Annotated in this window: 106 protein-coding genes and 1 tRNA gene (2 of these 107 running past the window's edge); 53 read left to right on the top strand and 54 right to left on the bottom strand. The window is 33.9% G+C overall.

The window, feature by feature from the left end; translation table 11 throughout:
• The 3 genes from QYS48_RS16625 to QYS48_RS16615 all read left to right on the top strand — a co-directional run.
• A protein-coding gene (locus QYS48_RS16625) for an IPT/TIG domain-containing protein (RefSeq protein ID WP_308356914.1) crosses the window boundary here: on the top strand, positions 1 to 445 show its 3' portion. 626 nt of this gene lie to the left of the window's left edge; only the last 445 of its 1,071 coding nucleotides appear in the window; its start codon lies beyond the left edge, outside the window; its stop codon occupies positions 443 to 445.
• 299 nt (positions 446 to 744) lie between these two features.
• Positions 745 to 2,097, top strand: coding sequence for an endo-1,4-beta-xylanase (locus QYS48_RS16620; RefSeq protein WP_308356913.1), 1,353 nt, complete (start codon positions 745 to 747; stop codon positions 2,095 to 2,097).
• A gap of 379 nt (positions 2,098 to 2,476) precedes the next feature.
• Positions 2,477 to 4,504, top strand: a complete 2,028-nt coding sequence (locus tag QYS48_RS16615; protein WP_308356912.1) for a penicillin acylase family protein — start codon at positions 2,477 to 2,479, stop codon at positions 4,502 to 4,504.
• Here QYS48_RS16615 and QYS48_RS16610 read toward each other — a convergent pair.
• A complete protein-coding gene (locus QYS48_RS16610; protein ID WP_308356911.1) occupies positions 4,476 to 5,012 on the bottom strand; it encodes a DUF1643 domain-containing protein in 537 nt (178 codons plus the stop codon). The genes QYS48_RS16615 and QYS48_RS16610 overlap by 29 nt on opposite strands.
• A 136-nt stretch (positions 5,013 to 5,148) precedes the next feature.
• Here QYS48_RS16610 and QYS48_RS16605 point away from each other — a divergent pair, with 136 nt between their 5' ends.
• From QYS48_RS16605 to QYS48_RS16580, 6 genes are all read left to right on the top strand, one after another.
• The gene (locus tag QYS48_RS16605) at positions 5,149 to 5,556 is read left to right on the top strand and encodes a hypothetical protein (protein ID WP_308356910.1); all 408 of its coding nucleotides are present in this window, start codon (positions 5,149 to 5,151) and stop codon (positions 5,554 to 5,556) included.
• Positions 5,553 to 5,744: a helix-turn-helix transcriptional regulator gene (locus QYS48_RS16600; protein ID WP_302125846.1), complete on the top strand. Its 192-nt coding sequence runs from the start codon at positions 5,553 to 5,555 to the stop codon at positions 5,742 to 5,744. The genes QYS48_RS16605 and QYS48_RS16600 overlap by 4 nt, the downstream gene beginning before the upstream one ends.
• A 64-nt stretch (positions 5,745 to 5,808) precedes the next feature.
• Entirely contained in the window at positions 5,809 to 6,660 is an 852-nt protein-coding gene (locus QYS48_RS16595; protein ID WP_308356909.1) for a LytTR family DNA-binding domain-containing protein, read from the top strand.
• Between the two features lie 116 nt (positions 6,661 to 6,776).
• Complete coding sequence (locus QYS48_RS16590) at positions 6,777 to 8,039, top strand: hypothetical protein (protein WP_308356908.1); 1,263 nt, start codon at positions 6,777 to 6,779, stop codon at positions 8,037 to 8,039.
• 4 nt (positions 8,040 to 8,043) lie between these two features.
• The gene (locus QYS48_RS16585; RefSeq protein WP_308356907.1) at positions 8,044 to 8,715 is read left to right on the top strand and encodes a hypothetical protein; all 672 of its coding nucleotides are present in this window, start codon (positions 8,044 to 8,046) and stop codon (positions 8,713 to 8,715) included.
• Positions 8,712 to 9,875: a retropepsin-like aspartic protease gene (locus QYS48_RS16580; RefSeq protein ID WP_308356906.1), complete on the top strand. Its 1,164-nt coding sequence runs from the start codon at positions 8,712 to 8,714 to the stop codon at positions 9,873 to 9,875. The genes QYS48_RS16585 and QYS48_RS16580 overlap by 4 nt, the downstream gene beginning before the upstream one ends.
• A 144-nt stretch (positions 9,876 to 10,019) precedes the next feature.
• Here QYS48_RS16580 and QYS48_RS16575 read toward each other — a convergent pair whose 3' ends face one another.
• Positions 10,020 to 10,901, bottom strand: coding sequence for an alpha/beta hydrolase (locus QYS48_RS16575; RefSeq protein WP_308356905.1), 882 nt, complete (start codon positions 10,899 to 10,901; stop codon positions 10,020 to 10,022).
• Positions 10,902 to 11,113: 212 nt separating this feature from the next.
• Here QYS48_RS16575 and QYS48_RS16570 point away from each other — a divergent pair, with 212 nt between their 5' ends.
• Together QYS48_RS16570 and QYS48_RS16565 are read left to right on the top strand one after the other, a co-directional pair.
• Positions 11,114 to 12,148, top strand: coding sequence for a histidine kinase (locus tag QYS48_RS16570; RefSeq protein ID WP_308356904.1), 1,035 nt, complete (start codon positions 11,114 to 11,116; stop codon positions 12,146 to 12,148).
• The gene (locus tag QYS48_RS16565) at positions 12,132 to 12,851 is read left to right on the top strand and encodes a LytTR family DNA-binding domain-containing protein (protein ID WP_308356903.1); all 720 of its coding nucleotides are present in this window, start codon (positions 12,132 to 12,134) and stop codon (positions 12,849 to 12,851) included. Before QYS48_RS16570 ends, QYS48_RS16565 begins: the two co-directional genes overlap by 17 nt.
• Before the next feature lie 38 nt (positions 12,852 to 12,889).
• Here QYS48_RS16565 and QYS48_RS16560 read toward each other — a convergent pair whose 3' ends face one another.
• Positions 12,890 to 15,007 carry an amino acid carrier protein gene (locus tag QYS48_RS16560; RefSeq protein ID WP_308356902.1) on the bottom strand — a complete coding sequence of 706 codons (2,118 nt, stop codon included), beginning with the start codon at positions 15,005 to 15,007 and terminating at the stop codon, positions 12,890 to 12,892.
• A 271-nt stretch (positions 15,008 to 15,278) separates the two neighbouring features.
• Here QYS48_RS16560 and QYS48_RS16555 point away from each other — a divergent pair, with 271 nt between their 5' ends.
• From QYS48_RS16555 to QYS48_RS16525, 7 genes are all read left to right on the top strand, one after another.
• Positions 15,279 to 15,653, top strand: coding sequence for a BlaI/MecI/CopY family transcriptional regulator (locus tag QYS48_RS16555; RefSeq protein ID WP_308356901.1), 375 nt, complete (start codon positions 15,279 to 15,281; stop codon positions 15,651 to 15,653).
• Positions 15,650 to 17,602 (top strand): N-acetylmuramoyl-L-alanine amidase, encoded by a 1,953-nt coding sequence (locus QYS48_RS16550; RefSeq protein ID WP_308356900.1) that lies wholly within the window; start codon positions 15,650 to 15,652, stop codon positions 17,600 to 17,602. The genes QYS48_RS16555 and QYS48_RS16550 overlap by 4 nt, the downstream gene beginning before the upstream one ends.
• Positions 17,603 to 17,726: 124 nt before the next feature.
• Entirely contained in the window at positions 17,727 to 19,442 is a 1,716-nt protein-coding gene (locus tag QYS48_RS16545) for an MASE1 domain-containing protein (protein ID WP_308356899.1), read from the top strand.
• A gap of 124 nt (positions 19,443 to 19,566) precedes the next feature.
• Positions 19,567 to 20,472, top strand: coding sequence for a MoxR family ATPase (locus tag QYS48_RS16540; RefSeq protein WP_308356898.1), 906 nt, complete (start codon positions 19,567 to 19,569; stop codon positions 20,470 to 20,472).
• 304 nt (positions 20,473 to 20,776) lie between these two features.
• On the top strand, positions 20,777 to 22,102 hold the full coding sequence (locus QYS48_RS16535; RefSeq protein WP_308356897.1) for a hypothetical protein: 1,326 nt from the start codon (positions 20,777 to 20,779) through the stop codon (positions 22,100 to 22,102).
• 67 nt (positions 22,103 to 22,169) lie between these two features.
• On the top strand, positions 22,170 to 23,069 hold the full coding sequence (locus tag QYS48_RS16530; RefSeq protein ID WP_308356896.1) for a DUF2279 domain-containing protein: 900 nt from the start codon (positions 22,170 to 22,172) through the stop codon (positions 23,067 to 23,069).
• Between the two features lie 173 nt (positions 23,070 to 23,242).
• Positions 23,243 to 24,682 carry a hypothetical protein gene (locus tag QYS48_RS16525; RefSeq protein ID WP_308356895.1) on the top strand — a complete coding sequence of 480 codons (1,440 nt, stop codon included), beginning with the start codon at positions 23,243 to 23,245 and terminating at the stop codon, positions 24,680 to 24,682.
• A 404-nt stretch (positions 24,683 to 25,086) separates the two neighbouring features.
• Here QYS48_RS16525 and QYS48_RS16520 read toward each other — a convergent pair whose 3' ends face one another.
• Entirely contained in the window at positions 25,087 to 25,602 is a 516-nt protein-coding gene (locus tag QYS48_RS16520; protein WP_302100350.1) for a hypothetical protein, read from the bottom strand.
• A 336-nt stretch (positions 25,603 to 25,938) separates the two neighbouring features.
• On the opposite strand from QYS48_RS16520, the gene QYS48_RS16515 reads away from it, so the two are divergent.
• Positions 25,939 to 26,643: a hypothetical protein gene (locus tag QYS48_RS16515; protein ID WP_308356894.1), complete on the top strand. Its 705-nt coding sequence runs from the start codon at positions 25,939 to 25,941 to the stop codon at positions 26,641 to 26,643.
• Positions 26,644 to 27,056: 413 nt separating this feature from the next.
• Here the strand turns inward: QYS48_RS16515 and QYS48_RS16510 are convergent, their stop codons facing one another.
• From QYS48_RS16510 to QYS48_RS16485, 6 genes are all read right to left on the bottom strand, one after another.
• A complete protein-coding gene (locus QYS48_RS16510; RefSeq protein WP_308356893.1) occupies positions 27,057 to 27,785 on the bottom strand; it encodes a hypothetical protein in 729 nt (242 codons plus the stop codon).
• A gap of 351 nt (positions 27,786 to 28,136) precedes the next feature.
• Positions 28,137 to 28,661 (bottom strand): hypothetical protein, encoded by a 525-nt coding sequence (locus QYS48_RS16505; protein ID WP_308356892.1) that lies wholly within the window; start codon positions 28,659 to 28,661, stop codon positions 28,137 to 28,139.
• A 91-nt stretch (positions 28,662 to 28,752) separates the two neighbouring features.
• Positions 28,753 to 29,115, bottom strand: a complete 363-nt coding sequence (locus QYS48_RS16500) for a DUF2200 domain-containing protein (protein ID WP_308356891.1) — start codon at positions 29,113 to 29,115, stop codon at positions 28,753 to 28,755.
• A gap of 6 nt (positions 29,116 to 29,121) precedes the next feature.
• Complete coding sequence (locus QYS48_RS16495) at positions 29,122 to 29,886, bottom strand: acetolactate decarboxylase (protein ID WP_308356890.1); 765 nt, start codon at positions 29,884 to 29,886, stop codon at positions 29,122 to 29,124.
• A 60-nt stretch (positions 29,887 to 29,946) separates the two neighbouring features.
• A complete protein-coding gene (locus QYS48_RS16490) occupies positions 29,947 to 30,345 on the bottom strand; it encodes a group III truncated hemoglobin (protein WP_308356889.1) in 399 nt (132 codons plus the stop codon).
• Between the two features lie 1,044 nt (positions 30,346 to 31,389).
• On the bottom strand, positions 31,390 to 31,587 hold the full coding sequence (locus tag QYS48_RS16485; protein WP_308356888.1) for a hypothetical protein: 198 nt from the start codon (positions 31,585 to 31,587) through the stop codon (positions 31,390 to 31,392).
• A 180-nt stretch (positions 31,588 to 31,767) separates the two neighbouring features.
• Here QYS48_RS16485 and QYS48_RS16480 point away from each other — a divergent pair, with 180 nt between their 5' ends.
• The 6 genes from QYS48_RS16480 to QYS48_RS16455 all read left to right on the top strand — a co-directional run bounded on the left by QYS48_RS16480 (position 31,768) and on the right by QYS48_RS16455 (position 37,889).
• The gene (locus tag QYS48_RS16480) at positions 31,768 to 32,529 is read left to right on the top strand and encodes a hypothetical protein (RefSeq protein WP_308356887.1); all 762 of its coding nucleotides are present in this window, start codon (positions 31,768 to 31,770) and stop codon (positions 32,527 to 32,529) included.
• Positions 32,530 to 32,537: 8 nt separating this feature from the next.
• Entirely contained in the window at positions 32,538 to 33,194 is a 657-nt protein-coding gene (locus tag QYS48_RS16475) for a DUF5675 family protein (protein WP_302100365.1), read from the top strand.
• A 383-nt stretch (positions 33,195 to 33,577) separates the two neighbouring features.
• A complete protein-coding gene (locus tag QYS48_RS16470) occupies positions 33,578 to 34,018 on the top strand; it encodes a hypothetical protein (protein WP_308356886.1) in 441 nt (146 codons plus the stop codon).
• Between the two features lie 296 nt (positions 34,019 to 34,314).
• Entirely contained in the window at positions 34,315 to 34,758 is a 444-nt protein-coding gene (locus QYS48_RS16465) for a hypothetical protein (RefSeq protein WP_308356885.1), read from the top strand.
• 1,518 nt (positions 34,759 to 36,276) lie between these two features.
• Complete coding sequence (locus QYS48_RS16460) at positions 36,277 to 36,477, top strand: hypothetical protein (RefSeq protein ID WP_308356884.1); 201 nt, start codon at positions 36,277 to 36,279, stop codon at positions 36,475 to 36,477.
• A 374-nt stretch (positions 36,478 to 36,851) separates the two neighbouring features.
• Positions 36,852 to 37,889, top strand: coding sequence for an IS110 family transposase (locus tag QYS48_RS16455; protein ID WP_308356883.1), 1,038 nt, complete (start codon positions 36,852 to 36,854; stop codon positions 37,887 to 37,889).
• A gap of 172 nt (positions 37,890 to 38,061) precedes the next feature.
• Here QYS48_RS16455 and QYS48_RS16450 read toward each other — a convergent pair whose 3' ends face one another.
• Both QYS48_RS16450 and QYS48_RS16445 read right to left on the bottom strand, forming a co-directional pair.
• A complete protein-coding gene (locus tag QYS48_RS16450; RefSeq protein ID WP_308356882.1) occupies positions 38,062 to 38,712 on the bottom strand; it encodes an HNH endonuclease in 651 nt (216 codons plus the stop codon).
• Positions 38,709 to 39,953: an AAA family ATPase gene (locus tag QYS48_RS16445; RefSeq protein ID WP_308356881.1), complete on the bottom strand. Its 1,245-nt coding sequence runs from the start codon at positions 39,951 to 39,953 to the stop codon at positions 38,709 to 38,711. The genes QYS48_RS16450 and QYS48_RS16445 overlap by 4 nt, the downstream gene beginning before the upstream one ends.
• Before the next feature lie 615 nt (positions 39,954 to 40,568).
• On the opposite strand from QYS48_RS16445, the gene QYS48_RS16440 reads away from it, so the two are divergent.
• A complete protein-coding gene (locus QYS48_RS16440; RefSeq protein ID WP_308356880.1) occupies positions 40,569 to 41,576 on the top strand; it encodes a DNA/RNA non-specific endonuclease in 1,008 nt (335 codons plus the stop codon).
• Between the two features lie 67 nt (positions 41,577 to 41,643).
• Here the strand turns inward: QYS48_RS16440 and QYS48_RS16435 are convergent, their stop codons facing one another.
• The 3 genes from QYS48_RS16435 to QYS48_RS16425 are packed head-to-tail and all read right to left on the bottom strand — an operon-like array spanning position 41,644 to position 44,010.
• Positions 41,644 to 42,300, bottom strand: a complete 657-nt coding sequence (locus QYS48_RS16435) for an SLATT domain-containing protein (RefSeq protein ID WP_302100376.1) — start codon at positions 42,298 to 42,300, stop codon at positions 41,644 to 41,646.
• Positions 42,301 to 42,314: 14 nt separating this feature from the next.
• Positions 42,315 to 43,322, bottom strand: a complete 1,008-nt coding sequence (locus QYS48_RS16430; protein WP_308356879.1) for a PD-(D/E)XK nuclease family protein — start codon at positions 43,320 to 43,322, stop codon at positions 42,315 to 42,317.
• Between the two features lie 4 nt (positions 43,323 to 43,326).
• Positions 43,327 to 44,010, bottom strand: coding sequence for a phospholipase D family protein (locus QYS48_RS16425; RefSeq protein ID WP_308356878.1), 684 nt, complete (start codon positions 44,008 to 44,010; stop codon positions 43,327 to 43,329).
• 397 nt (positions 44,011 to 44,407) lie between these two features.
• On the opposite strand from QYS48_RS16425, the gene QYS48_RS16420 reads away from it, so the two are divergent.
• Genes QYS48_RS16420 through QYS48_RS16395 form a run of 6 tightly spaced genes read left to right on the top strand, consistent with a single transcriptional unit; the run spans position 44,408 to position 51,587 of the window.
• Positions 44,408 to 48,061, top strand: a complete 3,654-nt coding sequence (locus QYS48_RS16420; protein ID WP_308356877.1) for a TaqI-like C-terminal specificity domain-containing protein — start codon at positions 44,408 to 44,410, stop codon at positions 48,059 to 48,061.
• Position 48,062: 1 nt separating this feature from the next.
• Positions 48,063 to 48,881 carry a hypothetical protein gene (locus tag QYS48_RS16415; RefSeq protein WP_308356876.1) on the top strand — a complete coding sequence of 273 codons (819 nt, stop codon included), beginning with the start codon at positions 48,063 to 48,065 and terminating at the stop codon, positions 48,879 to 48,881.
• A gap of 15 nt (positions 48,882 to 48,896) precedes the next feature.
• The gene (locus QYS48_RS16410) at positions 48,897 to 49,100 is read left to right on the top strand and encodes a hypothetical protein (RefSeq protein ID WP_302100384.1); all 204 of its coding nucleotides are present in this window, start codon (positions 48,897 to 48,899) and stop codon (positions 49,098 to 49,100) included.
• Positions 49,101 to 49,103: 3 nt separating this feature from the next.
• Entirely contained in the window at positions 49,104 to 49,925 is an 822-nt protein-coding gene (locus QYS48_RS16405) for a HipA family kinase (RefSeq protein ID WP_308356875.1), read from the top strand.
• Positions 49,922 to 50,776 (top strand): hypothetical protein, encoded by an 855-nt coding sequence (locus QYS48_RS16400; protein ID WP_302100386.1) that lies wholly within the window; start codon positions 49,922 to 49,924, stop codon positions 50,774 to 50,776. The genes QYS48_RS16405 and QYS48_RS16400 overlap by 4 nt, the downstream gene beginning before the upstream one ends.
• Before the next feature lie 52 nt (positions 50,777 to 50,828).
• The gene (locus QYS48_RS16395; protein WP_308356874.1) at positions 50,829 to 51,587 is read left to right on the top strand and encodes an ankyrin repeat domain-containing protein; all 759 of its coding nucleotides are present in this window, start codon (positions 50,829 to 50,831) and stop codon (positions 51,585 to 51,587) included.
• 314 nt (positions 51,588 to 51,901) lie between these two features.
• Here the strand turns inward: QYS48_RS16395 and QYS48_RS16390 are convergent, their stop codons facing one another.
• The 12 genes from QYS48_RS16390 to QYS48_RS16335 form a co-directional block, all read right to left on the bottom strand.
• A complete protein-coding gene (locus QYS48_RS16390; RefSeq protein ID WP_308356873.1) occupies positions 51,902 to 52,831 on the bottom strand; it encodes a hypothetical protein in 930 nt (309 codons plus the stop codon).
• Positions 52,832 to 53,149: 318 nt separating this feature from the next.
• Positions 53,150 to 53,620: a hypothetical protein gene (locus QYS48_RS16385; protein ID WP_308356872.1), complete on the bottom strand. Its 471-nt coding sequence runs from the start codon at positions 53,618 to 53,620 to the stop codon at positions 53,150 to 53,152.
• Positions 53,621 to 53,718: 98 nt separating this feature from the next.
• Positions 53,719 to 54,579, bottom strand: a complete 861-nt coding sequence (locus QYS48_RS16380; protein ID WP_308356871.1) for an HAEPLYID family protein — start codon at positions 54,577 to 54,579, stop codon at positions 53,719 to 53,721.
• 67 nt (positions 54,580 to 54,646) lie between these two features.
• A complete protein-coding gene (locus tag QYS48_RS16375; RefSeq protein ID WP_308356870.1) occupies positions 54,647 to 54,982 on the bottom strand; it encodes a hypothetical protein in 336 nt (111 codons plus the stop codon).
• Between the two features lie 356 nt (positions 54,983 to 55,338).
• Positions 55,339 to 55,983, bottom strand: coding sequence for an AAA family ATPase (locus tag QYS48_RS16370; protein ID WP_308356869.1), 645 nt, complete (start codon positions 55,981 to 55,983; stop codon positions 55,339 to 55,341).
• Positions 55,984 to 56,297: 314 nt separating this feature from the next.
• Positions 56,298 to 57,182: a hypothetical protein gene (locus QYS48_RS16365; protein ID WP_308356868.1), complete on the bottom strand. Its 885-nt coding sequence runs from the start codon at positions 57,180 to 57,182 to the stop codon at positions 56,298 to 56,300.
• Positions 57,182 to 57,451 (bottom strand): helix-turn-helix domain-containing protein, encoded by a 270-nt coding sequence (locus tag QYS48_RS16360; RefSeq protein WP_302100394.1) that lies wholly within the window; start codon positions 57,449 to 57,451, stop codon positions 57,182 to 57,184. Before QYS48_RS16360 ends, QYS48_RS16365 begins: the two co-directional genes overlap by 1 nt.
• 138 nt (positions 57,452 to 57,589) lie before the next feature.
• Complete coding sequence (locus QYS48_RS16355) at positions 57,590 to 58,795, bottom strand: hypothetical protein (protein ID WP_308356867.1); 1,206 nt, start codon at positions 58,793 to 58,795, stop codon at positions 57,590 to 57,592.
• 190 nt (positions 58,796 to 58,985) lie between these two features.
• A complete protein-coding gene (locus QYS48_RS16350; protein WP_308356866.1) occupies positions 58,986 to 60,239 on the bottom strand; it encodes a site-specific integrase in 1,254 nt (417 codons plus the stop codon).
• Between the two features lie 233 nt (positions 60,240 to 60,472).
• Positions 60,473 to 60,546: transfer RNA gene (locus tag QYS48_RS16345), tRNA-Arg, on the bottom strand.
• A 261-nt stretch (positions 60,547 to 60,807) separates the two neighbouring features.
• Complete coding sequence (locus QYS48_RS16340; protein WP_308356865.1) at positions 60,808 to 63,204, bottom strand: endonuclease MutS2; 2,397 nt, start codon at positions 63,202 to 63,204, stop codon at positions 60,808 to 60,810.
• Positions 63,205 to 63,226: 22 nt separating this feature from the next.
• Positions 63,227 to 63,571 (bottom strand): DUF4296 domain-containing protein, encoded by a 345-nt coding sequence (locus QYS48_RS16335; protein WP_302125777.1) that lies wholly within the window; start codon positions 63,569 to 63,571, stop codon positions 63,227 to 63,229.
• A gap of 134 nt (positions 63,572 to 63,705) precedes the next feature.
• Between QYS48_RS16335 and QYS48_RS16330 the strand changes: the two genes are divergently transcribed.
• Genes QYS48_RS16330 through QYS48_RS16320 form a run of 3 tightly spaced genes read left to right on the top strand, consistent with a single transcriptional unit; the run spans position 63,706 to position 66,498 of the window.
• Positions 63,706 to 64,584 (top strand): DUF58 domain-containing protein, encoded by an 879-nt coding sequence (locus tag QYS48_RS16330; RefSeq protein ID WP_302100399.1) that lies wholly within the window; start codon positions 63,706 to 63,708, stop codon positions 64,582 to 64,584.
• A complete protein-coding gene (locus QYS48_RS16325; RefSeq protein WP_308356864.1) occupies positions 64,581 to 65,471 on the top strand; it encodes a hypothetical protein in 891 nt (296 codons plus the stop codon). Before QYS48_RS16330 ends, QYS48_RS16325 begins: the two co-directional genes overlap by 4 nt.
• Positions 65,461 to 66,498, top strand: coding sequence for a VWA domain-containing protein (locus QYS48_RS16320; protein WP_308356863.1), 1,038 nt, complete (start codon positions 65,461 to 65,463; stop codon positions 66,496 to 66,498). The genes QYS48_RS16325 and QYS48_RS16320 overlap by 11 nt, the downstream gene beginning before the upstream one ends.
• 91 nt (positions 66,499 to 66,589) lie before the next feature.
• On the opposite strand, the gene QYS48_RS16315 is transcribed toward QYS48_RS16320, so the two are convergent.
• The 5 genes from QYS48_RS16315 to QYS48_RS16295 all read right to left on the bottom strand — a co-directional run bounded on the left by QYS48_RS16315 (position 66,590) and on the right by QYS48_RS16295 (position 71,149).
• Positions 66,590 to 67,945, bottom strand: coding sequence for an NAD-dependent succinate-semialdehyde dehydrogenase (locus tag QYS48_RS16315; RefSeq protein WP_308356862.1), 1,356 nt, complete (start codon positions 67,943 to 67,945; stop codon positions 66,590 to 66,592).
• A gap of 26 nt (positions 67,946 to 67,971) precedes the next feature.
• The gene (locus QYS48_RS16310; protein WP_308356861.1) at positions 67,972 to 68,727 is read right to left on the bottom strand and encodes an EI24 domain-containing protein; all 756 of its coding nucleotides are present in this window, start codon (positions 68,725 to 68,727) and stop codon (positions 67,972 to 67,974) included.
• Entirely contained in the window at positions 68,724 to 69,113 is a 390-nt protein-coding gene (locus QYS48_RS16305; protein ID WP_302100402.1) for a rhodanese-like domain-containing protein, read from the bottom strand. Before QYS48_RS16305 ends, QYS48_RS16310 begins: the two co-directional genes overlap by 4 nt.
• Before the next feature lie 86 nt (positions 69,114 to 69,199).
• Entirely contained in the window at positions 69,200 to 70,507 is a 1,308-nt protein-coding gene (gene murA, locus QYS48_RS16300) for a UDP-N-acetylglucosamine 1-carboxyvinyltransferase (protein ID WP_308356860.1), read from the bottom strand.
• A 3-nt stretch (positions 70,508 to 70,510) separates the two neighbouring features.
• On the bottom strand, positions 70,511 to 71,149 hold the full coding sequence (locus tag QYS48_RS16295) for a DUF4290 domain-containing protein (protein WP_308356859.1): 639 nt from the start codon (positions 71,147 to 71,149) through the stop codon (positions 70,511 to 70,513).
• A gap of 207 nt (positions 71,150 to 71,356) precedes the next feature.
• Here QYS48_RS16295 and QYS48_RS16290 point away from each other — a divergent pair, with 207 nt between their 5' ends.
• Both QYS48_RS16290 and QYS48_RS16285 read left to right on the top strand, forming a co-directional pair.
• Entirely contained in the window at positions 71,357 to 73,219 is a 1,863-nt protein-coding gene (locus QYS48_RS16290; protein ID WP_308356858.1) for a M1 family metallopeptidase, read from the top strand.
• A gap of 91 nt (positions 73,220 to 73,310) precedes the next feature.
• Positions 73,311 to 74,402, top strand: coding sequence for an MFS transporter (locus QYS48_RS16285; protein ID WP_308356857.1), 1,092 nt, complete (start codon positions 73,311 to 73,313; stop codon positions 74,400 to 74,402).
• A 79-nt stretch (positions 74,403 to 74,481) separates the two neighbouring features.
• Here the strand turns inward: QYS48_RS16285 and paaD are convergent, their stop codons facing one another.
• The 7 genes from paaD to QYS48_RS16250 all read right to left on the bottom strand — a co-directional run bounded on the left by paaD (position 74,482) and on the right by QYS48_RS16250 (position 80,023).
• Positions 74,482 to 74,967, bottom strand: coding sequence for a 1,2-phenylacetyl-CoA epoxidase subunit PaaD (paaD, locus tag QYS48_RS16280; RefSeq protein ID WP_302104212.1), 486 nt, complete (start codon positions 74,965 to 74,967; stop codon positions 74,482 to 74,484).
• Positions 74,968 to 74,995: 28 nt separating this feature from the next.
• Entirely contained in the window at positions 74,996 to 75,751 is a 756-nt protein-coding gene (paaC, locus tag QYS48_RS16275; protein WP_308356856.1) for a 1,2-phenylacetyl-CoA epoxidase subunit PaaC, read from the bottom strand.
• Between the two features lie 3 nt (positions 75,752 to 75,754).
• A complete protein-coding gene (locus tag QYS48_RS16270; protein WP_308356855.1) occupies positions 75,755 to 76,396 on the bottom strand; it encodes a phenylacetic acid degradation b in 642 nt (213 codons plus the stop codon).
• Between the two features lie 17 nt (positions 76,397 to 76,413).
• A complete protein-coding gene (gene paaA / locus QYS48_RS16265; protein WP_308356854.1) occupies positions 76,414 to 77,412 on the bottom strand; it encodes a 1,2-phenylacetyl-CoA epoxidase subunit PaaA in 999 nt (332 codons plus the stop codon).
• Positions 77,413 to 77,430: 18 nt separating this feature from the next.
• The gene (locus QYS48_RS16260; protein WP_308356853.1) at positions 77,431 to 78,018 is read right to left on the bottom strand and encodes a TetR/AcrR family transcriptional regulator; all 588 of its coding nucleotides are present in this window, start codon (positions 78,016 to 78,018) and stop codon (positions 77,431 to 77,433) included.
• Positions 78,019 to 78,080: 62 nt separating this feature from the next.
• Positions 78,081 to 78,635 carry a DUF4256 domain-containing protein gene (locus tag QYS48_RS16255; protein ID WP_308356852.1) on the bottom strand — a complete coding sequence of 185 codons (555 nt, stop codon included), beginning with the start codon at positions 78,633 to 78,635 and terminating at the stop codon, positions 78,081 to 78,083.
• 35 nt (positions 78,636 to 78,670) lie between these two features.
• The gene (locus QYS48_RS16250; protein WP_308356851.1) at positions 78,671 to 80,023 is read right to left on the bottom strand and encodes an ATP-binding protein; all 1,353 of its coding nucleotides are present in this window, start codon (positions 80,021 to 80,023) and stop codon (positions 78,671 to 78,673) included.
• A gap of 214 nt (positions 80,024 to 80,237) precedes the next feature.
• Here QYS48_RS16250 and QYS48_RS16245 point away from each other — a divergent pair, with 214 nt between their 5' ends.
• Together QYS48_RS16245 and QYS48_RS16240 are read left to right on the top strand one after the other, a co-directional pair.
• A complete protein-coding gene (locus QYS48_RS16245; protein ID WP_308356850.1) occupies positions 80,238 to 81,191 on the top strand; it encodes a hypothetical protein in 954 nt (317 codons plus the stop codon).
• Position 81,192: 1 nt separating this feature from the next.
• Positions 81,193 to 83,742: a CHAT domain-containing tetratricopeptide repeat protein gene (locus tag QYS48_RS16240; protein WP_308356849.1), complete on the top strand. Its 2,550-nt coding sequence runs from the start codon at positions 81,193 to 81,195 to the stop codon at positions 83,740 to 83,742.
• Between the two features lie 58 nt (positions 83,743 to 83,800).
• On the opposite strand, the gene rplI is transcribed toward QYS48_RS16240, so the two are convergent.
• Genes rplI through rpsF form a run of 3 tightly spaced genes read right to left on the bottom strand, consistent with a single transcriptional unit; the run spans position 83,801 to position 84,895 of the window.
• On the bottom strand, positions 83,801 to 84,244 hold the full coding sequence (gene rplI, locus QYS48_RS16235) for a 50S ribosomal protein L9 (protein ID WP_308356848.1): 444 nt from the start codon (positions 84,242 to 84,244) through the stop codon (positions 83,801 to 83,803).
• A gap of 25 nt (positions 84,245 to 84,269) precedes the next feature.
• Positions 84,270 to 84,527, bottom strand: a complete 258-nt coding sequence (rpsR, locus tag QYS48_RS16230) for a 30S ribosomal protein S18 (RefSeq protein WP_013452439.1) — start codon at positions 84,525 to 84,527, stop codon at positions 84,270 to 84,272.
• On the bottom strand, positions 84,524 to 84,895 hold the full coding sequence (gene rpsF / locus QYS48_RS16225) for a 30S ribosomal protein S6 (RefSeq protein ID WP_308356847.1): 372 nt from the start codon (positions 84,893 to 84,895) through the stop codon (positions 84,524 to 84,526). Before rpsF ends, rpsR begins: the two co-directional genes overlap by 4 nt.
• Positions 84,896 to 85,037: 142 nt before the next feature.
• Here rpsF and QYS48_RS16220 point away from each other — a divergent pair, with 142 nt between their 5' ends.
• From QYS48_RS16220 to QYS48_RS16210, 3 genes are all read left to right on the top strand, one after another.
• Complete coding sequence (locus QYS48_RS16220; protein WP_308356846.1) at positions 85,038 to 85,475, top strand: hypothetical protein; 438 nt, start codon at positions 85,038 to 85,040, stop codon at positions 85,473 to 85,475.
• A 44-nt stretch (positions 85,476 to 85,519) separates the two neighbouring features.
• Positions 85,520 to 85,822, top strand: a complete 303-nt coding sequence (locus QYS48_RS16215) for a hypothetical protein (protein WP_308356845.1) — start codon at positions 85,520 to 85,522, stop codon at positions 85,820 to 85,822.
• A gap of 82 nt (positions 85,823 to 85,904) precedes the next feature.
• Positions 85,905 to 87,755: a PAS domain-containing protein gene (locus tag QYS48_RS16210; RefSeq protein WP_308356844.1), complete on the top strand. Its 1,851-nt coding sequence runs from the start codon at positions 85,905 to 85,907 to the stop codon at positions 87,753 to 87,755.
• A gap of 6 nt (positions 87,756 to 87,761) precedes the next feature.
• Here QYS48_RS16210 and QYS48_RS16205 read toward each other — a convergent pair whose 3' ends face one another.
• Both QYS48_RS16205 and QYS48_RS16200 read right to left on the bottom strand, forming a co-directional pair.
• Entirely contained in the window at positions 87,762 to 88,901 is a 1,140-nt protein-coding gene (locus QYS48_RS16205; RefSeq protein WP_308356843.1) for an acyloxyacyl hydrolase, read from the bottom strand.
• A gap of 49 nt (positions 88,902 to 88,950) precedes the next feature.
• Positions 88,951 to 89,883 (bottom strand): chromosome segregation protein SMC, encoded by a 933-nt coding sequence (locus tag QYS48_RS16200; RefSeq protein ID WP_308356841.1) that lies wholly within the window; start codon positions 89,881 to 89,883, stop codon positions 88,951 to 88,953.
• A 116-nt stretch (positions 89,884 to 89,999) separates the two neighbouring features.
• Between QYS48_RS16200 and QYS48_RS16195 the strand changes: the two genes are divergently transcribed.
• Entirely contained in the window at positions 90,000 to 90,584 is a 585-nt protein-coding gene (locus QYS48_RS16195) for a methyltransferase (RefSeq protein WP_308356840.1), read from the top strand.
• Here the strand turns inward: QYS48_RS16195 and QYS48_RS16190 are convergent.
• Together QYS48_RS16190 and apaG are read right to left on the bottom strand one after the other, a co-directional pair.
• On the bottom strand, positions 90,581 to 91,357 hold the full coding sequence (locus QYS48_RS16190) for a class I SAM-dependent methyltransferase (RefSeq protein WP_308356839.1): 777 nt from the start codon (positions 91,355 to 91,357) through the stop codon (positions 90,581 to 90,583). The genes QYS48_RS16195 and QYS48_RS16190 overlap by 4 nt on opposite strands.
• 1 nt (position 91,358) lies before the next feature.
• Entirely contained in the window at positions 91,359 to 91,745 is a 387-nt protein-coding gene (gene apaG / locus QYS48_RS16185; RefSeq protein WP_302100440.1) for a Co2+/Mg2+ efflux protein ApaG, read from the bottom strand.
• A 117-nt stretch (positions 91,746 to 91,862) separates the two neighbouring features.
• On the opposite strand from apaG, the gene ung reads away from it, so the two are divergent.
• Positions 91,863 to 92,525: a uracil-DNA glycosylase gene (gene ung, locus QYS48_RS16180; RefSeq protein ID WP_308356838.1), complete on the top strand. Its 663-nt coding sequence runs from the start codon at positions 91,863 to 91,865 to the stop codon at positions 92,523 to 92,525.
• 2 nt (positions 92,526 to 92,527) lie between these two features.
• On the opposite strand, the gene QYS48_RS16175 is transcribed toward ung, so the two are convergent.
• Complete coding sequence (locus QYS48_RS16175) at positions 92,528 to 93,967, bottom strand: leucine-rich repeat domain-containing protein (RefSeq protein WP_308356837.1); 1,440 nt, start codon at positions 93,965 to 93,967, stop codon at positions 92,528 to 92,530.
• A 169-nt stretch (positions 93,968 to 94,136) separates the two neighbouring features.
• On the opposite strand from QYS48_RS16175, the gene gyrB reads away from it, so the two are divergent.
• Positions 94,137 to 96,098 carry a DNA topoisomerase (ATP-hydrolyzing) subunit B gene (gene gyrB, locus QYS48_RS16170; RefSeq protein WP_308356836.1) on the top strand — a complete coding sequence of 654 codons (1,962 nt, stop codon included), beginning with the start codon at positions 94,137 to 94,139 and terminating at the stop codon, positions 96,096 to 96,098.
• A 40-nt stretch (positions 96,099 to 96,138) separates the two neighbouring features.
• On the opposite strand, the gene QYS48_RS16165 is transcribed toward gyrB, so the two are convergent.
• Entirely contained in the window at positions 96,139 to 96,834 is a 696-nt protein-coding gene (locus tag QYS48_RS16165; RefSeq protein WP_308356835.1) for an NAD-dependent deacylase, read from the bottom strand.
• Between the two features lie 77 nt (positions 96,835 to 96,911).
• On the opposite strand from QYS48_RS16165, the gene QYS48_RS16160 reads away from it, so the two are divergent.
• A complete protein-coding gene (locus tag QYS48_RS16160; RefSeq protein WP_308356834.1) occupies positions 96,912 to 97,859 on the top strand; it encodes an OmpA family protein in 948 nt (315 codons plus the stop codon).
• Positions 97,860 to 97,896: 37 nt separating this feature from the next.
• Here QYS48_RS16160 and QYS48_RS16155 read toward each other — a convergent pair whose 3' ends face one another.
• The gene (locus tag QYS48_RS16155; protein ID WP_308356833.1) at positions 97,897 to 98,670 is read right to left on the bottom strand and encodes an SOS response-associated peptidase; all 774 of its coding nucleotides are present in this window, start codon (positions 98,668 to 98,670) and stop codon (positions 97,897 to 97,899) included.
• 86 nt (positions 98,671 to 98,756) lie between these two features.
• Here QYS48_RS16155 and QYS48_RS16150 point away from each other — a divergent pair, with 86 nt between their 5' ends.
• Entirely contained in the window at positions 98,757 to 99,692 is a 936-nt protein-coding gene (locus tag QYS48_RS16150; protein ID WP_302100447.1) for a mechanosensitive ion channel family protein, read from the top strand.
• 102 nt (positions 99,693 to 99,794) lie between these two features.
• Here the strand turns inward: QYS48_RS16150 and paaN are convergent, their stop codons facing one another.
• Positions 99,795 to 101,462, bottom strand: a complete 1,668-nt coding sequence (gene paaN, locus QYS48_RS16145) for a phenylacetic acid degradation protein PaaN (RefSeq protein ID WP_308356832.1) — start codon at positions 101,460 to 101,462, stop codon at positions 99,795 to 99,797.
• 126 nt (positions 101,463 to 101,588) lie between these two features.
• Here paaN and QYS48_RS16140 point away from each other — a divergent pair, with 126 nt between their 5' ends.
• The 4 genes from QYS48_RS16140 (at position 101,589) to QYS48_RS16125 (ending at position 109,358) form a co-directional block, all read left to right on the top strand.
• On the top strand, positions 101,589 to 105,794 hold the full coding sequence (locus tag QYS48_RS16140; protein WP_308356831.1) for a S8 family serine peptidase: 4,206 nt from the start codon (positions 101,589 to 101,591) through the stop codon (positions 105,792 to 105,794).
• Between the two features lie 12 nt (positions 105,795 to 105,806).
• On the top strand, positions 105,807 to 107,057 hold the full coding sequence (locus QYS48_RS16135) for a competence/damage-inducible protein A (RefSeq protein WP_308356830.1): 1,251 nt from the start codon (positions 105,807 to 105,809) through the stop codon (positions 107,055 to 107,057).
• 155 nt (positions 107,058 to 107,212) lie between these two features.
• The gene (locus QYS48_RS16130) at positions 107,213 to 108,550 is read left to right on the top strand and encodes a dihydrolipoamide acetyltransferase family protein (protein ID WP_308356829.1); all 1,338 of its coding nucleotides are present in this window, start codon (positions 107,213 to 107,215) and stop codon (positions 108,548 to 108,550) included.
• Positions 108,551 to 108,653: 103 nt separating this feature from the next.
• Positions 108,654 to 109,358: a class I SAM-dependent methyltransferase gene (locus QYS48_RS16125; RefSeq protein ID WP_308356828.1), complete on the top strand. Its 705-nt coding sequence runs from the start codon at positions 108,654 to 108,656 to the stop codon at positions 109,356 to 109,358.
• Between the two features lie 35 nt (positions 109,359 to 109,393).
• Here QYS48_RS16125 and QYS48_RS16120 read toward each other — a convergent pair whose 3' ends face one another.
• The 4 genes from QYS48_RS16120 to QYS48_RS16105 form a co-directional block, all read right to left on the bottom strand.
• Positions 109,394 to 110,584 carry a hypothetical protein gene (locus QYS48_RS16120; RefSeq protein WP_308356827.1) on the bottom strand — a complete coding sequence of 397 codons (1,191 nt, stop codon included), beginning with the start codon at positions 110,582 to 110,584 and terminating at the stop codon, positions 109,394 to 109,396.
• Positions 110,585 to 110,705: 121 nt separating this feature from the next.
• Positions 110,706 to 111,077, bottom strand: a complete 372-nt coding sequence (locus QYS48_RS16115) for a hypothetical protein (protein WP_308356826.1) — start codon at positions 111,075 to 111,077, stop codon at positions 110,706 to 110,708.
• A 9-nt stretch (positions 111,078 to 111,086) separates the two neighbouring features.
• Positions 111,087 to 111,710: a hypothetical protein gene (locus tag QYS48_RS16110; protein WP_308356824.1), complete on the bottom strand. Its 624-nt coding sequence runs from the start codon at positions 111,708 to 111,710 to the stop codon at positions 111,087 to 111,089.
• Positions 111,707 to 112,054, bottom strand: coding sequence for a PadR family transcriptional regulator (locus QYS48_RS16105; RefSeq protein WP_308358440.1), 348 nt, complete (start codon positions 112,052 to 112,054; stop codon positions 111,707 to 111,709). The genes QYS48_RS16110 and QYS48_RS16105 overlap by 4 nt, the downstream gene beginning before the upstream one ends.
• Before the next feature lie 408 nt (positions 112,055 to 112,462).
• Between QYS48_RS16105 and ppk1 the strand changes: the two genes are divergently transcribed.
• Positions 112,463 to 114,580 (top strand): polyphosphate kinase 1, encoded by a 2,118-nt coding sequence (gene ppk1 / locus QYS48_RS16100; protein WP_308356823.1) that lies wholly within the window; start codon positions 112,463 to 112,465, stop codon positions 114,578 to 114,580.
• Positions 114,581 to 114,610: 30 nt separating this feature from the next.
• Positions 114,611 to 115,343, top strand: the beginning of a protein-coding gene (locus QYS48_RS16095; protein WP_308356822.1) for a mucoidy inhibitor MuiA family protein. It continues 1,157 nt past the right edge of the window; 733 of the gene's 1,890 nt are visible here — the first part of the coding sequence; it begins with the start codon at positions 114,611 to 114,613; its stop codon lies beyond the right edge, outside the window.

The following is a 115,343-nucleotide window of genomic DNA, read 5'->3' as shown; positions in this document are numbered from 1 at the left end:
TGTAGGCTCATTTGATCCTAATGTGGCAGGAGGTCCAACAGGAAATTTTGCCCAATTAGCTTGGGAAGGTTCAACCGAAAATGGTTTTAATGGTTCAAGTGCCGGTGCTGGTGAGAACTTTTTAGATCAATCAAGTACAAATCCAACAGAAGCATTTATAGAAATTGATATGAGTGTAAATGTGGAAGGAGCCCATGTTGCCATTCAACTAAATGCAATCGATGGAGCCAATTTTGCTTATAATTTAATAATTGAAAATACGGAGTGGAATACGTACTCCTTTCCATTATCTGAATTCAGAAATAATTTTGGTTTTGGTGAAGTGGTAGAGGGCAGTCCAAATCCTTCTAATGTGAATCAAATCAATGTTTCTATCGTCCAGAATGATACACCAAATCCAACGATAATCAGTTTTGACAATTTGAAAATCAAATATCGAAATTAACTGGTTTAATTATTTAGTTGACACAGTGATGAATAAAATAAGGGTGAGGGCTTTTGCCCTCACTTTGTTATAACAGTAATTAGTCTTGTCAACTGTTTAAAACTCTTAAATCAATCTCAATTCCAATGTATCAATTTGATTTTTCAATGGTGTAAACTTTTTCTATCAGATTGTGCTAGGAATAAAAAAGATGCACATAAAAGGCTAAAAGTTCTGATCAAATACTAAACGTAATTACTGCATTATTCCATAATTTACCCATTACATTTTCTACTGTTTCGATGAATAAACAACAAAAAATGAAGAACCTAATTCTGTTTTTTTCTGCTAGTCTGGTGATATTGTTTAATGCTTGTGCTAATGAAGAGGTTTATGATGATTTATCTCCGCTTCAAAAGCCAGTTGTTAATGATCCCATTGATATTAATGATAATAGTTTTATCGCTGCTTGGAATTTCGTTTCAACTGCAAAAAGTTATAGGCTAGATGTTTCCCTTCAAAATGATTTTTCTAGTTACATTCAAGGCTATGAATCGCTTGAAGTTGCAGGTCTAAACGCTACTGTTGCGGGTTTGACACCTGGCACCCAATATTTTTTTAGAGTGAAGGCAGTGAGAGAAGCAGAACTCTCTGATTACTCTAATGTGGTGATGGTAACTACATCTGGAACTCTTATTGATACTGATGTTAATCTAAAGGATAAAGCGGCCGATAACTTTTTTGTAGGTGCTGCTTTAAGTACTAACCGACTCACAGGAGGATATAACGAGCTGTTGACTACTGAGTTTAACAGTATTACAGCGGAAAGTGAAATGAAGATGAGAACCATTTTCGCAGGTCCGAGTGATTATAACTGGACTCGACCTGATGAATTGGTACAATATGCCACTGAAAACGAATTGAATATACACGGTCACGCATTGATATGGCATGAGGAAGTACCTGACTGGATGAGAACATTTACAGGTTCAAATGAAGAGTTTGAAATGATTATTGAAGATTATATTAAGGCTGTTGTAACTAGATATTCGGATAAAATCACTTCGTGGGACGTTGTTAACGAGGCAATTAGCGATGGTGGGGGAATAAGAAATACAATATTCCTGGAAAAATTAGGGTCTAATTATATTGCAAAATGTTTTCAGTGGGCCAGAGAAGCCGATCCTGACGTTCTATTGTTCTACAATGATTACAATACACCGGCAGACTTAGCTAAGCAGCAAGATGTTTATGCGTTGATAGACGATCTACAAGCTAACAATATTTCGATAGATGGCATCGGACTTCAAATGCATATTAGCATTGACAGTCCAACCCGACAGGAAATTCAGGATGATGTTGATATGGCATTACAAAGGAATTTAATCATTCATTTTTCTGAGTTGGATATAAGAGTCAATCCAGATGGAAGACAAATGGTCAGTTCGTTGACGGAGGAACGTGAGATTGCTCAAAGATTGAAGTGTAAAGAAGTAGTGGATATATACAATGATATACCTGAAGCTTTCAAGTATGCTATTACAGTCTGGGGGCTACGAGATCCAGATTCTTGGATTATAAATCATCATAATAGACCTGATTGGCCATTATTGTTTGATGATTCGTTCAATAGAAAATCAGCTCATATAGGATTCCTTGAGGGATTAGAGTAGTAAAAGGCTTTTTACTACTTTTTGCTTTCACTCTTGAGCAGATTTTTTAGACTGCCAAAAAGTCTATAGCTCTTGATTTATATATTCTTTAGATTGGATTGATTTGTTCACAAATTAAGGAGGGTAAAGCATTGAGAATATCTACTGCATCTTTTGGTTATTAATTAATATACTGGTCAGATTTTCAGCTATTTCATTTTCCTCCTTTCTTTCAATCTTGCCAAAATGCAAAGGCAATTGCTTGCTTGATTAAAGAACTAAATTGTGATTAAATTGATTATCATTTACTAATTTCTCTAACAATAATAAGAGAAAAGGTGGACGCTTTGGGTTTTCCTTGTAAATTTAGTGGTTGAACATATAAATTAAATTGAAATATATGAGAGAAGGTCTGATTCTATTCTTCCTAGTATGTTTTCAGCCATTAATAGCCCAAATCTCCCCAGAAAATATTGATATTGTCCGTGATAAATGGGGCGTTGCCCATATTTACGCTCAAACTGATGCAGAAGTAGCCTATGGTTTAGCCTGGGCCCATTCCGAAGATGATTTTGAAACTATCCAATCTACTTTACTTGCAGGCAAGCTAATGGCTGGCAAGCAATTCGGAAAAGATGGAGCTGGAATTGATTTCTTTACGCAGTTTATTGGTGCGCCTGAATTGGTAAAAGATAAAAAGAATGAGCTTTCGTCAGAATTTTTAGCACTGTTGAATGGCTATGTACAAGGAATAAATTCTTATGCCGTTTATCATCAGGATGAAATTTTGCACAGAAAACTGTTTCCTATAGCTGAAGATGATATGTTAACTGCTTTTGTCCTCTCTCTATCAGCCATGAGTGGGGCTGATAAGGTGATAGGCGATTTGGTAGCCAATAAGAAGTTTAATAATCCCTACGTGGGAATAGGATCTAATGCGATTGCTTTATCGCAAAATAAAACGAGTACTGGAGAAAGTTTTTTAGCTGTAAATTCACATCAACCTTTTGAAGGACCAGCCAGTTGGTATGAAGTGCATTTAAATAGTGAAGAAGGTTGGAATATGTTGGGTTCCTTGTTTCCAGGCAGTCCCACAATATTCCATGGAGTCAATGAAAATTTGGGCTGGGCACATACTGTCAATCATCCCGATAAAATGGATGTTTATCAACTCAGAATGCATCCTGAAATGAAAGATCATTATTATTTCGATGGAGATATAATACAGTTAGAGAAGAAAAAAGCTAAACTGAAGGTTAAATTGTTAGGACTTCCGATTCCGCTGTCCAAAACCTACTATGAAAGTGTTTATGGTCCGACATTAAAAAATGATCATGGCTATTTTGCTTTGACTTTTGCAGCCAATCAAGATTTAAAGGCCATTCAGCAATGGTATGAGATGACAAAAGCAGGCAACTTGGACGAATTTAAAAACTCTCTGTCTGGAATTCATTTACCAGATTTTAATATTGTTTACGCTGATAAAGACCACAATATTTTTTATGTAAGCAATGCTAAACTGCCTATTCGGGATTCAAATTTTAAGTGGAATAAAGTATTGCCTGGCGATACTTCTGCTACTATCTGGAATAAATTTCATGATTTTAATGATTTACCACAGTACACTAATCCCGCTTCAGGTTATTTATTTAACATGAATAATACAGCCTTTAATGCTACTGCTACAAATGATAATCTTGATTCGTTGAAATACCCTAGAGAGATGGGCTATTCTCTGTCTGATAATAATAGAAGCGTTCGATTTCAATATCTAATGAAACAAGAGGAGAAGTTGAGTTATAATGATTTCAAACAAATAAAATTTGATATTCAATATCCTGATCAATTCTATTTTGAGGAAGATATTAACATTATTTTCGAATTAGAGCCCGCCAAATACCCTGATATTGAAAAGTATTTAAAAATATTACAAAACTGGGACAGGAGAGCTGAAAGGAAAAGCATAGGAGCAGCTCTAATGAAAATGATTATTGTGAATGCAAAAGGTAAAGTAATTGACCATAAAGTTGCAGTAAATATTGTAAAAAGTTCTCAAGAACAGTTGTTGGAGGCATTTGGAACTATTGAAGTCCCACTTGAGAAAATTCAAGTTCATAAAAGAGGAGAAAAAGAAATTCCTATCGATGGTTTACCAGATGTGATAGCACCTATGTATACCCGAAAAATGGATAGTGAACTAAAGCATAGAGCATATGTAGGAGAATCCTATATACTATTAGCTCGTTTTGGCAAGGGTTTACCAAAATTAGAATCCATTATGCCTTATGGAGCTTCTTCAAAAGCTGAAAGTCCGCATTATACTGATCAAATGGAAATGTTTGTCAATAAGGAATTAAAGCCAATGACCTTAGATAAAGAGGAGATTTATGAAAATGCTGCTAGGATTTATCATCCTCAGGCTGAATAACAGTTTCCATATAATGTTCCATATCGAAGTCGGTTAGAACTGTATTTTTTCTTAAATATAATGGATGCCGAGGATGTCCGGCTTTTAGAGGATCGCCTGCTGACAACCATTTACAATCGTAAAATTGGCTCATGTTGAAGATATCCGATAGGCAGTGCTTTAAGAAATCTCTGGAATCAATAAGGTTACCCCAGGCAGCCCAAATCGTTAGCTCATCATTTTCTAAGTGAGATTCGATGATCTCTAAATTTGTTTCGTGATACTTTTTGATGATTCGTTGGTGCAATAACTTTGGATCAGCACTTCTTTGCGGGTACAGATTTAACATCAACCAGCTATCAAATTGGTTGTGCTTAGCAATTCTTTCCAAGGATGAAACTGTTCCGTCATATTCCTCTGGTTTCGCATGACTAGGATTCACGCCAATGCATAGCAGTGTATTTTTTCCTTTTTTCCCTAAAGAATAACGGTATTCTCCGCTTTTGTCGGTCTCATAAATCCACTTCATAATGAAATATAGTTAAAATTTTAAAAATTAATGTAAATAAAACTTGACATTTATATTTTAATATTAGTTATTTGTGTCAATAAAACTTTACAAAAAGACAATAAGTAATTACAATATGACAACTAAACAATACATTATGGAAGCAAGTAACTGGCATGAACAGAGAAAGAAAAATTTAAAAGCCTTAGCAATTTGGACATTTGCTTGGGTTTCAACTTTGGCTCTAGTGACATTTGGCCCTAAATTCTTATGGGAAGGGAATCAAGTGTTTACCTATTTAGCATTCTTTCTAAATTTAGGATTTGGAGTAGGAATGATTTTCGCGAATAGAAATCACATTAATGGTCTAGATGAATTAGATAAGAAAATTACTTTTGATGCTATGGCAATAGCATTAGGAGTTGGGGTGATTGGTGGCTTAAGTTTTTCAGTTATGGATATCACCAATATGATTGGGTTTGATGCTGAGATTTCATTTTTAGTAATTTTAATCTCGATAACCTATTTAATTGCAACGCTAGTAGGAAAATATAGATATAAATGAAAAATCGAGTTAAAGTATTAAGAGCGGAGCACAATATCACTCAGGCTGATTTAGCTAATGCGGTACAAGTATCAAGGCAAACCATTAATGCAATTGAAAAGGAGAAATTTGATCCCAGCTTAGATTTGGCATTTAAACTTTCAAAGTATTTTTCAAAAGCTATTGAAGAGATTTTTCAATATGAATAGGAGAGAAGATCATAGAAATTCATGACCTATAAAAGAAATTTGAAGTCAACTATTATTTTTACCTATGCTTTCAATCTTAAAAAGACCTCATCCTTTTATTTTCAATTCCGGGAGTATTCTCATTCCTGGAATTTTTACTTTCATTCTAATTAGTCTTTTCAGACCTCTAGGTTTCAATAGTCTGCCTACCACTTATGTTTTGGCTTTTGCATTGGGCCTCGGCTTAATTGCTTCAACTATGGTTTGGCTGACAGTTAAAACTTTGAAGCTGTTTTTTCCTAAATTAATGGATGAAGATTTATGGACTTTAGGCAAGGAAATTATGCTGATTTTTACCGTGCTCCTTCTAATCGTGTTCACTATTTTTATCATTTTTTTAAGCATTGATGTTTTGGATAATGACCCAGTTTCCCTTTTTAGAATGGTATTTGTAAAAACATTATTGTTTAGCATATTTCCCATACTAATTATGGTGCTTTTTGAACAGTATAATTATCAACGAAATCAACTCAAGGTAGCTAATGAGCTCAGTCAAAAAGTGAAGCTAGAACAAAAGCACACAGAAAATGTGCATTCAATTGTGGCTGAAAATGGCCAGCCTGTATTGCACTTGAAAAGTGATGAAATCCTATGGGCACAGTCAGATGGAAATTACCTTGAGCTATTTTATCTAGAGTCAGGAGAAAAAGTTAAAAAAGACTTGATTCGAAACAGATTAAAGAATTTGGTAGATCAACTTCCCGATGAAACATTTTTTCATTGTCATAAGAGTTATATGATTAATCTTAATCACATTCAGAAAGTGCAGGGCAATGCCCGAAACTTTGAAGTAGTGCTTAGATATGGGAATATTCCGATACCTGTAGCCAGATCAAAATCTTCTGAATTAAAGGAAAAAATCAATCGATCCATATAGGTGCTTCCTTTTTATACCTAATCGTTCCCATTAATACCAAACGGTAGTCAGATCAGCTCAAATACCGATTTGGCTCTTCATATTTGCTTCATCATTCATAAACACAAAAGTAAAAAATGAAGCAGGTTCTATTAGCATTTATTATTTTATTCACCACTAACATTCTCCATGCGCAGGTATATATGGAGGAGAAAAGCAAACATAGATTTGCCCAAACCTATGTAGGGTTCAATACACAGATAGTACCAACACAAGGTCAATTTGTATCAGGTGGTTTGAGTAGTAAATTTCCCACACTTATTTCTCCTAGATTTAATATAGGGGGCTTACATTTTTGGGGGAAATGGGATTTCAATGTTAATCTTCCGCTCGCTCACTTAGGTGATAAAAAAGTTTCGGAAGATACTGAATACCACTTCATCCCAGGAGCAGATTTAAGTGCTCGATATTATCCATGGCGAATGGAATTTGGCAAATTGAGACCTTATGCTGGTGTTTCAGTGAACCAGATGGTTTTCAAACTAGATCATGAAGAGCTAGGGAGCAGAGACGATTTATTTTTCACTGCATCTCCCTTAGCAGGTGTTTCCTATGCTTATAAAGGATGGCAACTCAATGCGGAACTTATGTGGGTGCCCACGAACAAAAAAGAGTTCTATACGAGCCGAAATCAAAGAGAAATATTTCATTTACCACAAAATTATTTTTCAGTTGGGATTGTAAAGTTTTTCGATACTACACTAAAGGAAGAGAAAGGCTACAAAAACGGATCTACCAAGAAAAAGGAAGATGAATTGAGAAGTAAAGGGAAATTAAACAGCTTTTCAATAGGTGTTGCACCAAGTGGAGCATATTTTTTGCGAGCACCGCAATTCTCTCAAGGTGAGCAGCAGTCCTTACCACGGCACAAAGGTGAATTCAATTGGGATTTTGGGCTGGGCTACTTATTTCATGACACAGGGCTTCACATCGGTTTTAGTTATAGGGATTACAGCTCAAACTCGAACAGCTATGGATTAGAACATGTAATTCGAAGAAAGTCTGTGGCATTCGAAGCCTTTAAATTCTTTTGGGATTACAATGGATTTGTACCATTTATCGGACCAAGCATTAGCTATGAGAGATGGGGTGCAGCGGAATTTGAGAATGATGTAATGACAAATGAAGTGGCCCGAACTAGAATGATTTCGCCAGGGATAATTTTTGGTTGGGACATAGTTCCATCTCCACTCGAGACTTGGGTATTACGCACAAACCTTCGATATTATCCCTTACAAAAAGTCAAAGACCCCTCCAGACAACTGTCCAGAATGGATCAATTTGAATTTAATATCATTCAATTAGTCATCTATCCAAATCGAATCATCAATCTGCGCTAATATTATGAAGAATATAATTCAAATCATCCTGATCATTCATATTTTCTCAGGTGCAATTGCCTTGATAAGCGGTGCAATAGCTATCGCTACACAGAAAGGAAAAGTAAAACATAAGAAATCAGGGAAGATATATGCTATGGCAATGCTCATCGTATTTGTAACAGGAATAAGCATTGCAAGCTATCAATTTAATAGATTTCTTTTCTTAATTGCCTTTCTTAGCTATTACAGTGTGTTTTCAGGAGTAAGAATTCTAGAATTGAAAAAATTGCATCAAGGTCAAAATCCACAATGGTACGATTGGTTTGCAGGTATTATTAATTTTATTGCCAATTTAGCCTTTGTTGCCATTGCGATTCACTATGCTTTGAAACCTGAAACCAACGTAGCTGGGGTGCTATTGTCTGGAGGTTTTGGTTTAGGAGGAATGTATTTAAGCTATGTGAATATGAAGCCTTTTGTAAAAAGGCCTAGACATGCAGCACATTGGTACACCTATCATCTAGGGAATATGATGGGAGCCTATATTGCCACCTTTACAGCTTTTTTCTCCACTATGGTCACACGATTTGAATTCATGAATCCTTTTATTGCATTTGCTTTACCATCACTTATTGGAATTCCTCTATTAGTATATTGGACACATAAAACGGAAGTTAAATTTAAAATGAAATGAAATATCTATTTTCTATTGTAACGATCTTAGTTGCTAGCCTTTTGTTAGGCTGCAGCTATTTAAAAAATGTACAGCTTTTGAGTGGCGGTGAATTAAGACGCCAGGAATTTGTACAAGCCATTCCTTTCGAAATGAAAAAGGATATTATTGTGGTGAAAGCCAAAGTAAATGGCGACAGTATTGAAAGAGAATTTATATTTGACACGGGCGCTTTCAATAGTAAAATTGAAAAGGAATTGGCTGAATCTCTTCAACTTAAAACCATTACCACTAAATCAAACTCTACTGCAGCTGGAGTTACGAGAGAAATTGAAGTCACCAGAATTGATTCTATTATTTTCGGAGAAACTGCATTTTATAATGTGGGAGCTGGAAAAGTAGAGTATGATGAAGAGTCTGCAAGTCCGTGCATTGCTCCTCATGGAATCATTGGAGCCAATATCTTAAAATTGGCCCATTGGAAAATAGATTATGATAAACAGTTGATTTATTTTTCAGATCGAGCATTTGAGGCTGAACAGGCCTCTCATACCATTCCTTTTGATCATCCACTACTTTCAGGAACGCCTAGTATCAGCTTGAAAATAGGAGGAAGAGAAGCTCAGAATGTGCTATTTGATGTCGGTTATAATTGTGGATTGGTTTTACCTATAGGCCTAGCTAAAGCATTTGAAGGAGAGGAGAAGTTATTTTTTGATCGATCTACAACAGGTATTTATGGATCCAAGACTGATACCCTGATAGAAAAGCAGTTGGAAATAGAAATTGATGGATTTAAAACTACCATCCCAGTTAATTTTTCAGCAAATGGAAAAGCACTTTTAGGCAATGAGTTTTTGAAGCACTTTGAGGTGAACATTAACTATGAAGAGGATATCATTGAATTGGTACAGAGGAAGGAAGTGGAAATTATGCCTAATCGTAAATTCATTCCCGGTATAACTGATAAGAATCAATGGGTAGTAAATAGAACAACAGAAGAATTGCCACTTTCTTTAGGGGATAGCCTGATTAGTATCAATGGAAAAACACCCGCGGATCTATTCGAGAATTATTGCGACTATGTCATGAATATTGGCTCTTTAATTGATGCTGATAGTCTTCATATAGTAAAAACAAGTGGGGAAAAGCTGGCTATAGTTAATGAATTGATTTTATAATTATGACTCTTGTTTAGTGGCTAATATCTCGTTTTGTTATTGAATTAAATTTTAACGATTGATTGCAGATTTCTGCTTTAGGATATTGTTTTTGAATCTAAATAAAAAGTGAAAAGGGTACGGTTTATTCGTACCCTTCTATAATTATTTCATAGCTAAAAAAGAATCTACCTGTCCGTAGAACCACTCTGGTTCATCATAGAAAATAAAGTGATAGGCTTTATCGGCTACTGCTACTTTCACGTTCTTGATATCTTTGCATTGAGCTTCATAGTTTTGTTCGACTATAGCTTTTGTGCTTCCATATTGCTCATAAGCAGCCCAAGCTCCTAATACTAATACATTCGCTTTTACATTATTCATTTCAGGTCTTATATCGGTAGTATACATTTCGCCATAAGCTTGTCCAGTAACACTTCTGTTACTATTAATACCCATTTCAACTACTTGTTCCCTTTTGTCTGGAGTCGCAATCATTCCAGCGATAATCATTTTTTGTTGTTGGGCATATGCTTCTTCTGTAACATTTTGCATACTAGCTTTCATTTGATTTACAAATCCTTGTGCCGTTTCAGGAGTAATGTTTGGCATCTGAATAGCAGGGAAGTAAGGAATTCCATCAACTGAAATTACTTTTTCAAATAATTCTGGAGCTGTTGCTGAGGCCCATAAGGAAAGAAACCCACCCATGCTGTGCCCCATCAAAATGGAGTTCTTTAATTTATTTTCTTTAGTATAGGATATAATTTCGTCTCTTACAGCTTTTAAGTAATGATCACTTTCTACGTTTTCTTTGTTTCCAAATCCCTTTAAGGTGACTAGGTGAATTTCATAATTTGATTTGTAGCGGTTAACAACATCTGACCATACATCAGCAGAGCAAGACATGCCGTGTATCAAAATCATAGGTTGTCCTTTTCCTATAACTTTAGTGCTGATAATGTTTTCACTTTTTAAAATGTGAGCCGAAAATAGTAATCCAGCAATTAATAATATGATTCGTGATTTTTTGATTAGATTTTTCATTTGTTTTTGTTTTTGATTTCTCAAATGAAGAAAGAATCATCCATATCCAGAAAATGTATTGACAAAGTGTAATTATAAAATGATAAACTGCCGAATGAGAATATCTTATTGATAAAATGTCTGTTTTATCTGCCTTATTACCTTTCGTCAATAGTTTTATGTAATTCGTCAATTATAGTTGTTACAAAAACATTGCTTTCTATCTTTAAGCAATGATTTGGAAAAGAATAACAGAATATAAAATACATCATGTAATTGGTTGGTCGCTTTACTTTGCATTAGCCAGTTCAGCTTATTATCAATTCTACACTAATAAAGTCGATTTATACTTAGTAACTTCTGTCTATGTGTTATCACACGCAGCAATGTATTATGTTTCCCAGTATGTAATTGCTGTCAGGACCTTAAAAAAAGGGAGGTCAGGCTTATTTTTTATATTCTACTTTTTACTTGCCGTTTTATTATCATTCCTAATGTTTGGAGCGATTAATTTGATATTAGGAAAGGATATGCCAAGGTATTTTGGAGACCAATTCATGAACATATTTCCTGTTTTTTTGATTTCAAATCTATTCATGGGTGGAGTATTGATTGGTATTAAATCTATTATAGATAAATCAAGAAATCAGAAGTTAGAACAAGCGCGGCAACAGGAGAACCTGATGACGGAATTGAGTTATCTGAAAGCGCAGGTAAATCCTCATTTTTTATTTAACACTATAAATAGTGTTTATGTCTTAATTAAGATTGATCCAGATAAGGCGGCAGAAATGCTGATCAAATTATCTGATTTACTTCGATCGCAGTTATATGATTTCAGTAAAAATAAAATTACAATAGAAGAAGAAATTCAGTATTTAGAAAATTATATAGCTTTAGAGAAGTTAAGGAAAGCCCATAGAGTAGAAGTTGAATTTAGTAAGGAGGGAGAATTATATGATTTCTCAATGCCTCCTTTACTTTTAATTCCATTTTTAGAGAATTGCTTTAAGCATTTATCTTCTAATCAGGATTCTACCAATATTGTTAAGATTAATCTGAGAAAGCAAGGATCAAATTTATTGGCTGAATTCATAAATACTTATGATGATGAATTAGATGATAATAGGGCAGGAGGAATTGGTTTGAGTAATGTAAAAAGAAGACTGGCTTTACTTTTTCCAAATAAATATGAATTAAGCATTAAGAAGAATAACGACTTTTTTGAAGTCAGCCTTAAACTGAACTTAGATGAAAATGAGCACTAAAATGAATGTTTTAATTGTTGAGGACGAACATTTGGCAGCGGAAGGATTAAAATCATATGTTTCTGAAATCAATTTTTTAAACCTGATTGGCTATTGTGAAAATGCATTGGAAGCAAATAAATTTCTGGCCGAAAAATCTATCGACCTAATGTTTTTAGACATTCAAATGCCAAAATTGACAGGCATTGATTTTCTGAAATCCCTTTCAAAACCGCCTATGGTGATATTCACTACTGCTTATCCTAATTATGCATTACAAGGTTACGAGCTTGATGTGATTGATTATTTGGTTAAACCTTATCCATTTGATCGTTTCTTAAAAGCTGTAAATAAAGCAAAAGACAGATTTGATTTATCTTATCATGGTGTGAGCTCAAATGATTCTTCTCAAAATGAATATTTCTTTGTCAAGACTGAGCATAAACTTGAAAAAGTGATTTTTAATGAAATTAATTATGTTCAAGCTATGGAGAATTATGTAGTGATTCATAGTCAGAAGCAAAGTATCATCACTTTAATGACCATGAAAGCGATGGAAGAGATTGTAGAGGATAAACCGTTCTTAAGAATCCATAAAAGTTACTTGATTAATAAAGATAAGGTGGAGGCTATAGAAGGTAATTCAATTCATATTGGAGGCAAAACGCTTCCTATTTCACGGCAAAAGAAAAGCCAAGTCTTGGATCAAATAATAAAATCATGACCTGGAACCTGGCTTAAAATATTAAATTTTAAAAATATTTACTCAGCTACATCTTCTTGTAATTCTTCAACAGGTTTCCCTAAGTTTCCTTCTTTTAGCTTTTTCATATAAGTAGCTAAATCAGTTCTAACTTCTTTAGATAAGATGTATAAACCTATCATATTAGGAACTGACATGGCAAGTATCATCATATCTGAGAAGTCTAATACTGCACCTAAACTTACTGAAGCACCCACTACTACAAATACTAAGAATACTATTTTATAAGCTAATTCAGATCTGTTGGTTTTTCCAAAAAGATAAGTCCAGCCTCTCATTCCATAATATGACCATGAAATCATGGTGGAAAATGCAAATAAGAAAACGGCTATTGCTAATACATATGGGAACCATGAAATAACAGAACCAAAAGCTTGAGCAGTTAATTTTACGCCTGTAACTCCTGGTACTTCATGCATGCCTGTGAAAATAAGCACTAGTGCTGTTAATGTACAAACTACAACGGTATCAATAAAAGGCTCCATTAACCCTACAAAACCTTCCGATGGTGGATTGTGAGTTTTAGTAGCACTGTGAGCGATGGCTGCAGAACCTACACCCGCCTCATTTGAGAAAGCCGCTCTTTGGAAACCAATTATTAAAACACCTATAAATCCTCCTTTTAGTGCGCTAGAATTTAAAGCTCCATTGTATATAGCTGAAAGTGCAGGTCCCAAGTTTTCAATATTGATTCCAATAATAGTTAAGGCTGCAAGCACATAAATGATTGCCATAATAGGTACAACCTTACCCGTAACTTTGGCAATACTTTCAATACCACCAATGATAACGATTCCCACTAAAACCGCTAAACCTATGCCAAACCAGAATCCCCAGCCTTCTAACACTGCAAACTGTGAAGCCATTATTTGGAAGGATTGATTTGACTGGAACATATTTCCAGCACCAAATGAAGCCCCTACACATAATACCGCGAAAACCCCAGCTAATACTTTTCCTAATCCTTTGATGTTACGTTTCTCTAATCCATACCGCAGGTAATTCATGGGGCCACCAAAAATTTTACCATCGACCTTAATTTCTCTGTATTTCACTCCTAATGTACATTCTACGAATTTTGATGACATTCCAAGTAATCCTGCCAATATCATCCAGAAAGTAGCTCCCGCACCACCAATTGAAATGGCAACGGCTACACCTGCAATGTTTCCTAAACCTACAGTTGCAGATACTGCTGTAGCTAAAGCCTGAAAGTGGGTTACTTTACCAGGCGCATTAGGGTCGCTGTACTTTCCTCTTGCTAAATCAATGGAGTGCTTGAAACCTCTTACGTTTATAAAACCCATCCTTACTGTAAAGAAAGCGGCTCCTGCTATTAGCCAAACTACAATAAATGGGATGCTATTTTTTCTAATGTCACCATTAGGGTGTAATAGGGGGCGTTCTTCTTCAAAAGTGATACTTGCGAAATATTGAGCACCCTGTTCAATCAAATGTTTTGTATTATCAGGACTAAAAATAACATTGCCCTCTTCTTCATTAAAATCAATAACACCGCTTTCTGGTGCTTTCACCACATCTGCATCTTCATTATCTATGGAAACAATTGCTATTTCATCTCCTTTATTTACTTTTTCACCATCCTGAACCAGCTTCTTTTTAAGTATGAATATCTTATCTGTTTTAGCAGTCCATTCAGGTGTTTTGATCATTTCTTTATCCGTATACACAATTGGATCATAAAGACCCACTGCTTCAAAAGGATCCCAAAAGAGCACTTTACTCATAAATTGAACCACTGGCTCAAATACAGAATTGAAATTCTCAGTTATAGATTCAGCAGGAATGGTAATGTTCTTGGTGATGCTTATATCATTGGCATCAGTAATTTTTACATTATACTCAAAACCTTCTATAAGTCCTGAAGCCTCATTAGCAGTTAATGGTGTGTTTTTGTTAGACCATTTAAACTGATAGGGTGGAGTTCCGCCAAAGGGTGACAATTTTATTCCACCATCATTTATCGATTTGGACGGATTAATTAATTCTACCTCAACCCATAAAGAGTCATTTTGGGAATTAATCGAAGCATATGAAATAAAATTGAAAAAAGTAAGAAAGGTAATTATCGAAACTAATCGTAATGATTTCTTCATAAATAAATGCTAATTGATGAAAATTTGTTTTGAGATCAACTATTTTACTAAATCAATAGATTGTGTAGCGATCTGTTTGACTTAAGGTTACAAAATCAACTGAATAAGTACGTTTTTGTTCAAAATTCAATGATTTTGGATGAAATAGCCCCCTTAAAATTAATAATCTAACATTTTATAATTATCAAATCGGGATAGTAATTACTATATATATAGTAATAAAATTACAAAAATAGTTGTATTACTAATAAAATAGTAATAACCTTGTGCTATGAAAGAATTAACAAAGGCAGAAGAGCAATTGATGCAGCATCTTTGGAAGCTTCAAAAAGCTTATCTTAAAGATATCGTAGAATACTATGAGGAACCTAAACCAGCTTATACCACTATAAGTACTGTGGTTAATGTATTGGTGAAGAAGAAATTTGTTGGTTTTGATTTACATGGGAAATCTAAACACTATTATCCCTTAATATCAAAAGAAGAATATTCTAACCAATCCGTTAAGAGTTTAATTGGGAATTTTTTTAATAATTCCTACAAGCAATTTGCTTCGTTTTTTACTTCCAGAAAAGAATTATCACTAGACGAGCTAAAAGAGATTCGATCAATGATAGATCAAGAAATTGAAAAGAAAAAATCATGATTACTACCTTATTATTTCTATTAAAAGTAATGGTGATTCAAGCCATATTGTACATACTATATACAGTAAAATTTCATAAAAGCGGAAATCATTCGGCTAATAGGTTTTATTTAATCTTAGCGTTAGTAATTAGCTTTGTAATTCCTCTTATATCTTTTCCTGCTATATCTCAATACTCAAATGAGACGGTTCATGAGATTACAAATTGGTATGAAGTGACAGATCAAACGCTTAGCGAATCTATATCGGTATTAGTTCCTGTTAAAACATCCAATACTATCAATTATTATAAAGCTATAGGGATTGGTTTATTCATTGTTATTACTACATTCTTTTTACTTAAGGCATTGATTAGTCATTTTCAATTATTGAAAATAGCAAGAGAAGCTAAAGCAATTACTATTAATAATCAAAATGTTCTTATTGCTAATATTGATATACCCTTTAGCTATTTTAATAAGATTTTTATACCAGAAAGATTAATAAAAGCCCCACAATTTGATGTCATTCTTAATCATGAATTAGCTCACGTTAAGTACTGGCATTCATTGGATAGGCTATTCTTAGAATTTCTAACAGCTATCTTCTGGTTCAATCCATTTCACTATTTATATAGAAGGAAACTAGTCGAAATCCATGAGTTTCAGGCGGATGAGAATACTATAGCCAGAGACCGCGATGTAGTGAAATATCAAGAAACCCTTTATTCAGAATTACATTCAAATTTTTCGATAACTAGTGTTAATTACTTCAATTTCAATACTATAAAAAACCGCATAAAAATGATGAATCAACCTAAAAAACAATCAAAATGGCAATATTTAATAATACTGCCAATCATCGCCTTATTAGCCTTTTCATTTACTAAAAGGGAAAATTCACCTACTTCCTTCATTGATCCAGAATTGGATGAATTATTTGAAAGCATTATAGACTTAAGTGATGTTTATACTCCTAGTATTCTGCCATTAGAGAATTCAGATTTGGTTAGATTAACTTCCACATTTGGTAAACGAATGCATCCAATTTTGAAAGTGATGCGAATGCACGAAGGGGTAGACTTTGCTACAGATATTGGCAACCAAGTAATGGCAACTGCTAACGGAACCGTGATTAAAGTTGATAATATTATAAATGGATTTGGTAAACATATAATAATTGATCATAACGGTCTATATCAAACTAAATATGCTCAGCTTTCCGAATTTAAGGTAATTGAAGGTCAAAAAGTGAAAAGAGGAGAAATTATTGCTTTAACGGGGAATTCAGGAGTATCAACTGGACCGCATTTACACTATGAAGTGAGAGACTCAAAGGGAGAAGCACTAGATCCTTTACATTATATCAAAGACTATAGTTATAAAGAAGAGGTACCTGATGGAAGGTCTAACAAAACGAATCTGGGAAATTCAGAAGGTATAATTCGAGTTTTAATTGATCCGGGACATGGTGGGAATGATAAGGGGATGAAATCTTATGAAAAGACAGAAAGCCAAGTTACTCTAAAAGTTGCACAGTTAGTTCATGAATATTTTAGAGATTCTGAAAAAGTTAGAATTGAGTTAACTCGCTCAGCTGATAATAATGTTACTTTAGAAGAAAGAGTAGCTAATACTAATAATGCGGACTTATTTATTTCTTTACATATTGAGACTCATGAGTATGAAGATGAAGATAGATTAATAGCCATTTACAATGATTCAAATGAATATACAGCTCAGTCTAAATATTTTTCAGAATTATTATCAAATGAATTTAAAGAAATAGACAAAATAGTGAGAGTGGGATACTCAACTGGATTCTATGTTTTGAAAAATACAAAATGTCCATCTGTAATGTTGAGTATGGGCTACTTCTCTAACCCTGATTCCGAAAAGTATTTAAATTCGAATGAGGGTATAAATGAAATTGCAACAAAATTGGCAGAGGCGATTCTTGCATCTATCTAATGTTCATTTGACTTTTATTCTTTTAATAGAATAAAATTTCTAATTAATCGATAAAAAACATGAATTCATAGAAGTAGTCTCCGAAAAATATCTCATATTTAACTAATAACAAGCTACTTAAGTAATGCAGCTAAAAGCTATAGTTAAATATAAGCAAGACTTAAAAATACTTTTTGTCGCACTGGGCTACTTCTTTTTTGCTCGCCTTGGCTATTTTTTAGTATTTGAAGACATATACATATTACCCACCTGGCCTCCTTCAGGTTTGGCATTAGCATTCCTTATAATATTGGGTAGAAAAGCCTGGCCAGGTATTACCATAGGAGCATTACTTGCTAATATCCTTGCCTATTGGAATACAGGAGATCTTGAATCTAATTCCGTAATATTATTATCCTCATTAATTGCGGCAGGTCATACTTTGGAAGCTTTATTAGGTAACTTTTTGATTACAAAATGGATTGAGAAGGATCAATTATTCAGAAAATCAGTCAACATCTTTAGGTTCTTAGGAATAGGGGTGGTTATAGCACTTATCAGCGCAGCTATTGGCACAGGGGCACTTTACTATCAGGACTTATTTCCTGAAGGTGAATTTTTAAGTCGCTTTGTATCCTGGTGGGTAGGGAATCTAGTGGGCATATTATTATTTACTCCTTTCATATTATCGTTTAGAGAGCCCTTTCTTAAAAATTTAAAGCGAGCGCATTTAATAGAAGTTATATTTTTTAGCCTTGGTATAGCAGTCGTTTTTATGTTGCTAAATAATGAAGAATTACGCTATCCGGTGCAGCAATCCATTCCTTTTTTAGTTTTACCCATGCTCCTTTGGATGGCTTTTAGATTCCACTTGGCAGTTGCTATGACGGGCACTATTGTAATCGCCTTAATTTCTGTTTACATGACCACTAAAGGGATCGGCCCCTTTGTAATGGAAACACCTTCAAATGCCATGTTGATTCTTCAAACGTTCTTAGGCGTAATTAGCGTTTCCACAATAATTCTGTCTGCTACTCAAAGAGAAAGAAATGAAGCTCAAGCAGAGTTGAAATCTTTAAATGTGAACTTGGAAGAGATCGTGCAAAAAAGAACAGAAGAGCTGCAAAAAGAAAATACAACTCGTAAAAAAGCAGAAGAGGAATTACAAAACTCTAATACCGAATTGAGAAAGATTAATGCAGAACTGGATAATTTCGTTTATAGAGTCTCACATGATTTAAGAGCTCCCATTGCGAGCATGTTGGGGCTGCTTAATCTGGCAAAGACAGATGAAAGCCCTGAAATGAAAAGCGTATATCTTTCGAAAATAGAGGAAAGTGCTAATCTTCAGGATACTTTTATAACTGAAATTTTGGATCAGTCAAGAAATGCGCGCTTAGAAATCAAAAATGAACCGATTGATTTTGAAAAGATTATAAACGAATCTTTCGATCAATTGAAATATTCAAATTCTGATGAAGAGGTTGAGAAAACGCTCGATATTAAATTGGATGATACCTTTTATTCTGATCCTTGGCGATTAAAGGTGATTTTGAATAATGTTATATCAAATTCTATACGCTATCGAAATGGAAGATCTCCTAAAATAGATATAGAAATCAAATCAAATAAGAAGACAGCAGTGATCAATGTGCAAGATAATGGAAGAGGCATTTCTGAAGAGCATATTCACAAAGTGTTTGATATGTTCTATCGAGCGACAGATGATAATGCAGGCTCTGGTTTAGGATTGTACATTGTAAAAGAAACAGTCGCTAAACTGAATGGTGAAATTGATATTGAATCTAAACCAGCTAAGGGAACTAAAATAAGCTTTAAAATCCCGAATATGAAATCTTAGCTTATTTTAATTTAAGCCAAGCAATCAAGCTTATTACTTATCAAACATTTGCAACTCCAAACAATAAAGCCCAATTTTGATTTTTAAATCTGAACTTATATTTGATTAAGAAGATTAATAAATCATGGCAGAAACTTCACATTGGACTGGATCAGAACAATATTTATGCGACCCGGCATTAGCACAAGCTTTTCATATGGCACGAACTTTAGGAATGCCACTTTTAATAGAAGGAGAACCTGGAACGGGTAAAACCGAATTACCAATACATTATGCAAAGGATAGAGGATTAGACTTAGAAGTGTATCCGGTAGGTTCCAAAAGTAATGTGGAGCAGTTTGTAGCTCGTTTTGATCATGTTAAATATTTACGTGATTCTCAGATAGAGATATTAAATGCTCAAAGAGAGGAGAAAGGTTTAGATAGCAAACTAACTACTGGCGATCGTAATCCTGAATCTTTGGCTGATTATGTAGTGAAAGGACCAGCGGCTATCGCTTATAGCAAACCCAATTCAGTTTTATTGATTGATGAAATTGATAAAGCCCCTCGTGAGTTCCCGAATGATTTATTGTATGCTTTAAGTCATAGGAAGTTTATTATGCCTGAATCGGGCGAGGTGATAGAAGTTTCTGAAGAAGATATGCCAGCTATTGTGATTACTTCTAATCGTGAACAGGAATTGCCCACAGCTTTTAAAGGGAGATGTATTTATCATTATATCGATTTTCCGGATCAAGATACTATGGCGAAAATCATTGATAAACATCATCCTAATTTGGACGATAAAGTAGTGAAAGTGGCAATTGATGTATTTTACCATTTAAGAAGATTAGGATTGGAAAGAGCTCCTACAACCAGAGAGATATTAAACTGGTTAAAATACATGGGGGATATTGCACCTAAAGAAGCGGTAAAGAAAATAGAAGGCCTTGAAGGTATAGGAGCATTGATCAAAACACAAGATGATATGATTCGCGTGAATAGAATGATTGGTGCTGATGATAATTTTGGATCTAGCTTAAATTGAATATTTCGAGTTTAAAACTCGATAATTACTGAATCTTCGTTTTAAACTAGGACTAGCTAAATGGTTTAATCAAAGTGACTATCCCCTAAGGGGGATAATAGGGGGATGCACAAAAATACTATTGCTAATTTATCTAAAACCTTTTTATAAAGATTTAAAACAAAATGGTGATAAGTTTTAATTTTTTACTCAATTTAATAGAAGTGACTATCCCCTTGAGGGGATTATTGGGGTGTTTTGAAGGGAAGCCGAATTAGTATTTGCCATAAACAATTAGTAAAATATATATTTAGAAACAAATAATATGCTTAGCTCATTACCTGAACATTTCAGATCATACGGACTAAAAGCAGATGTTAGAACTTTGCTTTTACTCAGGAAAGCTATGCAAAGAGATTTGGTGAAAACCTTAGGGGATGTTCATAATGTATTGAAGGGAATCATAGTAAAAGAGCCTACCGATATTGGTCCTTTTACAAAAGCCTATTATGCTTACTTCTTGCATATTCCGATCAAGCCAGGTGAAACCCTGGAAGATGCGATCAAAAGATCTGAAACTTTTCAAAAGTGGAAGACTAAATTTGTAGAAGAAGCAGATCGAGAGTATGATGATGAAGAGCTAACCAATCTATTTTTGGATGAGGTGCATTTAACTTCTTATGATATTAAAGAAGTGATTTCAGGTAAAGAGATTTGGGATAAGGATAATCCGGATTTAGAAGATAAGGATCCTCAAGCAGAAGAAGGTGAAATTCCAGAGCGCCAATTAGATAAAATGGCAGACTATTCGGAACTCTCTTTAGAGGAGCTTCTGGAGCGCATGGAGAAAGTTCGTGAGCAGCAAAAGACTCGTCATGGTGGAGGTAGCCATTGGATTGGTACTGGTGGTATTTCGCCCTACGGACATGGAGGAGCTGCAAAGAATGGAATCCGTGTGGGTGGACAAGGAGGAGGGAAGATGGCCCGAAAGGTAATGGGAGATAAACATTATTTTCCTATTGATAAGGATGCTACCTTGAATGATAATAATGTGGATGCAGCTCTTGCTTCTATAAAAGGGGTGATTCAGGAAAGTAATACTGAAAAGTTGGATGTACCTCAAACCATAAAGTCGGGTATTAAAAGAGGAGGGCTGTTCATTCCAGAATTATCGAGCGAAAAGAATGAAGAGCTGAAGGTAATAGTATTGATTGATAATGGAGGCTATTCTATGGCGCCTTACGTTCGTTCAGTGCAGAATTTGTTTCGGAAGATGAAGACACGCTTTGCACATGATCTTGAAGTGTATTACTTCCATAATACCATTTATGATAGAGTGTATGTTGATGAACGTAGAACCAAAGCGATCAGCATTGAGAAACTTTTAAGCCACAGTAAGGATTACAGAGTATTCATTATGGGAGATGCTGCTATGGCACCCTATGAAATCACTCAGGGCAGCGTTGATAGTTTAAAAGCCATTCCGAAGAAATTTAAAAAGACTGTATGGCTCAACCCTGAGCCGATTAAATATTGGCCGCATACTTATACCATTCAGCTGATAAAGCAATTGATTCCAATGTTTCCTCTTACACCAGCTGGAATTGAAAGAGCCGTAAGAAGCATGAACAATAAAAGTACGGAAGGCTAAGTTTCTAGCTATAAATTTCAATCCTTTTTAAGACTTGGTGTGTCTGTGAGTAAGACATCAACCTTATATGAGAAAACTATTTATTGCACTAGCATTAGGGCTTTTTCTAGCTCATCCTATTTACGCCCAGAAGGATACGACTACATTTAACAAAAAGCCATTTCGGATATCAGTAGGCTTAACCGCTACCGCTTATACAGCAGGCGTATTATACCTTTCCGAAGTATGGTATAGGGACCATGAGAGAGTTCCTTTGCATTGGTATAATGATAATGCGGGCTGGCAACAAATGGACAAGGCTGCACATGCTTACATTGCGTATCATCAAAGCCGAGCAGGCTATGAAATGCTCAAATGGAGTGGTGTGAATCAAAATACTGCTATATTTATAGGAGGAAGTTTAGGCTTTATCTTTCAATTGCCGATTGAAATATTTGACGGTATTTATGAAGGCTATGGCTTCTCTTGGGGAGATGTATATGCCAATACTGCGGGTTCATTATTATTTATGCTGCAACAAAAGTTTGCGGATGAACAAATCATTAAAATGAAGTTTTCTTATTATCCCACCCCATATTCCAAGGTAAACCCCAGAATATTAGGTGAAAATGCACTAGAGAGCTTGTTTACCGATTATAATGCGCAAACCTATTGGTTGAGTATTGGCCTCAATAAATTGATCCCAGATGAAATAATTCCTAATTGGTTAAACATTGCGCTAGGCTACAGTGGAGGAGGCATGCTGTCAGATTTTGAAAACCCACGCTGGGTAGGAGGGAAAAGGATAGCTGAATATGCTCGTTACCGACAATTCTTGCTTTCCCCTGATATTGATTATACTCAATTCAAAACCAATAGTAAGTTTTTGAACGGACTGTTCGAAGCCCTAAACCTCACCAAGTTTCCTGCCCCTGCTATTGAATACAATACGGAATACGGCTGGGTACTTCATTTTATTTATTTTTAGAAGATAACTCAATTTCATTCATCAGATTTAAATCAAAGTATAAAAGGTTTTTCTCTTTTGATTTGGTTATAAGAATTTAAGCTGACTTTCATTTTGATAGTTAGGAATTTTATTTAGTTTTACTTTCTACTAACAGGTTACATAAATTATTTACTAAATCGATAAACCCATTTATGAGATTTCAATCATTTTTCAATTTTTCAGTACTGTTTATTTGTACCTTCGTATTCACTTCTTGTCAAGATCCAGATGAGGTCGATTTAAGTTCTGAAAAAGAAATTGTAAGTTTTAGCATATCAGATGAATCTACTAAAATTGACCTTCAAATAAATAACAATAATTCAACCATATCTGGAGATGTACCATTTAATTTTAATTTAGAGGAAGTAACAACTGAAATTACCCTATCTGAGGGAGCAACAATTAGCCCAGATTCAGGTTTTGGTCAAAATATTATGAATCAAGAATCTTATGTAGTAACTGCAGAGAATGGAGAAACTAAAACATATTCTCTAGAATTAACAGTAAGTCCCAACAATCAAAACTTTATAGTTTCATTTTCAGTAAGAATTGATGACACTATTTATGATGCTAATATAATTGATAGTGAATATCATGTCAAAGATACCCTCCCATACTTTGCAGACCTTTCAAACTTATCACCTGTAATTACAGTTTCAGATAATGCTACAATTAGTCCTGAAGCTGGGGTTGAACAGGATTTTACAAATCCCGTAATCTATGAAGTTACTGCCGAGAACGGTGCAACTCAAAAATACATAGTAGACATTTATCGTGAAAAAAGTCCTGAGAATGATTTATTAGAAATTGGTTTTGATAATGTTGAGGTTTCGAAAATTTATGGAGCCATTGATGAAAGTTCTGCACAGGTAATTCTTAGAGTTCCTTCCACTGTTGATTTAACCAATGTAATACCATTTTTTCAAGTGTCAGATCGGGCAAGCGTATCAAGTGAAATTAGCAGTGGGATTAATTTATCAAGTCCGTATAGTTTTGAAGTAGTTGCAGAAAACGGTGATTCGAAAAACTATATTATTCAAACAGAAGTAATGGATATTAATGAAGATTTTTCTTTCGAAGAGGGGGTGGCAAGTAAATGGTTCGGAGGCGACAATAGGTCATCTTTTGGGCCAAGAAATATCGGGACTGGTCAATCAATAACAATTACTGAAAATATACATCTACAATCATTTTCCGTTCACTTTAATGGAGAGTTTGATTATTTTGAAAATCCTGATTTTAATGGGCACGAATTAGAAATTATATTAGAAATAAGGAGCAATGATGGAAGTATACTTGCCAGTAATTCTGTTGTCAATCCTGCTACTTTCGATGGTGGTTGGGTAACCTTCGATTTTCATGATCGTGCAGTTCATCTTACAAATAATACAGAATATATATTTACATGGTACCTTCCAAATGGCTTTTCAAACGGATACAATTCTGGCTCGTCTGGAGATGCTGATATGGGATATACTGAAGGTAGTGGTTATAGTGTTGGAATAGAGTCAGAGGATGAAGATATTACAGATTGGAGTAATTGGTACGAACACGGATGGGATTTTTGGTTTCGTTTGGAGGGCTTAAAATAGAATAGACAATAGAAAAATTTAGAATTGCTCCGTTAATAAAACTAGTTGTTTATTAGTATTACAAAAGATTGCTTTCAAAAATAATGGAAATTATTAATCCAATAGATCTATTTATATGAAAACTTAAAATTAACCATTATCAGAAGTTCTTTTTTCCCCTGATATCGATTATACTCAATTCAAAACCAATAGTAAGTTTTTGAACGGACTCTTTGAAGCCCTAAACCTCACCAAGTTTCCCGCCCCTGCTATTGAGTACAATACGGAAGACGGCTGGGTGCTTCATTTTATTTACTTATAAAAAGATTAAAGTATTAATTTTTAGATGGGGATATTTTTCGGTGGAACTTGGATTAACGGCCCGGCTAAAAAACGTTGCTGTCCCGCAGGGCAGCTATGTTTTTTTAGCCATTGTTGGCGTGTCGTTTTTTTATTTCTTCTTTTAAGTTATTGTCCACTAGTTTTTTGAACTCTTCTTCTGTCAGTTCTAAATCTTCACGTTCATATAAATAAAAATGCATCATGTCGTCATATTTCTCCGCAATAGAATTAGCGTAGGAAATTTTTCTCATTGTTTCCACTGAGGCACAAAGTTTCTGATGTTTGATTTTTCTGTCGAGCTTATTTCTCTTGTCAATTAGTTTGACTTTCTTGTCGTGAACGATAATGGTCAAGGTGTCGTTTTGCTCACCATAATCCTCTAATTTGTTAATTGGAATTTTAATGTCTCGACTTTGTGCATAGGACAAGCTATACCAATGATTAAACAACTGATAATGAATTTCAGTGCTGTCCACTTGCATGACAATATGTAAGTGTCCTGGGAAAAATCTTGAGCCTTTTCTTGCTGTATATGTTTCTTGAGAAAAACCTGTCAAGCCGAAACAAAAAGTCAATATGATACTGAAGATGATTTTCATGGTTTCTTTAAATGCACGCCAACAACTGAATATAGTCACCCCCTGGTGACTATATTTATATATCGTCACCCCTAGGTAACGATATATCTATTATGTCAGTCCTCAAAATTCAAAAAATAAAGCTGGGCATAAGGTTTTGGTTGTAAATGAACTGATCCCCTAAATGTAAATAAAATCTTTAAAGAACAAAAATTGTAGTTGCAAAGGGGAGTTAAGAAGGATAGACTTAAATAGCGAATCTCCCATCTATTAAATATTTATTCTAAAAGTTCTTTTTCTATACTTTTGTACACTATATATTGAGGCTTTAATTTTTATCAACCAAAACTTAAGATTATGTCCAAAGAGAACTTTGAATCCCTTAAAGGAAGCATTGCGGCTATGGAAGCGGCAGAAACAAAAATTCCTAACATGCCTGTTGACGTTTACTTGCAGGAAGCCTCAGATTTATATGAATGGAGTAAAGCGGATCAAAATCAATTAATAAAGGTGGGGGTTCCCAAAGCTTATTTTACTGAAATGGAGGCTCGAATTGGAGCATTGCGCTATGCTCAGTCCATCTGGAACAAAGATCAATACACTAAAGAAGAAGCCCAGCAGGAGTGGGACGAAATGAGCCCAAAAGCGGTAGATTTAAAAAATGAAATTGAACATGCCTTCCGTTTTGCTTTCCGAAAAAGGCCGGATTTATTAGCCAAAGTGCAAGGAGTGGAGCAAGGCACTTCCAATGCTGACCTGGTGCAGGATTTAAGTGACTTAGCCGCCTTGGGTTTAGCCAATTTGCCGCTCTTGAAATCCATTAATTTTGAGGAAGATAAATTACATCTTGCGGCTAGTCAGGCCTCTGAAATGAGCATTTTATTAGCTAAGGCCAATGGTGAACGCAAAGAGGATAGCAGCCCTAAAATTACCCGAGATAAAGCCTATAGCTATTTGAAGCAAGCAGTAGATGAAATCTATGAAGCCGGTAAATATGTCTTCTGGAAAGATGAGGAGAGAAGGCAAGGATATTTAAGCCGCTATCTTAATAAAGCCTCCTAATTTAGAAGCCTTCCTGAACATCAGGAGGGCTTTTTTATGGCTCAGGATGCTTAGAAAATGACTCAGGACTAGTCATATTCACTCAGTAAGACTAAAAATTCACTCAGGAAAGGGTAATAGCCAGTCAGGAGAGGGGTATAATGACTCAGGAGGGGGTATAAATCACTCAGGAAGGGTCAGTAATGACTCAGGAAGGGGGTAAAGTTACTCAGGACGCTAGAATTTCAGTCAGGAAGGGGTATAAGTGCCGCAGGAAAGGATATAAGTCACGCAGGAGGTCTATTTAATGAACAGCTTTGGTCTTTATCAAAAAAAATCGTAATGCCACCACCATGCAAAGCATGTCGGGAACGATGACAGGTGGTGAAATAATGCTAAAGGTACAAGCGGTACGGTTACACTAAAGGAGTAGTCTATTTTATATATTTACCATATCGCCATAACATTTCACGATAATAAAAATCGACAATCAAAGGAATTTGATTCTTCCAAAGTTTAAGTTCAGCTTCAGGTAGTTCTGCATATTCTGTAGTTAGGGCTGGTGAAAGACCTGATTGACGTAGCTCACAATAAGCCAATAAAGAGGTATCAGATTTAAATGCTTTTGCCAGAGCATAATTATAAAGTCCATTTTCATTGGGAATGATATACCTATTTCTTTCAAGTTCCCTTTCTCTTTTTTGACTAATCTGTTTTTGTGTCTTCGAAATCTTAATACTATCAATAGGAAATAATTCTTCAAAATTCTCATTAATTGGACCTAGATCGATATTTTTTTGTCCTCTTTCTGGTAGGAAATGTTCAACATTATAAGCCTTATTATATGACTCATCGATGTATAGGAAGATGTCCTTTCTCAAACCTGATCGTTCGAACTCCCTTAATACAAGAATAGCATTTACACTATCGAAAGATAAGGGTTCTTTTCTTTCAAGCATTCGCTTGATAAATTCTCTGGATTGTTCTCCTATCCCTGATTTTGAAGGGAAATTCTCATCTAAAAACGTTTTATAATTCTTCGTAAGAGTTTTAAAGCTCTCTGTTTTCTCAGTACCAAGTTCACTGAAGAATTCTTGTTGTTCCGAGTGATTTTGAGAGCAACTAAAGAGTAGTAGGATGAGAAGTATTTGTATGAATTTCATTTTGTTTTGGAAGGTTGAATCTTCAGTTTTTAATATTCGATCTGTATTGACATTTTGACCAAAAGCATTTAATAAAGTGAATAAAAGCAGTATTGTGACAATTATTATTCTTATTTGTTCTTTAATGGTATTGTATGTGAAAACTAGCGAATTAAAAAGATATCACATTTCTTTTAAGAAGATAATTAATTAAATAAAAAAAGTTTCAAGTTGGTACCTAAACATCTTTTTTAAATTCTTTATAATAAACCGTTTTTTATTTTTCCTTAATATTATGTTAAACAGGCTTCACTTTTGGTGGGCTTTTGGTTAAAGTAATATAAGATATACATTTACATAATTAAATACTATTCAGGTAAATAATGCATTAGTTACTTTTTTCGCCTTGCTAGCGACCGATTTTCTGCTGTCTGCCATTAATCTTTTGAGATGAGGAGCCATCCATTTTTTTAAGTTGTCATCTTTTTTCGCCCACTCACCAAGGGTGGTCATACTTTGATTTAAGACAATCCAATCAGAATGATTTGCTAAATTGTTTTTCATGATATCCTGAGCATCTAGAATTTGCTCTTTTGACATATCTTTCTTTAGCATGTCAAAGAGTTGAGCTAGCGTCCATTGGGTTGATGCCTGATTAATTTCTGATATCTCAACTAAAAATCGATCGATATAGGGAATAAGTATGGATTTATCTTGTTTGCAGATTCGCTTCATGGCATTGGATGTTCTTAATCTCACCACTTCATCATCACTGAAATAGCAATTGAAAAGCTCTGGGAATAAGTTTTGCTCTTTAAGTACTCTGTCTACTACTTCAATAGTATTCCCTAATGAGTTAGGATGCCCACCTTTTAAGCGATTTTCGATATCACCCATACAGTTATAATTTTGTTAAGGATAAATAATAATATTTATCAAGCAGCCAATTAAGTAAGCTTTTAAAAGCAGTTTGCATTTATTATGAGTTCTATTTCCGTAGAATCTTCTCCATCTTCTTTCCCTTCGCTAGTTCATCCACCAACTTATCTAAATAGCGTACTTGTTTGGTGAGTGGTGTTTCAATTTCTTCAATTCTATAGCCGCAAATAACACCCTTAATCAATTCAGCATGAGGATTCAATTTTGCCTCTTCAAAGAATGTTTGAAAAGTTACCTTCTCCTCAATAAGATTATTCAAGTCATTTTCATTAAAGCCAGTAAGCCATTCTATTACCTCTAAAAGTTCTTCCTTTGTTCTCCCTTTCTTTTCGATTTTTGAAATATAATGAGGGTAAACGGAGGAGAAGGTGATCTTAGCTATTTTAGCATCATGTTCAGGAGTAGTAGCCATAATTCCTTAATTTTTAGATAAATATAGTTTCATTTTATCAATTTCTAAAGCATCTAAGTGTCCCATTTTGCTTTCATCCTTTGTTATTAAGTGCATATGTAAAAAGGAATCATGATGGGTAAATACCCCTTTATGATGCATGGAGAAAAATCCGATTATCTCGGAATCTACATTTTCAATAGTATAGTTTTGCTGCCCCACATGCGCTTCTTGAGGAGAAGATACTTTTGAGCCTTCCGGTAGATTTTGAATATGAATCATAGCGCTTTTCACTTTACCGCTAAGCTTAAAAACGAAAGGCTTGTCGTAATCGTCAATTTGTTCGATTATAAATCTTTCAATGTCTGCGACAGATTTCACTTCATCAGCTAAATCTATTTCTTGCCAATCTGTGGCATTACCATAAACAAAAAAAGGTGCAGAAACATCATAGTTCTTTTCTACAGTCATGCTAGAATCAGAAAGTACTTTAGAAACATAACTAATTCCGTTATTGATAAGCAGTTCACCTTTTAACTCACTTAGAGGTCCAAGTCCATAGAGTCCTGTTTTATTTGCTATAGTGTCTAGGTAAATATTTCCATCTAATTCACCTTTCCACATCACATTTTTCATGGCTCCCACTACTTCAATTTCAGGTCTGATGTCCGAGTGTTTACCACTTTCTTGATTATGACTTGTATTGCAAGCGGTCATGAAGAGTATGATCAGCCCAAGCCCAATTGTTAATATGTTTAAGTTCATAAGCTTATTAAAATAAAAATCACTCATACCAATAGAATTTTAAGAATTAAGTTAGAACTTGTAGAATCTCATTTTTCATTGAATTTCCTATTTGAATTCCTTTGGCCTACTATTCCAAACGGTCATAAACTGACCAGTAGCCATCCTTCTTGCAGCAAATTTAGCTTTATTGGCTTTTTCTCCTTCAAATAATTCATCTAAAGTTTCAAACCATAATTGAAGCCATTTATGAAAATGCAATTGTTGGATGGAATGATTAGAATGCTGATCGACCTTGATATGTTTGAGAGTTGGGTTGCCTTTAAATTTCTGAACTCTAAAAAGGTTTGATTCCCAAAAATCAGTCAGTTTTTCTAAATGAATAGGCCACTCGTCATTAGCAATATGTTTATTAAATATCGGACCCAGTAAATCATCTTCCCTCACTTTTGAGTAGAATGCTTTCACTAAGGTATTGATATCACTTCTGGATTCTATATCTGACATATTTAACTTTTATTTTACCATCAGCTAACTTCCAAAGTTATAAATACTTCTAATTGATACATTATGGTTTTAAAAGATTAAATAGATTATTATTTATTGTAGAGAAGTATTAAGGACTTTTCAGAATTGTTTATGTACTTTAACTTAAAGAGGATTTAAAAATTAAGAATAAAAAAAGCCATCCGAAAATGGAATGGCTTAAGTGATCCTACTAGGTTCGCAGGACCTTCCCGACTTTGCAAGTCGGGATGCACTATCCAGCTGAGCTTATGGGATAAAATTTTGAACATGAAAAAAGCCATCCGAAAACGAGTAGCTTAATTGATCCTTCTAGGTTCGCAGGACCTTCCCGACTTTGCAAGTCGGGATGCACTATCCAGCAGAGCTGACAGGGTAATGTTTTTACCATAAAAAAGGCCATCCGAAAACGAGTAGCTTAATTGATCCTACTAGGTTCGCAGGACCTTCCCGACTTTGTAAGTCGGGATGCACTATCCAGCTGAGCTGACAGGGTAATGTTTTTACCATAAAAAAGGCCATCCGAAAACGAGTAGCTTAATTGATCCTACTAGGTTCGCAGGACCTTCCCGACTTTGTAAGTCGGGATGCATTATTCAGCAGAGCAAGGAGTTCAAAATTTTGAACATGAAAAAAGCCATCCGAAAACGAGTAGCTTAATTGATCCTACTAGGTTCGCAGGACCTTCCCGACTTTGTAAGTCGGGATGCATTATTCAGCAGAGCAAGGAGTTCAAAATTTTGAACATGAAAAAAGCCATCCGAAAATCGAATGGCTTAAGTGATCCGTCCAGGATCATGCCTTAAATATATAAATTACTGTTTTACAAGTAGTTATTGCTTTTTGATATTCCGTGGACACTAATTGGACACCAAATAAATATGTTGCTTTAATGTCGTTTGTCTTTTCAATTTCTACTACATACTGACAAAGAACTTTTCTTTGATATATTAAATATACACAAATTAGAGCAAATATTATGTATAAAAGACGGGAAATTTCTGGATTAGAACCTAAAAATTTGGCTTAATCGGTGAGGTATTGTTGGACGATTTCAGCATCTATTCCGGTGTAATCTGCGAACTCTGAAACGGTGATCATTTGGTGTTTCTCTTTACCTTTTCTTTCTCTGATCTTTTCTAATATTCTTCTTCCTGTGCGTTCGCTTTTCCCTGTGATACGCTGAATGTCCTTTGGATATATGACAGTTCTTTTCAATAACATGACTTCATACTTTATCTATACTTTATCCATAAGGATGCTATACACTAATATAGCCAAATTCCTTTAGGCTATAACGACAATACTTGCCATTTAAGTCACGATGACCAGGGGCGGAAGTTGATTTTTGACAAACGCTATTTGAGAGAATACTTTGCTTGCTCATCAAATATAATTTTAGAAATGGCAAGACAAAAAGGAGTGATTAAGCTAAAGGGAAAGATCGGGGATCTGTCTTTTTACAAAACGAAGGATGGCTATTTAGCCAGAGAAAAAGGAGGCGTTGATAAAGCAAGAATTCAGAATGATCCTGCGTTCCAAAGGACCAGAGAAAATGGATCTGAATTTGGGAGAGCTGGAAAAGCAGGAAGGCTTTTGAGAACCTCTGTAAGGCCGTTGCTTTTGAAAGCTGCGGATAGTCGGGTGACCAGCAGAATGACTCGAGAATTGGTTAAGGTCGTGAAAAGCGATACCTCCAATGCGAGAGGAGAAAGGACTGCTGTTGATGGAGACATTGAATTATTAAGAGGGTTTGAATTCAATCAGAATGGAAAGCTGAATGCGACCATGTATGCGCCTTATACGGCTGCTATTGACAGGGCAACGGGTGAAGCAACAGTAAACATTCCGGATTTTATTCCTCAGAATACTTTTGCTGCTCCTGGAGGGGCTACTCACATGCGTTTAGTAGCTGCTGCAAGTAAAGTAGATTTTGCTGAGGAAACTTTTAATCTGGATACTGATGAAAGCAGCGAAATTGTTATAGGCCCTCAAACTGAAGCTGCCATTACTTTAACAGCTACTCTTCCTGCTGGAGGACAAGAGCCAATCTTTTTGCTGTTTGGAGTTGAATTTCTTCAAGAAGTGAATGGGACAATGTATCCGCTTAAAAATGGTGCATTCAACTCACTGGCATTGGTTGAGATCGAAAATGACGCTAAATAGTATTTATAGTGGACTTTGAATTAAAGCGAACCTATAAACCAAGCGGAACTAATGGAGCTCTTTGGTATGATGGATCACTGATCTGTCATACCATCGAACTTCCCTGGAAGGAGAATCAACGAAATATCAGTTGCATTCCTGAAGGGAGATACCTTTTGGAAAAAAGGATTACTCATGAAAGAGGATTTCATCTGATGCTGAAAAATGTACCAGGACGAAGCTGGATTTTAATCCACCCAGCGAATGATGCAATGAAGGAATTGCAGGGGTGTATAGGCTCTGTGATGAAGCTAAGCGGTACTGGTAAAGGAATTCATTCAAGAAAAGCAATGCATAAACTTTTGGAAGCCTTTGAGGAGGTTCAAAAAGAAAACGAATTGGTATATCTCACCATTAAAAAACAATCAAATATGAATATTATAAAACGAGCACAGCAGCCTACCCCTAAATTCTTTAAGAAACTAAGAACTGCAGGATTGATATTGGCCGCTATAGGAGGTGCTATATTGAGTGCACCGATTAGTTTACCCGCTGGAGTGATTACAGCAGCTGGTTACTTGACAGTGGGTGCTAGTGTGTTAAGTGCTGTGAGCCAGGTAACAGTAGAGCAAGAAGAAACGCCTCCTCAGGAGGAAATGAATCACAATTCTCATGCAAGTCCATGACAAGGCTGGAATAGCAGGAGGGACTTTGCTCACAGTGTTAGTGAATCTGCAAAGTTCGGATATTGTGAAGACTTGTATTTTGGCTGCTGTTGGAGCATTAGTTAGTTTTTGTATGTCTCTAGCCATGAAATGGCTGGTTAAGAAAATCAATAGGAAAGACCGTAGTTTATAGCTACGGTTTTTTTGGTTTTAACAGTGAATTTGAAAAATTCGGATAGAAATTTAAAGTATATCATCATAAATGTTTAATCTTGAAAGAAATGTAATACGAAATTCTTACGGTTTAACAAGCTTGAGAAACGAATTTAAGCGTCACAAACCTAGTGAAGTTACAGATGCTCAGATTGATAATTACATGGCTTTTTATTTTAATAATTTATAGGATGAAAAACTTAAGCATACTTTTACTATGCATATTATTTATAGGGTGCGATTCTGATTTAGAGTATAGTGGCTTGACCAACTTTATTTACAGAAATTCTTCGAGTCATAAAGTTACGCTTGAAGCGTATTATGAAGGAGAATTAAATGAATCTTTCACATTGGAGAAGGGCCGAGAGAAAATGTTTAAGGATGGTCTAAGAGAAGGTGAAAATAATCCAGCATATGATAGAACCCGATACCATATCGATGATTCTGTGGTTACCATATTTGATGATACGCTGTCAATTTCATATGATAAAGGAAGAGTAGACGGCAATCCTATGCGTATTGAAAACTATAAACTTGTAGAAACCGAAACAGAGCCCTACGTTTATTTATTTGAATTTACTAATGAAGATTATCAGCGTGCTTTGGAAAGAGGGCGGGTTGTAAAACCTTGATCTTAAAAATTGTTAGTCCGTTGGATTCAAAATTGAAATAGATGAAATTTGCATCTGGCAAATCAAGAACAAAGCCCGTAGTTCATAGCTAGGGTTTTTTGGCTTTATAAGTGAATTTGAAAAAATCGGATAGAAATTTAAAGTATATCATCATAAATGCTTAATCTTGAAAGAAATGTAATACGAAATTCTTACGGTTTAACAAGCTTGAGAAATGAGCTGAAGAGGAATAAACCAAGTGGTATTACGGATGCTCAAATTGATAATTATATGGCTTTTTATTTTAACAATCTTTAATGATAAGGAATACAATTATTTTTTCAATAATCTTTTTTTTCACGGGCTGTGGTACTGGTGAACCAGTTAGTGGGCGAACTAATCATATTTACAAAAATGCAACGCCTTACATTGTGGAAGTAGTCGGCTATAACGATGACGATGTAGCTGAAAGATTTAGATTGAAGAATGGGGAAGAGTTTATTCGAGAAATCCCAGCTGTTGATGGGGATGGAAATGGTCCGTTTAGTTCAGCACTCTTTAGACCCCACGATTCAGTATTAGTGTTTTATGCAGATACACTTGTAATTCATTTCGATATTGGAAGGTTAGAAGGTAATCCAATGCGCATAGAAAACTACGATCTTGTAGAAGGCGAAAGAGAGCCTTTTATTTATGAATTCATTTTTGATGAAGAAGATTATAATCTTGCACTGGAAAGAGGTAGAATCGTGAAGCCTTAAAGTAGAAGCTGTCCTGAAATTAGTTGACGGTTTTTTTAAGAGTAATTATTTAAACCTGTGAAGTGATCTTCACAGGTTTTTTTATTTCTACGCAATCCTTCAAGGAATTAACAAAAAATAAAAACCCAGCAGGCAAACCCACTGGGCTATAAAACTAAAAAGGCAATGGCGAGAAATTAACTTCAAGCCACAAAAACTGAGAGAAGTAATAACTTTCAGATTGAACATGGAAGCGAGTGAAGCGAAAAGCTGGACGCAGGCGAACGTACGCCACCAGCCACTTGCTGGCGATACGTACTTTAAAAATTAATTTAAACATAGTGCGCTCCACACAGGAACGGTGAGATAGATGCAAGAGCGGCACATAAAAAATACTACCGCTTTTAAGCGGATGGAGATTTTTTTTGTAGCCGGCAACGCGAACTCTTGTCATCCTTTTCATCCGCAGGCCTGTAAATTGCCTATGTTTGTGTTAATTTTTTAACTGTCCAGTTGCAGGGAAATAGGCCCAAAGCTTTTTGTAAAAGCAAGCAATTTTGTAGGAAATCAGCTATGGAAATCCTGCTCTTGGTGTCCTGCACCTCCACATAATATATTTTTAAAAGAGAAAACAAAAAGGGAAAAAAGAAAAGAGAAAGCGGTTTCTTTTTGGGCTGACTCGCTTAGGGGGCAAGCCTTTTTTGGGAAATACAACCGCCAAATGGCGGTGGAGATTTCTCAAAAAACCTAGAAGGCTTGGGCTTGCGGCCTAAAAGCGAAAGCAGCCTTATTTTGCTTTCCTCTTTTCTTTATTTTATTAGTTGCCTATCCGTATTAGAGGCAAAAGATTAAAGATCAAATTCCTGGGGTTAACTCATTGCAGCTAACAGTTGCACCTTAAATGGGAGGAGGGGAATTTTGGATAGGATGTGAAATGCTGTTCTTTCATATTAGCTTAAGAGTTTGAACAAGGCACTGATGGCGGGAAGCTGAGGAATGGAAGAACGGAGGAAGAGCGGTTGCAAATAATGGAGTTTACGGAATGGTTTGCAATCCGCTGTGTGTCGAGCCGTCTGCGAGAGCGACCCCGGGTGGTAGACCGAGAGTGACCGAAGGGAACGGGGGCTGGCCATGAGTGAAGAGTAACGAAGCGAACAAGGCTTGGCGTGGTTTTTTGTTGGGAAGGTAAAAGCAAGGTTAAGGCAGCCATTGAAGCAAAGGAAATGCGGTAGGATGGCTGGCTTATTCTTGCTGCGGGAGTGCCAAATCGCCTTTATTTGAAGGGGCTTTGGTTACGGGGGGCTACAAAAACCATGACAAGCCGCAGCCCTGGGTCGCCCGCAGGCGAGCCTAACTCTGGCAAGCGGTGGCTGTTGCTTTTGAATGGAGTTTGCGGAATTTTAAAGCAACAGACAAAGTAGGTTGCCGTGATGCACTTGGGCTAAGCTGCAAGGGGCATGACAGCACCTCAGCCCCGAAGGGGTTGGCTTTTGGTATTAAATACCTTATAAATTAACACTTATTTAAAGCCTGAAGCCAATGCTGGCGAGACCCTTTGCCGCAGCCCAAGGGCAGCACACCATTGTACCTGGCCGTGCGGCTGGTATATCAAACCACAACTTTTTGGCTTGGGAGCCAAAAAGACCACTTTCTTTTGCTTTTTTACCTCTTTATCTGCTTAACAGAAAAAAAGCAAAAGCCTATGAGGGAAGGTTTGTGCGGGTAAGTGCGTTTGGTTAGCCGAGGGTCTTTGATTTACCCTTTAGGGAAATTAAAGGCTTTCGGCTGAGGGAGCCATGGGCTTTGGCTAATTTGTTGGAAGAGCAATGGATGTAGGGAAATTAGGCAAATGGCATGGAGGGGGGTATGAACGCCTAGCTCGTATGTTAGCGTTCTATTTAAAAACGATACAATTTAATGTAACTTAGGAATATACAAAAACAATTAGAGGATGGGATACAGTGCCTAGCTTGATACAATTTAATTGATATCGCATTTTAGGATTTCTACCCATCCTTTTACTCAATAGAACTTGAACAAGTACCTAGGTCAGTGTAGCTAGACCGTATCAATTACGAGCAAAAGTGCCATTGAGAAATTTAAACCACTTTAATATGGATTTACAACTAATAAGACAATCTGTTGGCATAGACATAGCAATGAATGATTTCAAAGTATGCTATGGTTATATGACTACGAAGATGGATCAAGAATTGGTGGCTGAATCAAGCTTTGAGAATACTGTTCGAGGAATGGAAGGCTTTTTGGCTTGGCTAGCTGACTTTGTACATAGTGCAGAAAATCTTTATTTCGTGATGGAGGCAACCGGAGTATATCATGAACGGCTGTGTCACTATCTAAATAACCAAGGACTAAATGTATCTGTTATGCCATCAGGAAGAGTTAAAAAGTACGCGCAGAGTTTGAAACAACGATCAAAAACTGATTTATTGGATGCAAAGATGCTTTGTAATTTAGGATTGGAAAGAAAATTAGATCTGTGGGTTGCTCCTTCTCAAGAGCTATTGGAGTTAAAGCAAATGTCAAGAGAAAGAGGACAATTAGTCAAAGAACAAAGTGCATTAAAATGTAAGTTACATGCACTGGAACATGGTTTCCTTGATAAAAGCAAAGTGATCAAAAGATTAAGGGAGAGGCTTCAATTATTGGCTGTTCAGATTCAAGAGGTTGAAATGGAAATGAGAGCCTTAATTGCAAAAAGCCATCAATTGAAAAGAAAAGTAGATCAATTAACTTCCATTCCAGGGATTAGTTTGCTGTCGGCTGTGGTGGTAATCGGAGAAACACTGGGTTTTCATGGAATAAAGAATGCAAAGCAACTGACATCTTACACCGGATACGATGTTGTTCATAGAGAGTCAGGTTTGTATAGAGGGAAAACATCTATCAGTAAAAGGGGTAATAGCCACATTAGGGCAATGCTTCATATGCCATCAATGACTGCTGTAAGATGCAACCCTACCCTTAAACCTTTCTATGAAAGATTAAAAACTAAAAAATCAAAACCTATAATTGCTTTAGTAGCGGTGCAAAGAAAACTTTTATGTTTAATGTTTACTTTATGGAACACTGATACCAAATATGATGCTGACTATCAAAAAAAATCGGCAGAAGCCTTAGCCCCTGCCTAACAGGATGCAAAGATTATATGATCTTTCCTCCTTATTTTTCTTAAATGATTTGGATTTTCACACAGTACCTAAAATGAGTATGCGCCCCAGTGGCTAGAAGCACCTATGTTTCTGTTTCGCACTGTCATATCAATTGGCTCATTACGCATTTTCATTTTAGTGTTTGTTGTGCTCAGTTATTTATTAAAATGTTAGTTAATTCAGTTAGACAAAAAGAATATTCCTTTTCTTTTGAAATTTCAATCTTTATTTCCTTCAACAAGGCATTCTTCAAAGGGCCATCTGGAGTTGTATTATAGTTGTCAACTAATTCTTTAATTGCCTTCATGCGTTCACCTCTCTTTTCTAGAAGTTCTGGCCTGTTTAATTCAATTTCTAGTTCAGTTAGTTTAGCTCGGTCATCACCTGATTTTGCCCAGATATATGCTCCATAAGCAGTAAAATGGTTCTCTGGTTGGTCAGTATATGGGTTTATGAACGGAATTATGGTGTCATAAGTATCACTTTTATTCATGTTACATTTTGGACATGCCAAGCCCAGATTTGAATACTCAAAGGTCAATTCAGGGAATTTTGTTTTTGCTTTTGGTTTGATGTGTTCAATATGCTCAAATGTTATATGATTTACAGTGCTTTCGCAGTACATACATTTACCATTACATTCTCTTCTGAGGGCTTCTTTGACATCATCTTTATTGTAGCTGCTTTCCAGAGATTTTGGAACTTTCTCATTATTGGCAATATGTTGGAGCAATTTGTCAGTCCAGTCCTTTTTGTTGTCCTTCAATACTGCGGGTTCGCCTTCTTTGGTTAATTTGATCATTTTTTCAATGAGTTTTTAATTGCAAGAGGCATTAGATTTTCTAGACCAATTTCCTTTAATTCTTTCCTCATATCATCAAAAACCTGTTCTGTCATTTCTTTAGAGGAATGTTTGTTGATAATATCATTAAGTGAATTCTCAACCCAAATCGGCATTGTGAATGAAACACCTAAAATTTCATTTAGAATTTCAGTTGCATTTTTCGCCTTATTCTCAAGATCTAAAAGCGTACTTTTTACTTTGAATTCACCTTCTTCGTTTTCAACATATCTAAGTGCATAGACATTTGAATCCTTAACGGATCCAATTATCAAGGGACTATGAGTTGAAACAATAAACTGCACCTCTGGAAATGCTTTTAGGAAGTTTGGAAGCATTTCACGTTGCATTGATGCATGTAAATGATTTTCTGCTTCATCAATTAGGATAGTAATAGGACCTTTTTCTTCCAAATGAACAAGATATATTTTCCATGCAAGGTCTATAAGTGCACCCACTCCTCCAGAAACCGCATCCAGCATAAAATCCCCGGATTTTGTAATCATAACAAGTTCACCAGTTCTGATCTTGAACTCTTGAAATCCCAATGATTGAGGAAGAATATCTCTTAAAATTCCTTGAAATCCTTCGTAGTTTCTCTTCGATTCTTCATCAGGTTCCTGAACTTCACTTCTGTATCCTTGATTTGCCCATAATAACATTGTCTCCTTAATGAAGAAATTTGAAGGTTGACCTCTGCCATTTCCCAATATCCTCTCTCTTGTACTATTAGATACTAAATCAAACGCCTCCCTTGGTGATCTCTTTTTTAAAGGTATGTGAGGAACGTTTGCATATTTAAATAAAGGTCTGTGAGAATGGATATTAAAACCTCGGACGTTTTGTTGTCTTGCAATCTCCAAATTGTACTGCGGTGAATCGGTATCTGGAATTATAATATCTCCATGTGAACCACTGCTATATTCTATTCGGCCAATAGAATTAGGAACATTTCTGTCTCCAAAAAAATCAAAAGGGTTTTTAAAAAATCTGGTAAAGAATTTAAAGCCACCAGTTTTTTTATCCTTTGCTGGAGTTGCCAGTTCTAAGGAATTCCATCCAAAGTGCCTGGCGAGAAGGTTTAGTATTGTGGTTTTACCAGCTCCATTTGCCCCCGTCAGTACGGTCAACTTTGGATGAAATTCAATTTCTAAGTTTTCAAACTGTTTCCATTCTCGAATAGTAAGTCTCTTGAATTCCATGGTTCGGTTCAGTTAGGACAATTGAGCACAACAATTGAATATAGTAACCCCCTGGTAACTATATCGAAATAAAATCACCCGGTGACTATATATCTATTATACAAATAACAAAAGCTGAACGAATATATCGATTGGGATATGCTTTGCAGATTTTGGTATTTGAACTTATGGAATAAATCTAGTGGAAAATATTTTAAAATCAAATAGTATGTTGCTTTAAGAGAAAGTGCTGGTTTGATAAGTATTAAGGGAGCATGGGATAGTTTTGGTTTTTGATTCTTTTATAGTTTAATGAGATTAAGGTTACAAACGGGGCAATGGGTTACAAATAAAAAAAGCGCTGGATCCCCACCCAGCGCTTATATTTCAACCAAAACCTTACAAAGTCATTGACTTGATAAGATGTTATAAATATAGTTAAGCCGTTATTTAAATACAAGTATTGTAGCTTGTTATTTATTCATTAAGTTTAGTAAAGCATTTAAATTAGAATATGAAATTGTTAAAAGAACCTTCTGCCTATTATAGAAGAACTCCTGTTCAGGTTATTTATAAGCGTAATATACTAGCAGAACTAAATAGTATTACACTGTTTTTGAATTGATGGTATTGAATATGAAAACGATCTTATCCTTCTTTCTTACACTATTTAGTTTTTCATTGCTGCAGGCTCAGGAATTTGTACCTGTTTCTGGGAATGGGCAGGTGGTGCATCATGCTCATTACAGCTTGAGTTATTCGGAAACTCATGAGCAGGCTGAGTGGGTTTATTATGAGTTAACTGCAGCGGAGGCTCGAAATAATAGCTATAAAAGATCTGATAATTTTAGGGAGGATGGTCAAGTGAAAACTGGCTCTGCGACCCTAGCGGATTATAAAGGAAGTGGGTATGATAGGGGACACCTAGCACCTGCTGGAGATATGGGGTTTAGTGGTGCCGCTATGTCTGAAAGCTTTTATATGAGTAATATGAGTCCGCAGGATCCTTCTTTTAATAGAGGGATTTGGAAGCAGTTGGAAAGCCTGGTAAGGTCTTGGTCTGTTGATAAAGCGGAATTGTTTATTGCTACTGGACCTGTTTTGGAAGCTGGACTTTCAACGATTGGATATAATCAGGTGAGTGTTCCCAATTATTATTATAAAGTGCTGTTGGATTATGATGAAAGCTCTGGAGCCTATGGAGCTATTGGTTTTTTATTACCCAACCAAAAGGGGCAAGGTGACTTGGATGATTATGTGGTTTCAGTAGATCGAATAGAGCAGCTTACTGGTATTGATTTCTATTCTCAACTGCCTGATGCAATTGAAAATGATATTGAATCCAATGTTGAGGCTAATTACTGGAATTGGAATGCCAGTAAGGTTCAAAGTTATGGTAGTTCTAGTGCCTCTACCGCAAGCCAATGTGAAGGAAAAACGAAGACTGGTAGAAGGTGTAGAAATCAGACAAAGAATGAATCTGGTTATTGTTATTTGCATGAAGGGCAGGCTAGTGGTACTGTAAGCCCTGAACCGGCTAAAAGAGTGACTTCAATACGCTGTTCGGCTACTACTAATGCTGGTACTCGATGTAGGCGTAAGACTAAATCAGTAAACGGGAAGTGTTGGCAGCATGGGGGGTGATAGTACGATTGGAGCGCTTTTTCAAGAAGAGGACTAATTTTCGGATAAAATGCATTGGATATGCTAATTAATAAATCATAAAGAATAGTAAAATACCTGGTAGGATCATTGAGATTATATAGATTATTTGATATCGCAAGAAGTAAATTGAGCGTATTTTAAACTCGAAGAGGCTTGGGTTATTGTAATAATCTGAATGCTGACATCTAAATATTTGATTGTCAATCGGAGAATGGTTTTCAAATTTCCGTAAAACTGCTTGGTAGCGTTTTTGTAAAGCGCTACAGAAATTTAATTTCTCTTCATCTGAGACATCTTTTTTATATGTTTTGAAATTTTGTAATTCATTATATAAATCCGCTAAGTCTAATGCACAATCATGAAAGTTCTTAGCTTTTAATTGATAGTTTTGAGAATTTTCAAACTGTGAAAAGACTAATAGTAAAATTGAGGTTGCTGTAATGGTAAATGCAATGATATTTGCTGAGTAGGGATTTTCACCAGGATTATAAATTTTATAAACTGTTAATAAGCCAAAGATTATTAAATAGACAGATAATAAACTCATGCAAAGATGTGATAACTTTGCGGTGGATTTAAGCCTGCTATCTGCATTAAACCGTGTTCCTTTAGTTGACCATATTTTATGTTTTAATTCCTCCAAGAAGTCTTTATCTAAATGTTCCTTTCCTCTTGGTTTTTCAAATTGTGACGCTGGTGACATGTCTTTTTCTTAATTTATTGGACAGGTAAAGCTGCTAGTTCCTGAAGAGTATTATTTAAATAGGTAGCTATTGAGGGCAATTGATCTACTTCTGTTGACATAAAATCAGTTAAGTATCTGTAATTTTCAATCACTACACCTTTGTCATCTGAATAATGGACCCATGATGTAGTTGTTTCTCCTGAATCTTCTACTGTTTCAAGATTTGACTTAAGAGTATCTATAAATTCAATAGATTCATTACTTATCCAAATTCTAATTCCTACATAGATTGTCTCATCCTCGTAAAACCATCTGAAACCAGTATTTATCCAGTATCTATAGCTTTTAAAAGTTCTTTCATCTGATAACCCATACCAAGAATAGGGTAGTTTTGTACCTCTTGAAGTAGCAGGGAACGAGCCTAGATGCTTCATGTATGTTGGTTTGATATGACTAAAAACTTCATCCATTTTAGAAATGGTTTTTGGAATAGTAATCATTGCCATCAAATCATTATAATTGAAATTTTTAGTATCGTTCATTTCTTCTTCTTTTAAATATTGTTGCAGTTGTTGAGTTATTTCTGAGTTATCTGAATTTATTAGTGAATATATATTTACCCACTTTAATGCGGTGAAATAAATTTTGTCTTGTACTGGAATTTTGCTGTGATTTGAATCATAATACTTCGTAATATAAACTAAGTGTTTTCGATAATTATGATGGTTATTTTGAAGTATTTTCTTGTAATCGTCTAGTTGATTTGCTCTTTCATGATGTTCAATTTTCGATTCAATTAACAAAAATGACTTGATTTTTTGATCTATTAATACTATATCAGGTATGCCTTCGCTAAAAGTTTTTTGTGTGATTACATTTAAGCTTTCACTTATTGGATGATTAATTAATTTAAAGAAGTCATCTCTAAACCTTCGGTCCAATTGTAAACAAAATGCTAATATTTCTGTCAAGAAATTTTCCCGATTATTTTTCTTTTCTCTTTCACGATATGAATAAACTCTATTGAATATTGAAGTCATATTTTCACATGTAAACCGGTGACCAACATTTTCTACACTGTGGTTTTCTCATTGTTGAATAATTTTGACTACCACAACTATGGCAGTAATTCTCGTCATAATCAATATTTTCAAATTGTGACCAAATACTAAAACAAGAATAGCAATATGGTCTTTCCGGATTATGAGGTATTTCAATATTACATCTAATACAGTGACCCGAAGAGTCTTTTTCCTTTTTGGCTTTATTTAGTTTAGTGTTATTATTTTTGTTTGGCTGCTCTTCAAGGATTGCAGAATCAATAATTGAATCTACTTCAGAAATTGTTTTCCGATAAATGTCAGAATCTAAATTTTTATCAATAAATACTCCCATTTCTCTATTATTTCTTTCTGAGAAATCATACATATTCATTGATGTGATTATCATGTGAGATTCATTGAAATAACATTTAGCATGGAGGTTTTGACAAAAAAAGAGAAACACCGAATTTAGATTTGTAATGTCTTGATGTTGTTGGCTACTTAAATTATCCTTGCCATAGATTATATTTATTCTAAGACCTCGATTGCTGGCATCGATTAGTCTAGTATACAGGTCTTGCGAGATTTTAAGGTATGGAGATACTAGTGTAACATGCTCTTTAGCATTTATTATGATGTCTTCTAATTTAAAAGATACTCCTCTGGTTGTTAAAAATTCTGCCATATAATTTTTATTGAATTCAAATATAAAGGTTTGAACGGTATTTTATATATTATTTGACTGTAATCATTACAAAATTAGTCCTTCTAACACCGATTTGCACCCCAAGTAAAATATGGTATAGCTGGAAAACTCGTAACGTTTTATTAGATGACTTTTGAGGGAAGCAATTAGAGGAATGATTTATCTAGGCAATAGGCATTTTTCCTGAAGATTGCCTAGCTTTATTTTGATAACATAAACTCTAAATGCTTAATATCAAACCAATTCTTTATCCGAAGAACACATTTTGTCTTATTTTACTGTAATAGCTTTAATTTCTTTTGATGGGAAATACTATATCTAAATAATTTCCCTTAAATTAAAAGTTAGAAATTTGACAAAGGATTATTATAAGTAAATGCCATACACCATTCTTACTCCCCGTAAATCTTTAAACAAGGCCTATTTAAAGGTAAAGCCTAATAGAAATGATATAGATCATTTTAAAAAGCAGCTTTCTTCGCTTTTAGAGCAGATTAAGGAAGGGGAATCAGAGGAGTTTCATAAGAATATTATAGGTGACTTTCTGAAAAAGACTTATTACGACCCTGATTACTACATTAATACGAAAGGGCGTAATGACCAGGTGATTCATAATGGTAAAAATACGAAAAGCAGTGTAGGTGTCATTATTGAAGCCAAAAGCCCCACTAATCAATCCCAAATGCCTAGTAAGGAAAAGATTGATTCTAAAGCTATGCAGGAGTTGGTTTTGTATTTTTTGCGCGAGCGTATTACGCAGAAGAACACTGAGGTACGGCATTTGGTAATTACTAATATTCACGAGTGGTTTATTTTTGATGCCCATGTTTTCGATTCTTTATTTGCCAAGGATAAAAAGTTGGTCCATAAGTTTGAAGAGTTTGAAGCAAAAGCACTTTCTGCTACTGATACTGAGCATTTTTATAAGGAAATAGCAAAACCCGCTATTGAAGCAGCAGCTGATCAAATCAGCTTTACTTATTTTAATGTAAAGGATTATGAGAAGGCGCTAAAAAGCGGTAAAGAAGATGATACAAAACTGATTGTATTATATAAACTACTTTCTCCAGAGCATTTACTTAAACTGCCTTTTGCCAATGACAGTAATTCATTGGATAAAGGTTTTTATAATGAGCTGCTCTACATTATGGGCTTGGAAGAGTTTCAGGAAAAAGGAAAGAAACTGATTCAGCGTAAGCCTGAAAAAGAAAGAATTTACGGTACTTTATTAGAGTCTGTGATTTCTAAACTGGAAAGCCGAGGGGAGTTACACCGATTGGACAACCCGCAGCAATACGGTAAAAATACGGAAGAGCGTTTATTCAACGTAGGCTTGCAATTGGTGATTACCTGGTTGAATAGAATTTTATTCCTTAAGTTATTGGAAGCACAGCTGCTGGATTATAACAATGGAGATCAGAGTTATGCATTTCTGAATTTGAAAAGAATTGGGAATTTCAATAAGCTAGCGGATTTGTTCTTCAATGTGCTTGCTGTACCCACCGATAAAAGGAAACCAGCCTTTCAGGAAGCTTTTGCTAAAGTACCGTATTTAAACTCCAGTTTGTTTGAAGCCAATGAATTGGAAAACCGTGCCTTGCATATTGATACCTTAGATGCTTCAGAACAAATTCCCATAAGTGGAAATACGGTACTGAAGGATATTAAGGGAAAAAAGAGGAAAGGTGAATTGCCAGTATTGGAATATCTTTTTGCCTTTTTAGAAGCCTATGACTTTAGCAGTGAAGGTTCGGAGGAAATTCAAGAGGAAAATAAAACCTTAATTAATGCCTCTGTATTGGGTTTGATATTTGAAAAGATTAATGGCTATAAGGATGGCTCTTTCTTCACCCCTGGTTTTATTACCATGTATATGTGCAGGGAAACTATTAGAAGAGCGGTAGTGGAGAAATTTAATTCACATTATGGCTGGAAGTGTAAAGATTTTAGTGAATTGAAGGAAGATTTGCACGAAGAGATTAAACAGAGCGAAAAAGGAAGGAAAGCCGTAAGGACAGAAGCAAATACTTTGATTAATTCCCTGAAGATATGCGACCCTGCGGTGGGGTCTGGTCATTTTTTGGTTTCGGCTTTGAATGAATTGATTGCTATTAAACATGAACTAAGCATTTTAATTGATGCTAAAGGAGATCCATTAAGTGATTATCAGATTACTATAGAGAATGATGAGCTGATTATTACTGATTTGGAAGATCGGCTGTTCAGTTATCAGCCTACGCATGACAATAGCCAACGTATGCAAAAAGCACTTTTTCATGAAAAGCAGGAATTGATTGAAAATTGTTTGTTTGGAGTGGATCTCAACCCTAATTCGGTTAAAATTTGTAGGCTGAGGTTGTGGATTGAGCTTTTAAAAAGTGCTTATTATAAGGAATCTGATGACGAAATTCGAGAACTGGAAACCTTGCCTAATATTGATATCAATATTAAAGTCGGCAATTCTTTAATTAGTCGTTTTGGCTTGGAGGAAGACTTAAGCAAGGCCCTAAAGAAAAGTAAGTGGAACATAAGCACTTATCGAAATGCAGTGGATAGCTACCGTAATGCGGCCAGCAAGGATGAAAAGCGGGAAATGGAGCGCTTGATCCAAGATATTAAAAGTGATTTCCGTACGGAAATCAATAAAAATGACCCTAAGATTAAACGAAAAGCTAAACTGGCTGGGGAGCTTTATAACCTCACTATGCAACAAGGCTTGTTTGAGGAAAGCAAAAGTGAACAGAAAGAACGGAAAAAGCAGATCGATAAGCTGGAGAAGGATCTTAATAAATTAGAAACTGATATAGAGGAAATTAAAAGCAATGCTATTTATGAAAATGCTTTCGAATGGCGATTTGAATTTCCTGAAATACTGGATGATGAAGGCAATTTTGTTGGCTTTGATGTGGTGATTGGGAATCCACCTTATATTTTGGTTCAAACATTGGGAGACTCAGAATTATTCAGGAATTATAATCAATCTTATATAACCGCAGCTTATAAAATCGATACTTACGCACTTTTTTATGAATTGGGACTAAAAGTATTAAGTGATAGAGGTATACTAAATTATATAACCCCCAATACTTTTTTAAAAAATAAACATTCAGTAGAGTTAAGAAAGCTTTTATTAAATTATAGTTTAATTGAAATTATAAATTTTCAAATCCAAGTATTCGATGATGCCTCAGTTGATACTTTGATTCTGTTAATTAAAAAATCAGTTACAGATAGTAATGTATTTGACTTTAAGAATTTTAATGATCATAGAGCACAATTAGAGGAAATTAAAAAGATTTCACATGTGCAGAATGATTTCAAAACCGAAGGATTTGAACTGGAATTAGATTTAAATGACGCACTAAGGTCTTTTTTGAATAAGTTATCTGAGAGGTCAAAGCCATTAATAGATTATGGGAGATCGTATTTTGGAATTCAGACTTTTGATAGGAAAAAGTATGTTAACAATATCAAAGTTAATGAAAATTATTATCCTGTAATTGATGGAGGTAATGTAAAAAGATATTTTTATGAAAAGAGCTCAGAGTTTGTTGAATTTACTAAAGAATCAATAAAAAGTGGTGGTGATATAAATGTATATAAAAAACATAGGATCGCTGTAAGACAAATAGGGAGGTATCCAGAGGGAACAATTATTCCGCCTTATACAATGACGTTAAATACAATATACAATATTTTTCTTTATGAAGAAAACCGCCCATTGTTATTGTATATTCTTGCTTTATTAAATTCAAAAGTACTTCAGTTCTTTTGGTTGAAGAAACACTACGACAATAAAGCAACATTTCCAAAAATCAAAAAAGCACCTATAGAAAGTATACCAATAGCAGAACCTGCTTCGCAAAGTATAGAAGTTATCAGTGATTTGGTAGAAAAGATATTTGAAATCAAAAAACAAGATGCCACAGCAGAGACCACTTACTTAGAGCAGGAGATTGACAAAATGGTTTATGAGTTGTATGGATTAACGGAAGAGGAGATTAAGATAGTGGAAGGGGGTGTTGGGTGATATGATAAAAGATACATTAATATCGTTTAAAGATAATTTTAGAGAACGAATATCTAATCCATTTTTAGGTACTTACTTAGTTGTTTGGCTCATTAGAAACTGGGATTTAATATACAGTTTATTCAATTTTGATAATGGAACTACGCTACAGGAAAAGCTGAAATTTATAGAGGAATACTACGAAAATCTTGAATTCTTAGTGGATTTATCAATCAATATACTCTGGACCTTTGCAGTATTAATCACTACATACATTCTAATGAATATTTCAAGATTGATTGTTAATCTGTTTGAGAAAAGATTAAGCCCATGGATATATCAAATTACAGATTCAAAATCAATTGTTAAGAAATCAGTACATGAAAATCTTGAAAAGAGATTAGAGGCTATTCAAATACGATATGAAAAAGAAAAGGAAGCAAGGATAAGAGTAGAAGATGAATTGGAGGCACTAGAAGAAAAGCTTGCAAAGAGTAAAAAAGATGAAGACAAGGGCGTTTATGTTGGGCTACAGGATGAGGGTAAGGAAATCGAAGAAAATAGTAGCACTTCAAAAGGATTAAAGCCCAATAAAGCAGAAAAAATTGTAAAGAAGATCATTGAAGAGGATAAGGCAAAAGTTTTTCTGGAAATTGCTAGAAAGACCTTAAAAAAGGAAGATATACCTACTCAAGAAAGCAAAAATTTAGATTTTTTCTTGGACTATCGGCTTATAAAAATTACTGATAAAGATGATTTTGATCACTGGTATAAAGTTGAGTTGAGTGAATTGGGATTAATGGTATATCACCAATTAGTTGAATTAGAAAGCATACAGTAATTAATATTTACAATCATGACCAAAAATCCCCATTTAAAACTTAATATCAAAAAGCAAGCTGATCCTGTCACTGAACATAAATTTAATTATGGCGGAGGCAGTGTTGAAGCAGATGATGACAAAGATTACAAACCAATGGCTGATGCTTTTCGAAGGTCTTTGAAAGGCTATAAAAGAGCTAGAGAAGAAAGAGAATTAATAAAAATGGATATTAATTAAATTATGCGATCACTGCATTCCATAGAACCCATAAAGAAGAAATACGAAACAAATGGGAGTAAGCCGTTTCTTATTTTAGCAGATGATTTTGAGTATTATGTTTGTAAGTACCCAAGAAATGCTGGTGATCATAAATTGATAAATGAATTCCTGGGGCAGCGGTTTGCTTTGGAATGGGGAATAAAAGTGCCGGAAATGGTGAGCATACAAATTGAGCGAGAACATGTTCCTGAACAAATGTTAGGGGACGGGCTTAATTACCTTAATTTGGAAAAGCCTATCATTGGTTTTAAACTCATAGCTGATGCGGTTGAGTTTATGGATCATTTTGCTTCAGGTATTGAGAAGAGTGAATTAAGAAAATATGATAAATCTGCCTTTTTATTAGTGGCTTTATTTGATTGTTGGTTAAGTAATGATGATCGGAATCATAATAATACTAATTTGTTTATTTCATTTGAAAACAATGAATATAAACCTATTGCATTCGATCATGAAGCTATATTTAACACCAGTAATTTAAGCCGTGGAATTTTTGAACAAAGTTACCATGACTCTTTGTTATATAGTCAGTTGTATCACCGTTTACTGCCCAACTCAGAGAAGTCTCGTGAAATAATTAAAAATATTTGTGCATCTTTGCATAATAAAGTTTTAACCTGTGGCAGAAAATTAGATGATATAGTAGAAGAAATACCGGATGAATGGTTAGGCAGGAAAGAAGAATTCAAAGGCCGTCTAAGCCAACATCTTTTTAATGAGGAATGGTTAAATTCCGTTGAGAATACTTATACAACATATGCTTCGTTAACTTTAAAACCATGAAAACTTTATACAGCATTATATTTAGCCCTTTGAGTGTAGTGGGTCATGAACGCATTAATTTTGCCCTTTTGATGCTCAATAGTGATGGAGAGGTTTTTTATAACTATTCGGCTGAGAAATTAAAATTAGCCAAAAAGCTTTATTCTAATGAATCTTTTAAATTATTGACCGGACAACTGGAAAGTTTACGATCTAAGTTGGATCAGGAAAGTGCACAGTTGAGTCATGTAAAAGCGTTTAATTCTGAATATTTAGATTATCTATCTAGGTACAGTAATAATATGATTGCTTTTACTAAGCCAATGCCGATCAAAATTGAGTTTAATCAAAAGAATTTTGAAACTTTGTTTGAACGCATTATTTACAAAAGTAAACCATCCATTAAGGATGAACTGCTTACAGTTGCAGCAGGGATTGCTCAAATTAAAAGAGATTTTAGTCCAAAGGTTAAAAGCAGAGTAAATATTGATGTGGAGCTAAAAGCTGATGAATTAGACTTTATTTTATTCAATACACATATAGATATGATTGGGAGGAATGATAAGCCTGTGCTCAATCAGTTTATTGAATTTGAAAATGATAGTCCTGCTAAAATTGAGAAGAATATTAATTCGTATTTAAGCCTAATAAAGCCATTTGAAATGCATGATGGTAAAGAGGGTAAATACTTTATAGTAGGAGACGAACCCTCTAAAAGTAAGAAACAACATCATTTGATTTGGGAACATTTGAGAGAGTCTAATTTGCTTAAAAAAGATTTGCTGGAATTGGTTCCTTCAAAAGAAATAGATGCTATAGAGACTTATTTAAATGAACATGATGTTAAGCCTTATTTTAAGGATAAGGAATAATTAATTCTGTAAACAAAACACTTCTACCTTCGCAAATCAAGAAAATACATTATTGCAATATGAGTTTGGTTCAACCTTGAATGATGAACTGTATAAAAATCTGAAGCAAGGAACTGGTTTTTTGGATCGGATAAAGCCATTAATTGCACAAGGAGCTGATATTAATGCTCGGAATTCTGAGCAGGAAACTATATTTCAGGCTACTGCAAGTTATTACAGTAAGTTAAATTATGATATAATTCGCTATTTGGTGAATGAAGCGGGAGCTGATATTAATGCTCATGATGATGAGTATTGTACAGCTTTGTATAATGTGGCTATCAGTGAAGATCCTAAACGATTGAAGTTATTCCTGGAATTAGGCGCCAATCCTAATACTATTACGCGAGATACTTTTGAGACTGTATTGGATGATATTGAATCACTTCATTATTCCGCTTATGAAGTTTTTGAGAATAAAGAAGAATCTTTATTGGAGGCAATTGAAATCTTAAAATCCTATGGAGCTAAAAGTGCTCATGAATTATTTACCACTGAGCCAAAGGGATATCTCGCTGTGAATATGTTTTATCCTACATTTTTGGTTTCTAAATATGGACAAATTTATGTGGAGGATTTGACTAGTGATCCTATTATTTTAGAAGCATTTGGAGAGCTGGGAAGATTGAAAAAGCAATATGAAACTATTGGTAATGAAAAGGAGCGACTGTCTTTTTATAAAGGAGTAGTAGGTGAACAAATTAAGAAGATTAATGGGTTTTTGGAGGGAATGGATGTTTTGGAGGGGGTGGAGGTTGTGAAAAATGTTTGAAGCTAGGGGACGATTATTGAGAGATAAGTGTAGGTGAATAATGAGTTATGATGAACAGTTAACTAATTCGACTTCGGCTGGTAGTAGAAGTTGTATTTATCAATTTTACGAACGCGTTATGCTTCGCAACGCGCTCGGGGTGAGCATTCAAGTTTACTAAAAGTTCGCTTGTCTGGTGATAGAGATTATCAAATGGTTTGCTAATTGCTGTCATATTGTTTTAGATTAAGTTTATTCTAAGCTCAATTAGTTTTTTTGATATTGGTTAATTTGTCTAAAATGAGCAACTTGAAATGAATTGAATTACTATTCTTTTAACCTTTAAATTCCTCGTCTATTTCCTTCAACATTTCTTCAAGTTCTCTGAGTTGGTTCTTCAAACTATCAAGAAAAATTTCTGCATCATCATTTCCAAAAAGTGTCTTTTCAGTATTCCAGTGATTGAACCGATGAATGATATAGTCAATCAATCTGAATGCTTCTGATAGACCTATTGGTAAATTTTCATTATACCTGATATGCAACTCTTTACGAATTTTATCTAAAGAACTTTTAATACCTGAAATTCCCCATTCTCCTTGAAAATTTCTTTTGTCATCTCTTATTCCACGATATATGAGTTCAAAATGCCTGCCTGCACCAACTATCATTTCTGTAAGTAATAAATCATTATGTTCTGTTCTTTTCATTTCAATTTTTTTTGAAATATCAACCAGTACTGCTTGTAGAACTTTTCTTGTAAATTCTAATTGTTTGACTATAAAAGTTTTTATATCAACTTCAACCGTCCTAAAATTTGGTGTATAACCAGCATATGTAAACCTGTCTTTAGTAATTGGTCCTTTAGCAATAAAATAAAATTCTGTTTTCTTCCTATTTGTGGGGTGTCCCGCAATGTCGTTTCTTACTTCTCTAATTTTCTTATCAAATGAAAAAGCATCAAAAAAAGATGTTTGTTTTATTTTTTCATCTACTATACATTTGTACAAATGATATAGTCCATCTTGTTGGAGAAATAGAGATTGTAGTAATCCATAAATAAGTAAAGTACTTCTTCCTTTTTTTCCAATTGATTTAGCACTTTCAAATTCATCTATTGCTATTTGGCTATCTTCAATTAGGTCAATTGAAGTAAATGTCTGGTTGTATTTTAATTGGTTAGGTATGTTAAAGAAATTATGATACAATGGCTTGTGAATTGCTTGGTTAATAATAGAGCACAAACTTATAATATCAGTTTCCATTTTATTAAGTATTTGCTTAAAGGATACCATGCATTTGTAAATTATAAACATGGGTACTTAGTTGATTGTTAAATTAAGCTCTTTTATCTGAAGAATTAAAAGGAATCAAATTAAACATTTCTCTCATCCTTGATCTTACTCTATTTCCATAGAGATTTTCAAGTTCGTCAGGATTTAGGTTGGTGGTGGCGTGGGTGATCATTCCTCTGGTGGTGAAAAGGTAATGTCTTGAATAATTTAAATCAAGCGCAACTAGTTTTACGCTTGATTTGATCTATTATTGTTGAGCTATTGCAATTATAGCCGCGTTTTTTAACCTTATGCTGAATTATCTAAGATCTTAGAGACAATTTTATAATGATGGTCATTTAAAATCATAGAAGGGCAGTATGATGGATCATTTTCAGCCATTTGTTGAAATCTATGAGTTTTAAGCCCTGTCTCCATTTGTTTTACGAATACATACCAATTTTTCATTATAAGCTTGTCAATTAAACTTTCTAGCTTCGCACTAGAAGCATGAAAACCTGTACAGTATTCAACAATTAATGTTATATCGCTGTTTTCTGATAATGTATTGATGTCCTTTATAATTTCTTCACATACCAATTGGGATTTATAAGTATTGTTGAGGTCGTCATAGTCTCCGAATAATTTCGAGAACTTTTGGGCGTAATTGATAGTATAGAATTTATTTTTATTATTAAATTTTTCTTCAATAAAGGTTGATTTACCCGTTAGAGGTAAACCGGTTATGAATTGAACTTTTTTGATATTTGCCTGAATCATATTTTGACTTTTAAATACTATTGACTGGAGTTGATCTTTAACAGATGCTGAGGCAATCAAAGGATTGTCCTCAGCAGTTTATAGATTAGATTATTCTCTTAATGTTTTTTGTGACCAGGTTCCCAAATTAATCTTAGGAATGAGCTTAATCTTTCATTTTCCCTACTGATGGGTATTCCGCCCACAATACCGATTAGCAAGTTGTCAGCGACCCCAATTCTCATTTGTGGCCTAATGGTTAGATCAAAATCGTTGTATACAACAGATTTATTAAATTCAATCCCTATGAAGTTTCTTGTACCTGTAATCATATAGTGAAAGCTTGTATTGAGATCGTACTGCACAACAAAGTTTTCAGAATTGAATTTTTGTTCGATCAAAGGACCCGTATAAATAAGAGAGTGAAAGTTATTCCCCCATCTTTTTGCTACCACCAGAAAGGGATTAAAAACATTTCCTATAATATAAGGTGATTTAAAATTTCTGAAATCAGCTAATTCAAGCTCATTGATGTAACCTAGGGCCATCGAGGTAGCTAGTTTCTCACTGACAAAAAAAGACCATTGAGCCGCTAATTTGATACTATTTAAACGATTTGATGGAATAGACTGACGAGGTGTTTCACTTACTGGGGAATAAAAGGTGAAAGGTAATTCCACTTCTAAACCGACCCTATCAATAGGAGCCCACTCATATTCGATAAGTGCTTCATAAGAATCGAAACGTAGGTTATCCGTCAATCCTAAGCCAATATTCCATTCTTTTTCACCTTTTCTGGCTCCAAGATCTCTTATAAGATCTATATATAAAGGTTCGGCATGTAAGACTTTATCGGGTTCTGTGCGATTCTCAACTTGTTCAATATACAAGCTATCCTTTTCTGCATTTGACACTTGTGCCATACAATAGTAGTTTGATGCGATAGCTAAGGCTACCATCGAAAGTTTAATAAAATTCATTATTGATTGTTTTTAAAATAGGAAATAAGGTGAGCTGGAAGGCTCATACTTTATTTGAAAAAACGAATCAACTAATAGGAGGAGGAGTATCTACTTTATTGTAACCTAGTGATAATTTTGTTGAATATCTTTTAAAATTATTCAGGGGTTGGATAATACAGAGATTGTGACTTACAAAAGATTCGTTCTTGGCGCAGAATAAATCCAGTGATATAGTAGTTTTCTGATTTTGCTCATCAGAGTCCTTATCATCAAATTCTTTAATAGCATTGTCGTATCCTAAAACTTTTTCAATGATAATTTCTACAACGCTTTCTTGCTCATTGTAAGATAAATCTTCAGGGATGTAGCTAGCTTCAGGATCGACTGCATCTACACTAATATTTAATAAGTATAGACTCATAAGACCCCAAAGGATATTGATTGCAACACTATTTCTGATTTGACTTATCACAATGCAAAATTAATTAAGTTTTTAATAAGATACTATTTTAAGATGTATATAAGTTAAGAACGCATCTCATTCAGTTTCTTGAATTTGAAAAAAATGACAAGTACGTGATGCTTTTTCAAATTCTTTTATCTGAGGAATGGAATGATATCAAGTTGAACATTTATTCGAGTTGTATTTGTAAACTAATGCCCTCATGAATGTCTAATCTCATTAGATTCTTTTGTCTTGTGAGTTAAATGCTATTAGATTAAACATTTATGCGTGATTTTGTAATTTTCAATTGTACTTATGAATGTTCAACTTGATTAAAGTCTTTTATCAGTAGATTTGATAGCTATCAAGTTGAACATTTCACGCATTCTAGACCTGACTCTATTTCCGTAAAGGTTTTCTAATTCATCAGGATTAAGGTTTGTGGTGGCGTGGGTAATCATTTCTCTGGTGGTGAATAGGTGGTAGCGGTTGAGGAGGATTTCGGCTATAGTGTTAGTTTCGTTGCCAAAGTGTTTGATGGTGGATTCTAGGCCGAGGTCATCTAGGCATAGGGTACGTGGCACCATTTGGTCTTGGTAGTGTTGGAAGTGAGCTTTTGAATATTTATTGATGATGGAAAAGCCATGGTCGAGAAATTCGTAAGAAATATCTCTGGTTGATTTCACTGGGTATTTGTGAACCTTGTGGAGGAAGTGACGGAATAGCATCATGAGAGTTGTTTTTCCACAGCCTACGGGACCAGTTAAAAGAAGACCTTTTCTTATGGAAAGTTTGTATTGCTCACATAGCTTTTCATCTTCGAAAAAATACGCCAGTATTTTGAAGATGATTTCATAATCTGCAGGGTAAACTTTAAAGTGATTTCCAAATTCTGATTGTCCTGCTTTTTGCAAGAAATCAATGCATTTTTCGAATTGGAATTTTTTGGAGGAGTAGTTTTTAGGTTGATTGTTCATTTTTAGAGAATAATTTTCATTTCAACTTTTAAATCTTTCGGTAATGCTTTCTTCCTCATACTTTTTCTTGATAAAAAGTATAGCAAAAATCAAGTCAAAATGATGCTGCCATGCGCGAAGCCAGCGCTGGCCCGCCATTTTGCCCTTCCTTCCCGCATTGGAATTGTGCATAAATGCTAAGTGAATACCCTGACATTCGATTTTTTCATTTCAATTATGTTTTTGCAGCATTTAGCATAGCTAAATGGCTGGGCAAAGACCTCCTTTGCTGAAGCGTCAGAGTACAGAGACTTCCTTCGCCAAGGCTTCGGAGGTCAGAGGGGTATGTCATAGCTTTTGTCTTCGTTGTTATGGAGTTTTCCGGCTTCGTTTTTTTCTTCTTGGATGTTGTTGAATTTTTTGAAATTCAGGAGCCAGTTGCGAACGGCTGCTTGCCAGTCTTTCATGGGTGATTTAGAGCCTACCTTCCAGCCTTTAGCGGAGTAATAGTTGAAATACTTCTCTGCCTCCACATGAGCGAAGCGAATGGGGATGTTGTGTTTTTCCATTTGCTCCTGAAAGTACTGATCTACTTCTTTTTTTGGTGGTGGTGAGAAACGCGAACCTTTTGGTGATACGTTTTGGCTATGATCCGCGACTGGAGCTGAAGTTCTTGAATTTGTGCTGCTTTTAGTTTTTCCTTTTTTTTCCTTTTCAAATTTTTCTTGTTCATTATATATATTGTTTATACTGTTTATATAGTTTGTATTGTTTAATGAAGGGTGCACTACATGGCCCACTACTTGCCCACGACTAGGCTCAGTACTAGACCCAATACTAAGCTCACTACTAGGTTCACTTTTGCACCTCTTATTTTGTGTAAGTGGTGCAGTACTAGGTCCTAAATTGCACATGTTAACCAAGCTGCCTCGCACTGGATTTTTCGATGGTTTGTACTCAATAAATCCCATCTTCTCGAGATCTCTGATGCACTTCAAATAGGTGCGCTTGGAGCCTATTTTTGATACTTTCATTACTTGATCTCTGTTGATTGAAATGGGGTTATTGAAGTGATTTAAATTCCACATGGTGAAAAGTCCAAAATACAGGCTTACATGAGTGGGATTCATGTTTTCAGTTTCCTGGATTTTGTCGATTGCGAGGAGGAACTGGTGAATAAAATTCACCGGTTCCTTTGCTGAGTTTTCATGAGTATTCATCAGCTTATTTTGTTTTGTTCCAAAATGCTGTGAATGTCCTGCGAATCGTAGTACAAAACACCACCCATTTTAGTGAAGGGGAGTGTACCGTTAACTCTCAAATTCTGGAGTGTACCAGGGCTGATATTCAATAGCTTTTTTACTTCTTCAGATCTCAACCATTTTTTGGTAGGGATCCCTTTTTGTTCTGCTAAAAGCTTTTTGAAATCTTCTAGTAATTCCAGTTTGAATTCTCTTAAGTCATCTGTTGTAATAACCTCTGCTGCCATAAATTTTAGTTGTTTTTGTTGTCATGGCAAAGCTGTAAAAAGGGGAGATGCTAAACCAGTTACAAAGGGGTTATATAACCCCCTGTAACCCCTCTCAATTTGCTCTAAATGCAGAAAATAAGGTGAAAAAAGTTGAAATTAATTTGAGACTTTATCTTTTTCAGCCCTTTCGATTAGAGATTCCATTAGTTCTTGAATGTTCTCAATTGTAGTGATTTCTGGAGAGTAGATTTTATTCTTCAGACTTTTAGCAGAGATATTTCTTTGACTGGTAGTAGAAAAGTGATCTGATATCAATTCTATTAATTTGGATTTGCTTTCAAGGCTGATAACGTTTGCATTATAAAGTAATCTCATGAAATAGGCCAGTTGTGATACCGATAGTGTGGTATAAAGCTTTTTATTTTTATGTGCTTTGTTCCAGGCGGCTTCTGGTTGTGGATATTGAATTGACAGCTGTTTTCTTTCTTTGAAATAAAATATTTCCTCCTCTATCCAAACTGATAGGCTTTCTTTTAGGCTTGGCGTATTAGAATGAAATTCAAAATCAGGTTTAATATGGGATTGATTGATCAATTTTTTAAAAAGCTGTAACTGCAACAGCTGTTCATTATAATTAGACTTTGCTTGGTAGTGATCAGTTATTCTATTGCTAATGTAATTGTAGATGGCAAAGACGTTGAAGTTAAGATATAACAGATTAGTGATGATCTGCTTTTCCATCTTAATGCCTTGCGTGGTCCGTGAGAACATCACCAACATTTCACTAAGGAAAGTTTTACAATAGATAAATTTACGATAGGAAATCCCTTTGGGGTTCTCTATTGCTTTTTGAATGTTATGAATTATAATTTTTAAGAGGGGAGGATCAATTCTTTTCAGTTCTCCTAATTCTTTAATTTTAAATAATTTATAGCGAAGCTGTGTACTGGATCTTTCAAAATAAGTAGTAGGTACTACGCTATCCTGGTTGAAATATTTAGTAAAGTGGTTTTCTATAAAGGTTAATAGATCTGATAGGATTTTGAGAAATACATGTCCTAATTGAGAGCGATAATCATCTTTTTTAATGATACGCTCATAGGGGATGGGTAGGTATTCAATTTTATTTACGACTTCTTTTGAAATTAAAATCAGTTTGTGTTGGTAGAACTGTATTTGCCTTTCAATTGCTTTGTCTTCCTGGTTGACAAAGATCATTTTCATTAAGCTCTGCCTTAGTCGTTCCTCTTCTTTTAAAAGATTTTGTTTCCATTCATGAAATTCTAATTTTGATAGTTGTTGCTTTTCATTTTTAAAATACTCAGAGACGATATAGTCAAATAGGTCTAATTCATATCTCACTTTTCAATAGGGTTTAATAGTTTAAGTTTTTTGGTTCATAATTGGGGAGTTTGGTTCTATTTGGTTGAATATGTTTTCACTGACAAAAATAATGCCTTATGAAACTCTAGAAATATACATTAGTATTTAAATAGCAATAAATAGAACTATTGAAAATGAGATTTATTGTGAATTAGAGGGGGAAAGGCAGTTAATCTGCCTTTCTGAGTTGTTGAGATGCACTTAGCTTTTGCTTTAGCGCAGCCATGTCTTCCCCAATTTTATTCTCTACTACTTTAGCATAGATCTGGGTGGTAGCTAGTTTGGTATGACCTAACATTTTGCTGACAGTTTCAATAGGAACTCCATTGGTAAGGGTTACGGTAGTGGCAAAGGTGTGTCTGGCTATATGAAAAGTTAGCGTCTTTTTGATCTTACAAATAGTAGCTATTTCTTTTAGGTATGCATTGGTTTTTTGATTGGATATTACCGGCAGTAATTGATTTTCTTTTACTCTGGGGTGGTTTTGATACTTTTCAATTAATTCTATTGCCTTGGGTAATAAGGGAACTGAAAATGGTGTGGCTGTTTTTTGCCTTTTGAAATGTATCCATTTTTCTCCGTCCATTCCTACTGTTATGTCTTGCTCAGATAGGTTGTATAAATCAATATAAGATAAGCCTGTATAGCAGCTGAAAATGAATAGATCTCTAATTTGATCCAACCTTTCAATATCAAATTCTTTTGTTTCTAGCTTAAATAGCTCTTCTTTGTTTAAATATGTTCTATTTGACTTATTGTAAGAAATCTTGTACTTTTTAAATGGCGAATCTGAAATCCAATCCATTTTGTAAGCATAATTTAAAATTTTCCTGAATCTACACATATGTTTCATGATACCATTATGACCTATTGGCTTATGATGGTCTGTTGGTTTCCATGCTCTTAAGAAAGCCTCAAAATCTAGTAGAAATTTATAATCGATTTTCTCAAGGGAAATATCTGATAATTTCTTTTTGGCTCTTAGAAACCTTTCAAAGTATCGCTCGGTAACTTTGTAATGTTTCAGTGTTCCTGTTGAGAAGTTATTAATGTTTTGATCATAGTGATACTTCGAAGCTGATAGCAGTGTAATTTGCTGTTCTTCCTCTAGGTTGAATAGTCTGTTCCGAATTATTTCAGCAGAGATCATTTCATCTTTAAGAATTAGCTCTTCAAATATTTTAAAGGCTTTATTGATTAATTGATCAAGGAAGCGATTGAATTTCTTTACTTCTGCAGTTGATCCGCTTACTCTTTGTTTTTTTGAATTCCATTTTTCGAATTCTACTTTTCTACTTAATGAGTTTTCTACTTTTGAATTTCCTGTGGATATTCTTAAGTACACTGGTACTTCACCATTCTTAATTCTATGCTTTTTCACATAGAGTAATGTGGCTAAGGAATGATTTTTTGAATTGCTCATGTTACATACTTTTAAAATGGACACTAAAGCATGAGCAGAAATAATTACAACAGACAACAAATAGGCCTCTGTGTGCTTTAAAAGGCCAACTGTCTAAAAATATATAATTTTAAAATGGACACCAAATGGACACTTTTTATTTGATATGAATTGGTTTTTAATGAACCATAAAAAACAAAAAAGCCCTAAATCGTAAGATTTAAGGCTTTTTGATTTTCTCTGAATTGGAGAAGTGATCCGTCCAGGATTCGAACCTGGGACCTACTGCTTAGAAGGCAGTTGCTCTATCCAGCTGAGCTAACGGACCATTTAATTATCTCTTTATTTTTTTACAGGTTTGAGATTCGAACCTGGGCCTTTCCCGATATAGAAAGTCGGGATGCTCAATCTAATTAAGCTAAAGAACCATTTTTATATATTGGTTTGGGAAAATTCACCGCTTTTCCCTTAAGCGAGTGCAAAGAAACGTATTTCTATTTTTTTATGCAAAGCTTTTTAAAGGATTTCTTTTAAAAAATTTCACTCTTTTTTCTTAGGTGCTGTGTTTGAATAACTTATTGTTTTCAATTTAATTTAAACTTACTAGGGTAATACCATCTCCGCCTCTTTCTTCGTGTTCATTTTTCATGGATTTAACATAATTGTACTGCCTTAAATAATCTCGAATGAACTTTCGTAATATTCCATCTCCGCGACCATGCAGTATGCTTACTTCATTAAAACCTAACACTAAGGCATCATCAATAAAGCGGTCTACCGCTTGAATCGCTTCTTCAGCACGCATACCTCTTACATCAATTTGATGATTAAAATTAGTGCTACGTTCAATCATACCTGTGGAAGTGCCTGAAAAGGATTTTTTCTTTTCCTTCTTCATAGCGGTTTTTGACATTCGCTCTAATCTATTGAGTTTAATTTTAGATTTTAATTCACCCAACATGATTTCGGCTTCTTTTTGATGGATAGAAAGCACTTCACCGATTGTATCTTGTCCTTTAATTCTGACATAATCACCAATCTTAATCTCACCATCAGATGCCTTAAATTCAGGCTGCTTTGTTTTATTTACTTTCTCTTCCTCTTTTATAGAAACTTTCTTATCAAATTCACTGATTTGTTTCCTGGCTTTCTTTGTGCGTTCCTTATCCGCTTGAGATTCTTTAATTTCCCGAATAGCTTGTTCAACTCGTTTATTGGCTTCTTTTATAATTGATTTAGCCTCTTGCTTGGCTTCAATAATAATTTGCTTTTTCTGAGTTTTGAGGAATTCATTTAACTCTTCATAATCATGAGCACTTTTTTCAAGATGCCCTTCTTTCTTTTGAATTTCTTTGATTTTTGCTTCTAATTCACGCTTCTCTTTTCCTAATTGATTTAAAAGCTTATCATAATTCACTCTCTCAGTACCAATTTTATCTTTGGCTTTATTTAAGATAGCAGGAGGGATCCCCATTTTTTCTGCTACTTCAATAGCAAATGAACTACCTGGCTTACCAATTTCTAATTCATATAAAGGTTCTAGGTTACGTTCATCAAATTTCATTGCTCCATTGATGACATTCTGGTTTTTTACCGCGAAATTTTTGATGTTATCGTAGTGCGTAGTAATGACTCCAAAAGCTTTTTGCTGATATAATTCTTCTAAAATAGATTCCGCTATAGCACCTCCAAAACGGGGTTCAGTACCTGTACCAAATTCATCAATTAGAAATAAGGTTTGCTTATTAGAATTGATTAGGAAGTTCTTCATATTTTGAAGATGAGAACTGTAGGTACTTAAATCATTTTCGATACTTTGCTGATCTCCTATGTCAATAAAAAGATTAGAGAATACGCCACATTTGCTATCCGGATGAACGGGGATTAATAAGCCGCACTGCAACATATATTGTAAGAGGCCTACAGTTTTTAAAGCAACAGATTTACCACCTGCATTTGGTCCTGAAATGATTAGAATTCTTTTATCACCTTTTAATTCAACCGATAAAGGGACTACTTTTTTACCATTTTCGGCTAAACTTAGCTTTAATAAGGGATGCTGGGCATTTCTATATTCAATCAATCTTGAATTGAACAGTTGTGGTAAAACGGCCTCAATTTTTTGAGCAAACCTTGCTTTAGCTCTTATAAAATCAACTATTCCTAAAAAACGATAGGCTTTATCCAGATTTTCTAATTCAGGTTTAACCAGTGCCGTTAGCTGAGTTAGGATTTTGACTATTTCTCTTCTTTCAGCATATTGCAGTTCTCTAACCTCATTATTGAGTTCTAAGGCCTCAGTAGGTTCTATATATACAGTTTGTCCAGTACCGGATTGATCGTGTATAAAACCTTTCACTCTACGTTTGTATTCCGCTAAAACAGGAATTACAATTCTACCATCTCTTACTGTAATTGATGCATCTTCAGGGGTATACTTGTTGGCAGCTGCTTGTTTGTATATTTTTTCAACCTGTCTTCTTAATTGAGCCTGTGCTTTAAAAATATCCCCTCTGATTTGTTGTAGGGCAGGGCTGGCATTATTCCTTAAGCCACCTCTGTCATCAATTTTGGCATCAATGGCTTTGTAAAGATCAGGTTCTAAATTTACTGCTTTTCTTAGTCCAAAAAGGTTAGGATATTCTTCTTCCCATTCATCAAAAAAAGAGATACAATCTAAAATGGTTTTCAAGCTAAGCTTAAGGTCAAAAAATTCTTCTTCGTTAAAGAATGCACCATTTACCTTAGCTCTTTTTATAAAATGGCTAACATCTATATAATTGCTAGATGGAAAATATTCACCCGATTGAAAGATTTTTAAGAATTCATCAGTTTGAAGTAGGAGAGGTTCCAGCTTTTCAAACTTTCGAATAAAGCCCATTTTTTCAACTATGGCTTTTCCCAAATTGCTACTGCATTCTGCAGCAATCAAATCTCTTATTTTATCAAATCCTATTCTCTGCTCAAAATCGAGGGGTAATATCATATGAAAAATTTGGGCTATTTATTTATTTTTTTGCGTTTTGTATTTGCTCTCGAAGACTTACGGTATCAATCACTATATCATATACTTTTTCAAGCTTTTGAGGATATTCTAAATAGTATTTAAAACTTTCTTTGTAAACAGAATCATTAGTACCATGATCTTCGAATATTTTTAACTCATAATGCCTTAAAACTGTTTCTGCTGAATCAGGTCCGACATTAATATTATTGGCTTTGTATTCTGCGTAGTAGATGTCTGAAAGAATTAAAGCCATTTTTTCTTCAGATAATATACCTTTTGGCCTTTCTTCTTTTCCACTACAGGAAACAATTGCTAATATTGTGAGGATATAGATGAGATTTTTCATTTTTATAGTATTATTACAATTTGCTTTATCAAATTCGTTGCCAAATGTAATTTTGGAAACTGATGATAACAATTATCGTTATCTTTTTCGTTTGATAAACTGAATGGCAAAATTAATAAATAAAAAGACCTATTATGAGGGAGCTATTTAAAAAGCTTCGTAAATATGAAATAAAAATCCGAAAAGCTGTGAATAATCAGATGCAGGGTGATTTTCATTCTGTATTTAAGGGCTCTGGATTAGAATTTGATGATGTACGCCCATATCAGTATGGTGATGATGTAAGAACTATCGACTGGAATGTGTCTGCAAAAGGACATGGAACCTTTGTAAAGACATTTAAAGAAGATAAAGAGCAGAATGTATATTTCTTGATAGATGTGAGTGCGTCTCAAGAAATAGGATTAGAAGGGAGGCAAAAGGCAGATATTGCGAAAGAGATAACAGGAGTATTGTGTATCTCTGCTTTAAAAGAAGGCAGCCAGGTAGGTATGGTGGGTTATTCTGATCAACGTGAACTTTATATAAAACCAGGTAAAGGACAAAAGCACGGGTATTATGCCATTTCAAAATTGTTCAAACTTCAACCTAAATCCCTAAAAACAAGTCTGGATAAAGGTTTGTCCTATTTGCTTGGTTTAGTAAAAAGAAGAAGTGTTATCTTTTTAATTAGTGATTTTGTGGATGAAGGATACGAGCATCATTTAAAGGCATTGGCTAGAAAGCATGATTTAGTTGTAATTCACATAAAAGATAAATTAGAAACTGATCTGCCTATGTTGGGTATAGTACCCATTAAAGATAAAGAAACTGGCAAGACTAGATGGGTGAATACTTCAAGTGCTGAATTCAAAAAGCAATTTCAAAAGAAAAATAAAGATCATTCGGCTGAGTTGAAGGATATTTGTAAAAGAAATCAGGCCGATTATATCTTAATTGATACTCAAGAAGATTATACTTCACAATTAATTAAATTATTTAAAATCAGAAATTTAAGCAAGAAAAAAGCATGAGGAAATACGGGTTGAGCTTATTTTTTAGTCTTGCAATTTTCACCAATTTAATCGGACAACAAATAGAGCCGGAAGGGGAGTTTCTACAAGATAGTTTAGCTATAGGTGAACCAATTCAATACAGTTTGAGCGTTAGTTATCCGGCAGATTTTCAGTTACTAATGCCGGACTCTTTGTACAGTTATGCTCCTTTTGAATATGTGGCCAAAGAGTATTTTCCCACTCAAAGTGATAGTATTAAAAGCTTTGATAGTGTAGTTTATACGCTCACGTCTTTTGAAATTGATAAAATACAGAGATTAAAGCTTCCAGTTTTTATCGTTCAGGATGGAGATAGTACACCAGTATACACATCAGTTGACTCAATTTACCTTGCTGAGCAGATCGATGTAGTGGCAGATAGCCTACAAATGCAAACTGAAACTACAATAGTGAAGCTGGATAAAGATTTTAACTATCCTTACTTTATTGCTTTTCTCATTGCCTTGGGAATTATTGCACTATTGATTTTGGTTTTCTTTGGTAAGAAAATTAGAAAAAGATGGCTGATCTGGAGATTAAATAAAAGACATAAGAAATTTAAAGAGGATTTTGATTCAAAAATTTCAAAAGTTGAAAATTCAAATGTATCAGAAATTGAGAAATTATTATTCAAGTGGAAGAGACATGTGGAATTTATATCAAAGCATCCGTATGCTAAGTTAACGAGTAAGGAAATTTTTGAAATGCAGCAGGATGAGAATCTCTATGAGAATTTAAAGTTAATCGATAAATCAATTTATAGTTCTAAAGGGAAATCAGATGCTACTGAGGCATTTAAATTTTTAATAAACTACGCTGATATCATTTTAGAAAACAGAATTAAAGCAATTCAGGATGGAAAGTAATAGTTGGTTGAGTTTAGATTGGTTTTCTCCAGAGAGATTAAAGGCTTTTGAATACGAGTTTCCAATTGCTTTTTATGCAATGATCGCTTTGCCATTAGTCTATTTACTAGTGGAATGGCTAAAAGCTAGATTTAGTCCGAAAGTTCCTGTTGCATTTAGAGGTGAGGGGATAGGATTTCAATTTTCATCTATTCTAAGGTTTATTCCATTTATCTTACTTCTTTTTTCAGCTTTATTAATGCTGTTGGCTCTGGCTCGTCCTCAACAAACCAATGAAAGAGTGGAGCAATGGACAGAAGGTATTGATATTATGTTGGTGATGGATATTTCAGAATCTATGAAAATCCAAGACTTTACGCCCAACCGACTCGAAGCAGCCAAACAAGTAGCCAATGACTTTATTGATGGGAGGTTTCAAGATAGGATAGGTTTAACCATTTTTAGTGGAGAGGCTTATTCATTATCCCCGTTAACCACTGATTATAAAATGCTAAAAAATCAGATTTTAGACATCAATTTCAAAATGATGGAAGCATCTGGAACTGCAATTGGAAGTGCTTTAGCAGTTGGAACAAACAGAATGCGTGAGTCCGATTCCAAATCGAAGGTTTTAATACTGTTAAGTGATGGGGATAATAATGCCGGGAATATTGACCCAGAAACAGCTGCTAAATTGGCCAATGCATATGGTATTAAGATTTATACGATTGCTATAGGGAAAGAAGGTAAAGTACCTTACGGGAAAGATTTCTTTGGGAGAACACGCTACATTGAAAATTCAATGGATGTAACAGGATTGAAGAATATCGCTGAAATAGGAGAAGGGAAGTTCTATCGAGCAACAGATAACAAAGCTTTAGAAGAAGTTTTCAATATTATCGATCAATATGAGAAAGCTGAGATTAAAGAAACTCGATATAAAGACACTAAAGATTATTATGATGTCTATCTAAAATGGGCTATTGTGTTTTTCCTCCTTTGGATGTTTACTAAATCCACATACATTTCAAATATTCTTATAGATTAATTTCGGAGGCTTTAAAAAGGAAAAGCCCGTGTCAAATGTGCAGAATCCACGGGCTTTAATCTATATTAATTACTATGCTTCAATAATAACTTCAATCAATCCAAATGGTTTTTTGATTTATGAATTCTTTTATCCCAGCTTCTGATAATTCTCTACCGTAGCCACTCATTTTCACACCTCCGAAAGGAACGGCAGGGTGAGAAGCCATTAATTTATTGATGTAAACAGCTCCGCTATCTATTTTTCTAACTAGCTTTTTAGCTTTTTCAATATCCTTAGTCCATAGCGATCCGCCAAGTCCAAACCTAGAATCATTTGCTAATTTAACTGCATCATTTTCATCTTTAGCAATTAAGATTACAGCTACTGGTCCAAAAAGTTCTTCTTCATAAGCAGGCATGCCTGCTTTCACATTGGTTAATATGGTAGGTTCAAAGAATGCTTTATCTCGTTTTCCACCTATTAAAATTTTAGCTCCTTTTTCTACAGATTTTTGAACTTGCTCTTCTAGCTCTTTTGCTAAATCTTCTCGAGCCATGGGTCCATAATCAATATCCTCATCCTCTGGATTACCAATCTTAAGTTTTTCTAATTCTTCTTGAAAAATTTTTAAGAATTTATCCGCTATACTTTCCTCCAAGATAAATCGCTTTGCCGCTATACAACTCTGACCATTATTAATCATCCTTGCTTTTGCTCCGGTTTTGGCAGCATTTTCAATGTCAGCATCTTTTAAAACTATGAAAGGATCACTTCCTCCTAGTTCTAAAACTGTCTTCTTAAGATTTTTCCCTGCTCTTTCAGCCACTTTACTTCCTGCCAACTCACTACCTGTTAAAGTAGCGGCTTTCACTCTGTCATCATCTAAAACCATATTAACTTTTGAGGATGAAATCATTAGAGTCTGAAAGCAGCCTTTTGGGAAGCCGGCATCTTCAAATACTTCCTGAATGGCTAATGCACATTGTGGTACATTTGAAGCATGCTTAAGCAAACCTACATTTCCTGCCATAAGATTAGGCGCTGCAAATCGGAACACCTGCCAAAATGGGAAATTCCATGGCATCACTGCTAAAACAATCCCGATTGGATCGTGGGCAACGTAAGCTTGTCCATTTGGAACCTCAAGTGCTTGGTCTGCAAGAAAATCTTCTGCATTATTGGCATAATATTCACAAGCTAAAGCACATTTTTCAATTTCAGAAATGGCTTCCTTTTTAGCTTTACCCATTTCAGAGGTCATTAATTGGGCATATTTTTCTTTTCTGTCACGCAGCAATACTGCGGTTTTCAGCATCAATTCTTTTTTATGAGTAAAGTTTTCTTCTTTCCAAAACTCATAAGCTTTTTGACTTCTGCTTATTTTTTCTTTAATCTGTTGCTCAGAATCTTCTTCAAATGTTTTTAATGTTTCGTTATTGAATGGGTTCTTGCTTTCAATAGACATAAAATATTTTCCTTTAGGTTAAAAAATTATTGTATGCATTTATTTGAATGAATCCCAGCAGCTATTAGTGCAAAGGATGGAGCAAATAAAACACCTACAATAGGTATTAGTATAAACAGATTTAAAGCTAAACCGTTACCTAAAACCAGTCCTTTATGCTTAAAAATTTTAATTAGACTTTCTTTCACTGATAATTGAAAATATTCATTTCTGTAATCGAGCATTGAAGCCCCAAAGAAATAACTTTCAACCAAAAATATTGTGATAGCTATAAAAGGTGATAAAAATGGAATTGAAATACTTAAAAGTATTAGAACGAGGTATAAAATGATATTTAGACTGAAAAGTATCATTGCCATCAGCATACCTCTGCCAATTTCAGATACTAAACGAACAAGGTTTATTGATTTTTTCTGTTGATTGAGAATATTTTGAGTTCTTTCGGAAAGTATTGCGAGAACTGGAGCAAATATGACCAGAATTACATATTTGTAAATATTGATATATAAGGAAATCAGCAATAAACGGATGAATATTGCAATAAGAATTGAGATAAAACTAGCCCATTCTTCCCAGTCAGGAGGGAAATTTAAACTCTGATAAATAAAATCAATGAGTTTGCCTGTGTATATCCAGGCAATTACGCCAACGAATATAAAGGCAAATAAATTGAAGAATGCAGACCCAAAAATAAAGCCTTTCAACTTATGCTTTCGCACAAACTGAAAGGCTTCATAATAGGCTAATGTGGATTGACTAAATTCCGTGAAGAATCTTTTCATTTTTTAACGGGTAAATTAGCTGCTTGCCATGCTAACATACCTCCAGTAACATTCACTACATTTTTAAATCCTGCAGCTCTCATTTGATCAGATGCTCTTGCACTTCTTCCACCTGATCTACAAATCACATAATAGGTTTTGTTTTTATCAAGCCCTTCAATTGAAGAAGTAAAATAGTCTGTTTTTAAGAAGTCAATATTTTGACTTCCTTCGATATTCCCTTCTGCATATTCTTCAGGAGTACGAACATCTAATACTACTTTATCATTATCCTTATTAAACTCTACTTTATTAAGTTCAGATACAGTCATATTCTCCTGCGCTGTTCCCTGTGAACACGACACCATAAATAGGAGTGAAGCGAATGCGTATATTAAATTTTTCATTATTTATAATTTATTACAATTTACAAAGATATGCTATGCAAAGAAATAGTATGTATCATAAGTTACTTTAAGTATTCAATGATAACTTATTCTACCCTTTCAATCTTAGCACCTAATGCATTTAATCTTTCATCAATATTCTGATAGCCTCTATCGATTTGTTCCACATTATGGATAGTGCTTTCACCATCAGCTGATAATGCAGCAATTAAAAGGGATACTCCAGCTCGGATGTCAGGAGAAGTCATAGATATACCTCTTAAATTGATTTGTCTATCTAAACCTATAACGGTAGCTCTATGTGGATCACACAAAATGATTTGCGCCCCCATATCAATAAGCTTATCAGTAAAAAATAATCTACTTTCAAACATTTTCTGATGCACAAGAACTGTTCCTTTTGCTTGAGTTGCTACCACTAAAACAATACTTAATAAATCAGGAGTAAAACCTGGCCAGATCGCATCCGCTATGGTCATAATTGAACCATCAATGAAGGTTTCTATTTCATAGTGCTGCTGAGCAGGAATGTATATATCATCACCTCTGAATTCCATTTGAATCCCTAATCTTTTGAAAGTATCAGGTATAATACCAAGATGCTCAATTCCGGCATTTTTGATCGTAATTTCAGATTGAGTCATAGCAGCTAAGCCAATGAAACTTCCGATTTCAATCATATCAGGAAGCATAGTGTGCTCAGTACCTTTTAAACTTTCAACTCCTTCAATATGAAGAAGATTAGAACCAATACCTTGAATTTTAGCCCCCATTCTTTCCAGCATTTTACATAGTTGCTGAATATAAGGTTCACATGCAGCATTATATATGGTGGTTTTACCTTTTGCCATAGAGGCTGCCATGATAATATTAGCAGTTCCCGTTACCGAAGCTTCATCCAAATGAATGTAAGTCCCTTCAAGATGAGAAGCATCAATGTGGTAGTAATTCTTTTCAGATTCAAATAAAAACTTAGCTCCAAGCTTTTGGAAACCAATAAAGTGTGTATCTAATCTTCTTCTACCAATTTTATCACCTCCAGGCTTAGGAATCATTGCTTTTCCAAATCTAGCTAAAAGAGGACCTAAAAGCATAATAGAACCTCTTAAGGATGCAGCCTTTTTTGTGTATTCAGCTGTTCCGAAAAAGTCAAGGTTTACGTTCTTAGCCGTAAACTCATAGCTTTCTTCACCAATTTTATTGATTTCAACTCCTAAATCATTCAGCAAGTCAATGAGTTTATTGACATCTACTATATTAGGTACCTTATGAATAGTGACCGTTTCAGGTGTTAACAGTACTGCGCAAAGAATCTGTAAAGCTTCATTTTTTGCACCTTGTGGATGAATTTCACCGGAAAGTTTTTGACCTCCAGTAATTTTAAATGATGCCATTGATTAATTTCTTCTTCTTTTTTGGTTACTTCCTTTACTTGTTCTTTTTCCTTTGTTGTTATTTCTTGGTCTGTTGTCTTTATAGATAGTGTCAAAACCATTAGTAGCCTTAACATGCTCAATATCTACAGTAAGTTTACCACCTGATAATTGCTTTATATTATCTACAATAGCTTCTTCAGTAACATTATCTCTATTCCAAGTAGTATAGAAAGTTTTCATCAATCTACCGATATAATAAACAGCAGCTTGTTTTTCTTCAGGATCTTCAATGCTGATTGCTTTCTCAACTAACAATTCAATATTACGTCCATAATGTTTAAACTTTACTTCATCAGTAGCATATTTAACTGCTTGTGGTTTTTTCCCTAATACTTCCTTCTCAGGCATTGGATAAGGGCTATCTACATCTAAATTGAAATCTGACATGATATATAAATCATCCCAGTATTTCTGCATGTTTTCATTATTATGATCTTTTGGCCCACTGCTTAGTTGTTTAATCAAATCAACAACAGTATAAGCCATTTTATTACGAGTCTCCTTGTCTTCAACTGTTCTTAAATGCTTGACCAACATTTGGACATTTCGTCCATATTCTTTTAATTTCATTTCAGGTCTTTGGGTGTTATACTCTAACATAGTCTTTGCTTATTATTCACAAAGTTAGAAAATTAGAAATAAAATATGCGCATTACAATTTTATATCGGGAAAATAAGCTTTTAGCTAAAAAAATTATGGTTAAACTTCAATTCATCAGTTAAAATCTAAAGCTTATAAAAAATACATTGGCATATTGATAAGAAATAACCATTTTTGAGATTGTAAAAAATCAAAATATAATCATTATGAAATTAAAATTCTTAGGATTAGTAATGGCTATGTTGCTTACTTCATTATTTGCTTTTGGACAAACAAGTGAAAGATGGCAACAGGCTATCAATTATGAGATGGAAATTGACATGGATGTTGAGTCACATCAATTCGATGGAAAACAAAAAGCGACATATACGAACAATTCTCCAGATCAATTAAATAAAGTTTTTTATCATTTATATTTCAATGCATTCCAGCCTAACAGCATGATGGATGTTCGTTCTAGAACGATAAAAGATCCGGATAGAAGGGTAATGGATAGAATTAGTAAGTTAAGTGAAGATGAGATTGGTTATCAAAAAATCAAAAGCTTAAAGCAAGATGGCAAAGATGTGAAGTATGAAGTAGTAGGAACCATTCTTGAAGTGGATTTAAATGAACCTATCGAGCCAGGTGAAACAGTTGAATTTGATATGGAGTTTGAAGGTCAGGTTCCAGTTCAAATCAGAAGATCAGGTAGAGATAATGCTGAAGGCGTAAGCTATTCTATGGCGCAATGGTATCCCAGAATGTCTGAATATGACTATCAGGGATGGCATTCTAATCCTTATATAGGAAGAGAATTTCATGGTATTTGGGGTGATTTTGATGTGAAAATCACTATTGATGAAGATTATGTTTTAGGTGGAACTGGTTATATTCAAAACCCAGAAGAAGTAGGTCATGGTTACCAAAAAAATGGAACTGAAGGAGGTAAAGGAAAGAAAGGGAAATTAACATGGCACTTCAAAGCACCTAAAGTAATTGATTTTATGTGGGCTGCTGATCCTGATTTTAAACATACTAAAGCTCAGGTTCCTAACGGTCCTGAATTACATTTCTTATATCAAGAGAATGACAAGACTAAAGAAAACTGGGAAAAGTTACCTGAGTATACTGTTAAGGCTTTTGAATATATGAATAAAACATTTGGTAAATATCCGTATGATCAGTTCTCTGTTATCCAAGGGGGTGATGGTGGTATGGAATACCCAATGTCTACTTTAATCACAGGTGAAAGAAGTTTAGGAAGTCTTGTTGGTGTAACGGTTCATGAGATGTTCCACAGTTGGTACCAAGGAGTTTTAGCAACTAACGAGTCATTATATGAATGGATGGATGAAGGATTTACTTCATTTGGTTCTGCGGAAACTATGAATGTGATCATGGAGCAGGGACAAGAAAATCCTCAAGCTGGAAATTATAGAGGTTATTTAGCTTTAGCTGAAAGTGGAATTGAAGAACCAATGAGTACGCATGCTGATCATTATATGACAAACTTTGCCTATGGTAGAGCTGCCTATTCTAAAGGGGCTACATTCTTAGGTCAGTTAAGATATATAATAGGAGAGGAGACCTTTTATCCTGCTATGAGAACTTATTTTAATACTTGGAAATTCAAGCATCCTAATGATAATGATTTCATCAGAATCATGGAAAAAGCTTCAGGTTTAGAATTAGATTGGTATAAGGAATATTGGGTTTATTCAACTAAGCAAATTGATTATGGCATTGAGTCAGTAATGGAAAAAGAGGGTAAATCTTTTGTTACTTTAAAGAAAGTAGGGAATATGCCAATGCCTTTAGAGGTTTCAGTTTCTTATAATGATGGAAGTAGTGAAGTAATTTATATTCCATTAAGAATTATGAGAGGTGAAAAATCATTTGGAGATGATGTTAATGTAAATATCAAAGCTGATTGGCCATGGGTTTATCCAACTTATACATTTGAATTAAACAAGCCTGCTTCTGAAATCAAATCAATGGTAATTGATGAGAATGAAGGCATGGCAGATGTTGACAGATCAAATAATGTTTTTGATGCTGAGAAGCACTTGAAGGCTACTTTTGAGTAGTAATTAAGCATATTTTAAATAAAAAGTCTTTACATGAAATCCGTATATGATCTGCATTTCGTAGATTGGATAAAATGTAAAGACTTTTTTTATGGAAAAACAAACTACATCATCTATCCAATGGAAGCAAATGATATCTCTTTTAGGTCTTTATGCTTCCGTTATTATAGGTTGGATAGCCTATCACAGATATCAGCCTGCTTTATTAGATACATTTAATATGAATGATTTTGAACCTATTTTAATATGGGGACAAGCTATTATTCTAATATTAACCCCACCATTAGCAGGTTATTTAGGAGATAAATACAGACATAAATTAGGCAATAGGTTGAGGATTGTAACATTAGGTGTAAGTTTCGCAGCTATGATTTTTATGACCGTAGCTTTTACCTTAATTGTAAATCCACCAAGATCATTTGTTTTATATGCTTTGCCTGTTTTAGTGATCTTATGGTTATTTGCCATGAGCTTATTTACAAGCCCAGCAATTTCTACTATTGAAATGTTTACACCTACTACAAAGTTACCCATTACGGTTGCTGCTTTAACGATTACCTCTGATTTACTATATTCACTTGAACCTGTTATTGTCGATATAATTGATTTCTTAGGTGGAGCAGCCACTTTTGCAGTGGGAGGTATCATTGTATCCATTTCGGGTTATCTACTGAGGAAATATTCTTTAGAAATAACAGATAAAGGAGAAGAAAAAAGGCCAGATGAGCTTAAACCTAAGACTCAAATGTGGAAAGTGATTTTACTAGGTGTAGGGATGGGCTTATTTTCTGGTTTTATAATTGAAGTTTTTCCAAATTATTTAGATAAGCTTGAATCAGTAGTAGGAATTAGTGGTCAGTGGATTTCAAGTTTAGTATTAGTATTAACAGCCATATTTTCAGTCATCATTAGTAGAAAGATTACAGACCATAATATTGTAAAGCTATTAGCGATAGGTTTAGTATTCGCAGGTTTAAGCACTATCGGAATATTTACTATATCTAATAATCAATTAATATTGGCAGTGCTTATAATATTTGCACTATTTTATGCAATGGTTAATGTAACAGCTTTACCCTTGGCATTGCAAAATACTAGTGTTAAAGAAAAAGTTTTTGGAGTAGGAGTATTCTTTTGTGGTTTTGAGATTCCAAATAGTGTAATAGATGTTTTACTTATTTAGTGGTTTATTAATGTTAAGAAATAAGAAAGCCTGCTAGAAATAGCAGGCTTTCTTATTTCTTAAACTTATATAATGGTTATTATATGGGTTTGAAACTTTCAAATGCTTCTCCACAATTGTTACAATGATGTAGAGATCGACACAAAGTTGGGCCAAAAGGTGATTTTAAAGTAGTATTAGTACTATCACAATTAGGACACTCAGCATGTTCGATAATATCTAAATCCTCAATTACATTATTGTGTACTGGAGGTGGCGCTAAACCAAACTTTTTAAGAGCTCTTTTGCCTTCATCCGAAATCATATCCGAACTCCAAGTGGTATCCAAATTAAGATTAACCGTATGATTTGTGATATCGTGCTTATTTAATACCTCAATCACATCATTTTTCATATAATCCATAGCAGGACATCCAATAAAAGTGGGAGTCATATTTACGGTTATATGATCTCCATCAATCTTTATTCCTGTAATTACGCCTAAATCAACTAATGAAATAACAGGGATTTCTGGATCCTTCACCTCTTTCAGTAACTCTAATATTTTATCCTCAGTTATAGTCATCACAAGTTTTTTTAATTTTCTATTTTAATTACCAATCAGCAGTTGGGTCAACTCTGAATACTTCACTCATTTCCTCAACTAATGGTTGAAGATGCTCAGTATGCTTTCCATATCTACCACCATAAACAGCTTCAATTGAATTCCAATCTGGTAATTTCAAACCTGCTTCCTCCAAAACAATGGCAATATTTTCTTTCCACTGCTTCTCAATTTCAGCTTCTCCAGGGTAAACACCTGCTTCTACTATTTCTTTTTCAAATTTAGAAGGTTCAAACATTCCTAAAGCATAAGGTAAGGCTTCTTCTAAGCTTTTTTGAAGTCTATCATGAGCTTCTTCATTTGCAGTAGCTAATTGCTTAATCCAAGTATTAGCATGCATCACATGATATTTAATTTCACCTTTTAATTTTCTAGCTACTTTTGCGACTTCTTCAATAGGACACTCAGCTAACATGCTAAACCTAATATAATCCGCATGATCAAATAAGAAATGACGGATTAAGCTGAAATCATATTCACCAATTGGCAATTCTACAAATTGACTATTATGAAATTGTTCAGCATTTCGGGTGAATGCCACCGTATCAGGATCTTGCTCTCCTAGTTGATGAAGTAGTTGGTAAAACGCTAAGCTTTGCCCTACTTTATCTTGTGCCATTGAAGAAAAAGCAATGTCTTCTTCTAATAATGGGCCAACTCCCGTCCACTCGGAATTTCTATGACCTAAAATCAATAGATCATCCGCAATTTTATATAACAAATCTTTTAGTGCTTCTTCAGTCATGGCTTATGCGTTTTGTTCTGCTTTAAATTTTTTAATCTTCTCAGTGGCTCTGTAATCCATTGCATCTCTGTATTTCTTCTCAGGAAGAGTCTCCCAAATATCAGTGAATTCTTTACCCTCAATCTTCAAGAAGTCTTCTTCTTTTGCTACCCAAATATTAAGGATGGCTTTCTCTTCCTGAAATTTACTTTTCGCATTAAACAAAGCTTCTTCGAAAGAGGTAGCTTCCAATTCACCCACATGCACGTGTTGCTTTCCTCTTTTCTTCAAATGAAAAACTTTATAAGCTTCATTTTTACCTTTTTCAGCCCCCTCCATAATTTCTTCATGAATGAAATCATAAATATCTTCATCATTTTCGGTGATGGGAGAGACCTGAATATTGTCTGTTTTGATTACCCAAACGCCTGAACAGCTCATCCCTCTTCGGCTGAACTGTTCTTTAGCAAATAAAAATGCCATATCAATCGTTGGGGCATGAACTATGCCCTCATGTTGATAAGGTTTACTTTCTTTAGGCTGAACAAATACCTCAAAAGTTACAAATTGATCTTTGTTTTCCTTTGAAGGAAAAGTAGTACCAAACTCTGCTGGAATATTCAACCTATTTATTCTAGGGTCAAGTGAGTTTAAAAAATCTGACATAGTAATTTATTTAAAAATTAAGCTAATGGAGCAACGTATTCTTCACCTTTTGTTTTGGCAGTTAAGGCTCTTCTTACCCAAGCACCTCTTTCTTCAGCTGTTCTTCTTACTGCTAAACGCTCTTTGTTACAAGGTCCATCACCGTTAATAACCCTTTTAAACTCTTCCCAATCTGGCTCAGTGAATTCCCATTCACCTGTTTCCTCATTTTTCTTTAAGTTCTCATCAGGAATAGTTAATCCTAATTCCCAGATTTTAGGTACATACATGTCTAAAAACTGCTGACGACACTCATCATTAGTAGCCATCTTCACTTTCCATTTCGTTAAAATTTGAGTGTGTGTTGACATTTTATCAGAAGGACCAAAGAAGTGCATCATTGGTGCCCACCATCTATTTACCGCTTCTTGCATCATTTGCCTTTGCTTAGGAGTACCTGTAGCAAGGTGAATTACACAATGATGTCCATATTTTAAGTGGAAAGATTCTTCAGCACATATTCTATCTAAAGCTCTGCAATATGGTCCATAACTACCTCTAGCATTCGCTAATTGGTTAACAATTGCACCAGCATCTACTAACCATGAAATAAAACATGAATCTGCCCACGTAAAAGTAGGGTAGTTGAAAATGTTAGAGTATTTTGATTTCCCTGTGATGAGGTCTTCAATCATTTGCTCACGGCTTTTTCCTAAGGTTTCAGCAGCACCGTATAATAATTGAGCGTGACCTACCTCATCTTGTACTTTCGCCATTAAAGCTAATTTTCTTTTGAAACCAGGTGCTCTTGTAATCCAAGTTCCTTCAGGAAGAGCCCCAATAATTTCAGAGTGAGCGTGTTGCTCAATCATTCTTATTAATTGCTTTCTATATAGCTTAGGCATCCAATCATTAGGTTCAATTTTCTCACCTCTTGCTATACGTGCTTCAAATTCAGCTAATTTTTGTGGGTCTTCATCTTTCAGTAATTCATTGTTTACTGATGAAGGTTCAAATACTTGTCCGCCTCCGTACATAATTATTGTGTTTTAAGTTTAAGATCTAATTTTTAATCCATTAATGAATACATCGGTTACATTCTCAGCAATTTCTTCTGGGCTTAATTGCCCTTCAGGTTTATACCAAGATGGCATCCAATTTATCGATGATAGTAATGCTAAAACGGTGAATTTCGCATCCATCTTTTTGAATACCCCTTCTTTATATCCATCAATTAATATTTGAATAAATTTATTTTCATAAGAATTTCTCATATCGAGAAATTCTTTTAAGTATTTATCACTCAAATGTCTCCATTCCGAAAAGAACACTGCACTTGCAGCACTATCTTTAGTTAATACTTTCACATGGGACGCTACTGCGTTTTTAAGTCTGATATCAGCACTTAAATTTTCAGATTCTACTTTTTCTAAAGAGTTGAAAAAATCGTTTGCCATTTGAAAACAAATAGTCTGTAGAATCTCTTCCTTCGATTTAATATGAGAGTACAAACTAGCAGCTTCAATACCTATGTAACTGGCTAGGTCACGCATGCTTGTGGCGGCATAACCTTGTTTTTGAAAAAGTGAAGTAGCCTTATCAATTATTTGCTGCTTTCTATTTCCTTTTATTTTTGTAATCATTTGGTCAAAGATAATAAACTAACGTTCGTTAGGGAAATAAAGTTCAAAGAAATTTTAAATTATTATATAGAGATTTCAACAGAACCTCTGAAACCTCTGGCGCTGTAATATGAATCTGCTCCATTATGATAAATAAAAACATGCTTGTATCTAAAATCGGCAAATAGTGCACCACCTAATTTACGGATTTCTTCGGGAGTTTCAATCCAACTAGAGGTTTTGGTATCAAAGTTCTCTGTAGATTGAAGGTATTTGTAATCCTTTTCATTTAATATTTTTATTCCCAGTTCGTTAGAGATATCTTCTGCGCTATTTTTGGGTGGATTCTTTTTTCTATTTATTAAAGCTTCATGATCATAACACAAGCTTCTTCTACCTGAGGGGCTTTCCTTACTAAAATCAAGATACAATATTCTGCCATCAGGAAATTTTAAGAGGTCTGGTTCACCACCAGTTTTTTCCATCTTATAAATGGTATTCAAAATGGATTCGTTTGCATTAAGAAAGTCTGAAATAGTACTCCAATTCATTTCTTTGTGCCTATGCATATTTTGCTGAAAGCGAGTTTTTAATGTGCTTATAAACTGCTCTTTTTCGGCTTCAGTTATTTGATTCAATGTTCAATAATTATAAATGTAATAAACATACAATTTTATGTGTAATCTTTACTTATTGTGAAATTAAAGCAGCTGCCTTTTCCTAATTGTGACTCAACCCATATATTTCCATTGTGCATCTCCACAATCTTTTTACAATTTGCAAGGCCTAATCCAGTCCCTGGGAATTTGTCTTTATGTAATCTATGGAATATTGAGAATATTTTCTCTTGGTGTTTTTCATCAATACCAATTCCGTTGTCACAAATTTTAAACTTCCAGTTTTTTGCGTCCTCCTCAACAGAGATATTGACTTCAACTTTGGTATTGATATCTTTAAATTTTATAGCATTTGAAATCAAATTCTGCATTAATTGCTTAAACTCAATTTCGTATCCAATGATTTCAGGTAGATTATCCACATGCTTGATAATAGCATTATTCTCCTTAATCAAAATATTTAAATCTTTCTTTAATTCTTCTATTATTTCCTTAACATGAAAAGATGAGGTTTTCTTTTCTGACCCTATCTGAGCATATTCTAATAAGGAATCTAACAAGGTAGCCATTCTTACCGATGAGGTTTTAATATGTGATAAGAATTCCTGTGCCTGATCTGGTAAAGTATCAGAGTATTTAGATATCGTTAGATGAGCAAAAGATTGCATAGATCTCAATGGTTCCTTTAAATCATGTGCGATAGTATGTGCAAATTTATTCAGCTCTTCATTTTTATCTCTGAGTGTTATTTGTGTAGTTTTTAATTGTTGGTTATCTGATTTAACTTGTTCATTTAAATTTTTTAATTGTTGAATTATCTTCTCAAGTTTTCTGAAAATAAGATCAATACAAACTACAATGGTAACTCCCAAAAAGATTGGATTTGAGGCTAAGCTCAACCAAGCAGCTGAACTTTCAATGTTGCCTATGTCTATACTTATATAATTTAATTCGAGGTTCAATCCAATTAGAAGTATGATAATTGTGTCTGCTGCTAACAAATAATATGCACAACGTGCAGAGTGAATTAGGCTGGATACAATTACCAAAACGAAGATGTAAATTATGCCTGGGCCTTCAATTTTTAAGGCAAAAAAAGTATACCAGGTAACTATAAATATGCTCAAAATGAATATTAGCTTTCTTGTATTAATGCTTAACTTTCTTAAAAAGCCGATAGCAACTAAAATAATGAATAGACCTACACATACATAAATTAGGTTTTTTATTTCAGGTAATTCAATTGAATAGATAAAGCCTGGAATAATAGATATTGGAGATAAAATTAAAAGAAAAAGCAGTATATAGTAGAATAATAGATTTCTATAATTAGATAAATCTACACCCTCATTCTGATGAGCAGAAATGGATTTCGCGAGCTTTATTTTTAAATTATTCCAAATATTCATTTACAATCAAACATGAGTAATCAAGGTTAACTATCTGATTACTAGTTTTTAATATAGCTATTAAGTTATATTAAGTAATAAAAGACAATAGTTTTTTATGTTTAACAGTCATTTTATTATTGTAAGGTTTGATTGAAATAATTATAGATTTTTTTCATGAATCTTATTTACAATTTAAGTAATTTGATTTTTAATAATTCACTAACAATGAACAATGATTAAGGAATGTAAGGTTATTTTGCTAATTCTATTTTTATTTCAGGCATTCTTAGGTCAAAGTCAAGGTTGTAGTGATGCAGGTTTTTGTACAATGGGGGCTATGAAACCTAGTCAAGATTTTAAAAATAATGTTCCTATTAAATTAAGATCAATCTCATTAGGTTTATATGAAGGACAAAGTAATACATCGGCAAATATTCGGGCTGTAATACTTGATTTTGGAATCATGATTGGTGACCGTTATGATTTACAAGTAAAGGCACCTTATATGTTTGTAAATGGTAATTTTGGTTCTACTCAGGGCATTGGCGATATTTCACTTAGTCTGACAAGAAATATTATTTCTAAACCCCAGTATAATATATTGGCTACAGTTGGTACTAAAATTCCAACCAATAATGCGACTAAGACTGTTGCTGAAAGATCAATGGTATTGCCTATGTATTACCAAACCTCTTTAGGAACTTATGATTTTGTAGCAGGCGCTTCTTTTTTAAATCGCAAATGGCTTTTTTCGTTCGGTTATCAACAGCCGCTTATCCATAAAAATAAAAATAATTTTATTGCTTCAGAAGAACTGTGGGGATGGTATGAAGGCGGAATGGATTATGTTAGAAGACATGATGAAGGTCTATCTTTAAAAAGAGGCGCAGATATCATGATGAGATTTGAAAGGAATTTTAGGATGTCGCGCTTGAATTTTAACCTTGGATTACTACCCATTTACAGAATCACACATGATAAAGCTTTGAATGAGCAAGATGAGTATCAAATAATTGATGGAACTACCGGCTTGGCTTTATCTGGTTTAGTTGGTATCAGCTATAAGTTTAACGTATTATCAGGGTTAGATTTGATTTACGGTAAAAGTATTGTGCAGAGAGAGCAAAATCCTGATGGCTTAACAAGGCAATATGTCCTAAACCTTAATTACACCTATAATTTTTGAAATGAAAAAGCTGTTAGCAATACTCTTATTGATTATGATTTCATTTAGTAGTAATGCTCAGCGATTATCTAATTTTTATATTGAGGTAATTCGGGAAAGCCGTGTAAAGAATATTGATTCGCTTATTACTAATATATCAAAGGATTCTATTTCAATTGAAACTGAATTATTATTGGCTGAATTGTTTTTTTTGAAAGGATTAAATGATAAATCTCAATCATTTCACGACCAATTCTTTTCTAAAAATAAAATGATAGTGAAGCACTCAGAACCTGAAGTGTATGCCAGGTGGCTGAAGAACTATGGATTAATTCTATGGAATCAGGGAAAGAACCAGCAGGCAATAGAATATTTTCAACAATCTTTAAATACTTATAAAGGTATTAATGGTATAGGCAAAGTTAATATTGCTGATTTATTAAATAATATGGGGTTAGTTTATGTAGATGATGATCCTGAGAAAGCAATTAATTATTACCATCAAGCTTTAATAATTTATGAGGAGAATATAACAGAGAATATTGATAAAATCATTCAAATATCGGTTAATATAAGTTTGGCAGAATCTAGGTTGGGAAATAGTATTAAGGCTTTAAAAGTTCTGAATTCAGCTTTAAGTGACTGGTCTGAAATACATGAAAAAGGGTTGCCAACTGAAGCCTTTATAAATTTAAATATCGGTAATATTTATCTAGCGGATCAACAATTTGTACTAGCGGGAGACTATTTAAATGAGGCGAAAGAGATTTACATCTCAAATTATGGGGGTAGAAATTCTGAATTAGCAAATGTATATTCAGCATTAGCCTCCTTAGGATTACAAAATCAGGATTATGAAAATGCCATTTTCAATATTCAAAAAGGATTGGAAGCGAATAGTTTTAGTTTTTCATCAAAGAACTATAAGTTAAATCCTGAAAAGAACGATGCCATAAGGATGAATGTACAATTATCCTTATTAACTCAAAAAGCTAATATTTTAGAATCTTATTATTATGGTTTTTCATTAAATAATGATCATCTGATTATTGCTTTGAATACAATTGAGTTAGCTAATCAATTAATTGAGAACCTAAGAGTTAGTACACAAAATAAAAAGGATCAAATTCAATTGAGTAATGATGCCGCAGGCGTGTATGAATTAGGTCAGAGAATAACTTTACAACTTCATGAAGTAAGCCTTTTTGGTAATGAATATTTGAAGAAAGCTTTTCAATTTTCAGAGCAGTCAAAATCGTCATTGTTGAGGTTATCTGTAATAGAATCGGAAGCCAAAAGCTTTTCTGGTATTCCAGACGCCATGATTCAAAAAGAGGCTGATCTTACAGCTGATATGGCTTATTTAAGTACTCAAATATCACTGGAAACCAATATATCTGAATTAGAACAATTGAAGGGGAAATATTTTAATCTAAATCAGGAATATGAGAGCTTTATTAGTGAATTAGAAGTAAATTATCCTAAATATTTTCAACTAAAACATAAAAATAAGAAGAATAGCGTAGAGCAGATTCAAAGTTCTATGCCTGAAAATACTGCTATTATTGAATATTCTAACTTGAATAGTACTGATCAAACGATTCAATACATTCTCACACCAAATTCAATTACTTTTAATAGGGTTTATAATAATGATGAGCTTTTAAAGTATTTAAGAGCCTATAGAAATACTTTAAATTATAATCTTAAATCTAGTTTCTGTAAGATTTCTCATATATTATATGATCACTTATTTCCCTCAAAACTGGATAAAAATTTAAATAAGCTTATAGTTATTCCTGATGGAGAATTATCAACTATTCCATTTGAAGCATTAATCTCGAAAATATCAAACAGTGATGATTATTACGCTCAAGAGTATTTAATAAATAAGTATGAGCTAGAATATTCATATACAGCAGCATTGTATATGAACAAAATAAGTGATTCATATTCTGATAATGCATTGTTAATTTCTCCGGTTGAGTTTGGTGATCAAATAGCAAATTTACCAGGTACTGAGGCTGAAAGTCAATATTTTACGCAATGGTGTGATCAAAAATCAATACCAGTTAATTCATTGTTACGTAATAATGCTACTAAAGAAAATTTCAAATCTGCGGACTTAAATGATTATAGATATATTCATTTGGCTACTCATGGCACAGTAGATTTGGAAACACCGGATTTGTCAGGAGTATATTTTAAGCCAACTGAGTTGAAGTCAGAACAGAACATATTATATGTGGGTGAAATTTACGGATTAGACATTAATGCAGAACTGGTTGTACTATCAGCTTGTGAAACCGGATTAGGACAAATAAATAGGGGAGAAGGGGTGATGGGTTTGGGGCAAGCCTTTGCTTATTCAGGTGCTAGTAACTTAATTCTTTCATTATGGAAAGTGGCGGATAAATCTACTTCTCTATTAATGCAAAATTTCTATCAGGAAGATTTAAAGCAATCAAAGCCTTCATTTTCAAAATCATTACAGTTAGCAAAAATAAATATGATTAATTCAGATTATAGTGCTCCGTACTATTGGGCTCCTTTTGTTCTATGGAAAAAGTGAAGACACAAAAAAAGCCTTTTGGGTAAACAAAAGGCTTTCAATTGTTATTTTAATTAGCTTACTCTGATTCTACTACTAAAGAGATTTCTTTCTTCACTTCTTTGTGTAAATCGATATTAGCTGAATACTCACCTAATTGCTTGATATCTCCTGAAATTGCAATTTTCTTTCTATCGATATCAAAACCTTTTTCTTTCAAAGCATCAGCAATTTGTAGCGTAGTAACGGCTCCAAATATCTTACCGCTTTCACCAGCTTTTGTTTTGATATTCAATGTTAAGTCGCCAATTTTTTGAGCTATCTCTTCAGCATCTTTTTTCAATTTTGCTGCTTTGTGAGCTGCTTGACGAATGTTCTCAGCAATTTTCTTTTGATTTGAATTATTAGCAATAATTGCATAACCCTGAGGGATTAAGTAATTTCTGCCATAGCCGGGCTTTACAGTTACTGTATCATTTTTATAGCCCAATCCATTTATATCTTGTGTTAAGATTACTTCCATTTTCTGATAAATTTTTTTGGGTTAATTATTTTAATGAATCAGTAACATAAGGTAAAAGGGCAATATGTCTTGCTCTTTTTACAGCTTGTGCCACTTTCTTTTGATATTTAGCACTAGTACCCGTGATTCTGCTTGGTAATAATTTACCTTGCTCATTCACAAACTTCAATAAGAAGTTAGGATCTTTATAATCAATATATTTGATACCGTATCTTTTGAAACGGCAATATTTCTTCTGATTATCTTGCTTTTTCTGGTTTATTGGCTCGTTATGAAGTGTCATTTCGCTACCTCCTCTTTTTGTTCTTTAGACTTGTTAAATGCGCCTTTTCTGCGTCTTTCTCCGTATTCTATAGCATGCTTATCTAAAGCTACTGTTAAGAATCTCATGATTTTTTCGTCTCTTCTATACTCCAACTCCAGTGCAGCAACAACTTCAGGTGTTGCCTTAAATTCAATTAGGTTGTAGAAACCAGTACTTTTGTGCTGAATAGGGTAAGCTAATTTTTTTAAGCCCCATTGTTCAACATTAATGATTTCTGCCTTTTTGTCTTCTAAGACTTTTCTGAACTTGTCGACAGCATCCTTCATCTGAGCATCAGATAAAACGGGAGTAAGTATGAATACCGTCTCGTAATTTTTCAATTGCATTTTGTATTTGTTTATTTTGAAGCGCAAAAATAGTGATAAACTTTAAATGGCACAAATATTAACATAAAGTTTATTTATTATTTTGTTAGTGCATTGCAACCTTTATGGTCATCCAGCTGTCATGTAATGAGAGATGATTCGAATGAAATATATATTATTATTTATCAGCTTGACTATGTTTTCTTGTATGGACTTAGAAAATATGGATCAAAGTCTTTGTGTACCAGTTGTTTGTGGGGAAATTCAAAATAATAAAGCGAACTTTGCTTTGTATAATGACACTGACATAGATTTTGATTCCTTTTATTATGATATCGGTGGTTATAACGATTCCATAGATTTCTTTCCTTTGGATCAATATACTTGCTGGGTGAATGCAGATACTCTAAATACATCCTATTTTGTTGCAAAAGGGAAGATAAACAATCAAGATTATACTTCAGACACCTTATGGATGCAAGAAAATGCCAGAGCATATACTAGCGGTACCTTTGTTTTAGAGATTTACAAAGTTGAATCATCTAACAAACTAGAATTTCAATTTGAAGATGATTATCAAGGAGAATGTAAAGACTTGTAACTTTTGTTAATAACATTTTCTTATGTATTCCAGTTTTTTATGGTATGATAAGAAAACTGATTATTCTATTCATTCTTTTATTGATCATTATTATAGCAACAGTTCCTAATCAAAAAGCCTATTTTGATAGAGTTGCTCATGATTATGGAAGTATCCATAATAATTCTTCCATCACTTCTGAAATGATTAAAGAAATGGGTGATTTTAAATATCAAAACTGGTTTCTTTACAGTGAATTTGAATATCAATTTGGTAATATTTCGGTTTCGTATTTTGGTTTCTTAAACATAATTATCTTTAAGAATTCTAAGACAGTTGCTTCAAAAAAGCCCACATTTACAGTATAATGACTGTATATGTTACATCGTCTTTTTACAGCAAGTATATTTTCCATAGTTTTATGTTTTAAAACTATATTTTAAAGAAAATATGAACATTTTTTCCCGATTGCAGCATATTGGTGTTGATGAAGCATATACTGAGTATGTAAACAGTAAAATAAAATTGAGTAATGTGGTTGCTCTTTTCAATTTACTATTAGTAGCAATTCCATTTTCTTTTATTTCTTTTATTCATGTTCCAAATTTAGCCTTTATACCATTATTAGGAATAGTTGCTGTTGCATTAACTTGGGTATTAAATTATAGTAAAGCTATTTATCTTGCCAGGATTATTTCTGCAATCTCCCCTTTATTTTTAACAGCCCTTTTCACAATTTATCTGGTAGATGAAGGAGAAAATATACCTTTGGTTTTGGCTCTTTTTATGTTAGTCTTTTCCCTTGTTCCGTTTTTAGTTTTTGATATTAGGGAAAAGTCATATTTGATCTTTTCAGCAAGTTTTAACTTTTTAGTTTTTGTAACAATTGAAAGTTCATTGGCCTTCTTCACGGAAGGTTTTGATGATTCATTCATTACGGAAGGTTTTTTATATTCTATAAATTTTACAGTCTCTATCTTATTAGCTTTTCTTATTGTATTTATGATGGCTTATATCAATTATCGAGCTGAATTGAAGAGTCAGCAACTGATTGAAGACAATGAAAAGCAAACAAAAGAGCTTCATGATTCTGAAAATGAATTAAAACAGAATTTAGAAGAAGTTAGAAAGTCACAAGAAGAGGAAAAGAATAGAGCTTGGGTTACGGAAGGATTGGGACGGATAAATAATTTAACACGTCAACACGATGATCCTGAGGTATTATCTAAGGAGGTGATAAGTGAGATTGTTAAATACAGTGGTGCGAATCAAGGTGCATTATATTTAGTTGAAAAGGAAGAGGAAGATTCAGAACCTTATCTTGAAATGAAATCGGCTTTTGCATTTGGTAGAAGAAAGAAAATAAAAGATAAGGTAAAAGTAGGGGAAGGATTGATTGGGCAATGCTATTTGGAGAAGGATATGATTTTTCTAACAGAAGTTCCAGATGATTTTGTGAGAATAAAAAGTGGTCTTGGAGATGCCCCTCCAAAAAATATCGTCATTATGCCCATGATGACTAATGAGAAAATAGAGGGGATTTTAGAAATTGCTTCATTTGAAATTTTGGAAGATTATAAAGTTGACTACTTGAAGAAGCTAGGGGAAAGCTTGGCTACTTCTTTTAGCTTAAATAAAATTAATGCAAATACTAAACGTCTTTTAGAGCTTTCACAAGAACAAGAGGAGCAGATGAGATCTCAAGCTGAGGAACTTCATCAAAATATGGAGGAATTACAAGCAACTCAGGAAGAGATGGAAAGAAAAAATAAAGAAACTGAGGAGCAAAATCAGCAATTACAGCAACAAGAAGAAGAACTGAGACAAAATATGGAAGAATTGAGTGCTCAGTCCGATGAGATGGAGAAGCAAATGCATGAGATGGAGAAAATGCAAGCTGAAATGCAAGCTCGAGAGCAGATACTAAATGAATCTACTATTGTTTCAGAAGCTGATTTATTTGGTACTATTACTTATGTGAATCAAAAGCTTATTGATACTGCCAAATACAGCAGAGAAGAAATGATCGGGAAACCGCATAGTATATTTAGACATCCTGATATGCCATCAGAAGTCTTTAAACTATTATGGGATACAATTCAGTCAGGTAATGTATTCAGAGGGATCGTAAAGAATAAAGCAAAGGATGGTTCAGTTTATTGGGTAGATGCGGTTATCTCTCCAGTACTTGATGCTGAAGGTAAGCCCAAAAAATACGTAGGGGTTCGATATGTGATTGAACAAGAAGAAATAGCTCAAAAACTATTTGATGAACAACTCAAAAAATTAGGGTTGAAATAACAACATCTACTTAAAACTATATACATATCCCAGGCTTGCTTCTGAAAAGTCAGCTTGCCCGAAATTCGCATTAATATGAGCCGAGAAGTACACATTATGTTTCGGCTTTTTTGCAGTGTTTATTAAATATAATTTCAGTCCCATTCTACTAGGGAATATTTTCTTTAGCGTGTATTTAATACTTTCAGTATTTTCAAATTCCTTTGAGAAATGATAGTAAAAAGGTTTTGAGAGGTTAATTCCTCCTTCAATTGAAAGCCCAATATGGTAAATCAAATATTCGACTCCCATCATAAAAAAATGATTGTTAGGATGAACATTTAAAGCTTGTAACTCTGGGCTATTTTTAATTGAATCCGCATAATGCTGATAGTGTCTAGTACCAAAACCTGCGTACCATCTGAAATGTTCTTTGAAAGTGAAACCGACTCCAATGCTTTGACTAAAGACTAATTTTTTTTCCCCACCAACCGGTTTCGTGGTACCTCCAAATTCATGTATCCCAATTCCGCTTCTTGATTTTATAAATGCTGATCTGCTTCTGTCTGTTTTTTGCTTCCCTGGCATTGAGGTTTTTAATTCGGATGGAATAACAGTAATGGAAAGAATAGCTGAATTTAGTCCATAATTGGGCAGTTGTGTATGTCCGTTAGAAGAATGGCGGTAACCAAAGCCAATTCTCAAATCATTTTCCTCAAATAATTTAAATGACCGATAATACATCCAATTAAAAGCCCAATTAAAGTGGCTTCCAATAGATTGATTTCTTTCATCTTGCCTGTAAGTCTTAGTGAAGTAGGATGTACCAATGCCCCATTGAAACATACCCTTTTTCATTCTTAATCCTAGCACAGGCATCAAATTGAATTCATTTCCATATACCTGTGGATTACCAAGACGGTAGACACCTGCTTGCAGACCCAATAATGGTTTGTTAAAATACCGATTTGTTGGTGTATTCGATTCTGCACTTTTGTAATAAGTTACAGCTCCACCGACTTTGATACCAAATGAAGGTGCTTTAAGATAATTAGGAACTATCGATCCAACCATAAGTTCTGGGACAATAAAATGTTTGTCTTCTTGGGCATAGGAACTAAAACAGATCGTTAGTGCTATTATTAGAGTTAAGGATTTAAATCTCATTGAAAAATGGAAACAAAAGCAGAAGTGGATAACTAGATTAAAATAGGTTTTAATTTACTATAAATTTTTCTTTACCAATTAAATAATCATCAGCGTATAACTCAACTTGATAAGCTCCTTCTTCATATTCTTCGCCTCTGTCATAAATAAATGAAAGCTCCTGCTGAGTATTATCAAATAAAATTTCCTGCTTAGCCGTATAAAACATTTCCTTACCATCGATCATGAACGAGCCAGATCCGGTAGCTACATCAAACAAAGCATTTCCAATAGGATTGATAACTCTTAAGATAATATCTTTTCCTTCCGGCTGCGCTACATTATTCTCCGCCAGATTAAATTTTATTCTAAGCTTCTCAATATGACGAGGTTTATACTCCAAATCTGCTCGTTCTTTACCTCTGCTATTGATGGCTATAACCTTAATATTTTCAGCTTTTAATCGTGAAGCAAGCTCAACTTTATCTTGTAATTCCTCTCTGTTGTTTTTAAGTCTGGAGATGCTATCGTTTAAAACATTCTTTTCAGTCTTTAAATCAGTATTCTCGGAAAGTAGTTGCTCATTAATAGCTTCAAGCTTTTTTATTTTCTCGTCTTGAAGATTTAATAATTCTTCATAACCACTAACCTTGTCTCTATATCTTTGAATTTGGTTAGCTGCCCAGTTATTGGATTGCTTTAATTCTTCTTTTTCAGCTTCAAGATTTTTTCTGATTAATTGTAATTCAGAAATATCACCACCTAATGTTTCAATTTCAGCAATTTTTTGATCTAATTGACTGCTGATACTATCAAGATCAGAATAGGTTCTTTCCAGATTCTCTCTTAATTCTTCATTTTCTTTTTCTGAATCAAGATAAAACTTTACACCCACAACAACTGCTATTAACACGACCAATGCGATGATAATGATGTTTCTGTTCGAGCTTTTATTCTGATTTACAATCTCATTGTAATCTGACTTTTTTTGTTCTTCTGACATCTTAGATAGAAGTTTTTAATAAGTTTGCTGATGAATTTTACTAAATATACTACAAATAGTATATTTTCTTCGTTAAATACAAACTGCAAATTTAAACAAATATTATAGTTTACCGAATGGAGTTAAATGAATCTTATTGGACATCGAGATACCAGAATGATCAGACAGGCTGGGACATTGGATATGCATCCCCTGCGATAACGAATTTTATGAATCAGATTGAGAATAAAGATTCAAAAATTTTGATTCCGGGTTGTGGAAATGCATATGAAGCAAAATACTTGTGGGAAAATGGATTTAAAAATGTGTATTTACTTGATTTTTCGCCTATTCCATTAAAAAAGTTTGCGGAAGAAAATCCTGAATTCCCGAAAGAGCAGCTTTTAAATTTTAACTTTTTCAACCTTACTAAATCTTTTGATATTATTATTGAACAGACATTTTTTTGTGCATTGAATCCAGAATTAAGACCTCAATATGTTCAAAAAATGAAAGCGCTGTTAAGGCCGAATGGTATTTTATTTGGATTGCTATTTAATATTCCGTTGTTTGATGATCGTCCACCTTTTGGTGGTGAGAAAAGTGAATATGAAAAACTTTTCGAAAAGGAATTTCAAATTGAAATTATGGAGAAGTGTAAAAACTCAATTCCTGAAAGAGCAGGAAATGAACTTTTTTTTAAAGTGAGTCTAAGGAGCTAAAATTTTAAAATGTAATGCTGTTGGTTTAATTCAGGGTTGAAGAAGAGTAGTCCTGCATCAAATAAATCTATAGATGCTGATACCATATCATGCTTCTTTAACTCATTCCATGCTTTGTTCATTCCAGAAGACCAATGTATATCATCTAATATATATATTGAAGCAGCATATAATTTAGGAGCAATTAGGTTAAAATACCGTGTAGTAGCTTCATAAGTATGATTGGCATCAGCATAAACTAAGTCAATTTCAGTTAGATTATTTAACAATTCAGGAAGTGTATTGTCTATATTACCTTCATGAAAATTGATGTTTTCAAAGTTTTGATTCACATACTTTGCTATTTTTAAAGCATTTGGATCAGCTTCAAAACTATCTACTATAGACTGATTATTAGCAGAAGCCAAATAAGAAGTATTAATGCCCAGACTTGTACCAAGTTCAATGATCTGCTGAAAATCAAAAAATTGAATAAGTTGAAATAAAAACTGTGAAAATTTAGAGCTGCTTAAACTATGCTTTGCAATTGAACTAATTCTACGCTTTGAGCTATTTTGAACTTTTGATCCTGCTCCTAAATCAAATATTTCTATTTCCTGAGAATTATTTAATAGTTCCTGTCTTTTAACTTCAATTGATGACCAATCAAGGTGTTTTTGGTTTGATTTGATCAGTTTTAAATAAAAATTATAGAAGAAAGGTGAATGTAAAGAGTGTTCGTCAGTTTGTAAATGAAAATACTTGATGTATTCTTTGAATAGAAAGAAATTCAACTTAGTTCAATTTATAAGGTGCTATCATTACAAATTCAGGAATTCTTACTTCGATTAGTTGCCCATCAAGCATTCTTTCCATTTGATAATAGCCATGCATTTTACCGAATGGTGATTTTAAATTGCATCCGGATACGTAGGTGTGTTTTTGACCAGGTTCTAGTATAGGTTGTTGTCCAATTACGCCTTCTCCTTCAACTTCCTTAATAGCATTTGCAGCATCATGGATATACCATTGTCTTCTTAGTAATTGTACTGTCTGATCCCCTTTATTTTCAATTATTACCTTGTATGTGAATACATAATGGAACTGCACCGGACTGCTATATTCTGGCTGGAATTCTGTTTCCACACTAACATGTATGCCTTTTGTGATTGACTGAACCATATTGTAAATATAATTAAATCAACGAATCTAATGTATTAATAGTTTAAGGATTTATTACATATTAATAAAACTGTTGCCTTTTTACATCTTTTTTTAAATTTGAAAAAACTTAAATCCATGAACGTAAAACTAGAAGAAAGTTGGAAGAAAAGATTATTGGAGGAATTTGAAAAACCATATTTTCATCAATTGGTAGAATTTGTAAAAGCTGAATATGCTAATAAAACTATCTATCCACCAGCGAAAGAAATCTTTAAAGCATTTGATAGTTGTTCATTCGATGATATTAAAGTAGTTATAATAGGTCAAGACCCTTATCATGGACCTGGTCAGGCAAATGGATTATGTTTCTCGGTTCGTACTGGAGTACCTATGCCACCATCATTAGTCAATATTTTTAAGGAACGAAAATCTGATTTGGGAAAGGCAATGCCTCCAAATGGTGATTTAACCAATTGGGCAGAGCAAGGCGTTTTGCTTTTAAATGCTACTTTAACAGTTGCTGCAAAATCTCCAGGTTCACATCAGAAAAAAGGCTGGGAAGAATTTACAGATGCAGTAATACAAAAGCTTTCAGATGAAAAAGAAAACATAGTGTTCATATTGTGGGGTGCTTATGCTCAGAAAAAAGGAGCTGTTATCGACCGACAGAAGCACTTTGTGATTGAATCCCCGCATCCTTCTCCATTTGCTGCCCACAGAGGTTTTTTTGGTTCAAAACCATTCAGCAAAGCTAATGAATATCTAAAATCACAAAATCTTTCTACTATCGATTGGTGATTTTATTCAAGGTCGATGCTGACTTTCACCCCTTTTTTTTGAAGTGATTCTAATGTGTTTTTAATATCATTAGCCTCAGCTTTGTCAGTGGCTAAAAAGTTTATGCCCTTCATCCATAAATATTTCAAATTTTCAAGTTGTAATATTTCTTTAGGTAATTTTTCAATTTTATTATTCGAAACATCTAAATCTTCTAGTTTTCGATAATTTAGAACGAATTCAGGAAAACCTTGAAAGTAATTATTCTGAATATGGAAATCAGTAATATGTTCCAAATTTCCAATAGATTGAGGTAAGTAAGAGACTCGATTATGGTGAATGTAGAATTCCTTTAAAGATCTTAATTTCCCAACACTTTCAGGGATGCTATAAAATTTATTGTGTGCAATATATAGCCTTTCTAATTTAGTTAATTCACCTAATTCAGATGGAAGCTTTTCAATTTCATTGTAGTATAAATCCAATTCAATTAAATTATTAAGGTTGAAAATGAAAGGAGGGATGCTGTCTAATTCATTTTTGTAAAATGATAATATTTCCAGATTAGTTAAAGTACCTAAAGCAAGATCAATATTTTCACTTACTATATCATTTTCAGCTAGCTGAAGGTCCGTTAGGTCTTTAAAATAGCCAATTTCCTGATCAACAGATTGAAGGTTGTTAAAAGATAATATCAGATGCCCTAAGCTGTGAACCGTATCTTTTGCTAAATTTTTAATAGAAATTGAGTTCTTAGACAGATTTAAATGGTCTAATTTTTTAAACTTTTCAAAATTGAATTTTGTATCAGGGGCAAAGTCATTTTGGACTAAATCAACTTCTATTAAATTTTTTAATTTATAAAAATGAGGTGCAGGAGAGTAGGGACTGTCGCGAAATACAAATTTCTCAATATTATCATTCTTAGCAAATTTGAGTTTTACACCAGGTGCATGATTGTATACTCTTATTGTTTTTAGACTGTCTAAACCAAAAACTTTCCAGTTAAGCATCCATGGGATTTTCCTAATATTTGTCCCTACAAGTTCAATTTCTTTTAGGTTTTTACATTTTATAATTTTTAGTAAAGGAAGTTTAGTGTTGGATTTTCCAGATATTGAAAGCTGCGTTATAGAATCGTATTGATTCGTTTCTTCAAGCTCGTTAAGAGAAGTAAATTCTTTATTGGGTGTATGGGTTGAATATGAAAATTTAGGGATAGACCTTATTATTTTTAAAGCAGAGTCATAAGGGATATATTTATCGGACTCTAGATAGCTACTATCTACCAAAACTCTTTTTACCGCTCCATTTTCAACCGAAAATGAGTAACCTTTACTCAGTATTAAGCTGTAGTGATTATAGTCAAGTGAATCTTGTTTAGAATAAAACTTATGCTGGCTTAAAGTATTGAAAGTCAATATTAACTGAGCGGATATAAGTAGAAGGATAATTCTATACATAGGAAATTTCAGTCAATTAAAAACTAAATATATAGTTAATTTATTGTTTTGGCAATATAAATTTTAAATTATGTTAGAGAACATTATCATTAAAATGCTGAAAAAACACTTAATAAAGCTATCAAAATCCATTAAATTAACCTATTTTTGACCTTTTGGTAAAAACACTATGAGTACAGAAAAAGATAATAAGAACAAAGATTATTCAGCGGGTAATATTACCGTTTTAGAGGGACTAGAAGCAGTAAGAAAGAGACCAGCCATGTACATTGGTGATGTAGGGATTAAAGGACTTCATCATATGATCTGGGAGGTTGTTGATAATTCTATTGATGAAGCAATGGCAGGGCATTGTTCTCAGATTATTGTGGAAATCAATACCGATAATTCAATTGACGTAGTTGATGATGGTAGAGGTATCCCAGTGGACATGCACGAGAAAGAAGGGAAATCGGCTCTAGAAGTAGTTATGACTGTACTACACGCTGGTGGTAAATTTGACAAAGATACTTACAAAGTTTCTGGTGGTCTTCACGGTGTTGGGGTTTCCTGTGTGAATGCTCTATCTTCTCATTTAAAAGCTACTGTATACAGTAGAGATGGAAAGATATACCAACAAGAATATCAAAAAGGGGTTCCAGATTATCCCGTAAAACCCGTTGGTGAAACCGACATTACGGGTACTAGAATCCATTTTAAGCCAGATACGGATATATTCACAGAATCAGTTTATAAATATGATACCATAGCCACTCGTTTAAGAGAGTTAGCGTATTTGAATGCGGGTATCAAAATTAAATTAATCGATAATCGAGAAAAAGACGAAGAAGGTAACATTAAAGAAGAAGATTTCTTCTCTGAAGGTGGACTTTTGGAATTTGTTGATTATTTGGATGCTGGTAGAGAAAAGCTGATTCCTCAACCTGTTTACATGGAAGGGGAGAAAAATGGTGTACCCGTTCAGGTTGCTATGAACTATAATACATCCTATACTGAGAATGTAGTTTCATATGTAAACAACATTAATACTCATGAAGGAGGTACTCACGTTTCAGGTTTTAGAAGAGCTTTAACCAGAACGTTAAAGTCTTATGCTGATAAGTCTGGATTATTAGATAAGCAAAAAATAGAAATTGCAGGGGATGATTTTAGAGAAGGTTTAACTGCAATTATCTCCGTTAAAGTAGCAGAACCACAATTTGAGGGTCAAACGAAAACCAAATTAGGTAATTCAGATGTAATGGGTGCCGTAGAAACTTGCGTTGCCGAAACATTACAATATTTCTTAGAGGAGAACCCTAAGGAAGCTAAAATGATAGTTCAAAAAGTTATTTTGGCAGCTCAAGCCCGACATGCCGCTCGTAAAGCGCGTGAAATGGTGCAGCGTAAAAATGTGATGTCAGGTACTGGTTTACCGGGTAAATTAGCTGATTGTTCTGAAAAGGATCCGAGCATGTGTGAGATTTATTTAGTTGAGGGTGATTCAGCTGGTGGATCTGCTAAGCAGGGGCGTGATCGTAATTTTCAAGCTATTCTACCATTGAAAGGTAAAATCTTAAATGTAGAAAAAGCACAAGAGCATAAAATCTACGATAATGATGAGATTAAAAATATCTTAACTGCACTAGGCGTACGTTTTGGTACAGAAGATGATGAAAAAGCCTTAAATCTTGAGAAATTAAGATATCACAAAATTGTGATCATGACCGATGCTGATATTGATGGATCACACATCAGAACGTTAATCTTAACGCTTTTCTTCCGTTATATGAGAGAATTGATTGAGAAAGGCTATATCTATATCGCACAACCTCCTTTATATTTGATTAAAAGAGGTAAAACAGAACGATATGTATTTACAGAAGATGAAAGGGTAGAAGCAGTTAAAGAAATATCTCCTGATGGAACTGAAGGTGCGGTACACTTACAACGTTACAAAGGTTTGGGTGAAATGAATCCTGAACAGTTATGGAATACCACTATGGATCCTACTCAAAGAAAAATGAAACAAGTTTCCATTGAATCAGCAGCTGAAGCAGATCATTTGTTTAGTATGTTGATGGGAGATGAGGTTCCACCAAGAAGAGATTTTATTGAGAAAAATGCAAAATATGCGAAAGTTGATGTTTAAACAATTTGCCTAATTTAATATTAAAGCCTGAGCATATAGTTCAGGCTTTTTTATTTACTAATTCTTTATACAATTCTCTCATCCCCTCAACCGCTCCTTTTGCAATAGCAGTTATTTGATTGTTGCCATAATATTCTGGTGTGCTCGGATCTACCACATAAATGGGTACATGAGGTCCTACTTGGTGGATCAAGCCTGCGGCAGGATAAACTTTTAGCGAAGTACCGACAACTAAGAAAATATCAGCTTCTGATGCAATTTGAGCTGCTGGCTCAATCAGAGGCACCATTTCACCAAACCAAACAATATGAGGTCTTAATTGCGAACCTTTTTCACATTGATCTCCTTCTTTTAATTCCCAATTGTCAAGCTCATAAATTAAAGTTTCATCGGCCGTACTTCTTGCTTTTTTGATTTCACCATGTAAGTGTAACACATTGCTTGAACCTCCTCTTTCGTGTAGATCATCAATATTCTGAGTGATAATTTCTACATTAAAATGATCTTCTAAATCAGCTAGAATTTTGTGCGCTTCATTAGCTTGCGCTTCAAAAATTGCTTTTCTCCTTTGATTGTAAAAGTCTAAAACCAAAGCTCGATCTTTAGCCCAGCCTTGTGGGGAGGCCACTTCAGTAACATCATGACCTTCCCATAATCCATCTTCTCCTCTAAAAGTTGGAATCCCACTTTCAGCACTTATTCCCGCTCCGGTTAAGACGACTAATTTCTTTTTCATAAATTTAAATTTTGTATCAATACAATCAATATTTCATTAGTTTCGTTACAGACTTTAATATAATTAAATCTAAAAAAATGATAGTAAGAACAATATTTATTGCCTTAGTAATTTTTAGTAGTGCTGCATGTGTAACCCAGAAGAAATATGACCAGCTTTTAGCTGAGAAGGTAAAACTGGATGCAGATAAAATGGAGTTGGAAGATGAGTTGAAGATGAAAAAGAATACAATTGAATCATTAGAAGCTCAACTGGCAGAAGAAAAAGAGTCTTTAGAGAAATCCAAAGAAGCGTATCAAGCATCCCAGAGCAGCCTAGATTCCTTACAGCAACAATATGAAACGCTAAACGACTATTATGATAAATTAATGAGCAGTAGTGGAAAGCTTAATAAAGATTTAGCCAATAAAGAAAAGCAATTATTACAAATGGAAGCTGATTTAGAAATTTCAAAAGAAAGAAATGATGAATTAGCGGCTAACTTAGCTGAGCGTGAGGAAAGAGTTGCTGAATTAGAAAAAATATTGGCGGATAAGGAAGCAGCAGTAAATGCACTAAAACAAAAGGTAAGTGAGGCTTTACTTAATTTTAAAGAAAACGACCTGACAGTAGAAGTCAAAAACGGTAAAGTATATGTTTCTTTAGCGGAGCAATTATTATTTAACTCCGGGAGTACAGTAGTAGATACAAAAGGAGTAGAGGCCTTAAAGAAATTGGCTCAGGTATTAAAAGAAAACCAAGATGTTAATATAGTAGTAGAAGGCCACACTGATGATGTTCCAATTTCGGGAAACAATAGATATTTAAAAGATAACTGGGATTTAAGTGTGTTGAGAGCTACTTCAATAGTAAGAATATTAACGCAAAATGGAGCTTCACCCGAAAGAGTTACTGCTGCTGGTAAAGGCGAATTTTCACCTAAATCTACAAATGATACTGCAGAAGGAAGAAGAGAAAATAGAAGGACTGAAATCATCCTCACACCTAAACTGGATGAGCTATTCCAAATATTGGAATCAAATTAAGATTTTAAAAGCCAAGTTTTTTCAAGCTTGGCTTTTTTTAAAATAAGCCCAGTTGCTCACCGTATTCCTGAGGCTCAATTATATCATGAGTTTGTGGTCTGTTTTTCTTCCCTCTGACAGCCTTTACAGGCCAAGCTTGCATGAATTTTTCGTCAAAGGGTTTTATTAAAGCTTCCACTTGTTCTTTGCTCACTTTATCTTGAATAGATATCAACCATTCTTCTTCTAGTTCTTTAGGTAGAATCAAAGGCATCCGAGGCTCTTTCAATTTTGGGCTGTTGTGAATTTCAGCCATCATGGAATTCGCCTGAGTAGTCACAATACTAATGGTTTGCTTTTTCAGTCCGTTTTCAGGATTAACCCATTCTTCGTAAATCCCAGCTAAACTCATAGGTTGATTATCTTTCAAGCTGATGTAATGAGGGACCTGTTCTTTTTTTCTATGTTGGTGTTCAAAGAAACCATCTACCATCACTATGCATCTTTTGTCTGCTGCAGCTTTTCTAAAAGCCGGTTTCTCAAACATGCTTTCACTTCTGGCATTAATCGTTTTGTTATGCATCTGGTGGGCTTGATCATTGTCTTTCACCCATGATGGAATCAATCCCCATTCCATCAATTGAAATTCATCTGGTTTTTCTAATGTAATTACAGCTAGCTTAGGGTGGTCGAATCCTGTAGTATGGAAAACCGGTTTTATGGGGTTTCCTTTTTCATCAAAATAACTTTCAATAGCCTCTAGGTCCTTATCAGGATGGCGTTCAGCGTATTTTTTCTTTTTCTGAGTTAAATAAGCAACATCGTAACACATAGATTAATAATAGAAAATTATTTTGATTTTTCTTTTATGATGAAGGGCTTATCTTAGCATTTATACTATTAGCAAACCAAATTTTTATGCAAGAGGGAAAACTTAATTCAGTAGGAAAGGAAATTAAAGAACCATTAGAAGTAATCGCAAATAAATTTACAGTATGGTTTGATACTTTCGTGGATATGATTCCTAATATGTTGCTTTCCGTGATTCTTTTCATCCTTTTTGTGGTTGTATCGAAATTAAGTAGAAAGGTATTTATTAAGATATTCCAGAAATCTTCTGACAATAAAGCTTTAGAAAATCTATTCGCTACTATCATTTACTATTCGATGATGGGGATAGGGATTTTCATCATTCTAGATATTCTTAATTTAGATAAAGCTGTGACCTCCCTCTTAGCTGGGGTGGGAGTAGTAGGTTTAGCCCTTGGGTTTGCTTTTCAAGATATAGCAGCCAATTTCGTTTCAGGTGTGATTTTAGCATTTAGGAAGCCTTTTTTAGTGGGTGATATTATTAAGGTTGGAGGTTATATGGGAGAAGTGACTAGAACTAACTTGAGAGTATCCGTTATTGAGACTTTTCAAGGTCAAGAAGTGTATATTCCTAATAAAGATGTGTTATCTAACCCTATCGAAAATTTTTCTGTTTTAGGAACTAGAAGAATTGATTTAGCTGTAGGAGTTTCCTATGGTGATGATTTAAAGACAGTAAAGTCATTAGTTTTAGAAACTCTTAATAATCTTGATTATGTAGTTAGAAAAGAGGATATGATTTTCACCTACACGGGTTATGGAGATAGCTCTGTAAACTTTGAGATAAAGTTTTGGATTAAGTACCCTATCGAACCTAGCTATTTAGAAATGAGGTCAAATGCAATAATTGCTATAAAAGAAGCATTCGATCATAATGATATTACCATTCCATTCCCAATCAGAACTTTGGATTTTGGAATAAAAGGAGGAGAAAAACTTTCCGAAATGAACATTGGTCCTAATAATAGCCTAGGTTCTAAATAATAATGGTCTAGTTGGTAACTTATTTCAGGACTAGACAACACCTAAAATAAAAAAGCCTGGATTTTATTAAAACCAGGCTTTTCACTATTAAATATAATCTCTTTACGATTCAGCTGGCTCTCTAAATCCTACCCATGTAAATCTTTTTATTACATATTCTGGGTTGGTTAATGAAGCATTTCCAGAAGGATTACCTCCCGTTACGTGGAAATCAGAGAATCCTGCATTTTGATTAACATGTATAGCACCAGTTAAGTTAAAGCTAACTGAGGTTGCTGCCATACCCATTTTATCCATGATTAAATTCTTCATATTTTCATCTGTTGTATAAGCAGCACATGAAATTGCACCATGATTTGCAGCCAATGATGAAGCTAATTCTACAGATTGATTAGTATCTTTAGTTTTAATCAATAATACAACTGGCCCGAATAGCTCTTGAGTGAATTTATCTTCATCCTTGGCATCCATTTCAATAACTATAGGAGTTGCAGTTCTAGCTTTTTCAAACATTGGGTTTTCAATTGATCTGCTTTCAAGCCAAACTTTACCGCCCATTTTCTTTGCTTCTTCAGTATGTCCTACCGTTTTAGGGTTTTGAATAGCTCCTAGAACAAATGGCCCAGCTTTAGGATTGTCAACCAATCCGTTGATGTTATCAACAAGCTTTTGAGCAAATTCATCGAAACTTACATTTCCATCGGGTGTATCAATTCCTCCTTCAGGGACGAAGAAATTCTGAGGGCAAGTACACATCTGACCAGAATATAAACAAACAGAGAAAGCTAAGTTTTGAGCTACTTTATCAATGTTTTTTGCAGAGTCTATGATTACTGAGTTAACTCCAGTTTTTTCAGTGAATACAATTTTATTATCTAAACCTTCCAAATAGCTACCAAATGCAGAGCTACCTGTATAATCGATTAGCTTAATTTCTTTATGTTCAGCTAAATCTTTAGTGATCATCTTATCATAAGTATCAGGAGCTAGCTGGCAAACATTTGGGTCAATTCCATTTTCCTTTAATACTTTTTGAATTTCAGATACTACAATAGCCATTGGTAAAATTGCACCCGGATGTGGTTTTACAATACAAGGATTACCAGTCATTAGTGAAGCGTAAAGACCGGGAACTGAATTCCAAGTAGGGAAGGTGCTACAACCAATTACTAAGCTGATACCTTTTGGCATTGGTTTCCAGCTTTTATTGAGTTGCACATTGAATTTACCCATTGGCTTATCCCAGAATTTACTTTCAGGGAATCTTTTTAGTTCGTCATACCCAAAAGCTATAGCTTCCATAGCTCTATCCGCTGCATGAGGTCCAGAGGCTTGAAATGCCATCATATATCCTTGCCCAGTCGTGTGCATGGTCGCATATGCATTTTCAAAAAATCTGTCCTTAAATCGATCTAAGCTTTCTACTAAAATTGCAGCTCTATCATCAATTGAAGTATTTCTCCATTGCGTCCAGGCTTTATTAGCTTTATCAATTAATGTTTCTGAACTAAAAGAAGGATATAATATTCCTAATGGTTTACCTAAATAAGGAGATTCTTCTTGGCCAACCCATGCTTCAGGATCTGTTTGCAATAAGTCCTCAAATTTCTTATCTAAACTCGCTTTAAACTTTTCCTGACCATCTTTATCTGCAGTTTCACCGTAAATCTTTGGTGATGGATGCTCTGGGTATTGAGCATAAAAAGATCGTTCGTGAACAGCATCAATTGCCTTTTTTAAAGTGTCTTTATGCTTTTCGTATAAACTCATGGATAATATTTTTAAATTTGTGTTTATTTCTAAAAGCATAAATATACATTTAAGATTTGAAGCAAGAAAATAGAATTCCTTAGACGGATAATATTTTACAAGGAAGTGAAGAAAAAGAATCAACCTATGAATTACATTTTACCTCTATTGCTGTCCATATTTATTATTCAGCAGGGAGTAGCTCAAGAATATGTTCCAGGTGTTTTAGTTGTGAAATTGAAAGAGGATAGTAAATCTAGAAAACCCTTTTCAAATGCGCTTAACATTGATGATTTAGAAGAAAATAAATCAGTAAAAAATTTAAAAAGCTTTTCAAGTAAATCTAATTCTCGAAGGAATAGATCTAATGGAAAAAGTAGTTTGGATAATCTTTTCAAAATAGAAATCAATGATGCTATTGATGAAAAGCAGTACATCAACTATCTAAAATCCTTTGATAATGTCAAGTATGTTGAAAAATACCCAAATGTAAAGCCTTTATATGTTCCCAACGACCCTGAAGCACAGTTCGGTCAGGCACAGTTTCATTTGGCACAAATTAATATTTATGATGCATGGAATACTTCTCAGGGAAATGAAGATGTAGTGATAGGTATTATTGACACAGGTGCGGATCTAGATCATGAGGATTTAAATGCTAACTTATATTTAAATGCTGCAGATCCTATTGATGGGGTTGATAATGATGGTGATGGATATATTGATAATTATTATGGATGGGATTTTGCAGATGAGGATAATTCCCCCGAATCAGATGGTAGCACTCACGGTACAGGAGTGACAGGTATAGCAGCAGCTGCAACAGATAATAATACAGGTATTGCAGGAGTAGGATTTAAGACAAAGTTTATGCCTATTAAAATTTTTCAAACTCAAAATAACTTTTCAAGAAACAGTTTTGAGGCCATTATATATGCTGCTGACCAAGGGTGTGATGTAATCAATCTATCATGGGGTAGTTCTGGTAGATATTCACAATTTGCTCAGGATATTATAAATTATGCGGTATTGGAAAAGGATGTAGTTGTGGTGGCTGCTGCGGGAAATACCAATGCGGAATTAGACTTTTTTCCAGCTTCTTATGATAATGTATTATCTGTAGGTTATGTCAATTCTGATGACAGCAGAAATGCAAATGCTACTTTTAGTGATTTCATTGACATCGTAGCACCTGGTGTTGGGATTTATACTACGGAAAATGGAGATACTTACGGAACTGATAGTGGATCATCCTATGCGGCACCTATGGTAGCTGGAGCAGCAGCATTACTTCGCTCTGTTTTCCCTGAATGGAATGCATTGCAAGTTATGGAACAACTTCGAGTAACTTCTGATGATATCTATGATGTAGCAAGTAATCGTGATTATCTCTATCAATTTGGCAAGGGAAGACTGAATGTATTTAAAGCTCTAGCAGATTTTTCTAGCCCATCAATTAGAATTAGTGATGTGAGTTACACAAACGGATTGGAAGAAGCCGCATATTTTGGCGATACACTTTCTATACAAGTTGAATTCACAAACTATTTAGAATCAACTGAGAATATAAACGTAAGCTTAACTACTTCCAGTCCTTATGTTGAAATATTACAAGGAGAATATAGGATTGATTCTTTAGGAAATAATCAGTCAGTAATAAATACAAATCAGCCCTTTAAAGTGATTCTATCTGAAGACTTGCCTGAAGATGAAGCGTTAAATTTTAGAATACTTTTTGAGGGCGAATTTTATAATGACTATCAATCTTTTCAAATTCAGAGTAGTCCTAAAATTCAATTGTTTACTTTCAATAATTGGAAATTTGGGTTGAATGCAACAGGTAATTTTGGGAGAAGCCAGGAAAATCCGTTTAATGAGTTTGCAGTCTATTACAATAATAAAAGAGTAATTGATAATGCAGGAGTTATTCTTTATGCCGGATTGGATAGCTTGAGAAGGAATTCTGTGATAAGCCCAACAAATTTTATTTATGCTGAGGATTTTGAAAGTTTTCAGTCATTAAAAAGGTATAATGATCAAACTGCTGACCTTGACGTAAGAAGTGTTTTTAATGAAAGGGACGATGTTTCTAATCCATTAGGTATTTATATCAGACAAAGATTTTTGGCATGGAATGACGCTCCTGATATTTTAATTAATCAATTCAAAATTGAAAATAGAAGTGTTAATATTTATGATTCGTTGTACTTCACATTATTTACAGATTATGCCATTGATGAAAAGACAAATAATTCAGTAGCTTATGATAGTGATTTGCAATTATCATATGCCTATGATGAGGCTCAAAGTGAATATGTGGGTTTAACTATGTTGTCTAAATATGATTCAGTTTTTTATGCGTTTGATATGGATAATTTTAATGGTCATACAACTGATCTAGAAAATGATTCATTAAAACAATCCACCATTCAATATGCTTTGGTAAATTCATTTTCAAAGCTAGCGGCTGGTCAAAATTCAGGAGGAAATAATGTAGGAGCACTACATGGCGCTTTATATCCACAATTTAAGGACTCTAGTTCAATTAATTTGTCTTTTGCTATACTTAGAGCTGATAACCTTGATAAGTTAAAAGCATTAGTTTCAACTGCCAAAGAAAAAGATTCAATTAGCTATACAAACCCACCATTTGGTAGACAGGTTTTAATATGTGAAGGAGATAGCCCAGTAATTAGTGCTCCTGATCAATCACAGTATAATATTTATACAAGTTCGAGTAGTTCAAGTCCAATTTATTCAGGTGATAACTTTGCGCCAGGACAAATCAATCAGGATACTACTTTCTATTATGTAGAACTCGACTCGATGGGGATAGAAAGTATTAGAAAAAGATTGGTTATAAGTATACAAAGACCCATTGCTAATTTTACATTACCTTCCGAACCCATATTAATTGATCCTGATAAAGCAAATAGTGTAATTTTTAGTGACAGCAGTGAATTAGCAACGAGCTGGAACTGGGAATTTAGCAATGGAATAACTTCTAGCCGTAGAAATCCTTCTATTATATTCGATTCGGAGGGAAGCTATTCAGCTCAACTTATCATAACAAGCCAGATAGGTTGTAAAGATACTCTAAGTAAAACTTTTGAAGTTTTTGAAAGACTTCCTAAACCCAATATTGGAAAGCTTGAAGTCTGTGAAAATTCAGACTTGCTTATAAGTGATCCTGATTTAACAGAAATTACAATATACTCAGATAGTTTATTACAGAATCAAATATTTAAAGGCTCTGAATTCATTATAGAATCAATTCAAAAGGATACTCTTTTCTATATTAGAAATGAAAAGGGTGATTATTTTTCTACTGTTGAAGAAGTTGAAGTTCAGATTGTTCCACTAAATGCTAAAATGAATGTAAGTTTAAATCTTCAAGCTGAAACTGTTAACATGCAAGGATATGCTGTTCAGAATTCTCCCTTAGCAACGAATTATTATTGGTTGATTGGAGCTGATACAGTTAGCACAGAAGAAGAGTTATATTTTGATTTACTGGCACTTAAAAATTTTCCTTTGAAACTTATTACGGTTAGTCAATCTAATTGTATTGATTCAGTAGTTTTTAATCCAGATCAAAGTCCTGTACCTACTTTTGATGATTATTATTTATGTCAGAGTGAGGCCGTAGTCATTAATTCCAATAATTCAAATGAAGTATATTACTTCAGAGACAGTACTATGACTGAAATAATAGGAAGAGGTGCTAATGTTAGCCTTGACAGCATTTCTGACAACATGAGTATTTATGCTGTGAATGTTTCAAACTATAAACCTTCTGAACCAGTTGAAGTACCTGTTTTTGTAAGTGATTTAAGTGCAGAATTTTCTGTATCTCGTGATACCATTAATTTAGCATTTGATCAAGAAATCAACCTGATTTCTGAATTTGATCAAGCTTCAGAATGGCAATGGAAATTGGATGGAAATTCTATAGGAAGTACACAAGAGTTAATACACACTTTAACTGAACCTGGAGTTTTCATTTTAGAGCTTTCTGTTAAAGACACATTGGGTTGCAGTGATCTTAGAAGAAAGCAATTGGTTGTTTTTGATGATCCTCTTTTAGGCAATAAAAATGAATTAAAATCCTACTTTTCAATTTATCCGAATCCTGCTAATAAATTCGTTCACCTTACTGGAAGAGATCAATTTGAATTTGATGAATACAGTATAATTGATCAAAGCGGGAAAGAGGTTTTAAAATCGAATAATACAAAACCTTTTCTTCAAACTGAGATTATTGATGTATCAGAATTAGAACAAGGAGCTTATTATTTAATAATTAGAAGAGGAAAGCTTGAGGCTTCCTTTTTATTTGTAATAAAACGTTAAGAAAACAATTCAATGAAAAATATTTATGCCGAACTAATTTCAATAGGAGATGAGATTTTATACGGTCAGACTTTAGATACGAATTCTCATTTTATCTGTGGAGAATTAGATAAGATTGGAATCCGAGTTTCTCGTAAGGTTACAGTTTCAGATTCTCGCGATAGCATTATGAATGCTTTTCGTGAAGCTGAGAAAAACGCTGATATTATCTTGATTACCGGAGGCCTTGGCCCAACGAAAGATGATTTAACCAAGCCACTTTTAGCAGAATATTTTGATTCTGGGATGAAGCTTCATGAAGATATATTGGAAGATTTAAAGGAACGTTATGCAAAGCGTGGAAGAGAGTTAAATGATTTGAATAAAGGACAAGCTGAATTACCAGAAAAATGTAAGCCTGTTGAAAATAAATTTGGAACCGCTCCAGGTATGTGGTTTGAAAAGGATAACAAAATATTTATCTCTATGCCAGGTGTTCCAAGAGAAATGCAACAAATGATGCAGGATTCCATTCTTCCAAAGTTCAAAGAGATTTTTGATACTCCTGTTTTAATTCATAAGATGATTCATACCGTAGGAGTTCCGGAAAGCATTTTGGCTGAAAAACTTGAAGATTGGGAAAATGGATTATCAAAGGAAATCAAGTTAGCCTATCTTCCAGGTTTAAAACAGGTGAAGTTAAGGTTAACAGCTTCTGGGAAAGATGAAAAGCATTTGAATGCCTTAATTGATCAAGAGGTAGACAAGCTTTATAAATTAGTAGGAAAGTATATTTATGGAACCGATGAAGGCAATTTAGCTCAAAAAATAGGGGATTTATTGTTAAAGCAAAACAAAACTATCGCATGTGCTGAAAGCTGTACAGGTGGTTATTTAGCTCATTTAATTACTTCAAATGCTGGAAGTTCAGAATATTATAGAGGAGGTATAAATCCTTATCATAATGATTTAAAGATCAATGTATTAGGAGTTAGAAAAGAAACTATTGAAAAATACGGAGCGGTTAGTGAGCAAACGGTAATTGAAATGGCGGAACGAGTTCGTGAATTATTCAATGCTGATATTGGAGTTTCAACCAGTGGTGTGGCAGGTCCTGGAGGAGGAACTAAGGACAAACGAGTGGGTACAGTGTGGGTAGCTTTGGCTGATGGTACTAAAACCCAAACTAAATTATATCATTTTCAATTTGATAGACATGGTAATATTGAAATCACAACTAATTCATTATTAAATTTGGTTCGGCAAACTTTAAGCTCAAATTAATTGAGAAAAAGTTTATAAATGTTAATTTTGTACAAATTTGATTTGGTTTGAAACATTTAAAACGTTTCTAGCTTATAATAGAAGGAAATAGTCCTTTTAATTAAAATATATTTTTTTATAAGAGTTTTTCATTTCAATAAACGACTAATTATTTCATGGCAACTGTAGAAATGGTAATGCCCAAAATGGGTGAAAGTATTATGGAAGCAACAGTGCTTACCTGGTTAAAAAAGGAAGGTGACACTATTGAAGAAGATGAATCTGTATTAGAAGTAGCTACTGATAAAGTAGATACTGAGGTACCCGCTCTTGAGGCTGGAGTTTTGAAAGAAATTTTAGTTCAGGAAGGTGATATTGTAGCTGTAGGAAAACCTATAGCAATAATTGAAACTGAAGGAGGAACCTCAGCATCATCAGATAATGGATCAACTTCTAAGCCTGAAAAACAAGAAGCCTCAGCTGCACCTGCTGCTTCAACGGAAAGCTCTTATTCAGGAAATAATGGTCATGATATTGCAGCTCGTTCAGATTCAGGAAGATTTTATTCTCCTTTAGTTAGAAACATCGCTAAAGAAGAAAATATTGGAATGGCTGAATTAGAGTCTATTTCTGGTACTGGTAAAGATGGACGAGTAACTAAAAAAGATATTTTATCCTATTTAGATAATAGAGGAGAAGCTCCTGCTCAAAGTCAGCCAGCTCAATCTGTTCAGCAGTCTGCTCCAGCATCTCAACCAGCTGCCGCACAACCAGCACCACAGGGTGTTCCAGTTAGCATTTCTGCAGATGATGAGATCATCGAAATGGATAGAATGCGTAAGATGATTGCAGGAAGAATGGTGGATTCTAAAAGAATTTCTCCACATGTTACTTCTTTCGTTGAGGCTGATATGACCAGCGTAGTTCAGTGGAGAAATAAACATAAAAATACTTTCAAGGAACAGGAAAATGGAAATCTAACCTTTACACCAATTTTTATTGAGGCGGTTGTAAAAGCAATAAAAGATTATCCAATGATTAATGTGCAAGTTGACGGTGATAGAATCATCAAGAAGAAACACATTAATATAGGAATGGCAGTTGCTTTACCAAGTGGTAATTTAATCGTGCCTGTTATAAAAGATGCTGACCAATTGAACATACGCGGGTTAGCCAATAAAGTAAATGACTTAGCTAAGAGAGCTAGAGATAATAAATTAAAAGCTGAGGAATTAGAAGGAGGTACTTTTACTATTTCTAATGTTGGATCATTTGGTAATGTAATGGGTACTCCAATTATTATGCAACCTCAAGTAGGTATTCTAGCTTTAGGAGCTATTGTTAAAAAGCCTTCTGTATTAGAAACCCCTCAGGGAGATGTAATCGCAATTAGACATAAGATGTTCTTATCTCACTCATATGACCATAGAGTAGTAGACGGTTCATTAGGAGGAATGGTAGTGAGAAGAGTAGCTGATTACCTCGAAAAATGGGATGTTAAAAAAGATCTATAATTGATTATTTGGTTATTTGATAGATGAAAGGGTTGTGAAAGCAACCCTTTTTTTATGCAAACTATTTGCTCACTGCGTAGTTTTAAGAAACAAATATTCAGTTATGAGAAGGTTATTGCTATTGTTAATATTTTTCTTCTTAAGTTTTTCTTGTCATTCACAAAATGACAATGATAATCAAGCTTACAGCTTTAAAGCCGGTGATCGCTTTGGAACTGGGAAATGGTATATGGATAGAGAAATAGCTCATGTAATGGGTTATCAGGGTATAAATTGGTTGGAAAGACCAGAACGGGAAAAAGAAGAAAATACCAATAGACTTTTAAAAAACATGAATATTCAGGGCGATGATGTAATTGCCGACATAGGTGCAGGTTCTGGCTATCATGTTTTTAAAATGGCACCAAAAGCAAAAGAGGTTTATGCTGTAGATATTCAAGCAGAAATGCTTCAGGCTATTCAAGATAAAAAAGAGGAATTAGGTGTTTTAAATATTCAATTGGTTAAAGGATCAGAGCGAAGTGTCAATTTACCTGAAAATAAAATAGATAAAGTACTTATGGTAGATGTATATCATGAATTTAGTTATCCTATTGAAATGATAGCTTCTATAAAAGATGCGCTAAAACCTCAGGGCGAAATTTATTTGATTGAATATCGGGCAGAAGACAAAACAGTGCCTATTAAAGAATTACACAAAATGAGTGAAGCGCAGGCTGTAAAAGAAATGAATGCTGCCGGTTTTAAATTGAAAGAAAACATTGATAACCTTCCCTGGCAGCATTGTATGGTTTTTATTATGGAATAGTGATTACTGCAATGATTTAAATATGATATTCATTTTTAGAATTTTATATAAAGTCCAGAGTTTATAAACTGTTGACCCATATAAAGATTTATTTCTTTATTTAATTTTGTGGATATTCTCAATTGATTATCCAATCCAGCTTCAAAATTTTTGAATTCATATCCTACAGAAAACCCAAATATTAAGCCAGGTTGAAATAATGTAGGTGTAAAAGCTTGATCTGTAGTTGAAAATCTTTCATCCGTAAAAATAGTGATCCTTTCGAAAAGATAGCTTTCATTTATCGTAAACTGCGAATTAAAGCCGGTATAAGTTTTTACAAATAACTTATCTTGATTAAATCTGTAGGATAGTGCAATAGGTATACTTAATTGAGTATAATTAAATGTACTTATGTATAAAGTTCTAGGGAAAGTAGATTGGTCGTCTCTATTTCCAGAAAAGCTAATTTTACTTATTGAAATTTCTGAAGTTATACTCAAAGATTTGGAGAATTCTGGAATTTTATAATCAAATATTAGCGCAAATGTCTGAGATTGGCTTTTGTAAGTTTCGTTCAAATGTGGAAAATTTACAGAACTAGTTTTATTGATTCTGTTAAATTGATGCCCTATTCGAATTCCCCATTTAATTTTATCTGTTTGAAGTTTAATATCGTAATCGATATATTTTTCATTTTTCATTTTATTTAATTGAATAACAAATGCTTTAATGTCATTTTTTCTAAAAGACATTTTATCAATTTGTCTTTTTAAATTAGGATAATCTTTAGTTAAATAATATAATTTTCCTTTCCATACATTTTGGTTTATAACATATCTCTTACCATTTCTATTTGCAATTTCTGCTGAATTTTTAATATGATAAACGCTATCATCAACACTTATGAAGTATTCATTTTCTTTTTCATATAAGGATACCTTACCATTAATTACGTCACGAAGAAAAAAACTTTCAATAATATTTGAGGAATATGATGCGTCATTTAAATATCCATATCCCAGAATATCTTCTGGAGTAAATGTTTTTGATTTATTCTCATTCACTAAAACCTGGCAATTACGAAATGCACTTTGACCGGAAGAATAGTAAATTTTTGAATTTATTGTGTCACCTTGATTATTGATATAAAAACCCTCTATATAATTCGATTGAGCATTTGAATATTTGACAGAGGCAAATGATATAAATAAGAATAGTAAACTAAGCTTTATATGTCTTTTCACAATTTATTTTGTTATTAATTATTTGAACCGAAAGCAAATTTATATTAATTAATTGTTATTAATAATTATGTAAAAATTAATTCACTCTGGCATATCGCATGTTTTTTTTTGGGAATAATATTTAAATTTTTCTAATTGATTTCTGATACATATTGTAGAAGAAAAAAGGCAGAAAAGTAAAGGATAAAAGGAAAAACGAAAAAGCTAAACTAAAATCTCCAATTTGGTTATCGTAAAATCTTATCCAGGTAGAAAATATAAAAACTATAAAGGCAAATAGACCAGAAATCCATTGAAACCTAATTTTCAAGTCATTTAATTCACCCTCTTTCCATTTCATAAAAAAGATCATAGGAAAACATATTAAGCCCGCTAAACTCTCTCCTCCAAATAATAAATAATATGTATAAGGTAACTTCATTATTTTGAAGAAAATTCCAGCAAGAAAGATGAAACAGGCAAAATACGTTAAGGTGTAAATTATTTTTTTCATGAAGTTAAATTATGAGTGCGATACAGATTCTTCTTGACTAGACTTATACATTCTGAAAAAATAGAAGGGTAGAAAAAGAAAACCGAAGATTAAAAATCCAAGGCCAAATAACACACCAGCCCCTTGTAAATGTAATAGCTTAAAGAAGCTTCCTAAAAAGATCAGCATTAAGCTAAAAGTACCGAAAATCCATTTTAGTCGCTCAGAAATTAAAGTTAGAACCTTATCTTTAAATTTAATGATCAATAATAAGGGTAGGAAAATAAAGGATACGCCCAATAAACCCGAAAACATCATAATGTTTGCTCCTGGAAAATGCATTAATTTAAAAAATAAGCCTACTGTAAATGAAAAACTAAAAATAAAGCCTGAAATGTAAGTGAATTGTTTCATGAGTATTATTTTTTTGTGGTTTAATAAAAAAAGTGTTTCATATTGTATTTCTTCAAAACCATTTGGAGTGGTTTGCTCATACGCTTTCTGATAAGCATCTTCGAAGTCACGACCTCTTTGCATTTCAATTTCTATCAGGCAACAAAAATGATCAATTAGATCATCTCGCATCTCTAATGATGAAATATTGCTATCATTAATTTGATTAGCTATATAAGCGAGTTGTTCATCCGTTATCATAGTGCAGGAGAGGTTTTGTTATCTGTAAAAACTATTTTATTTAAGGTTTCAATAAAATCTTCCAATTCCTTCACAACTAATTTTTTTTCTCCTTTTCCTTTATGAGTTAAGGTATAATATTTTCTTACTCTTTTGCCAATATTCACTTCTTCTGTGGTTAGAATACCATCTTTTAAAAGCTTATGTAAAGTAGGATAGAGACTACCGTCTTTGATCAGGATTTTACCATCCGATATCTCTTTTACCTTCTGGCAAATTTCATAACCATACATTTTTCCGTTTTCTTCCAAGAGCTTTAATATTATAACTCCAAGTGTGCCTTTTAATAGTTCTTTTGAATACATAGAGTAAATATACATCAAAATATGATGTATCAAAATATAATGTTTAAAAATTTTACTTTATATGATATATTTATAATATGGAACCCAATAAAAAATAGAGTTTAAAAAATAAAACTATTAGGCATTCTTATTTTAATACAGCTAGTTCTGGAACTAAGTTATTATGCCATATGGGGATTATTAAATCCTTATACACTGAATTAGTTTTATAAAAATTATTCCCACTCCTTATAAAAGCGACTACCGCCAATTATCAGAAATGAATGCAGATTAATCTAAAATATTCTTAGAATAGATCACTTTTTTGTTAATTTGTATTGTTGCTTAAATAAACCTATTTAAGCTAATTTTACCATTCAATTATTTCATAGAAGAAATTTTTTGAGATAAAAATTTGAATTACTTTCCATGGCAATAGATAGAATAAGTTCATTAATTAATAAGAGTAACTTAGTAAGTAGAGATTTAAGTTGGTTACGATTTAATTATCGTGTGCTAGATTTAGCAAGAAAACCGAGTAGAACAATTTTTGAACGCTTGAAGTTTTTAGCCATCACTGCCTCAAATTTAGATGAGTTCTTCATGATTAGAGTGGGATCGCTCTATAATTATATAGATTATGGTAGAGAGCGTGTTGACTATTCGGGCTTAAGAGAGTTGCCTTTCAGGAAAAAACTATTAACGGAATGCCAGAATTTTGTAAAAGAGCAAAATAAGCTTTTTGAAAATGAGCTCGAACCTATTTTTGAGGAGAACAACTTTAAAATTGCAAAGTTGACTGATTTAAATGATAGTGAGTTGAAGAAGGCAAATGGATTTTTTGATAAGATCATCTTCCCAATGCTCACACCTATGGTGTATGATAATTATCATACCTTTCCAATTTTGATGAATAAGCTTCTTATTTTTTCTGTAGTTACCAGGACTTTCGGTGAAAAAAAGGATAATAAAAAGCTTTCATTTATTCAGATTCCTCAAAATATTCAAAGGTTTTATGAAGTTGAGCGTGATGATAAAATGTTATTTATTCCTATAGAGGAATTAGTTAAAGCTAATATTGATAAGCTATTCCGAAATATTGAAATTCTATCTGTAAACCTATTCAGAATTACTCGTAATGGTGATTTCACACTCGAGGAAAGTGATGATATTGAGGCTAATTTTCTAGAGGAAATGCGTAAAAAGCTCAAGACCCGAAAAACTGGTAGGGTAGTGCGAATCGAAATTGATAAAGACTATGACAAATGGATGATGAAAATTCTTTGTGATAGATGGGAGATTGACAAAGACAATATTTTTAAGTTTAAGAAAGGGGATTTAGTTGACTATAGCGCACTTTGGCAAATTATAAAACATACCGAGTTCAAGGATAAAATTCCTTCGACACCTGATCCAGTTCCTCCTTTAGCATTTCCAGAACATAAATCAGATTCAGACAATATTTTTGAAATCTTGAAGGATCGTGATATTCTCTTGCATCATCCTTACAATAATATAGAACCTGTAATCGATATGCTAGAGAAAGCTGCTGAAGATCCAAAAGTGCTTTCTATTAAGCTAACCATATACCGTTTAGCCGAAGATTCAAGAATTACAAATGCCTTATTAAAAGCAGCTGAAAATGGTATTCATGTTTCGGTTTTATTTGAGGTAAAAGCTCGTTTTGATGAGGAAAATAATATAAGAGAAGCAAAAAGACTTCAGAAAGCAGGCTGTTTTGTGATTTATGGTATTAGCAGATATAAAACTCATACGAAGCTATTGATGATCGTTAGGAAAGAGAAAGAAAAAGTAACGCGTTATTTACACATGGCGAGTGGAAATTATAATGAGGATACTGCAAGGTTATATACTGATATTGGTTTAATGAGTACAGATGAAGTTTATGCTCAGGATATATCAGAGTTCTTTAACGTAATTACAGGGCACAGTCTTCCACATGAATATGAGCGTTTAATTACGGCTCCTAAAGATATGAGAACTCGTTTAATCGGACTAATTCAGCAGGAGGCAGAGAATGCAAAGGCTGGGCTTCCATCCGGTATTTGTATTAAAATAAATTCACTTGAAGATAAAGAGACTATTGAGGAATTATATGCTGCTTCTCAAGCAGGAGTTAGAATTAAATTAATTGTTAGAGGGATCTGTTGTTTGCGTCCAGGTAGAAAAGGATTGAGTGAGAATATTACAGTTCGTTCTATAGTAGGTAATTACTTGGAGCATTCAAGAATTTATTATTTCCATAATAATGGTGACCCTAAGGTGTATGGAGGAAGTGCCGATATGATGGTTCGATCATTTGAAAGGAGATTAGAGTCATTATTCCTCATAGTAGATGAAACCTTGAAAAAGCAAGTCATGAATATCTTAAGATATAATTTACAAGATAATGTGAATGCTTATGAAATGAATGAGGATAGTTTTTATAAAGAAGTAGAAGCTGGAGATGAAGCTTCATTTAATATTCACGAAGAATTTTTTAATGTTACACCTGAATCAATTGAGGATGTACGATTATTCGAATAATTACGTTTTAAGTTTTAACCAAACATTTATATGAAGCAGCTGATCACCATTTTATTATTAGGATTATCAATTAATGTATTAGGCCAAAAAGACTATCAGGAAAAAACATTAACGACTAAAACAGATCAAGTCACCGTGTTTTTAAAAGGTGCTCAGTTATTCAGAACGGGATCAATCAATTTACAAAAAGGGAATTATGATTTAGTAATGAAATCACTTTCTCCTAATATGGATCCCAATAGTATTAATGTAAAAGCTGCCGGTGATTTAAAAATCATTTCAGTTCAACATCAATATGACTATTTAGAAGAGAATACAAATTCTAAGAAGGTTGATTCATTACAAAATTTGATTGACAAAGTTGAAGATGACATAAGAATAAAGTCAAATAGATCTAATGTCTTAAATCAAAAAGAAGCTTTAATAGCTGCAAATAAGAATTTAGGATCGGAGAATATATCTTCTACTCAGCTATTACAAATGCTAAGTTTATATGAAAAGGAGTTAACTTCAATCAAAGAAGAACAATCTACCGTAAATATTGAATTAAGTGATTTAAGAAACAGATTATCAAGACTAAATAATCAATTATCAGGAATTGCAAGATTAGGAAAAGAAACAAAAAGCAATATTTTAGTAAAGGTTGAGGTTCTGAAAACTACCAATGCAAATTTTGAAGTAAGCTATTTTGTAGAAGGGGCGGGCTGGTATCCAAAGTATAGATTAAATGTAAAAGATATCACTCAACCGATTGCATTAGAAT

The sequence above is a fragment of the Marivirga arenosa genome (assembly GCF_030503895.2).
In the GTDB taxonomy this organism is placed as follows: domain Bacteria; phylum Bacteroidota; class Bacteroidia; order Cytophagales; family Cyclobacteriaceae; genus Marivirga; species Marivirga arenosa.
The sequence above is the reverse complement of the archived record's forward strand: the minus strand, read 5'-3'. Positions and strand labels throughout refer to the sequence as shown.

Excerpts from the sequence above, each read along its gene's own strand:
- QYS48_RS16620 (WP_308356913.1), top strand. The coding sequence starts at position 745 with ATGAAGAACCTAATTCTGTTTTTTTCTGCTAGTCTGGTGATATTGTTT.
- QYS48_RS16615 (WP_308356912.1), top strand. The coding sequence starts at position 2,477 with ATGAGAGAAGGTCTGATTCTATTCTTCCTAGTATGTTTTCAGCCATTA.
- QYS48_RS16610 (WP_308356911.1), bottom strand. The coding sequence starts at position 5,012 with ATGAAGTGGATTTATGAGACCGACAAAAGCGGAGAATACCGTTATTCT.
- QYS48_RS16605 (WP_308356910.1), top strand. The coding sequence starts at position 5,149 with ATGGAAGCAAGTAACTGGCATGAACAGAGAAAGAAAAATTTAAAAGCC.
- QYS48_RS16600 (WP_302125846.1), top strand. The coding sequence starts at position 5,553 with ATGAAAAATCGAGTTAAAGTATTAAGAGCGGAGCACAATATCACTCAG.
- QYS48_RS16595 (WP_308356909.1), top strand. The coding sequence starts at position 5,809 with ATGCTTTCAATCTTAAAAAGACCTCATCCTTTTATTTTCAATTCCGGG.
- QYS48_RS16590 (WP_308356908.1), top strand. The coding sequence starts at position 6,777 with ATGAAGCAGGTTCTATTAGCATTTATTATTTTATTCACCACTAACATT.
- QYS48_RS16585 (WP_308356907.1), top strand. The coding sequence starts at position 8,044 with ATGAAGAATATAATTCAAATCATCCTGATCATTCATATTTTCTCAGGT.
- QYS48_RS16580 (WP_308356906.1), top strand. The coding sequence starts at position 8,712 with ATGAAATATCTATTTTCTATTGTAACGATCTTAGTTGCTAGCCTTTTG.
- QYS48_RS16575 (WP_308356905.1), bottom strand. The coding sequence starts at position 10,901 with ATGAAAAATCTAATCAAAAAATCACGAATCATATTATTAATTGCTGGA.
- QYS48_RS16570 (WP_308356904.1), top strand. The coding sequence starts at position 11,114 with ATGATTTGGAAAAGAATAACAGAATATAAAATACATCATGTAATTGGT.
- QYS48_RS16565 (WP_308356903.1), top strand. The coding sequence starts at position 12,132 with ATGAAAATGAGCACTAAAATGAATGTTTTAATTGTTGAGGACGAACAT.
- QYS48_RS16560 (WP_308356902.1), bottom strand. The coding sequence starts at position 15,007 with ATGAAGAAATCATTACGATTAGTTTCGATAATTACCTTTCTTACTTTT.
- QYS48_RS16555 (WP_308356901.1), top strand. The coding sequence starts at position 15,279 with ATGAAAGAATTAACAAAGGCAGAAGAGCAATTGATGCAGCATCTTTGG.
- QYS48_RS16550 (WP_308356900.1), top strand. The coding sequence starts at position 15,650 with ATGATTACTACCTTATTATTTCTATTAAAAGTAATGGTGATTCAAGCC.
- QYS48_RS16545 (WP_308356899.1), top strand. The coding sequence starts at position 17,727 with ATGCAGCTAAAAGCTATAGTTAAATATAAGCAAGACTTAAAAATACTT.
- QYS48_RS16540 (WP_308356898.1), top strand. The coding sequence starts at position 19,567 with ATGGCAGAAACTTCACATTGGACTGGATCAGAACAATATTTATGCGAC.
- QYS48_RS16535 (WP_308356897.1), top strand. The coding sequence starts at position 20,777 with ATGCTTAGCTCATTACCTGAACATTTCAGATCATACGGACTAAAAGCA.
- QYS48_RS16530 (WP_308356896.1), top strand. The coding sequence starts at position 22,170 with ATGAGAAAACTATTTATTGCACTAGCATTAGGGCTTTTTCTAGCTCAT.
- QYS48_RS16525 (WP_308356895.1), top strand. The coding sequence starts at position 23,243 with ATGAGATTTCAATCATTTTTCAATTTTTCAGTACTGTTTATTTGTACC.
- QYS48_RS16520 (WP_302100350.1), bottom strand. The coding sequence starts at position 25,602 with ATGAAAATCATCTTCAGTATCATATTGACTTTTTGTTTCGGCTTGACA.
- QYS48_RS16515 (WP_308356894.1), top strand. The coding sequence starts at position 25,939 with ATGTCCAAAGAGAACTTTGAATCCCTTAAAGGAAGCATTGCGGCTATG.
- QYS48_RS16510 (WP_308356893.1), bottom strand. The coding sequence starts at position 27,785 with ATGAAATTCATACAAATACTTCTCATCCTACTACTCTTTAGTTGCTCT.
- QYS48_RS16505 (WP_308356892.1), bottom strand. The coding sequence starts at position 28,661 with ATGGGTGATATCGAAAATCGCTTAAAAGGTGGGCATCCTAACTCATTA.
- QYS48_RS16500 (WP_308356891.1), bottom strand. The coding sequence starts at position 29,115 with ATGGCTACTACTCCTGAACATGATGCTAAAATAGCTAAGATCACCTTC.
- QYS48_RS16495 (WP_308356890.1), bottom strand. The coding sequence starts at position 29,886 with ATGAGTGATTTTTATTTTAATAAGCTTATGAACTTAAACATATTAACA.
- QYS48_RS16490 (WP_308356889.1), bottom strand. The coding sequence starts at position 30,345 with ATGTCAGATATAGAATCCAGAAGTGATATCAATACCTTAGTGAAAGCA.
- QYS48_RS16485 (WP_308356888.1), bottom strand. The coding sequence starts at position 31,587 with ATGTTATTGAAAAGAACTGTCATATATCCAAAGGACATTCAGCGTATC.
- QYS48_RS16480 (WP_308356887.1), top strand. The coding sequence starts at position 31,768 with ATGGCAAGACAAAAAGGAGTGATTAAGCTAAAGGGAAAGATCGGGGAT.
- QYS48_RS16470 (WP_308356886.1), top strand. The coding sequence starts at position 33,578 with ATGAAAAACTTAAGCATACTTTTACTATGCATATTATTTATAGGGTGC.
- QYS48_RS16465 (WP_308356885.1), top strand. The coding sequence starts at position 34,315 with ATGATAAGGAATACAATTATTTTTTCAATAATCTTTTTTTTCACGGGC.
- QYS48_RS16460 (WP_308356884.1), top strand. The coding sequence starts at position 36,277 with ATGCTGGCGAGACCCTTTGCCGCAGCCCAAGGGCAGCACACCATTGTA.
- QYS48_RS16455 (WP_308356883.1), top strand. The coding sequence starts at position 36,852 with ATGGATTTACAACTAATAAGACAATCTGTTGGCATAGACATAGCAATG.
- QYS48_RS16450 (WP_308356882.1), bottom strand. The coding sequence starts at position 38,712 with ATGATCAAATTAACCAAAGAAGGCGAACCCGCAGTATTGAAGGACAAC.
- QYS48_RS16445 (WP_308356881.1), bottom strand. The coding sequence starts at position 39,953 with ATGGAATTCAAGAGACTTACTATTCGAGAATGGAAACAGTTTGAAAAC.
- QYS48_RS16440 (WP_308356880.1), top strand. The coding sequence starts at position 40,569 with ATGAAAACGATCTTATCCTTCTTTCTTACACTATTTAGTTTTTCATTG.
- QYS48_RS16435 (WP_302100376.1), bottom strand. The coding sequence starts at position 42,300 with ATGTCACCAGCGTCACAATTTGAAAAACCAAGAGGAAAGGAACATTTA.
- QYS48_RS16430 (WP_308356879.1), bottom strand. The coding sequence starts at position 43,322 with ATGACTTCAATATTCAATAGAGTTTATTCATATCGTGAAAGAGAAAAG.
- QYS48_RS16425 (WP_308356878.1), bottom strand. The coding sequence starts at position 44,010 with ATGGCAGAATTTTTAACAACCAGAGGAGTATCTTTTAAATTAGAAGAC.
- QYS48_RS16420 (WP_308356877.1), top strand. The coding sequence starts at position 44,408 with ATGCCATACACCATTCTTACTCCCCGTAAATCTTTAAACAAGGCCTAT.
- QYS48_RS16415 (WP_308356876.1), top strand. The coding sequence starts at position 48,063 with ATGATAAAAGATACATTAATATCGTTTAAAGATAATTTTAGAGAACGA.
- QYS48_RS16410 (WP_302100384.1), top strand. The coding sequence starts at position 48,897 with ATGACCAAAAATCCCCATTTAAAACTTAATATCAAAAAGCAAGCTGAT.
- QYS48_RS16405 (WP_308356875.1), top strand. The coding sequence starts at position 49,104 with ATGCGATCACTGCATTCCATAGAACCCATAAAGAAGAAATACGAAACA.
- QYS48_RS16400 (WP_302100386.1), top strand. The coding sequence starts at position 49,922 with ATGAAAACTTTATACAGCATTATATTTAGCCCTTTGAGTGTAGTGGGT.
- QYS48_RS16390 (WP_308356873.1), bottom strand. The coding sequence starts at position 52,831 with ATGGAAACTGATATTATAAGTTTGTGCTCTATTATTAACCAAGCAATT.
- QYS48_RS16385 (WP_308356872.1), bottom strand. The coding sequence starts at position 53,620 with ATGATTCAGGCAAATATCAAAAAAGTTCAATTCATAACCGGTTTACCT.
- QYS48_RS16380 (WP_308356871.1), bottom strand. The coding sequence starts at position 54,579 with ATGAATTTTATTAAACTTTCGATGGTAGCCTTAGCTATCGCATCAAAC.
- QYS48_RS16375 (WP_308356870.1), bottom strand. The coding sequence starts at position 54,982 with ATGAGTCTATACTTATTAAATATTAGTGTAGATGCAGTCGATCCTGAA.
- QYS48_RS16370 (WP_308356869.1), bottom strand. The coding sequence starts at position 55,983 with ATGAACAATCAACCTAAAAACTACTCCTCCAAAAAATTCCAATTCGAA.
- QYS48_RS16365 (WP_308356868.1), bottom strand. The coding sequence starts at position 57,182 with ATGAATACTCATGAAAACTCAGCAAAGGAACCGGTGAATTTTATTCAC.
- QYS48_RS16360 (WP_302100394.1), bottom strand. The coding sequence starts at position 57,451 with ATGGCAGCAGAGGTTATTACAACAGATGACTTAAGAGAATTCAAACTG.
- QYS48_RS16350 (WP_308356866.1), bottom strand. The coding sequence starts at position 60,239 with ATGAGCAATTCAAAAAATCATTCCTTAGCCACATTACTCTATGTGAAA.
- QYS48_RS16340 (WP_308356865.1), bottom strand. The coding sequence starts at position 63,204 with ATGATATTACCCCTCGATTTTGAGCAGAGAATAGGATTTGATAAAATA.
- QYS48_RS16335 (WP_302125777.1), bottom strand. The coding sequence starts at position 63,571 with ATGAAAAATCTCATCTATATCCTCACAATATTAGCAATTGTTTCCTGT.
- QYS48_RS16330 (WP_302100399.1), top strand. The coding sequence starts at position 63,706 with ATGAGGGAGCTATTTAAAAAGCTTCGTAAATATGAAATAAAAATCCGA.
- QYS48_RS16325 (WP_308356864.1), top strand. The coding sequence starts at position 64,581 with ATGAGGAAATACGGGTTGAGCTTATTTTTTAGTCTTGCAATTTTCACC.
- QYS48_RS16320 (WP_308356863.1), top strand. The coding sequence starts at position 65,461 with ATGGAAAGTAATAGTTGGTTGAGTTTAGATTGGTTTTCTCCAGAGAGA.
- QYS48_RS16315 (WP_308356862.1), bottom strand. The coding sequence starts at position 67,945 with ATGTCTATTGAAAGCAAGAACCCATTCAATAACGAAACATTAAAAACA.
- QYS48_RS16310 (WP_308356861.1), bottom strand. The coding sequence starts at position 68,727 with ATGAAAAGATTCTTCACGGAATTTAGTCAATCCACATTAGCCTATTAT.
- QYS48_RS16305 (WP_302100402.1), bottom strand. The coding sequence starts at position 69,113 with ATGAAAAATTTAATATACGCATTCGCTTCACTCCTATTTATGGTGTCG.
- murA (WP_308356860.1), bottom strand. The coding sequence starts at position 70,507 with ATGGCATCATTTAAAATTACTGGAGGTCAAAAACTTTCCGGTGAAATT.
- QYS48_RS16295 (WP_308356859.1), bottom strand. The coding sequence starts at position 71,149 with ATGTTAGAGTATAACACCCAAAGACCTGAAATGAAATTAAAAGAATAT.
- QYS48_RS16290 (WP_308356858.1), top strand. The coding sequence starts at position 71,357 with ATGAAATTAAAATTCTTAGGATTAGTAATGGCTATGTTGCTTACTTCA.
- QYS48_RS16285 (WP_308356857.1), top strand. The coding sequence starts at position 73,311 with ATGGAAAAACAAACTACATCATCTATCCAATGGAAGCAAATGATATCT.
- paaD (WP_302104212.1), bottom strand. The coding sequence starts at position 74,967 with ATGACTATAACTGAGGATAAAATATTAGAGTTACTGAAAGAGGTGAAG.
- paaC (WP_308356856.1), bottom strand. The coding sequence starts at position 75,751 with ATGACTGAAGAAGCACTAAAAGATTTGTTATATAAAATTGCGGATGAT.
- QYS48_RS16270 (WP_308356855.1), bottom strand. The coding sequence starts at position 76,396 with ATGTCAGATTTTTTAAACTCACTTGACCCTAGAATAAATAGGTTGAAT.
- paaA (WP_308356854.1), bottom strand. The coding sequence starts at position 77,412 with ATGTACGGAGGCGGACAAGTATTTGAACCTTCATCAGTAAACAATGAA.
- QYS48_RS16260 (WP_308356853.1), bottom strand. The coding sequence starts at position 78,018 with ATGATTACAAAAATAAAAGGAAATAGAAAGCAGCAAATAATTGATAAG.
- QYS48_RS16250 (WP_308356851.1), bottom strand. The coding sequence starts at position 80,023 with ATGAATATTTGGAATAATTTAAAAATAAAGCTCGCGAAATCCATTTCT.
- QYS48_RS16245 (WP_308356850.1), top strand. The coding sequence starts at position 80,238 with ATGATTAAGGAATGTAAGGTTATTTTGCTAATTCTATTTTTATTTCAG.
- QYS48_RS16240 (WP_308356849.1), top strand. The coding sequence starts at position 81,193 with ATGAAAAAGCTGTTAGCAATACTCTTATTGATTATGATTTCATTTAGT.
- rplI (WP_308356848.1), bottom strand. The coding sequence starts at position 84,244 with ATGGAAGTAATCTTAACACAAGATATAAATGGATTGGGCTATAAAAAT.
- rpsR (WP_013452439.1), bottom strand. The coding sequence starts at position 84,527 with ATGACACTTCATAACGAGCCAATAAACCAGAAAAAGCAAGATAATCAG.
- rpsF (WP_308356847.1), bottom strand. The coding sequence starts at position 84,895 with ATGCAATTGAAAAATTACGAGACGGTATTCATACTTACTCCCGTTTTA.
- QYS48_RS16220 (WP_308356846.1), top strand. The coding sequence starts at position 85,038 with ATGAAATATATATTATTATTTATCAGCTTGACTATGTTTTCTTGTATG.
- QYS48_RS16215 (WP_308356845.1), top strand. The coding sequence starts at position 85,520 with ATGATAAGAAAACTGATTATTCTATTCATTCTTTTATTGATCATTATT.
- QYS48_RS16210 (WP_308356844.1), top strand. The coding sequence starts at position 85,905 with ATGAACATTTTTTCCCGATTGCAGCATATTGGTGTTGATGAAGCATAT.
- QYS48_RS16205 (WP_308356843.1), bottom strand. The coding sequence starts at position 88,901 with ATGAGATTTAAATCCTTAACTCTAATAATAGCACTAACGATCTGTTTT.
- QYS48_RS16200 (WP_308356841.1), bottom strand. The coding sequence starts at position 89,883 with ATGTCAGAAGAACAAAAAAAGTCAGATTACAATGAGATTGTAAATCAG.
- QYS48_RS16195 (WP_308356840.1), top strand. The coding sequence starts at position 90,000 with ATGGAGTTAAATGAATCTTATTGGACATCGAGATACCAGAATGATCAG.
- apaG (WP_302100440.1), bottom strand. The coding sequence starts at position 91,745 with ATGGTTCAGTCAATCACAAAAGGCATACATGTTAGTGTGGAAACAGAA.
- ung (WP_308356838.1), top strand. The coding sequence starts at position 91,863 with ATGAACGTAAAACTAGAAGAAAGTTGGAAGAAAAGATTATTGGAGGAA.
- QYS48_RS16175 (WP_308356837.1), bottom strand. The coding sequence starts at position 93,967 with ATGTATAGAATTATCCTTCTACTTATATCCGCTCAGTTAATATTGACT.
- gyrB (WP_308356836.1), top strand. The coding sequence starts at position 94,137 with ATGAGTACAGAAAAAGATAATAAGAACAAAGATTATTCAGCGGGTAAT.
- QYS48_RS16165 (WP_308356835.1), bottom strand. The coding sequence starts at position 96,834 with ATGAAAAAGAAATTAGTCGTCTTAACCGGAGCGGGAATAAGTGCTGAA.
- QYS48_RS16160 (WP_308356834.1), top strand. The coding sequence starts at position 96,912 with ATGATAGTAAGAACAATATTTATTGCCTTAGTAATTTTTAGTAGTGCT.
- QYS48_RS16155 (WP_308356833.1), bottom strand. The coding sequence starts at position 98,670 with ATGTGTTACGATGTTGCTTATTTAACTCAGAAAAAGAAAAAATACGCT.
- QYS48_RS16150 (WP_302100447.1), top strand. The coding sequence starts at position 98,757 with ATGCAAGAGGGAAAACTTAATTCAGTAGGAAAGGAAATTAAAGAACCA.
- paaN (WP_308356832.1), bottom strand. The coding sequence starts at position 101,462 with ATGAGTTTATACGAAAAGCATAAAGACACTTTAAAAAAGGCAATTGAT.
- QYS48_RS16140 (WP_308356831.1), top strand. The coding sequence starts at position 101,589 with ATGAATTACATTTTACCTCTATTGCTGTCCATATTTATTATTCAGCAG.
- QYS48_RS16135 (WP_308356830.1), top strand. The coding sequence starts at position 105,807 with ATGAAAAATATTTATGCCGAACTAATTTCAATAGGAGATGAGATTTTA.
- QYS48_RS16130 (WP_308356829.1), top strand. The coding sequence starts at position 107,213 with ATGGCAACTGTAGAAATGGTAATGCCCAAAATGGGTGAAAGTATTATG.
- QYS48_RS16125 (WP_308356828.1), top strand. The coding sequence starts at position 108,654 with ATGAGAAGGTTATTGCTATTGTTAATATTTTTCTTCTTAAGTTTTTCT.
- QYS48_RS16115 (WP_308356826.1), bottom strand. The coding sequence starts at position 111,077 with ATGAAAAAAATAATTTACACCTTAACGTATTTTGCCTGTTTCATCTTT.
- QYS48_RS16110 (WP_308356824.1), bottom strand. The coding sequence starts at position 111,710 with ATGATAACGGATGAACAACTCGCTTATATAGCTAATCAAATTAATGAT.
- QYS48_RS16105 (WP_308358440.1), bottom strand. The coding sequence starts at position 112,054 with ATGTATTCAAAAGAACTATTAAAAGGCACACTTGGAGTTATAATATTA.
- ppk1 (WP_308356823.1), top strand. The coding sequence starts at position 112,463 with ATGGCAATAGATAGAATAAGTTCATTAATTAATAAGAGTAACTTAGTA.